Annotated in this window: 115 protein-coding genes and 6 pseudogenes (2 of these 121 cut by a window edge); 13 read left to right on the plus strand and 108 right to left on the minus strand. The window is 42.7% G+C overall.

Going from position 1 to position 115,343, the window contains the following annotated elements; translation table 11 throughout:
• Together LK416_08415 and LK416_08420 are read right to left on the minus strand one after the other, a co-directional pair.
• Window positions 1-507, minus strand: the start of a protein-coding gene (locus LK416_08415; GenBank protein UEA73710.1) for a DUF4118 domain-containing protein. Its footprint begins 555 nt before the window's first position; the window shows 507 of its 1,062 coding nt (coding positions 1-507); its start codon is at window positions 505-507; the stop codon falls past the left edge of the window.
• Between the two features lie 489 nt (window positions 508-996).
• A complete protein-coding gene (locus tag LK416_08420) occupies window positions 997-2,340 on the minus strand; it encodes a hypothetical protein (protein UEA73711.1) in 1,344 nt (447 codons plus the stop codon).
• Between the two features lie 150 nt (window positions 2,341-2,490).
• Between LK416_08420 and LK416_08425 the strand changes: the two genes are divergently transcribed.
• On the plus strand, window positions 2,491-3,219 hold the full coding sequence (locus LK416_08425; protein UEA73712.1) for a LytTR family DNA-binding domain-containing protein: 729 nt from the start codon (window positions 2,491-2,493) through the stop codon (window positions 3,217-3,219).
• Window positions 3,220-3,695: 476 nt separating this feature from the next.
• Here LK416_08425 and LK416_08430 read toward each other — a convergent pair whose 3' ends face one another.
• The gene (locus LK416_08430) at window positions 3,696-4,424 is read right to left on the minus strand and encodes a GHKL domain-containing protein (GenBank protein ID UEA73713.1); all 729 of its coding nucleotides are present in this window, start codon (window positions 4,422-4,424) and stop codon (window positions 3,696-3,698) included.
• Window positions 4,425-4,704: 280 nt separating this feature from the next.
• Here LK416_08430 and LK416_08435 point away from each other — a divergent pair, with 280 nt between their 5' ends.
• Both LK416_08435 and LK416_08440 read left to right on the plus strand, forming a co-directional pair.
• A complete protein-coding gene (locus LK416_08435; GenBank protein ID UEA73714.1) occupies window positions 4,705-5,145 on the plus strand; it encodes a MarR family transcriptional regulator in 441 nt (146 codons plus the stop codon).
• A gap of 121 nt (window positions 5,146-5,266) precedes the next feature.
• Complete coding sequence (locus LK416_08440) at window positions 5,267-6,763, plus strand: MATE family efflux transporter (protein UEA73715.1); 1,497 nt, start codon at window positions 5,267-5,269, stop codon at window positions 6,761-6,763.
• 78 nt (window positions 6,764-6,841) lie between these two features.
• Here the strand turns inward: LK416_08440 and LK416_08445 are convergent, their stop codons facing one another.
• The 26 genes from LK416_08445 to LK416_08570 form a co-directional block, all read right to left on the minus strand.
• On the minus strand, window positions 6,842-8,206 hold the full coding sequence (locus LK416_08445; protein UEA73716.1) for an MATE family efflux transporter: 1,365 nt from the start codon (window positions 8,204-8,206) through the stop codon (window positions 6,842-6,844).
• A 148-nt stretch (window positions 8,207-8,354) separates the two neighbouring features.
• The gene (locus LK416_08450; protein ID UEA73717.1) at window positions 8,355-9,380 is read right to left on the minus strand and encodes an aldo/keto reductase; all 1,026 of its coding nucleotides are present in this window, start codon (window positions 9,378-9,380) and stop codon (window positions 8,355-8,357) included.
• 112 nt (window positions 9,381-9,492) lie between these two features.
• Window positions 9,493-10,509 carry a UDP-glucose 4-epimerase GalE gene (gene galE / locus LK416_08455; protein ID UEA73718.1) on the minus strand — a complete coding sequence of 339 codons (1,017 nt, stop codon included), beginning with the start codon at window positions 10,507-10,509 and terminating at the stop codon, window positions 9,493-9,495.
• Window positions 10,510-10,678: 169 nt separating this feature from the next.
• Window positions 10,679-11,512, minus strand: coding sequence for a TIGR03915 family putative DNA repair protein (locus tag LK416_08460; protein ID UEA73719.1), 834 nt, complete (start codon window positions 11,510-11,512; stop codon window positions 10,679-10,681).
• Window positions 11,513-11,619: 107 nt separating this feature from the next.
• Window positions 11,620-13,083: a putative DNA modification/repair radical SAM protein gene (locus LK416_08465; GenBank protein UEA73720.1), complete on the minus strand. Its 1,464-nt coding sequence runs from the start codon at window positions 13,081-13,083 to the stop codon at window positions 11,620-11,622.
• Between the two features lie 708 nt (window positions 13,084-13,791).
• The gene (locus LK416_08470; protein ID UEA73721.1) at window positions 13,792-14,343 is read right to left on the minus strand and encodes a hypothetical protein; all 552 of its coding nucleotides are present in this window, start codon (window positions 14,341-14,343) and stop codon (window positions 13,792-13,794) included.
• A 74-nt stretch (window positions 14,344-14,417) separates the two neighbouring features.
• Complete coding sequence (locus LK416_08475; GenBank protein UEA73722.1) at window positions 14,418-14,999, minus strand: xanthine phosphoribosyltransferase; 582 nt, start codon at window positions 14,997-14,999, stop codon at window positions 14,418-14,420.
• A 116-nt stretch (window positions 15,000-15,115) separates the two neighbouring features.
• Entirely contained in the window at window positions 15,116-15,658 is a 543-nt protein-coding gene (locus LK416_08480; GenBank protein ID UEA73723.1) for a DUF308 domain-containing protein, read from the minus strand.
• A 5-nt stretch (window positions 15,659-15,663) separates the two neighbouring features.
• The gene (gene ftsH, locus LK416_08485; protein UEA73724.1) at window positions 15,664-17,481 is read right to left on the minus strand and encodes an ATP-dependent zinc metalloprotease FtsH; all 1,818 of its coding nucleotides are present in this window, start codon (window positions 17,479-17,481) and stop codon (window positions 15,664-15,666) included.
• A 268-nt stretch (window positions 17,482-17,749) separates the two neighbouring features.
• A complete protein-coding gene (locus LK416_08490) occupies window positions 17,750-18,634 on the minus strand; it encodes a DUF3298 and DUF4163 domain-containing protein (protein UEA73725.1) in 885 nt (294 codons plus the stop codon).
• The gene (locus LK416_08495) at window positions 18,624-19,196 is read right to left on the minus strand and encodes a sigma-70 family RNA polymerase sigma factor (protein ID UEA73726.1); all 573 of its coding nucleotides are present in this window, start codon (window positions 19,194-19,196) and stop codon (window positions 18,624-18,626) included. Before LK416_08495 ends, LK416_08490 begins: the two co-directional genes overlap by 11 nt.
• Window positions 19,197-19,220: 24 nt before the next feature.
• Entirely contained in the window at window positions 19,221-20,138 is a 918-nt protein-coding gene (locus tag LK416_08500; protein UEA73727.1) for a GDSL-type esterase/lipase family protein, read from the minus strand.
• A gap of 267 nt (window positions 20,139-20,405) precedes the next feature.
• On the minus strand, window positions 20,406-21,806 hold the full coding sequence (locus LK416_08505) for a sodium:alanine symporter family protein (GenBank protein ID UEA73728.1): 1,401 nt from the start codon (window positions 21,804-21,806) through the stop codon (window positions 20,406-20,408).
• 101 nt (window positions 21,807-21,907) lie between these two features.
• Window positions 21,908-23,557: a Na+/H+ antiporter NhaC family protein gene (locus LK416_08510; protein ID UEA75894.1), complete on the minus strand. Its 1,650-nt coding sequence runs from the start codon at window positions 23,555-23,557 to the stop codon at window positions 21,908-21,910.
• Between the two features lie 225 nt (window positions 23,558-23,782).
• Complete coding sequence (locus LK416_08515) at window positions 23,783-25,000, minus strand: iron-containing alcohol dehydrogenase (protein ID UEA73729.1); 1,218 nt, start codon at window positions 24,998-25,000, stop codon at window positions 23,783-23,785.
• Window positions 25,001-25,225: 225 nt separating this feature from the next.
• On the minus strand, window positions 25,226-25,666 hold the full coding sequence (locus LK416_08520) for an SseB family protein (protein ID UEA73730.1): 441 nt from the start codon (window positions 25,664-25,666) through the stop codon (window positions 25,226-25,228).
• A 52-nt stretch (window positions 25,667-25,718) separates the two neighbouring features.
• The gene (locus tag LK416_08525) at window positions 25,719-27,074 is read right to left on the minus strand and encodes a sodium-dependent transporter (GenBank protein UEA73731.1); all 1,356 of its coding nucleotides are present in this window, start codon (window positions 27,072-27,074) and stop codon (window positions 25,719-25,721) included.
• A 47-nt stretch (window positions 27,075-27,121) separates the two neighbouring features.
• The gene (locus LK416_08530; protein UEA73732.1) at window positions 27,122-28,651 is read right to left on the minus strand and encodes a C69 family dipeptidase; all 1,530 of its coding nucleotides are present in this window, start codon (window positions 28,649-28,651) and stop codon (window positions 27,122-27,124) included.
• A gap of 40 nt (window positions 28,652-28,691) precedes the next feature.
• Window positions 28,692-29,489: a Cof-type HAD-IIB family hydrolase gene (locus tag LK416_08535; protein ID UEA73733.1), complete on the minus strand. Its 798-nt coding sequence runs from the start codon at window positions 29,487-29,489 to the stop codon at window positions 28,692-28,694.
• Window positions 29,490-29,542: 53 nt separating this feature from the next.
• Window positions 29,543-31,027 (minus strand): AAA family ATPase, encoded by a 1,485-nt coding sequence (locus tag LK416_08540; protein UEA73734.1) that lies wholly within the window; start codon window positions 31,025-31,027, stop codon window positions 29,543-29,545.
• A gap of 104 nt (window positions 31,028-31,131) precedes the next feature.
• Window positions 31,132-31,887: an exodeoxyribonuclease III gene (gene xth, locus LK416_08545; protein ID UEA73735.1), complete on the minus strand. Its 756-nt coding sequence runs from the start codon at window positions 31,885-31,887 to the stop codon at window positions 31,132-31,134.
• A 231-nt stretch (window positions 31,888-32,118) separates the two neighbouring features.
• On the minus strand, window positions 32,119-33,639 hold the full coding sequence (locus LK416_08550; GenBank protein UEA73736.1) for a glycoside hydrolase family 32 protein: 1,521 nt from the start codon (window positions 33,637-33,639) through the stop codon (window positions 32,119-32,121).
• Between the two features lie 11 nt (window positions 33,640-33,650).
• Window positions 33,651-34,211, minus strand: coding sequence for a GNAT family N-acetyltransferase (locus LK416_08555; GenBank protein ID UEA73737.1), 561 nt, complete (start codon window positions 34,209-34,211; stop codon window positions 33,651-33,653).
• Window positions 34,212-34,364: 153 nt separating this feature from the next.
• Entirely contained in the window at window positions 34,365-34,589 is a 225-nt protein-coding gene (locus LK416_08560; protein UEA73738.1) for an aspartate dehydrogenase, read from the minus strand.
• 26 nt (window positions 34,590-34,615) lie between these two features.
• Window positions 34,616-35,206 (minus strand): M48 family metallopeptidase, encoded by a 591-nt coding sequence (locus LK416_08565; protein ID UEA73739.1) that lies wholly within the window; start codon window positions 35,204-35,206, stop codon window positions 34,616-34,618.
• 141 nt (window positions 35,207-35,347) lie between these two features.
• Window positions 35,348-36,904, minus strand: coding sequence for an ATP-binding cassette domain-containing protein (locus LK416_08570; protein UEA73740.1), 1,557 nt, complete (start codon window positions 36,902-36,904; stop codon window positions 35,348-35,350).
• A 363-nt stretch (window positions 36,905-37,267) separates the two neighbouring features.
• Between LK416_08570 and LK416_08575 the strand changes: the two genes are divergently transcribed.
• Window positions 37,268-38,212 carry a GTPase (G3E family) gene (locus LK416_08575; GenBank protein ID UEA73741.1) on the plus strand — a complete coding sequence of 315 codons (945 nt, stop codon included), beginning with the start codon at window positions 37,268-37,270 and terminating at the stop codon, window positions 38,210-38,212.
• Window positions 38,213-38,323: 111 nt separating this feature from the next.
• The gene (locus tag LK416_08580) at window positions 38,324-39,811 is read left to right on the plus strand and encodes a DUF1846 domain-containing protein (GenBank protein ID UEA73742.1); all 1,488 of its coding nucleotides are present in this window, start codon (window positions 38,324-38,326) and stop codon (window positions 39,809-39,811) included.
• Window positions 39,812-39,881: 70 nt separating this feature from the next.
• Here LK416_08580 and LK416_08585 read toward each other — a convergent pair whose 3' ends face one another.
• The 10 genes from LK416_08585 to LK416_08630 form a co-directional block, all read right to left on the minus strand.
• Window positions 39,882-40,094, minus strand: coding sequence for a type II toxin-antitoxin system RelE/ParE family toxin (locus LK416_08585; protein ID UEA73743.1), 213 nt, complete (start codon window positions 40,092-40,094; stop codon window positions 39,882-39,884).
• 103 nt (window positions 40,095-40,197) lie between these two features.
• Window positions 40,198-40,374, minus strand: coding sequence for a hypothetical protein (locus LK416_08590; protein UEA73744.1), 177 nt, complete (start codon window positions 40,372-40,374; stop codon window positions 40,198-40,200).
• Between the two features lie 212 nt (window positions 40,375-40,586).
• A complete protein-coding gene (locus LK416_08595; protein UEA73745.1) occupies window positions 40,587-41,156 on the minus strand; it encodes a hypothetical protein in 570 nt (189 codons plus the stop codon).
• 24 nt (window positions 41,157-41,180) lie between these two features.
• Window positions 41,181-42,221, minus strand: a complete 1,041-nt coding sequence (locus LK416_08600) for a galactose ABC transporter substrate-binding protein (protein ID UEA73746.1) — start codon at window positions 42,219-42,221, stop codon at window positions 41,181-41,183.
• Window positions 42,214-43,188, minus strand: a complete 975-nt coding sequence (locus LK416_08605) for a substrate-binding domain-containing protein (protein ID UEA73747.1) — start codon at window positions 43,186-43,188, stop codon at window positions 42,214-42,216. The genes LK416_08600 and LK416_08605 overlap by 8 nt, the downstream gene beginning before the upstream one ends.
• Entirely contained in the window at window positions 43,175-45,070 is a 1,896-nt protein-coding gene (locus LK416_08610; GenBank protein UEA73748.1) for a sensor histidine kinase, read from the minus strand. Before LK416_08610 ends, LK416_08605 begins: the two co-directional genes overlap by 14 nt.
• A 19-nt stretch (window positions 45,071-45,089) precedes the next feature.
• Window positions 45,090-46,694, minus strand: coding sequence for a response regulator (locus LK416_08615; GenBank protein UEA73749.1), 1,605 nt, complete (start codon window positions 46,692-46,694; stop codon window positions 45,090-45,092).
• 243 nt (window positions 46,695-46,937) lie between these two features.
• Window positions 46,938-48,590, minus strand: coding sequence for a galactoside ABC transporter permease (locus LK416_08620; GenBank protein UEA73750.1), 1,653 nt, complete (start codon window positions 48,588-48,590; stop codon window positions 46,938-46,940).
• 18 nt (window positions 48,591-48,608) lie between these two features.
• Entirely contained in the window at window positions 48,609-50,117 is a 1,509-nt protein-coding gene (locus LK416_08625) for a sugar ABC transporter ATP-binding protein (GenBank protein ID UEA73751.1), read from the minus strand.
• Window positions 50,118-50,211: 94 nt separating this feature from the next.
• Window positions 50,212-51,477 (minus strand): substrate-binding domain-containing protein, encoded by a 1,266-nt coding sequence (locus tag LK416_08630; GenBank protein ID UEA73752.1) that lies wholly within the window; start codon window positions 51,475-51,477, stop codon window positions 50,212-50,214.
• Window positions 51,478-51,843: 366 nt separating this feature from the next.
• Here LK416_08630 and LK416_08635 point away from each other — a divergent pair, with 366 nt between their 5' ends.
• The 3 genes from LK416_08635 (at window position 51,844) to LK416_08645 (ending at window position 55,314) form a co-directional block, all read left to right on the plus strand.
• On the plus strand, window positions 51,844-52,749 hold the full coding sequence (locus LK416_08635; protein ID UEA73753.1) for a diguanylate cyclase: 906 nt from the start codon (window positions 51,844-51,846) through the stop codon (window positions 52,747-52,749).
• A gap of 540 nt (window positions 52,750-53,289) precedes the next feature.
• Window positions 53,290-54,024 carry a LytTR family DNA-binding domain-containing protein gene (locus LK416_08640; protein UEA73754.1) on the plus strand — a complete coding sequence of 245 codons (735 nt, stop codon included), beginning with the start codon at window positions 53,290-53,292 and terminating at the stop codon, window positions 54,022-54,024.
• A 15-nt stretch (window positions 54,025-54,039) separates the two neighbouring features.
• Window positions 54,040-55,314, plus strand: a complete 1,275-nt coding sequence (locus tag LK416_08645; protein UEA73755.1) for a GHKL domain-containing protein — start codon at window positions 54,040-54,042, stop codon at window positions 55,312-55,314.
• A gap of 130 nt (window positions 55,315-55,444) precedes the next feature.
• On the opposite strand, the gene LK416_08650 is transcribed toward LK416_08645, so the two are convergent.
• From LK416_08650 to LK416_08750, 21 genes and pseudogenes are all read right to left on the minus strand, one after another.
• A complete protein-coding gene (locus LK416_08650) occupies window positions 55,445-55,930 on the minus strand; it encodes a YaiI/YqxD family protein (protein ID UEA73756.1) in 486 nt (161 codons plus the stop codon).
• Window positions 55,931-56,040: 110 nt separating this feature from the next.
• Entirely contained in the window at window positions 56,041-57,375 is a 1,335-nt protein-coding gene (locus LK416_08655; protein ID UEA73757.1) for an ATP-binding protein, read from the minus strand.
• Window positions 57,376-57,512: 137 nt separating this feature from the next.
• Window positions 57,513-57,911: a hypothetical protein gene (locus tag LK416_08660; GenBank protein ID UEA73758.1), complete on the minus strand. Its 399-nt coding sequence runs from the start codon at window positions 57,909-57,911 to the stop codon at window positions 57,513-57,515.
• A 197-nt stretch (window positions 57,912-58,108) separates the two neighbouring features.
• Entirely contained in the window at window positions 58,109-59,074 is a 966-nt protein-coding gene (locus tag LK416_08665; GenBank protein UEA73759.1) for a carbohydrate kinase, read from the minus strand.
• A 21-nt stretch (window positions 59,075-59,095) separates the two neighbouring features.
• Entirely contained in the window at window positions 59,096-60,574 is a 1,479-nt protein-coding gene (locus tag LK416_08670; protein ID UEA73760.1) for a family 43 glycosylhydrolase, read from the minus strand.
• A gap of 21 nt (window positions 60,575-60,595) precedes the next feature.
• Window positions 60,596-61,615 carry a ribose ABC transporter permease gene (gene rbsC, locus LK416_08675; GenBank protein UEA73761.1) on the minus strand — a complete coding sequence of 340 codons (1,020 nt, stop codon included), beginning with the start codon at window positions 61,613-61,615 and terminating at the stop codon, window positions 60,596-60,598.
• Window position 61,616: 1 nt separating this feature from the next.
• A complete protein-coding gene (locus LK416_08680) occupies window positions 61,617-63,116 on the minus strand; it encodes a sugar ABC transporter ATP-binding protein (GenBank protein ID UEA73762.1) in 1,500 nt (499 codons plus the stop codon).
• Between the two features lie 145 nt (window positions 63,117-63,261).
• A complete protein-coding gene (locus LK416_08685; GenBank protein ID UEA73763.1) occupies window positions 63,262-64,272 on the minus strand; it encodes a sugar ABC transporter substrate-binding protein in 1,011 nt (336 codons plus the stop codon).
• Between the two features lie 472 nt (window positions 64,273-64,744).
• Window positions 64,745-66,847: a LacI family DNA-binding transcriptional regulator gene (locus LK416_08690; GenBank protein UEA73764.1), complete on the minus strand. Its 2,103-nt coding sequence runs from the start codon at window positions 66,845-66,847 to the stop codon at window positions 64,745-64,747.
• Window positions 66,848-67,110: 263 nt separating this feature from the next.
• Window positions 67,111-67,227 (minus strand): annotated as a pseudogene (locus LK416_08695) (linear amide C-N hydrolase).
• Window positions 67,228-67,259: 32 nt separating this feature from the next.
• Window positions 67,260-67,688, minus strand: coding sequence for a GNAT family N-acetyltransferase (locus LK416_08700; GenBank protein ID UEA73765.1), 429 nt, complete (start codon window positions 67,686-67,688; stop codon window positions 67,260-67,262).
• A 198-nt stretch (window positions 67,689-67,886) separates the two neighbouring features.
• Window positions 67,887-68,543: a hypothetical protein gene (locus LK416_08705; protein UEA73766.1), complete on the minus strand. Its 657-nt coding sequence runs from the start codon at window positions 68,541-68,543 to the stop codon at window positions 67,887-67,889.
• A 550-nt stretch (window positions 68,544-69,093) separates the two neighbouring features.
• A complete protein-coding gene (locus LK416_08710) occupies window positions 69,094-69,468 on the minus strand; it encodes a desulfoferrodoxin Dfx (protein UEA73767.1) in 375 nt (124 codons plus the stop codon).
• 27 nt (window positions 69,469-69,495) lie between these two features.
• Entirely contained in the window at window positions 69,496-70,440 is a 945-nt protein-coding gene (locus LK416_08715) for an L-lactate dehydrogenase (protein UEA73768.1), read from the minus strand.
• 27 nt (window positions 70,441-70,467) lie between these two features.
• Window positions 70,468-71,010 (minus strand): rubrerythrin family protein, encoded by a 543-nt coding sequence (locus LK416_08720; GenBank protein UEA75895.1) that lies wholly within the window; start codon window positions 71,008-71,010, stop codon window positions 70,468-70,470.
• Between the two features lie 204 nt (window positions 71,011-71,214).
• A pseudogene (locus LK416_08725) lies at window positions 71,215-71,634 on the minus strand (flavin reductase family protein).
• 7 nt (window positions 71,635-71,641) lie between these two features.
• Complete coding sequence (locus LK416_08730) at window positions 71,642-72,049, minus strand: transcriptional repressor (protein ID UEA73769.1); 408 nt, start codon at window positions 72,047-72,049, stop codon at window positions 71,642-71,644.
• A gap of 127 nt (window positions 72,050-72,176) precedes the next feature.
• Window positions 72,177-72,926: a peroxide stress protein YaaA gene (yaaA, locus tag LK416_08735; protein UEA73770.1), complete on the minus strand. Its 750-nt coding sequence runs from the start codon at window positions 72,924-72,926 to the stop codon at window positions 72,177-72,179.
• Window positions 72,926-73,381: a thioredoxin-dependent thiol peroxidase gene (gene bcp, locus LK416_08740; GenBank protein ID UEA73771.1), complete on the minus strand. Its 456-nt coding sequence runs from the start codon at window positions 73,379-73,381 to the stop codon at window positions 72,926-72,928. Before bcp ends, yaaA begins: the two co-directional genes overlap by 1 nt.
• 3 nt (window positions 73,382-73,384) lie before the next feature.
• The gene (locus LK416_08745; GenBank protein ID UEA73772.1) at window positions 73,385-73,594 is read right to left on the minus strand and encodes a DUF6219 family protein; all 210 of its coding nucleotides are present in this window, start codon (window positions 73,592-73,594) and stop codon (window positions 73,385-73,387) included.
• Between the two features lie 188 nt (window positions 73,595-73,782).
• Window positions 73,783-74,556, minus strand: a complete 774-nt coding sequence (locus tag LK416_08750) for a DUF134 domain-containing protein (GenBank protein UEA73773.1) — start codon at window positions 74,554-74,556, stop codon at window positions 73,783-73,785.
• Between the two features lie 118 nt (window positions 74,557-74,674).
• Here LK416_08750 and LK416_08755 point away from each other — a divergent pair, with 118 nt between their 5' ends.
• Window positions 74,675-75,334, plus strand: a complete 660-nt coding sequence (locus LK416_08755; protein ID UEA73774.1) for a Crp/Fnr family transcriptional regulator — start codon at window positions 74,675-74,677, stop codon at window positions 75,332-75,334.
• A 121-nt stretch (window positions 75,335-75,455) separates the two neighbouring features.
• Here LK416_08755 and LK416_08760 read toward each other — a convergent pair whose 3' ends face one another.
• The 13 genes and pseudogenes from LK416_08760 to LK416_08820 form a co-directional block, all read right to left on the minus strand.
• Window positions 75,456-77,147, minus strand: coding sequence for an FAD-dependent oxidoreductase (locus tag LK416_08760; protein UEA73775.1), 1,692 nt, complete (start codon window positions 77,145-77,147; stop codon window positions 75,456-75,458).
• Window position 77,148: 1 nt separating this feature from the next.
• Window positions 77,149-77,469: a rhodanese-like domain-containing protein gene (locus tag LK416_08765; GenBank protein ID UEA73776.1), complete on the minus strand. Its 321-nt coding sequence runs from the start codon at window positions 77,467-77,469 to the stop codon at window positions 77,149-77,151.
• 12 nt (window positions 77,470-77,481) lie between these two features.
• Window positions 77,482-77,787 (minus strand): thioredoxin, encoded by a 306-nt coding sequence (gene trxA, locus LK416_08770; protein UEA73777.1) that lies wholly within the window; start codon window positions 77,785-77,787, stop codon window positions 77,482-77,484.
• A 92-nt stretch (window positions 77,788-77,879) separates the two neighbouring features.
• A pseudogene (locus LK416_08775) lies at window positions 77,880-78,098 on the minus strand (SDR family oxidoreductase).
• Window positions 78,099-78,270: 172 nt separating this feature from the next.
• Window positions 78,271-79,935 carry a recombinase family protein gene (locus LK416_08780; protein UEA73778.1) on the minus strand — a complete coding sequence of 555 codons (1,665 nt, stop codon included), beginning with the start codon at window positions 79,933-79,935 and terminating at the stop codon, window positions 78,271-78,273.
• A 6-nt stretch (window positions 79,936-79,941) separates the two neighbouring features.
• On the minus strand, window positions 79,942-80,139 hold the full coding sequence (locus LK416_08785; GenBank protein ID UEA73779.1) for a hypothetical protein: 198 nt from the start codon (window positions 80,137-80,139) through the stop codon (window positions 79,942-79,944).
• Window positions 80,140-80,381: 242 nt separating this feature from the next.
• Entirely contained in the window at window positions 80,382-81,674 is a 1,293-nt protein-coding gene (locus LK416_08790) for a virulence-associated E family protein (GenBank protein ID UEA75896.1), read from the minus strand.
• A 13-nt stretch (window positions 81,675-81,687) separates the two neighbouring features.
• Complete coding sequence (locus tag LK416_08795; protein UEA73780.1) at window positions 81,688-82,329, minus strand: CHC2 zinc finger domain-containing protein; 642 nt, start codon at window positions 82,327-82,329, stop codon at window positions 81,688-81,690.
• 64 nt (window positions 82,330-82,393) lie between these two features.
• Window positions 82,394-83,983 carry a MobA/MobL family protein gene (locus LK416_08800; GenBank protein UEA73781.1) on the minus strand — a complete coding sequence of 530 codons (1,590 nt, stop codon included), beginning with the start codon at window positions 83,981-83,983 and terminating at the stop codon, window positions 82,394-82,396.
• Window positions 83,984-84,135: 152 nt separating this feature from the next.
• Window positions 84,136-84,495 (minus strand): SdpI family protein, encoded by a 360-nt coding sequence (locus LK416_08805; GenBank protein ID UEA73782.1) that lies wholly within the window; start codon window positions 84,493-84,495, stop codon window positions 84,136-84,138.
• Window positions 84,496-84,782: 287 nt separating this feature from the next.
• Window positions 84,783-85,085, minus strand: a complete 303-nt coding sequence (locus tag LK416_08810) for a DUF3847 domain-containing protein (protein UEA73783.1) — start codon at window positions 85,083-85,085, stop codon at window positions 84,783-84,785.
• Window positions 85,082-85,414, minus strand: a complete 333-nt coding sequence (locus tag LK416_08815; protein ID UEA73784.1) for a DeoR family transcriptional regulator — start codon at window positions 85,412-85,414, stop codon at window positions 85,082-85,084. The genes LK416_08810 and LK416_08815 overlap by 4 nt, the downstream gene beginning before the upstream one ends.
• A complete protein-coding gene (locus tag LK416_08820) occupies window positions 85,415-85,600 on the minus strand; it encodes a hypothetical protein (GenBank protein UEA73785.1) in 186 nt (61 codons plus the stop codon).
• 535 nt (window positions 85,601-86,135) lie between these two features.
• Between LK416_08820 and LK416_08825 the strand changes: the two genes are divergently transcribed.
• Window positions 86,136-86,957 carry a helix-turn-helix domain-containing protein gene (locus LK416_08825; protein ID UEA73786.1) on the plus strand — a complete coding sequence of 274 codons (822 nt, stop codon included), beginning with the start codon at window positions 86,136-86,138 and terminating at the stop codon, window positions 86,955-86,957.
• Between the two features lie 44 nt (window positions 86,958-87,001).
• Here LK416_08825 and LK416_08830 read toward each other — a convergent pair whose 3' ends face one another.
• The 27 genes and pseudogenes from LK416_08830 to LK416_08960 form a co-directional block, all read right to left on the minus strand.
• The gene (locus tag LK416_08830; GenBank protein UEA73787.1) at window positions 87,002-87,427 is read right to left on the minus strand and encodes a hypothetical protein; all 426 of its coding nucleotides are present in this window, start codon (window positions 87,425-87,427) and stop codon (window positions 87,002-87,004) included.
• A 43-nt stretch (window positions 87,428-87,470) separates the two neighbouring features.
• Window positions 87,471-87,998: a hypothetical protein gene (locus tag LK416_08835; GenBank protein UEA73788.1), complete on the minus strand. Its 528-nt coding sequence runs from the start codon at window positions 87,996-87,998 to the stop codon at window positions 87,471-87,473.
• A gap of 221 nt (window positions 87,999-88,219) precedes the next feature.
• Window positions 88,220-88,429 (minus strand): helix-turn-helix transcriptional regulator, encoded by a 210-nt coding sequence (locus LK416_08840; GenBank protein ID UEA73789.1) that lies wholly within the window; start codon window positions 88,427-88,429, stop codon window positions 88,220-88,222.
• Window positions 88,430-88,691: 262 nt separating this feature from the next.
• Window positions 88,692-90,298 (minus strand): annotated as a pseudogene (locus LK416_08845) (recombinase family protein).
• Window positions 90,299-90,432: 134 nt separating this feature from the next.
• Window positions 90,433-90,624, minus strand: a complete 192-nt coding sequence (locus LK416_08850) for a transposon-encoded TnpW family protein (protein ID UEA73790.1) — start codon at window positions 90,622-90,624, stop codon at window positions 90,433-90,435.
• Between the two features lie 12 nt (window positions 90,625-90,636).
• Window positions 90,637-91,476: an ATP-binding protein gene (locus LK416_08855; GenBank protein ID UEA73791.1), complete on the minus strand. Its 840-nt coding sequence runs from the start codon at window positions 91,474-91,476 to the stop codon at window positions 90,637-90,639.
• Window positions 91,473-92,213 (minus strand): phage replisome organizer N-terminal domain-containing protein, encoded by a 741-nt coding sequence (locus LK416_08860; protein ID UEA73792.1) that lies wholly within the window; start codon window positions 92,211-92,213, stop codon window positions 91,473-91,475. The genes LK416_08855 and LK416_08860 overlap by 4 nt, the downstream gene beginning before the upstream one ends.
• Window positions 92,203-92,397, minus strand: a complete 195-nt coding sequence (locus LK416_08865; GenBank protein ID UEA75897.1) for a hypothetical protein — start codon at window positions 92,395-92,397, stop codon at window positions 92,203-92,205. The genes LK416_08860 and LK416_08865 overlap by 11 nt, the downstream gene beginning before the upstream one ends.
• 174 nt (window positions 92,398-92,571) lie before the next feature.
• Window positions 92,572-94,191, minus strand: a complete 1,620-nt coding sequence (locus tag LK416_08870; protein UEA73793.1) for a relaxase/mobilization nuclease domain-containing protein — start codon at window positions 94,189-94,191, stop codon at window positions 92,572-92,574.
• On the minus strand, window positions 94,163-94,561 hold the full coding sequence (mobC, locus tag LK416_08875) for a plasmid mobilization relaxosome protein MobC (GenBank protein UEA73794.1): 399 nt from the start codon (window positions 94,559-94,561) through the stop codon (window positions 94,163-94,165). The genes LK416_08870 and mobC overlap by 29 nt, the downstream gene beginning before the upstream one ends.
• A 439-nt stretch (window positions 94,562-95,000) precedes the next feature.
• Window positions 95,001-95,426 carry a hypothetical protein gene (locus LK416_08880; GenBank protein UEA73795.1) on the minus strand — a complete coding sequence of 142 codons (426 nt, stop codon included), beginning with the start codon at window positions 95,424-95,426 and terminating at the stop codon, window positions 95,001-95,003.
• A gap of 42 nt (window positions 95,427-95,468) precedes the next feature.
• Window positions 95,469-95,666 carry a helix-turn-helix domain-containing protein gene (locus LK416_08885; protein ID UEA73796.1) on the minus strand — a complete coding sequence of 66 codons (198 nt, stop codon included), beginning with the start codon at window positions 95,664-95,666 and terminating at the stop codon, window positions 95,469-95,471.
• Complete coding sequence (locus tag LK416_08890; protein ID UEA73797.1) at window positions 95,644-96,144, minus strand: sigma-70 family RNA polymerase sigma factor; 501 nt, start codon at window positions 96,142-96,144, stop codon at window positions 95,644-95,646. Before LK416_08890 ends, LK416_08885 begins: the two co-directional genes overlap by 23 nt.
• A gap of 116 nt (window positions 96,145-96,260) precedes the next feature.
• Complete coding sequence (locus LK416_08895; GenBank protein UEA73798.1) at window positions 96,261-96,965, minus strand: zf-HC2 domain-containing protein; 705 nt, start codon at window positions 96,963-96,965, stop codon at window positions 96,261-96,263.
• Entirely contained in the window at window positions 96,958-97,470 is a 513-nt protein-coding gene (locus LK416_08900; GenBank protein UEA73799.1) for an RNA polymerase sigma factor, read from the minus strand. Before LK416_08900 ends, LK416_08895 begins: the two co-directional genes overlap by 8 nt.
• Window positions 97,471-97,715: 245 nt before the next feature.
• Window positions 97,716-97,976, minus strand: coding sequence for a Maff2 family protein (locus tag LK416_08905; protein UEA73800.1), 261 nt, complete (start codon window positions 97,974-97,976; stop codon window positions 97,716-97,718).
• A gap of 129 nt (window positions 97,977-98,105) precedes the next feature.
• A pseudogene (locus tag LK416_08910) lies at window positions 98,106-99,008 on the minus strand (TraM recognition domain-containing protein).
• 147 nt (window positions 99,009-99,155) lie between these two features.
• Window positions 99,156-99,602 carry a hypothetical protein gene (locus LK416_08915; GenBank protein UEA73801.1) on the minus strand — a complete coding sequence of 149 codons (447 nt, stop codon included), beginning with the start codon at window positions 99,600-99,602 and terminating at the stop codon, window positions 99,156-99,158.
• A 112-nt stretch (window positions 99,603-99,714) separates the two neighbouring features.
• Window positions 99,715-99,879, minus strand: coding sequence for a transposon-encoded TnpW family protein (locus tag LK416_08920; protein UEA73802.1), 165 nt, complete (start codon window positions 99,877-99,879; stop codon window positions 99,715-99,717).
• A 266-nt stretch (window positions 99,880-100,145) separates the two neighbouring features.
• Window positions 100,146-101,369, minus strand: coding sequence for a virulence-associated E family protein (locus tag LK416_08925; GenBank protein ID UEA75898.1), 1,224 nt, complete (start codon window positions 101,367-101,369; stop codon window positions 100,146-100,148).
• A gap of 16 nt (window positions 101,370-101,385) precedes the next feature.
• Window positions 101,386-102,021, minus strand: a complete 636-nt coding sequence (locus tag LK416_08930; GenBank protein ID UEA73803.1) for a CHC2 zinc finger domain-containing protein — start codon at window positions 102,019-102,021, stop codon at window positions 101,386-101,388.
• A gap of 270 nt (window positions 102,022-102,291) precedes the next feature.
• Window positions 102,292-102,960, minus strand: coding sequence for a YobA family protein (locus tag LK416_08935; GenBank protein UEA73804.1), 669 nt, complete (start codon window positions 102,958-102,960; stop codon window positions 102,292-102,294).
• 617 nt (window positions 102,961-103,577) lie between these two features.
• Entirely contained in the window at window positions 103,578-104,162 is a 585-nt protein-coding gene (locus tag LK416_08940) for a hypothetical protein (GenBank protein UEA73805.1), read from the minus strand.
• 66 nt (window positions 104,163-104,228) lie between these two features.
• Window positions 104,229-104,549 (minus strand): type II toxin-antitoxin system RelE/ParE family toxin, encoded by a 321-nt coding sequence (locus LK416_08945; GenBank protein ID UEA73806.1) that lies wholly within the window; start codon window positions 104,547-104,549, stop codon window positions 104,229-104,231.
• Window positions 104,549-104,851: a type II toxin-antitoxin system RelB/DinJ family antitoxin gene (locus tag LK416_08950; protein ID UEA73807.1), complete on the minus strand. Its 303-nt coding sequence runs from the start codon at window positions 104,849-104,851 to the stop codon at window positions 104,549-104,551. The genes LK416_08945 and LK416_08950 overlap by 1 nt, the downstream gene beginning before the upstream one ends.
• Before the next feature lie 54 nt (window positions 104,852-104,905).
• A pseudogene (locus LK416_08955) lies at window positions 104,906-105,283 on the minus strand (site-specific integrase).
• 118 nt (window positions 105,284-105,401) lie between these two features.
• Window positions 105,402-106,136 (minus strand): MerR family transcriptional regulator, encoded by a 735-nt coding sequence (locus LK416_08960; GenBank protein ID UEA73808.1) that lies wholly within the window; start codon window positions 106,134-106,136, stop codon window positions 105,402-105,404.
• A 387-nt stretch (window positions 106,137-106,523) separates the two neighbouring features.
• Between LK416_08960 and LK416_08965 the strand changes: the two genes are divergently transcribed.
• Entirely contained in the window at window positions 106,524-106,760 is a 237-nt protein-coding gene (locus LK416_08965) for a DUF6061 family protein (protein UEA73809.1), read from the plus strand.
• A 151-nt stretch (window positions 106,761-106,911) separates the two neighbouring features.
• On the opposite strand, the gene LK416_08970 is transcribed toward LK416_08965, so the two are convergent.
• The 8 genes from LK416_08970 to LK416_09005 all read right to left on the minus strand — a co-directional run bounded on the left by LK416_08970 (window position 106,912) and on the right by LK416_09005 (window position 113,792).
• Window positions 106,912-107,520, minus strand: a complete 609-nt coding sequence (locus tag LK416_08970) for an ATP-binding cassette domain-containing protein (protein ID UEA73810.1) — start codon at window positions 107,518-107,520, stop codon at window positions 106,912-106,914.
• On the minus strand, window positions 107,517-109,457 hold the full coding sequence (locus tag LK416_08975) for a DUF1430 domain-containing protein (GenBank protein UEA73811.1): 1,941 nt from the start codon (window positions 109,455-109,457) through the stop codon (window positions 107,517-107,519). Before LK416_08975 ends, LK416_08970 begins: the two co-directional genes overlap by 4 nt.
• Entirely contained in the window at window positions 109,458-109,907 is a 450-nt protein-coding gene (locus LK416_08980; protein ID UEA73812.1) for a hypothetical protein, read from the minus strand.
• A gap of 67 nt (window positions 109,908-109,974) precedes the next feature.
• Window positions 109,975-110,319, minus strand: a complete 345-nt coding sequence (locus LK416_08985; protein UEA73813.1) for a hypothetical protein — start codon at window positions 110,317-110,319, stop codon at window positions 109,975-109,977.
• Window positions 110,320-110,382: 63 nt separating this feature from the next.
• Entirely contained in the window at window positions 110,383-111,117 is a 735-nt protein-coding gene (locus tag LK416_08990) for a DUF6040 family protein (protein UEA73814.1), read from the minus strand.
• Complete coding sequence (locus LK416_08995; protein UEA73815.1) at window positions 111,056-112,777, minus strand: MobA/MobL family protein; 1,722 nt, start codon at window positions 112,775-112,777, stop codon at window positions 111,056-111,058. The genes LK416_08990 and LK416_08995 overlap by 62 nt, the downstream gene beginning before the upstream one ends.
• A gap of 329 nt (window positions 112,778-113,106) precedes the next feature.
• Window positions 113,107-113,421, minus strand: a complete 315-nt coding sequence (locus tag LK416_09000; protein UEA73816.1) for a DUF3847 domain-containing protein — start codon at window positions 113,419-113,421, stop codon at window positions 113,107-113,109.
• Window positions 113,422-113,561: 140 nt separating this feature from the next.
• A complete protein-coding gene (locus LK416_09005; GenBank protein UEA73817.1) occupies window positions 113,562-113,792 on the minus strand; it encodes a helix-turn-helix domain-containing protein in 231 nt (76 codons plus the stop codon).
• A 171-nt stretch (window positions 113,793-113,963) separates the two neighbouring features.
• Between LK416_09005 and LK416_09010 the strand changes: the two genes are divergently transcribed.
• Window positions 113,964-114,593: a helix-turn-helix domain-containing protein gene (locus LK416_09010; protein UEA73818.1), complete on the plus strand. Its 630-nt coding sequence runs from the start codon at window positions 113,964-113,966 to the stop codon at window positions 114,591-114,593.
• 86 nt (window positions 114,594-114,679) lie between these two features.
• A protein-coding gene (locus LK416_09015; GenBank protein UEA73819.1) for a site-specific integrase crosses the window boundary here: on the plus strand, window positions 114,680-115,343 show its 5' portion. Its footprint extends 632 nt past the window's final position; 664 of the gene's 1,296 nt are visible here — the first part of the coding sequence; the start codon lies at window positions 114,680-114,682; the stop codon falls past the right edge of the window.

The following is a 115,343-nucleotide window of genomic DNA, read 5'->3' on the forward strand; positions in this document are numbered from 1 at the left end:
GATTCCGCGAAGCATACTTTTCTTCTGCTCCTCCGTAAATTCATTCTTGTCATCTAACATTGCAGAGCTTGCACCATAAATCGTTGTAAGCGGTGTCCGAAAATCATGGGATACGGATCGGAGCAGGTTTGCCCGCATCTTCTCCTGCTCACTCTCTGCCTTTAACTGTTCCTGACTCTTCAGCTTATTTGTAAATCCGCAGGTAATAACTGCAATAGCTATCATGATAACGGCAGAGATCATATTTTCCGGAATCGTAAAATTAATCTTAAAATAAGGAAATGTAAATGCATAATTTACCGCCAGAATGCTGATGACAGATGCGACCGCACCATATAAGAAACCATCTGTGATAACGGATACCAGAAATACATCCAACAGAAAAATAGAGGGTATCAAAGTCTGATTTCCCCACTCCTTCTGCATAAACAGGGACAACAAAAATCCACATACCAATATCGCTGCCGTAATTAAAAAATTCTTTGTAAAATTCAGGAATCTGTTCATCATTTTCTCCGCTGTATCTTTTTGTAATCTGTTATAACAATCGTATCCATTTCAATCAATTTTGACAAGCATTATTATATATGCATATTCTAAACTGTCACAATATATATTGTAGCACGTTTTACGGTTAAGGCATGGTAAAAGGCTAAAAAAAGAAGACCTGATACCTGCGTTTCTCGGTACAACTATCAGATCTTCCCTTATCCGTTCCAATGTATGCTTTTCATATTTTGCAACCATAATCTACTGCACTCATTCTGAGCTTCCACAATCTTGCAGCAAGGAGAGCTGATTGGGCTGAAAAATATATGTCCTCTCTGACATAAATGCATATATTATGAACTTTCCCTCTCAATAATATATCGGTTTTCGATATACCTATGAGGTTATTATATCAAAACATTTATCAGATACAATAAACCTGTCGTAATCTGCAATGTTTCCGTCGTAATCGACATATTTCTACAAATTCCGGATACGGGTCTCTGCTCATGCGGTCAGATACAGATGAGATTCTTTCCTGTTATTCCACTGGAATCCCTCATGCCGCTCCATAATAAACTGGATGATCTGCTTATTATTCCGTATCTCCTTTCTGTTATCTGAATTCATCTCAATACCCTTCATGCGAAGTCCGATACCCTTAAGCACAACCTGAATATTTCCATCTGAGGATTCCGATGGTGCGATCTGAATCCGAAGTGTCCGGGGCAATGACTCTGATATGGAATCCCGCTTATTCTCTCCCTGATCTTCATTCAACAAAATAACATTATGTACCATCCGCTCGATCAGATATCCCATGTCGAGTTCTACATTTGTATCAATCTGAATTTCTTCTGCTGCAACTTCCGGATGAATACCTGCACCCTCACAGACAGATGTAACATTATTTAATGCCAGATTCAGGATTGAATGATCTGTGTATTTTATATACTCCTTCTGTTTTCCCGGTTTCAGATCCTCCTGTAACTGTCTGATCTGCTCCTGTTCCTTCCGGACATCTCCTGCCAGATCAAGTATATGCACATAATTATACAGATCATGCTTGATATCCCGCAGCCTGTTGTAATCAGCCAGAAGCTTCTCATAATCCTCTTTCTGCTGCTTCATCTTTGCTTCCAGAAAACGTATCATTTTTCTTTGATAGCTATTATATACGATCGTATACAGATGATACGTAACTATAAAAGCAGATGCCCAGATTCCCAGTGCTATAAACTGTGACATCAGATTAACCTCTTTTACCATAGTCACAAAATACACGACCAACATCATATATCCGGTTCCAACAGCCAGAATCCACACCATGCTTCTGGCAAATGATTGTCTCCGGAACTTCCCGTATGGCATAAATGTCCGCATAAACCAGACTTCAATGATCGTTCCTATGCCCTCACGCAAGGCTTCTACCCCAAGCCAGACAAGCAATGCCTTTGCACTGTATAATACCGGTGTATCATTATATGCATATCCAAACAGCTCCTCGATCACTGCTGACATCGTCACCGTAACAAGATCAAATGTCATAATACCCACCATAAATGATACCAAATTTATAACCATGCGCTCTTTACGGTATAATACGACACCTACAAGCATCATCGCAAATCCAAAAGTATAGACGATGGTGCGAAACCATACCGGTGCATCAAGCTGTATACTTGTATTTATTAAAACGCGGAGGAAAAACATATTTAAAATATTCAATCCCAGATAGATCCGGTCTCTTCTTCCACGATCCATTCCCATATAAGCACCCAGATAAATATTAAATTGTAATGCCGTGATCAGGGCTGCTCCGAGCACCTGCAGGAATGTCCATATGTTCATTTATTATCTCACCTTCTATGTTCCGGCCACTGTATCCCGCATCCATTTTCTGACTTTTTTCTTGTCTTATATTAACAAATTTACTATAATATTACCAGTTAATTAGAAATAATTCTTCTTGGGAATTACTATTTGCAGGGGGCAACAAATATGGACTTAAAACTTTTATTATGCGATGATTCGGATTTACAATTAAAAGAAACAACAACCTTCGTACATTCCTGTCTGAATACTTACACAGCATTTACATCCGTGATCAATCCTTACAAACCGGAAGAACTAAAGAAGTTGCTTGAAAATGATATGCTCGACTATGATATTGCCATTTTAGATATTGAGATGGGCGAATTAAATGGTATCGACCTCGCTTCTGCGATCAACCAACGATGCCCGCAATGTGCAGTTATTTTTCTTACCAGCCATACCGATTATATCTCTGACTCTTATGAAGTCCGTCATATATATTATGTTACGAAGGATTCCATACAAAGATATCTGCCAAAAGCCCTCGATAAAGCAGTCCGGCTTACTGTCGAACGCAAGACTCGATTTCTGGATATTACTTCCAATCGCAAACGCTATACACTCCCCTGCGATTCGATCACATATATCGAACGAATCGGGCGGGAGATCATTATCTATACAAATGAACAAAAATCGTACAAAGTATACGAATCCATTCAGGCTGTAAGTAAGCGTCTTCCTGCCTGTTTCTCACAATGCCACAGTTCTTTTGTGGTGAATCTTGAATATGTTAAAAATGCCGCCTCACAGGAGATTGAACTGACTGACGGTGTTAAACTGCCTGTCGGCAGGCGTTACGCCAAGCCGATCAAAGCCGCCTACCTGAAATACATTTCCGAGCACGCTATGTTGTAAACTAACGACAAGACAACTATATGACATGCGCTTGTATCCATTCATGCCGCAGAACACTCCCGTTCTATTCTCACTATCTAGTTGCTTTCATATGTTTCAGAAAATAAAATTCTGCAAATAACAATATTTCTGATAAAAAAGGGAATACTTGATTTTAACCGGAGCATATGATATATTGTGTTTAGGCAAAAACGATATTAACAGTCCGTAAGGGCAACAAAAAAGCCATGAGATGCCACTCATGGCTTTTTCTATTCCGTTTCGGCAAAGGTGGCTTAAACCTTAGGCTGGTTGCCGATTATTTGTCTCCGTCCAACCATTTGCATATGTAGTAGGCAACTACACTTGCCATAACAGAGATAATAAACGATACTAACACTTCCGTAAGTCAACCCCCCTTTCTGTGCCTATATAGGGGTGGCAACGGATTTAGTATATCACAGATGAAACTCTTTTACGAACAAAAAAGATGCCATTTACAACATAACCGCGACTTCGAAGGTATCGCCCTTGTCGGTAAACTCGACCGTGCCATCGTATTTGGCGACGATCTGACGGATAATCCGGACACCCCTGCCATGGTTTTCTGCATCGAGTTTTGTTGTATGGAATTGATTTTCTGTAACAGAAATCTCCGTTCTTTTGGAATTTTCAATGGTAACAAAGAAGTTGCTTCCACGATTCAATATCGATATATGTATGTATCTTTTATTTTTCCCATTTATATCCTGTGCCGGTACAGACTCGGCTGCTTCTATCGCATTGTCTAACAGATTGGCAAACAGACGGATCTTGTCGACATCTTCCATCTGAATCTCCGGTAAACCGGTCGGGATATTATAGGTAAATGCGATCTGTTTTTCTGTTGCAAGATCCCGCTTATCTGAGATCGTGCAGTCAAGGATCGTGTCATTTGTCACAATCATCTGTCTGATCTGTTCGATCTCCTTCTTCTTTTTTTCTATATATCCTTTGGTGTCTTTCTGTTCTCTGATCAGTTCATTGATCTCATTTGAAATCTCATATATCTTTTTATTGGTATCCTCGATCGTCTTCATATGCGTATACGAAGACTGAATACTTCTTGTAAACTGTTGTCTTTTCTTTTTCAGCTTTTTTGCTGAAATGATATTGTAGATCAGCGATCCTATAAGCGCAATTACTACTGCTATAATTATCCATGTTTTCTCGTTTATCTGCGGCATATTATCCTCTGATTATCCTATTTCTATATGTAACTCTGCAATACAGGTGATCCGGTATGCAATAAAATTTTATACTTAGCTATCCTATCTGTGCGTACAAATTTTAGTATATCTATTATTTTTTCTCTGTCAATAATATTTTTGCCTTTAGATTTTGTCCCAGATAACACCCTGACTGCGTTTTCCTCTTTCTATAAAAATTATATATATGGGTTGACTCTTTCATTTTTGAAGTTATAATAGTTCTAAAAAAAACTTAATTAAGAAATGAGGAATATATATGATCCTACAACCGCCATCCAATATTTTTGATATGACAAAAAGCCTGATGAAGCTTCAGGAAAAATATCTTGAAAGCATCCGGACAGACTATAAGCTTTCACGGATTGAAGTTATCATCATTACTTTTTTACACAATAATCCGGCACATGATACTGCCAGAGATATCGTAGCGTTTCGTATGCTGCAGCGTGGAAATGTATCCACAGCCATTGATTCTCTCGCCGACAAAGGCTATCTGACCAGACATCCGGATACAAATGATAAACGGATCATTCATCTGAAGCTCTCTGATAGATCAATTCCCGTTGTACATGCGATCGAGAAAAAGCAGGATGAACTGATCTCCTGCATCTTTGAAGGTTTTTCAGATGATGAAAAGAAGAATTTTGCATCCTATAACAAGCGTTTGTATGACAATGTGTTATCGCATTTAAAATAACATGATCACACCCTGTCACCTGAATACTTCGCAGTTCGGACAATACTATATTCAGGCAAGCTTATATCACAATTAACTTTTATACAATATAAAACATCAATCAAAGGAACGAGGAATATACATGAAGAAACAAAGACAAGCCTACAGCATGACTGATTCTCCAAACAACACATCAAAAGCTTCACCACCAACCGGCGGAGAATCCATATCGAAAAACGGAAGAAGCAACCAACCGAACCGGATTGCCCACAACGCAGGCTCATCCGACCGGGAATTTCTGGCAAAAGAACCGATCGGTAAATTATTGGCAAAGCTCGCACTTCCTACAGTCGCCGCACAGATGATCAATATGCTGTATAACATCGTTGATCGTATTTACATTGGTCATATTCCACAAAACGGTTCACTGGCACTTACCGGTGTCGGTGTCTGTATGCCCCTTATCATGATCATCTCCGCTTTCGCGGCTCTGGTCGGAAATGGCGGTGCTCCACGGGCTACCATCTATATGGGCAAAAATAAAAAAGACGATGCCGAGAAAATCCTCGGTAACTGTTTTACCATGCAGATCATCTTATCCGTTATACTGACTGCTGTTCTTCTGATTTGGAATCGCGATCTGCTTCTGGCATTCGGTGCAAGTAAGAATACCATTAACTATGCAACCTCATATATGAATATCTACGCAATCGGCACAATCTTTGTACAGCTCACTCTGGGTATGAATGCATTTATCACTGCACAGGGCTTCGCCAAAGAAGGTATGTTGTCCGTACTGATCGGTGCGATCGCGAATATCATCTTAGACCCGATCTTTATCTTTGCGCTTCATATGGGGGTAAAAGGTGCGGCTCTTGCAACGATCATTTCTCAGGGCTGTTCCTGCATCTGGGTCTTAAGCTTCCTCTTCGGCAAACGGACAACACTCCGTATCCGTGTGAAAAACCTCGGTTTGCAGGCCTCCTATATCCTGCCATGTCTGGCACTCGGTTCTGCTGTCTTTATCATGCAGGGAAGTGAAAGTATCATATCTGTGTGCTTCAACTCCTCCCTTCTGAAATATGGCGGAGATATGGCAGTCGGTGCTATGACGATCCTTACCAGCGTCATGCAGTTCGCCATGCTCCCACTTCAGGGACTTGGGCAGGGTGCTCAGCCGATCATCAGTTATAACTATGGTGCAAAAAATGCATCCCGAGTAAAGGATGCATTCAAACTTCTGCTAAAGGTCAGCCTGACATATTCTGTTTTATTATGGCTTTGCATTATGTGTTTCCCTCAGGTTTTTGCATCCATCTTTACCCCGGATACAGCCCTGATCGCATTTACCAAGGATGCACTTAGATACTACCTTGCGGTTATGTTCTTATTTGGAATCCAGATCTCCTGTCAGATGACATTCAATGCTCTCGGCAACGCTCCGGCATCCATCATCGTTGCGATCATGCGTAAATTCGTCCTGTTGATCCCATTGATCTTCATTATGCCGCATATCTACACCGCAGATAAGACAATGGCTGTCTACATGGCAGAACCGATCGCAGACCTGATCGCCGTAACCTTCACCGCCATCCTGTTCTTCTTCCAGTTCAGAAAGGCACTACGAGAGATCGAGTAAATAATTCTATCAGATAAAATGACCGGATAATCATATCCTGTTCTTACAGGCATTTGACTATCCGGTCGTTTATATTTTTCATCGAGCTTTTTCGTGCTTTAATTCAGGCAACACCGTGGCACACATTGTAAAGAAGCTGGCACATCCGCCGATCAGATTCGAGATTGGCTCTGCCCAGAATACACCATCCACTCCAAGATTTCCGATTTTCGGAAGCAGAATGGTAAGCGGCACTACGATAAACGCCTTCCGAAGCAGAGAAAAGAAGGTAGCCTTTTTCGCCTTTCCAAGCGCAAGGAACACACTCTGTCCGGTAAACTGCAATGCCATAAAACAAAATCCAAAGAAATATATATGTAATGCCGGAACCCCTTTTGCGATCAGTTCCGGTGAATGATTAAATATACGGATAAACGGCTCCGGGAACAATCTGAGAATGCCCCATGCCGCAAAAGTATAGGTTACGCATAATATAGTCAGGAAACGGATGGCTTTCCGTACCTTCTCATATGCCCCTTCTCCATAATTAAAGCTCATGACCGGAGATGCACCATTTGTAATACCCATAACCGGAAGTGTACAGATATCGCGCACGGAATTCAACACGGTCATAACGCCCACATAGATATCCCCACCATAGACCTGAAGTGTCGCATTACATACAACCTGTACCAGACTGTTTGTAAATGCCATGATAAAGCTGGATACTCCCAGACCGATGATCCGCAAAACCCGTTTCCACTGCAGCCACATACAGCTCCATTTCAAATGAAGCACTGCCCGTTTTCCGGTCAGGAATACAAGTACCCATACTGTCGAGCAAAACTGAGAAATGATCGTCGCAATAGCCGCTCCTCTTACTCCCAGATTTAAAACAAAGATAAATATAGGATCCAGTATTATATTTAAAACTGCTCCGATCAGAACCGATATCATCCCTGTATTTCCAAAGCCCTGACTGTTGATAAACGGATTCATTCCTACCGATACCATGACAAATACCGTTCCCAGCAGATAGATCTGAATATAGGAGCCTGCATATGGGAATGTATCATCACTTGCACCAAACAGATAAAGAATCGGCTTATAAAAGATCAGCCCGATAATCGTCAATACAATTCCTGTTCCGATCAATAACGTAAAAGCATTTCCCATCAGATGCTCTGCTTCTTCATCATTACCCTTACCGCGTTCCATGGAACAAAGCGGTGCACCTCCATTTCCATACAGATAGGTAAAGGCGGTGATCAGTGAAATGATCGGAAAGCACAGACCTACCCCTGTCAGTGCAGTTGTACCGACTTCCGGGATCCGTCCGATGTAGATCCTGTCAACCACGTTATATAAAAGATTAAGTAGCTGTGCCAGAATCATTGGTACAGCTACTTCTATAATATTTCTATATACATTTCCACTTGAGAAATCTGTCTGATGTGCCTGCAATACCGTCTTCCTCTTTCAAAATAACATACAATATGATCCGTTCTGTTCCGTCAATACTTTCAAAAGCATTCTCTGTCAGAAAATACTTTTCAGAACTGTCTTTTATATTATATTCTTTTTTGAAGTGAAGTCAAATAACACTTATCCTCTATGCGTGATAAAGGTTGACCGCCTTTTCGATCAGTGCCAGTTCCTCTGCTTCCATCTCGGTTGTTCTCTGCTTCTCAGCAGCCTTCAGATTACTGAGTATCTGTTCCGGCTTCGATGCACCGATCAAAACGGTTGTAACCTCCGGTTTGTTCAGCAGCCATGCAATCGCAAGCTCTGACAAGCTCATATTATAGCCTGCTGCAATATCATTTAACTCTGTCAGAAGCGGACGCATCGATACGACCTGATCCTCATGAAGGAACCGTCCGTCTCTTGCCACCCGACTGTCCTTTGGAATATTCTGCAGATATTTATCGGTTAACATACCCTGTGCCAGTGGAGAAAAGCAGATCAGTCCTCTTCCGGATGCATATGTCTGCTTCAGTAGTCCGTTCTTCTCAACTGTCCGATCCAGAATATTGTAACGATTCTGATTGATGATAAACGGACAATGCAGTTCGTCCAGAATCCGCTCTGCTTTCGCCATCGTCGGACCGTCATAATTCGACAGACCTACGTATAAAGCCTTACCGCTTCTTACGATCTGTGCAAGTGCTTCCATCGTTTCTTCTAATGGTGTGTTCGGATCCATGCGATGATGATAGAAGATATCTACATATGGAAGTCCCATTCTCTTTAAGCTCTGATCCAGACTCGCGATCAGGTATTTGCGGCTGCCCCAGTTGCCATAAGGACCTTCCCACATATCAAATCCTGCTTTTGTACTGATCACCATCTCGTCTCTGTAAGCACTCATTTCTTCCCGGAGGATTCTGCCGAAGTTTTCCTCTGCGCTTCCATATACCGGACCGTAATTATTTGCCAGATCAAAATGTGTGATTCCGTGATCAAATGCGGTAAAGCACATCTGTTTCATATTCTCATAATTATCTACACTACCGAAATTATGCCAGAGACCAAGTGCGATCGGAGGAAGCATCAGACCGCTTTTACCGCAATGGCGGTAAAAATCCGTTCCTTCTGTCTCTGTATATCTGGTCTTTGAAGCTGTATATTCAGCCATATAAACTAACCCCTTTCTATCTTAAACAAACAGGCAATTGTATCTTCTCTATGCCCTGTATTCCGGCACGTTTACAATTGCCTGTCTGTTACTTATTTACTGAATATTTTCATTATGCACCATAGCCATCCGGATTCATGCTCTGCCATCTCCATGAATCTGCGCACATCTCGTCAATTCCGTATTCTGCTTCCCAGCCAAGTTCTTTCTTAGCAAGAGTTGCATCAGAATAACAGGTTGCGATATCACCTGCACGACGAGGCTTGATCTCATAAGGAATCTTCTTGCCGCATGCCTTCTCAAATGCCTTAACAACATCTAAAACGCTGTATCCTTTTCCTGTACCCAGATTGTAAATCTTTACACCCGGATTCTCTTTGATCTTATTGATCGCTTTTACATGACCCTTGGCAAGATCTACAACATGAATATAATCTCTGACACCTGTTCCGTCCGGTGTATCATAGTCATCACCGAATACACCAAGACAAGGAAGCTTTCCTACCGCTACCTGTGCTACATAAGGAAGCAGGTTGTTTGGAATACCCTTTGGATCTTCTCCGATCAGTCCGCTCTTATGTGCTCCGATTGGATTGAAGTAACGAAGCAGGATTACATTCCATTCCGGATCTGCTGTGTGGATATCTGTCAGGATCTGCTCAAGCATATGCTTGGTCCAGCCGTAAGGATTTGTGCAGACACCCTTTGGACATTCCTCTGTGATCGGAATAAATGCAGGATTGCCATATACGGTTGCAGATGATGAAAAGATAATGTTCTTGCATCCATTCTCGCGCATTGCCTTGCAAAGTGTTAATGTACCCGCAATGTTATTCTCATAATATTCGAGTGGCTTACGAACAGACTCACCAACTGCCTTTAAGCCTGCAAAATGAATTACTGTATCCGGCTTTTCTTTTGCAAAGATTTCATTCATTGCATCCAGATCACGGATATCCTTCTCATAAAATGTTACGTCTTTTCCTGTTATCTCTTTTATTCTTCCAATTACTTTCGGACTCGCATTATACAGATTGTCAACAACTACTACATCATATCCTGCTTCTAATAATTCAACGCAGGTATGACTTCCAATATAACCAGCACCACCTGTTACTAAGATCTTCATATCATAATCCTCCTGTAAAATAAATTCTTAACCTTCGGTTATCACAACATTTATCGGTACCGGATTCTCTGTTACGATAACCACTATCATCATTATACACGAGAATAAAAACTAATCAATAGTTTTTGCTAAATTTTTACTAAAAGTTAGTAAATTTTATTCTTTTTGTTTACTGCATGAATTCTACCGCATGCTTCCGCTTCCATATCGGCATCAGATTCCGCTGGCAGGTCGGATTCTTCCGCTGTTCAATCCCGATCGTATGAAAGAAGGTCTTCCAGAGTTCGGTATATTCATCCTTCAATAATTCCGTCTGTCGGAGCGTCTTCATTTCCTCATCGGACAACTCCCGCAAATACATCTTCTGAGCCTTTTCCTTCATATATCGGTTCTGTTCTGAAATCTCTCTTTCTCTATCTGCCTGCTGCCCTGAGTAATGTTTTCCCGGATGGATCACCGCATACTTCCGGTTATCATCAAGGATCATAAAATATTCATCCGGCATCCGGTCTGCAAAATGCTCTGCCACCTGATAGATCACATCATGCTTCGGTTCCAGATGACAGACATACACCTTATTATCGATCGAATTGAATCTGGCAAATTCCCGAAAATGATGAATTTCATTTCCAACTGCCCGCCGAATCTCCAGCATCCGGCTAACCGGAGGCTCTGCAAGCATCCCGATCACCCTTGGTCCTGCCTGAAATCCGATCCGCAAAAACCGGTAGATATCGTCCAGTACATCATCTTCCATCAGACAGGCATAATACACATCGATATATGCCTGCATCCCGATCTTATTTCGAACGGAACGCAGAACCTTTTCCGTCTTTTCTGCATCGGCATCCACATGGACATACTCGTCAAATAAAGTTGCCTGCACGATCGGCTCCGTCCGTAACTGCACCTTATCATGTCCGACCCGGAGTGCATAAACCCATGCATCATAGATGCAGGTCATCATATCTTCTAATTGATGTTTACAGGTAAATATCCTCATATTTACATTCTCCCATCTATATCCTCATCTATCTATAAAATCTATCCTGACAATATTTCTTCATACAATCGTCTATTCTTAAATAGGATTTTACATTTATCCACAAATCAATTCGGAACTCCAAATACTCCCTGAGCATCAAAAAAGGATAACTGCCTATATTCTTCTTCCTTATGCTCTACCTGCCAGTTTTCTTTTGCATACTCGCCTATCAGTTGTCTGGTAATATACTGCTCTTCGATCGGTATCTTATACATCATCCGTCCTCCACAGGTAATAAAATAATGCGCCCGTTTCAACACCACGCCCATCTTCTTCAGATGGTCAAATTCCAGATGTCCGTACCGTCTCGCCTTTACGATCCTGCCTGCTGATTTCGGTCCTATCCCCGGCACCCGGAGCAGCGTATCATAAGAAGCTGTCTGCACTTCGATCGGGAACTGTTCCAGATGCCGGATCGCCCAGTCGCATTTCGGATCCATCCGGACATTAAAATTCGGTCGCTCCTCCGACAACAATTCATCTGCCTGAAATCCGTAAAACCGCAGCAGCCAGTCTGCCTGATACAGTCGGTGTTCTCTCAGAAGCGGAACCGGAGTCGCAAGAGACGGAAGTGCCGAGTCCTCATTTACCGGAATATAGGCGGAATAAAAGACACGTTTCAGATCATAGTTCTGGTATAACTTCTGTGTTGTCTGAACCAGCGTATAGTCGCTCTCATCGGATGCCCCAATGATCATCTGTGTACTCTGACCTGCCGGTGCAAATGCCCGTGGCTTCCATGTATCCTGAGTTGCCGGAGCAAAGGAAGCAGCTTTCTTCCAAAGAGAGCCGCCTCCATTACTCTGTGCTCCGGTCAGCCGTAACTGTTCTTTCCCGAATATACTTCCCGGCAGGTAACGATTCCCCAGACTGCGTTCCATTCTTGCATCTTTCCCTATCAGGGTTCTTGTCTCTGCGATCGTATCACGCACCTTCCCCATCGGAGTCATGATCGTCTGGAAACTCTTATTCGGAGCAAGCTTCTTTAGGCTCTCCGCAGTCGGCAGCTCCAGATTCACACTGATGCGGTCGGCCAGAAATCCGGCAGCCGCAAGTAGTTCATCCGGTGCACCCGGAATCGTCTTTACATGAATATATCCGTTGAACCTGTATTTTGTACGAAGGAGCTGTAAGGTTATACAGATCTGCTCCATCGTGTATGCCGGATCATGGATCACACCGGAGCTTAAGAACAGCCCTTCTATATAATTCCTTTTATAAAATTCGATCGTCAGTTCACAGATCTCCTCCGGCGTAAAAGTGGCACGCTTGACATCATTCGATACTCGGTTCACGCAATACTTGCAGTCATAAATACAATGATTCGTCATCAGAATCTTGAGCAGAGAGATACAGCGTCCGTCTGATGCAAAGCTGTGACAGATTCCGCAGGATCGTGCATTTCCGAGCATTCCTTCCTTTCCTTTTCGATCCACACCGCTGGATGTACATGCCACATCATACTTCGCCGCATCCGCCAGTATATGTAATTTTTCCTGTATAGTTTTATTTGCTTGTATTTCGAACATATGTTTATTATAAGAACTTACGTTCGATTTTTCAAGTGGAAATTTTTGTTTTTTGTGTTTGCGGACGAAAAAGGCTTCCGCTCTACCTTCGACGTAATGGTACATAAGGCTGCAAAATACGCAGCCTAAGTACCAACGCGAATAAACTGAGACCTTAACGAGGGGACCGAGTTTAGTTCGAAGTTACACAGAGGGGGCAGGCTTGCTTCACAATAATAATACTCTCGTCCATTTTGCTCAAAAACAATACTTTGCAAACAGGTTTGATATATCTGCAATATTAACAGGAAGCCTTTTTCTGTCTTTGTAATAAACTACATGCATATTTCCACATTTAAAAATCAAACTGGTAATCGTTTCATATTGCGAAAATGTTACAGAATTATTACAATTCCATTGTACTCGATCGATACATTTATAAATTACAACAGGAGGATCTTATTATGTGTATGAATTGTAACTGTTCAGATCTTTGGAATATGATCTGCAAATATCTGGGTTTAGGCTGTTAAATTAAAAAAAGGCTTCCCACTAATGTATGGGCTTATATCTTTATGGAACAGACCTTTTTTCACGTCGGTCCTTAGTGAACTGCGATAAGCAGTGAACTTAGTACCGTTACGTGAAAAATAGAACGCAAGTGTTCTGTGAAATAAAGGATATAGCCCATGCATCAGTGGGAAGCCTTTTTATTATTAAATATTTTAATTATTTCTTCTTATTCTTCAAGTCTGTCACCAGAATCATTGCTGCGCCGACTACCATAACGATCGCACCGATCAGCAGGAAGATGGTTCCATAGCCAAGGCTATAGACTATATCGCCATTGGTATTATTCTTAATCTGAACCATTGTATTGACCAGATCGATCATGATCACAGCCAGAGTCAGGATCGCTGTAAGTAACGTCCATTTTCTTGCATTTTTAAATACCATTATAATACTTGTGATCAATGCAAAAAATATAACAAGGATTCCATCTCCACTCAGGAAATTGACGGATTCTGTTGTTCCATCCACAGTCGCCTGAACGAACGGCTGGAAGTTTGCCCATATCAGAAGCACCGCCATAAGTCCGATCAGAACTCTTCCGATCGCAACAGGTTTCGGTGTCTCCATCTTCTCATTTGCTACATTTGAAAACCGTTTGGAGATTCCTCCATAGGTCTTACTGTAATCCATAATGGATAAATCTTTCTCTCTGTGCTCTCCACTGCCGGAGGTTGTCTGCACAGAATCTTTCTCATTCTGTTCTGCCATAAAAAACTCCTTTAATTACTCCTCTGGGACAAGGCTACGATCGTGAAACGATTTACAACCTTTGTCATTGCTTCCTACTGCTCCCGGAAAATGATATTTCCTGTCGCTGCATCCATCTCGTCTACAATTGCAAGGGATTCCAGATGATATCCCAGATTCCGGATGATCTGTCCGCCGGTCTGGAAGCCTTTTTCGATTACGATACCGATTCCCGCAACATTTGCACCGGCTGATGTCACGATAGAGATCAGTCCCTGAAGGGCACAGCCATTTGCAAGGAAGTCATCAATGATCAGAACATTGTCGTCCGGATTCAAGAACTTCTTTGACACGATAACCTGATTCTTACATTTGTGGGTAAAGGATTCTACCTCTGCCACATACACTTCACCTTCTATATTGATGCTTTTTGATTTCTTCGCAAAGATAACAGGCACATCAAACTGTCGCGCTGCCACACATGCGATCCCGATTCCGGATGCCTCGATCGTGAGAATCTTATTGATCGGCGTTCCTTCAAAACGCTTCTTAAATTCTTCACCGATCTGGTCAAATAACCGGATGTCCATCTGGTGATTCAAAAAGCTGTCAACCTTTAATACATTTCCTTCTTTGACAATTCCGTCTTTTACAATTCTTTCTTCTAAGAAATTCAACTGTAGTTCCTCCTTGAGATTGCTTTCGTCCTTAACAAACAATTAGTACAATCATACATCATTTCTCGACGAGATTCTACTGGAAATGTATTTTTTATGATTCGGATTATTTACGCCTACCAGTCTGATCCCATTTTGCTGAGTGCTGATGCAATACTATCAATTCCAAGCACGATCAGATACAGTCCGATCAGATAACCGAATGCGACAACTGCCATAATCGGTTCTATCAGAAGCATAATTCCGATCACGATACCGATGATATTCAACAACAGGGATACAAGTCCGAAGCTGTTACCTGCAAAATACCGTACAGTGCTGATATGGGACAGTCTGGATATACTGTGCATAATGATCCAGAGTGCAAAGAGCCAGATCACTAACCGTTGTGCGGCTCCCGGACAGAGAATCAGCATCATACCAAGCAGGGTACTTAAGATGCCGGAGGTCAGGGATACTGTCGGTACAACTCCCATATGCCGCTCCATCTTTACATAGAATATAATATCAGCTATACCGCTGACTGCTGCCACGATTCCGTAACAGATGACAATACTGTTCAACATACTTTCAGGACGGATCATCGTAAAGATGCCAAGTATAGTGAGTATGATTCCAAGTATCAGCTCCATCCAGCCAAATTCTGTTCGTTTCCTCATAATTCTCACCTCTTATCCTGTAAAATGCTCATAAATTCGTCTCCTGTGATCGTCTCTTTCTCATATAAAAAGGCTGCCAGCTCATCCAGCTTTTCCCGGTTCTCCTCTAAGATCTTACGCGCTTTTTCATGCTGAACCTTCACCAGTTCTACAACCTTGCGGTCAATCTCCCGCTGGGTTTCCGGTGAACAGGTAAGGGATGTATCCCCACCAAGATACTGATTATTTCTCGTCTCCATCGCAACCATATCAAAGTCATCATTCATGCCATACTGGGTAATCATCGCCCGTGCGATCTTCGTTGCCTGCTCGATATCATTCGATGCTCCGGTCGTAACTTCACCGAATATCACTTCCTCTGCTGCACGTCCACCGGTAAAGGTTGCAATCTTATTTTCCAGTTCTTCTTTTGTCAGCAGATATTTGTCTCCCTGTTCCACCTGCATGGTGTAGCCGAGCGCACCTGAGGTTCTCGGAATGATCGTGATCTTCTGTACCGGTGCCGAGTGCGACTGCATGGCCGCTACGAGTGCATGGCCGATCTCATGATAGGCAACCACATGCTTTTCTTTATCTGATAAAACAGCATTCTTCTTCTGATATCCTGCGATAACTACTTCTACGCTTTCTTCAAGATCTGCTTCTGTAACGATCGTTCTGCCTGCCCGTACTGTCCGAAGAGCTGCTTCATTTACGATATTTGCCAGCTCTGCACCGGAAGCTCCTGCTGCCATTCTTGCGATCGTATGGAAATTCACATCATCCGAAACCTTGATCTTTCTGGCATGTACCTGAAGGATTGCTTCCCTTCCTTTCAGATCCGGAAGTTCAACCGGAACTCTACGGTCGAATCGACCCGGACGGGTAAGTGCAGGATCAAGCGATTCCGGTCGGTTTGTTGCCGCCAGGATGATAACGCCGTTGTTTCCTTCAAAGCCATCCATCTCAGTCAGGAGCTGGTTCAAGGTCTGTTCTCTTTCATCATTTCCTCCGATCTGTCCGTCACGCTTCTTACCGATCGCATCGATCTCATCGATAAATACGATACATGGTGCTTTTTCCTTTGCCTGCTTGAACAGATCTCTGACCTTGGAGGCACCCATACCTACAAACATTTCTACGAATTCCGAACCGGACATCGAGAAGAACGGTACATTGGACTCTCCCGCAACTGCTTTTGCAAGCATTGTTTTACCGGTTCCCGGAGGACCTACTAACAGGACACCTTTTGGCATCAAAGCACCGACATCCGTATATTTCGCAGGGTTGTGCAAATAATCAACGATTTCTGCCAGATTTTCTTTTGCTTCATCCTCTCCTGCGACATCCGAGAAACGGATACCGTTTGTTGACTGCACATATACCTTGGCATTGCTCTTGCCCATTCCAAAGGACATCGCATTCTTACCGCCCGCCTGTTCGATCAGCTTCTTACTGAAATACTGACCCAGTCCGATGAATATAATGATCGGAAGAAGGAATGTCAACAGGAAATGCCAGACCGGTGATACCGTCTCATCGACATTCTTTGAAAATACCGCTCCGGCATCGTATAACCGTTCCGTCAGTCCCGGATCATCCATAGCTCCGGTCTTATAGTATGTGTTCTTATCCTTGTCTGTGAAGATGATCTCAGAATCATCCACCTCTACTTCACCAATATTTTTCTCATTGATCATCTTCATAAATGTTCCGTAATCTACTTCCTTGACCTGTATCTTCATCAGAAGCGGATAAATAAACATATTAAAAACCAGAAGAACGACCAGCACGATCCCATAATAGAAGATCAACGGCTTCTTGGGTGATTTTACTTCTTTCATATGTCTCCTCTCTTTCCGGCAGGTACCTGTAATTTCTACATATATGTACTGCCTTTTCCTGTATTATTTCCAAGTTTCGCAAATTATCGCAGCAATTGCCGCTGACCTGTGTTGACACAGCTTTTGGTATTGCTTATGCAGGAAAAGCTATTAGCACTCGCTATATAAGAGTGCTAAGTTTCTTTTAGAACAATATAGCCAGAAAAAAAGGAAATGTCAATCTCTTTTATAAAGATTTCACACTTCCTTTACAGCTTTTTATTTTATATTATTTTGATACATCAATTATAAATTCCGGCGTTCCCATTGCTCCTGCACCCAGCTCATATTTATTAAAAAATACCACAACCTGATCCTTGTCATTGATATAAAACTGTGTATCTTCATTGATCAAATCTTCCAGATCTAAATCTTCCCAGAGATAGAATTTCTTTTCGTCGTCCCAGGTATTGATCTGCTTCTGAACCTCATCGGCTATGATCTTCTTATAATTGCTGCCAAACCATTCTTTTAATGTAATATCCTTTCCTGTATCCAGATCAATGTTATAATAGAACATCTGGTAATAACCGGTTGCCCGGGTCTCATTTTCACTGATCACAAAAGATACATAATGTTCATCCAGACATTTGACCTCATAGTCAATAACGATATCATATGGGATAAAGTTCTTCGGATCTCCCCCGGTTAATATATAAGCGTTATACTCTTCTTCCGCACGCTTCTTACTTGCTTCCACTTCCTGGTTGATCATCTTTGCTATCTCACGATTCACACGCTTTTCCAGTTCGGAATTTCCGGTATTATTCAACTGCGGAACTTTCACATTTACATATTTGGCTTCATCCGCATATTCATATTCCCGGAAGGTAAATACCTGACACACAGGACCGATAAACGGCGTATCTGCTGCTGCCTTTGCAAACGTCGGAGATACATTCAGCAGAACCACAAATATCAAAAACATTGCAGCTACGGCCTCTCCTGCATAACGCAGTATATGTTTCTTCCGTCTCGTATATATATTAACAGGCTTCTGATCCGACATCCCTGTGCTCTCTGTCGTCAGCCCTTCTTCTATCGCATCCTGAACTATGGAATTCAATTGTTCCGGGATTTTTATATTTTCATATTCCTCTTTATTAAACTTCATCATAAACCTCCAAATCCAGCTTTAAGAGTTTCAAAGCCTTATACAACCTTGATTTTACTGTGTTGATATTATCTCCTGTAACCTCTGCGATCTTGTCAAATTGCATATCTTCAAAAAAACGCAAAAGAACGACTGTTTTCAATTTTGCCGGAAGCCGATCCATAGAATGATACAGATCGACATATTCCTCCTGCTTTCCCGTCCTGTCTGTACTGTCTTCAAGTGAATCATCCTCCTGCAGATAGACAACCTTTTTTTGCCTTCGCAAAGCCATCAGACATTCATTGATCAGTATACGATACGCCCATGTTTCAAAGTATTCCGGACTTTTTACCTGGCTCCGGTTCTGCAGTATCTTAACGACCGCATCATGAACCGCATCTAAAGCATCCTGTTCATTCTTCATATAGCCAAATGCCATCCGATAAAACTTCTCCTGATTATCCTCAATAAATCGTATCACTATAGTTGACCGGATTCCCGTATCTTGTGATTCCTGCTTTTTATAACCGGCACGTTCATTCTGATATTTCGTTTTTCTTAAAATACTACGCTCATTCACGTTCTGTTCCCTCTGTTAATATTTTTATTTATCCAGTGTATGTTCCTCCAGATATGTGAGCCATTTTTCACAATATTTCTTATTCAGATGAATTCCATCTGTGGCCGCATCATCCGGCAGAACTCCATCTGTTGATACCGCTTCCTGCACATTCACAAATGTAGCACCTTCATCCGCTGCAAGCTGCTCTAATCGTTTATTATATTCCGCGATCTTATCATTTCTGACATATCCGCCGGAATCCGATACCGCTTTACTTACCGGAAGTACCGACTGAATAAATATCTTTGCAGATGGATTTTGTGCCTTAATATCATCAATGATCTGCTTGTAATCTGAGATAAATATATCATTACTGATCCAGCCTGTCTCATTGATTCCAAACATTAAATATACACGATTATATCTTGTTCTGGCAAGTGCCTCCATCACTGACCGGTCTTCATCGTCCTGATGGATTACTTTTGCGGTATATGCGCTTGCAACAGTTAATCCCTTGTGTACATATGCGGTTGTCTGTATACCGGTTTGTAACACGAAGCCTTCCGTTCTGGAATCTCCGACAAATACCGCATCCGAAAATTCATTTGATTTGTCATTGCTCTTTAAATCCATGTTTTTTACTGATTCTGTTGTAGTATCATCGCCCCGGCCTGTCAGCAATGTCTCTTTCACATTACCGGATCCGGAACTCTCTGTCGTACTTGTCTCTGTCGTACTTACCTCTGTTGTCACAGGCTCCTGCGTTGATCCTTCTACAATCGGTCTGTCTTTCGCCATATGTATGAACCGAATACTGATGCAGAACGCAAACAGAAGCATTGCTGCTGCCGTTCCACGCATAAATATCTGCTGTCTTCTTCTCCTTCTCTTTCTCTTTTGCTGCATTAAGAACATCTTTCTTCTTTTTTGTAATCTGACTCTATTCCTATTCTGACGCATTATCCGTTCCTCCTTATCTATCTCAAAAGTATTTCTTACTTTGTTTTCTATTATTTAGATGTTTAAGGATGAGAAAAAGTTGACACAAATTTATATTTTTTGAAAAAATTTTGATTTGACGAAATTTTAATCTGAAGTTCCTTGCTTTATACAATAAGACTTTCCATAAAGCAAAAAAACATCCGATCGGTTAACGACATATTCATATCTGTTATCCGATTAGATGTTTTTTGTTTATCTATTATTTTTATTTATCTGTTATTTTTATTATGCTTCTTCCCTTGCTTCCGGATCAAAATGCTCCCTGACAAGCTTCACAACTACACCGGAAAGCAAGAATACTGCGATCAGGTTTGGTATCGCCATCAGACCATTGAAGGTCTCTGCAATACTCCAGAGCAATCCAAGATCTAAGGTTGCACCAACGATAGCAACCAGTGAATAAACAAACATAAACGGCTTATTTACCTTTGTTCCGAACAGGAACTCGATACACCTCGCACCATATAATCCCCAACCAATAATAGTTGAAAATGCGAAACAGCACATCGCCACAGCTGTAAAAAGTGATACCCAATTGCCATATGTAGCAGTAAACCCACTGATCGTAAGCTCAGCGCCCGCTGCCTGTCCATATGTGATCGGCACTTCGCTGCAAAGTATAACCAATGCAGTCAGGGTACAGATAACTATAGTATCTACGAATACTTCAAAGATTCCAAAGAATCCCTGTTTTACCGGCTTTCTTGTATCTGCACATGCATGTGCGATTGAACCTGTACCAAGCCCGGCCTCATTTGAAAAGATACCTCTTGATACACCCTTCTTCATGCTCATGAAAAAGCTTCCAACAACACCACCGGTTACTGACGCCGGTGAAAATGCGCCTTCCACAATCTCTTTAAATACTGCCGGCACATGATTGATATTTAAAATTACGACTCCAAGCGCAAGCACCACATAGAACAGCGCCATAAATGGTACCAGCTTCTCTGTTACCTGTCCGATTCTCTTAATCCCGCCAAGCAGGATCAATGCAAGCAGGACTGCGAGCACAATACCGATGACCAGATTTATGGTTGACGCGGAATTCTTTGAAATAATTCCATAATTAAATAATGCAGAATCGATCGCTGTCGTGATCGTGTTTACCTGTGTGGCATTTCCTGTACCGAATACTGTGATCACACCAAATGCTGCAAACAAATATGCAAGCCAGTGCCAGTGCTTCTTCAGACCATTCTTGATGTAATACATCGGTCCGCCGACAAATTCGCCCTTATCATTCTTCTCCCGGAAATGAACGGCGAGTGTTACTTCTGAAAACTTTGTACACATACCAAGAAGTGCGGATATCCACATCCAGAAGACGGCGCCCGGTCCACCGATAGCGATCGCTCCTGCAACACCTGCTATATTTCCTGTACCGACCGTAGCCGCAAGCGCGGTACACACCGCCTGAAACGGTGTCATGGCTCCATCGGCAGCCTGTTTCTTTCGAAACATTCGCCCGATCGTAACTTTCATCGCATATGGGAATTTCCTGATCTGCAGAAACCGGGTTCGGAAGCTTAACACCAGACCGACACCAATAATACAGATCATGGCAGGGACACCCCATATAAAGTTATTGACTACGTTGTTGATTGATTCAATTGTTTCTAACATATTTTACTACTAATTTCCTTTACTATAATCTGGCAAGTTTTTCGAATTCAGGTCGTACGCTCTTAAATATGTCCATACGTTTCGGTGAAAATATTCGAAACCTAAACCTCTTCACGTCCGGTTTTTGCACGAATAAGCATTAGAACTACAAATAACAGCACGATACAAACCGGAAGCGCAAGCCATGAAAGTGCGGCAAGCTTCGCAGCCTGAAGAATTCCGATCAGCAGATATCCAACCATACATACTGCAGCTACAACAATTGCATATGGAAGCTGTGTAGATACATGGTTTACATGCTCACAATGTCCTCCGGCAGATGCCATGATCGTTGTATCTGAGATTGGGGAGCAGTGGTCACCACATACCGCACCTGCAAGACAGGATGCGATAGAGATTACCATCATCTGTCCGGATGGGAATACGCCGATCACGATCGGGATCAGAATACTGAAGGTTCCCCATGACGTTCCGGTGGCAAATGCAAGTAAGGCTGCAACAATGAATATGATCATCGGCAGGAAGCCCTGCATGGAACCGGCAGAACTGGATACCAGATCAGCTACATATACCTTTGCGCCAAGGAGATTCGTCATACCGGAAAGTGTCCACGCCATTGTAAGGATCAGGATCGGTGCGATCATTGATTTGAAACCTTCCGGTATACATTCCGTAAATTCCCGGAAGGATAAGGTATCACGCAGCATGAAATAAATAAACGTAAATACCAGTGTAACAGCACCACCAAGCACCAGGCCAACCGATGCGGATGAATTTGCGAATGCATCTACAAATGATGTTCCGCTGAAGAAACCACCTGTATATACCATTGCAATGATACAGCTTATGATCAGCACAACAACCGGCAGAATCAGATCCAGCACATGTGCATTTTCTTTTAAAATTTCTTCTTCATTATCTTCATATGGTCTTCCCGGAGTTGTGAACAGATCCCCTGCGATCGCATTCATTTCATGTCTCTTCATCGGACCGAAATCAACACGAAGAATGGTTACTCCAAGTACCATGACTAACGTAAGAAGTGCATACAGATTATATGGAATTGTCTGGATAAATACTGCAAATCCGTTAATTCCCGCATCCTCCGGTACGGATGATGTAACAGCTGCAGCCCATGAACTGATCGGTGCTATGATACACACCGGTGCTGCTGTAGCATCAATAATATAAGATAATTTGGCTCTTGATACTTTATGACGATCTGTTACAGGACGAAGGACACTTCCTACAGTCAGACAATTAAAATAATCGTCTACAAAGATCAGTATTCCAAGAACCATAACGGATAATTGTGCACCAATCCTTGTCTTAATGTGTTTTGATGCCCATTTTCCAAATGCCGCAGAGCCTCCTGCTTTATTTAACAGGGATACCAGAATACCAAGCATAACAAGAAATACCAGAATACCCGCATTTCCTGAATCTGAAAGCTTCGCGATCATACCGCCATTTTCATTAAACAGCATGGTATTGATACCTAACTCCAGATTGAAATTCGAATATAATAATCCACCTGTAATAATTCCTGCAAGAAGCGAAGTATAAACCTCCTTTGTGATCAGTGCCAGACCGATCGCAATAACCGGTGGAAGCAGAGATAATATCGTTGCATAGGTCTTACATTGATAATTCTCCGGATCTGCGATCTCCCCCGGTGTTTTACCGGTTACCACCATGAGTACGATTATGATCGCAATGAATATAAGCATCGCAATCTGTTTTCTTTTGATCTTCAATTTCTCTCCTCCAAAATTTTCTTTTGTTTTTATGCCCTATGATAAGCATTCTGCTACATCCGTTTCCATAAAGGCACACTACTTTTCCAGTATAAAGTGCTATCCCTAAGAAATCAAGTTTTACCTGACATTTTAAAAGGGTATTTTCGGAATTTGTTCCAAAAATACCCTGGTTTCTTATTTTATATCAGTATTGTACCTCTTATAAATCAATAACTTTTAGAAATCAACTTCTGAGTCATAATAACAGCACTTTAAGAGTTTCTCCATCTCTTCCTGACTCGGCTGTCTAGGATTCGATCCTGTACATGCATCCAATATTGCATTTGCTGCGATCTCCGGCAACCGCTCTAAGAATACATTCTCAGGTACAAAGCCCTGCTCTACCGGATAACTGTCAGCACCATAATGTTTGATACAGTGTGGGATATTCAGATCATCGTTCATCTTACGCAGATAGTTGATCAGCAGTGTTACCTTCTCATCTAATGTATCACCGCCAAGTCCCATAAAGTCTGCAATCACTCCATATCTTTCTTTTGCAGTTTCATCCTTTGCATTAAATGCGATGACCTTCGGCAGATACATTGCATTTGCCGCACCATGAATGATGTGTGCACCATAATCCGCAAATGCTGCACCTGTTTTATGTGCCATAGAATGAACAATACCCAGAAGCGCATTTGAGAATGCCATACCTGCAAGGCACTGAGCATTGTGCATTGCGTCACGTTTTTCCATATCTCCGTTATAAGAACCAACCAGATCATTCTGGATCATCTTAATAGCATGTAATGCAAGCGGATCTGTGAAATCACAGTTTGCGGTTGATACATATGCCTCGATCGCATGTGTCATTGCATCCATACCGGTATGAGCAACTAACTTCTGCGGCATCGTCTCTGCCAGCTCAGGATCAACGATCGCTACATCCGGTGTGATCTCAAAATCAGCGATCGGATATTTGATGCCCTTCTGATAATCCGTGATAATTGAAAAGGCCGTTACTTCAGTTGCAGTTCCTGAAGTAGATGAAATTGCACAGAAATGAGCTTTTTTACGAAGGGAAGGAATACCAAATACCTTACACATATCTTCAAATGTAATGTCCGGATATTCATATTTGATCCACATTGCCTTTGCCGCATCGATCGGAGAACCTCCGCCGATTGCTACAATCCAGTCCGGTTCAAACTCCAGCATGGCAGCAGCACCCTTCATAACTGTTTCAACAGACGGATCCGGTTCAATGCCTTCAAATAACTGAACTTCCATTCCTGCCTCTTTCAGATTCTTTTCTACTTTATCCAGAAATCCAAAGCGTTTCATAGAGCCACCGCCAACACAGATCATCGCCCTTTTTCCTTTAAAAGTTTTTAATGCATCTAATGCATCCTTTCCATGATAAATATCTCTAGGTAACGTAAATCTTGCCATCTTTCCATCCTCCTATTACTCTATCTTATTGGTACGACTAAGGAGCCGCAAACGGCTCTTGCCTATAAAAAAACAAAAAGTAGTGTACTACTACACTACTTTCTGATTATATCACAATTCTTTTCATTTCTCATTATATATTTGTGAAATTTAAACAACTGTTTTTGTGAAAAATTAAATTTTCTAAACTTTTTATACAAAAAATGGCATTTTTCTAATGTTGAGCTACTTTCCTGCAAGAATCAGCTGAAGCAGGCTCTTATCCAACATTAATGCACGGTTCCAGGGATTCAGAATAATGCCCTCTATATCGTCCGTCATTAAAGCTGCTTCAAAGAGATGGCTGATATCTGCCATAAAGGTCGACATTACGGTTTCACCGCCCTTTATCTCCTCATCAAAGCTGGTAAATGCCATCCACCAGTACCGCTCATCCTCGGTCTGGATCGCCTGGATCTGCAAACTGCTCTCTGCACCCACCGGTGGTATAACAGCAACAATGAACTGTCCATTTGCTCTCGCACGCCGTCTTATCACTGTAAGCGTATGCGCAAGTATTTCTTCTGTCGGTTCCTGCTGTAAAGCAAGGATTGCTTCTTCGATTGTCTCATTTCCCTGTAGACCTTCATCTACAGGCATCTGATCTTCATATTTTTTTGTATCCATATACCGTCTTATCTCCCAAATATCTTCTCATATTTTATCTTGAAAATCTTCTTTATAACAGTCCCTGAATCAGAATGATCAGGATCAGAACAGGAAGTACAAACTGGAAATATGGTTTTAATTTTCTGGACATTTTCAGTCCGGAACCGGTATTTACTTCCTCGATATAATTATCAAAGCCCCAGCCCCATTTCGTAACACAGAACAACAGATAGATCAGCGAACCGAGTGGGAGCAAAAGATTACTTACCAGGAAGTCCTCACTGTCTAATACATCTCTGCCACCGATCAGGTGCAGATCACTCCACACGTTGTATCCCAGAACACAAGGAAGACTTGCGATCAGAATAATAATGCAATTGATGATGGCTGTTTTATTCCTGCTCCATCCGAACATATCCATTGCAAAAGACATAATATTTTCAAATACCGCAATTACAGTCGAAAAACTTGCAAATGTCATAAACAGAAAGAACAGAGAACCCCAGATCCTTCCGCCTGCCATATTTACAAATACATTCGGCAGCGTTACAAATATCAGCTTTGGTCCTGAAGTAACCTCTACGCCATAACTGAAACATGCCGGAAAAATGATCAGTCCTGACATAACAGCAACAAATGTGTCCAGGGCACAAATCCGCACGCCCTCGCCTGCCAGTGCATGATTCTTGCTCATATAACTTCCGAAGATCTCCATCGCAGCTACACCAAGACTCAGAGTGAAGAATGCCTGATTCATAGCCGCCGATATTACATTTCCTATCCCGACTTTCTCAACCGTTGACAGATTTGGGATCAGGTAGAACCGTAAACCTTCACCGGCTCCTGATAAAGTAATACTGTGAACTGCCAGTACCACGATCAGCACCAACAATGCTGTCATCATGATCTTACTGATTCTTTCCAGACCATTCTGAAGCCCACGGCTGCACACGATAAATCCGACAATAACCGTCAAGATCATCCAGAAGCCCATCTGCTTTGGATCAGCAAGCAGATCAGAGAATACAGATCCGGTCGCATCCACATCCATACCTGCCTTGAATTCGCCTGTTACGAATTTATAAAAATACGATACCATCCAGCCGGATACGGTTGTATAGTACATCATCAGCACATAACATCCAAGGATGGCAAACCAGCCATGGATATGCCATTTGCTCTTTGGTTTCTCAAGCTCCTTATATGCAAGAACTGCACTCTTCCTGCTTCCTCGTCCGACTGCAAGCTCCATGGTCAGAACCGGAAGTCCCATTGCCACAAGGAACAGCAGATAGAACAGTACAAAGATACCACCGCCATTTTCTCCTACTACATATGGGAATCTCCATACATTTCCAATTCCGATTGCACATCCCGCACTTACTAATAAAAAGCCTAAACGGGATTTAAATGATTCTCGTTTCATATTTTCTACTTTTTCTCCTGTATTTCTTGCTTCTCTATGCCGATGCCTTAAGCATCCGATCTCGCATAAGAATTCTTCATCTGATTACTCAGTTCATATAAGACTTTGGAAAGCGTATTACCGGTCTCTTTCCGGAGGATATCTGCCATTTCCTGATTGGCCTGCTCTCGAAGCGCACTTCGTTTACCGGCATCCGGTTCTTTTTCTATCTGCTCATCGTATCGGTTGATCACCTCATGCCCTTTCGCAAGCATGGTTTCCTGATACCGTTCGATATGAAACAACGACTTGCTGTAAGATGCATCTGCCATCGCTGCGATCATCCGGCTGCTCCAGTAGAAATTATCGGTAGATACATCAGCGGTCGTGTTCGCCAGATATTCCGGTGTTGTGTCCACATTTGCATAAAATGGCACCATGACATTAAATGCATTTGAGGCAAATGCCACCCACTCGATCACACGGTTGTCCTCTGCTCCATATGGTCGCATCTGGATCGCAGACATGAAATCAGTCCGGTTAACGCCGATGGAACGATATGCACCTGCCATCTTCTTATCTCCATATGGAAGATATGGGTCGTATGGTGTTCCCTGATAATGCGAGGACAACACATATTTGACATCCTCCATCGTCACCTTATGCTCCGGAATCAAACTCCACGGAATGTCGTCCGATACCGGTGTGTAATCTGCATTTTCACCATCCCAGCGGTAGGTCTTCGGATTCAGGTACCGCTCCATAAACCATGCTCTTGGCGTATTGTAGACATGATCCGAATCATCATGGCTGCCAAATATCTCTCTTGGATTAATGAATCTGCCAAACGGCAGATCCGCATCTTCGGCCTTACGTTCTGTGCTTCTTCTAATAGTCAGATCCAGATGATTCTTCTCGATAAATTCCGCCAGATCTTTTGAGCACATATGTGCGTTCTGATCCGTTAATGCATCCTTCATATCAAATACATCCGTGCCGAACTGATTCGGCATCACAACATAGACATCATCCGGCACTTTCTTCGCGATCCAGTGATGTCCTCCGATCGTCTCCATCCACCAGATCTCATCCTGATCCTGGAATGCGATTCCATTCATCTCGTAGGTTCCGTACGTTTCAAGCAGATTTCCAAGACGTTCTACACCTGCTCTCGCACTTCTTATATATGGGAGTACCAGACAGACAATATCTTCTTCTCCGATTCCGCCCGGTATTTCTTCGTTTCCGTTCTCTGCCGGCTGATACTCGACCAGAGGATCTGCACCGAGCACTCTCGGATTCGATGTAATGGTTTCGGTCGCTGTCATTGCAACATGGGCTGCATTTACACCGCTTGCCGCCCAGATGCCCTCACCATCGACTGCATTTGGCATCGAGGTATAGCGCATCGCTTCTTCCGGAAGCGGGATTTCCAGATGCGCCAGAACCGAACGGTAGGTTTTCGGCTGTTCTTCCGGTTCTACGACTACAAATTTCTTCGGCATATAATGACCGGATCCTGAATCATCGTTTCTGGCAATGATCGTTGATCCATCATAGGATGCCTTCTTTCCAACTAATATCGTTGTACATGCCATCAGGCTTCACTCCTTTTTCAATCACAACTACTGTCTGAGTTTATTTTAACAACTGCTCCTTTAACACCTTGATCACACCCTGATTGCGCATCGTATCTGCTACATGGGCTGCTGCCTGCTTTACCTCATCTCTGGCACTTCCGATCGCATAGCTTTCCTTTGCACAGGCAAGCATACCAAGGTCATTGATATTATCACCAAATACCATAACTTCATCCGGTTTGATCTCATATTTATCAAGCAGAAACTGTAATGCACTTCCCTTGTTGATCGATGGTTCCGAACAGTCTACCCAGTAAACTCCGGCAGGTGCCAGCAGAATGGTATCCTTCCATTTGTCATAAAACCAGTCTTTTACGATCCGCTCTGCATCCTCCGGGTGAAATATCGAGATCTTCACGATATCATCATCAATATCGGTAAGATCCGGCACTGCCTTGATCTCATAGCGGTATGCTTCCCGCATCCAGTTATACAGTCGTCCATCCTCGCTTCCAACATATGCATAATCCCTTCCACAGAGCATCAGCTCTACATCCGGTAGCTTCTCTGCATCCTCCACGACCGCACGGATCAGGTCTTTCTCCATCGGACGTTTGAGCCATGTTTCGCCCTTACCTCCTCTGACAAATCCGCCATTATCCGGGATATACAAGATCCGGTCTGCAACCGGCGCAAATAACTTCTTAAGGCTCGCATACTGTCTGCCGCTTGCTGCCACAAAGGTAATACCCTTTTCTTTCAGTTTCTTTATCACATCATAGATCTCAGGATTGATCTCAAATGTTCCGTCAGGAACAAGAGTTCCATCCACGTCACTTGCAACTAATTTTATCATTTCTACTTATGCTCCATTTTCATTTAACTAAAAACAGCCGTCCGGTAACATTCCTACAGGAATAAATGTCTTACGCCTTCCGCATCAAATGTCACCTGTGGTACATGATCTACCTCGATCCGGTAAAGTGCATTTGCTGCCAGATGCTCGGCTGCCTGCTCCAGATCACGGATACCGGAGGTATTCTTGAATTCTTCAATGACCGCATCCAGACCATCCTCTGTGATGATACATTCATTCTCTTTCAGACCGATCCGCTTCAATACCTTTGGCAATGCAAATTTACTGAAGATGATCTTCTTTTCTTCAAAGGTATAATCCGGTATGTCGATAACCGCAAAACGTGACATCAATGGCGCACTGATATCTTCTTTATTATTTGCCGTTGCGATCGGATATACGCCAACGGTCGGGATCATACACTCCATATAGTTATCTGTAAATCCAAGGTTATCAAGCAAAGTCAGAAGTACATCCGCAGGATTTCCATTTCCCTTTCCGGATGCAGCCTTATCAAGCTCATTGATAATAAATACCAGATTGGATTCTCCTGCGATCGAGAATGCTTCCATGATGATACCCGGCTTTGCATTTGCATAGATTCTGGAACTTCCTGTAAGCTGCTCCGGATCATTGATCGAACTCATATCAAGGGTTGTCCATGGCAGTTTCAGAATACGGGCAACCGCATACGCGATCTGTGATTTTCCGGTACCGGCAGGTCCGACCAACAGAAGTCCATAAGCAGGAAGGGTATGAGTTCGGTTGATCTGGATAACCGTCTCCATGATCCTCTGCTTTACACGTTCCATTCCATATAATTCTTCATCCAGGATCCGTCTTGCTTCAACCGGATCGATTGCTTCAAAATAATTGCTCTTCCACTGAATATTCATCATGATCGAGAGTGCTCTCTGTGCATGACGGCGCTCCTCCGGTGACACCTCGTTTGATCTGGCAACAGCAAGATTTCTTCTCGCCCAGAGACGGATATTATCCGGCATCGTTCTGCCCGCACATGTCATAAAATCAGAAATGCTCTGAAGACTGGTCAGCTTCATATCGTCGCCTTCCTCGTCTGCATCATCATCCTCCTCGACTTCCTCTGACGCTGTACTTGCAAGCAGTCGTTCGATCATAAACTGTAAAAATCCATCTGCCGCAGATAACTTGGTTCCGCCACCAAATGCTGTCTCTCGGATTCTGTATACTGCATATCCGTCTTCCAGATTTTTACCGGACAGACGTACACTGATATGATTTTCTCCCAGCCATTTGATCAGACTGACAAATCTGGAATCAATCTTTAAAATATCTGCTGAAAATGTCTCCCCATTTTCCTTGAATTCAAAAGCAGTACGCTTTGCCGGATTTGTAAAAACTCCCAGCGCATGATGGATCCACTGTCTCTCACTGTTATCTAACACCAGAATCGGTTCCTCCGGTGTCTTTTCCTTTGCATTTGACTGAAATGCCGTATAGGTACAAACCGTATCCTCATTCTTTACCGGTTTATCACTGAAATCAAAAACTGGCATATATAATTTCTCCTTTTATCATTTTTTCTATTCTTCTACACCCGCAAGTGCTGTAATCTTTGCTTTCGCCTGTTAGTATGCATTTATTCTTATAAATGGCACCATTACAGGTCAATATCAAGTTCTACCGGACAATGATCGGAACCCAACACCTCTGTATGGATCTTTGCATCCACAAGTCTGGATTCCAGAACCTTTGAGGTCAAAAAATAGTCGATCCGCCATCCGGCATTCTTCTCTCTTGCCTTAAAACGGTAAGACCACCAGGAATAAATGCCTTCTGCGTCCGGATTAAAAAAACGAAACGTATCAACAAATCCACTGTCAAGCAGGGTACTGAATTTTTCTCTTTCCTCATCTGTAAATCCGGCGTTCTTACGATTGGTCTTTGGATTTTTCAGATCGATCTCTGTATGTGCCACATTCATATCCCCACATACTACCACCGGCTTTGTCTGTTCCAACTGCTTCAGATACTCTCTGAAATCATCCTCCCATTTCATACGATAGTCCAGTCTGGCAAGCTCATTCTGTGAATTTGGCGTATATACAGTGACCATATAAAAATTATCATATTCGAGTGTGATGACTCGTCCCTCATGGTCGTGTTCTTCTATACCGATTCCATATGCCACTGACAACGGCTCTTTCTTTGCGAAAATAGCAGTTCCGGAATATCCCTTTTTCTCTGCATAATTCCAATATTGATAATAACCCGGAAGCTCCAGTTGAAGCTGTCCTTCCTGCATTTTTGATTCCTGAATACAAAAAATATCTGCATCTGCCTCTTTAAAGAAATCCATAAAATTCTTTCCAACACATGCGCGAATTCCGTTCACATTCCACGATATCATCTTCATTGTAGTGCTTCCTCCCGTCTGATCTATATACATAAAAAGACCATCCGCTACCTCCTGAAAGCTCCGCTCTGCCTACGCAATAGAAAAAAGAGTCATGGGTAATACGGCAAATGCCGCACTTATTTCTAAACGAATGGTCATGTTTATTATACTACATCTGGTTTATCCGTCAAATAAATTCATTGCATTGTCGGTATTTCAGATTACTATTTCTATAACCGGTATCAGAATTTATCTGTTCATCGGAATCTCAATATCGAACTTTTCTATATCGATTATCGCATTTCCATCACAGAAAAACGAAATGCCATCTGCTGTCTGCGGCGTATAAATTACTGTACTCATTGACAACTCTCCGTCATTCACAAACAGTTCTACCGAATTGCGGTCAAGAATAAACCGTAATGTTATCCGTTCTGCTTCCGATTCTACCTCTGCCCGCCTGATGCAGGCTACATCCCGGTTCATTCCGGAAAATGTCCGGTCAACTTCGATCTCCCGTTTTCTTCTGTTATATGTAATTCTGGTATAATGCTCTGCATCTTTTGCTACATCAATGTAAAACTCCTGAAATTTACCGGATTTTATTATTACTGTCATATCCAGCGTTCTTCCCTCTATCCCATCAAAGTTCTGCCCGCCTTCTACCTTTTCATTCGAATATGAAACCGGCCGAACCCGATATTGCTCCAGTTCTTTCACAGGCTTCTGGATGATCCTGCCATCTGACAGATATAATTCTCTTGGAATTGTCATCATGCCCTGCCACTCCTGTCCATCCGGGATAAATGAATTATGCCATGACTGCATCCATGCGATCAGGATTCTCCTTCCATCCGGAAGTTCTGTCGTCTGTGATGCATAAAAATCCAGACCTTTATCAAGTGTATGTGGCTGCTCCATTTGAAACTGCTTTTTTGCATGATCATATGTTCCAACAACATAGATCGCATTATTACCATTATGCAGTTCATTTCCCTGCGCCTGTACATCAGGTGGTGAAAACAACAGCACATCTTTTCCGTCCAACCTGAAATAATCCGGACATTCCCATACGCTTCCTAACCGTTCCATGTGCTCTGCAAATACACCTTCATATTTCCAACAACCTGCTGCTTTCTCAAAGGCTCCTGTCTCCTGTTCGGTAAGCTCTGTTTTTTCCAGATATTGATGTATTTCAGAATTTGAAAATAACGCGATCATTCCTTTATTCTGAGCATCCCGGCTACAGGTCAGCATATAGTAAATACCATCTTCTTCCCATACCTTCGGATCTCTGAAATCAATATGGCTGAATCCCTCCGGCATCACCGCTCCTGTGAGAACAGGATTGTTCTTCAGCTTCTTATAACCTACACCATCTCCAACTGCCATACACTGATTCTGAAGATTACAGCCACCATTCTTATCTTTACTGACTCCTGTATAAAACAACACATGTCCAAGATTTGTCATAACTGCCGAACCGGAAAAGCATCCTTCCTCATCATATTCCATATCCGGTGCGAGTACAGTCTGATACTGCTTCCAACTTATCATATCTTCACTTACCTGATGTCCCCAATGCATCGGTCCCCATACATTGCTATATGGATGATATTGATAAAACAAATGGATTTGTCCCTTATATACTGAAAATCCATTGGGATCATTCATCCAGCCGATCGGTGGTGTCACATGAAATAACGGTCTTTTATCAGCATCAACTTCATATTCTTTTTCATATTTTCTGGCTGCTTCTAATGTATGCATATTCTTTCTCCTTATCCAAGCTCCAAGGCTGTCTTTGCAATTGCCTCCGGGATACCCTTTTCCAGTTCACACGTCATCTCATGCCACTGTTCGCCGCCCCACGAAGAAACCGACATGCCGTTATCCTCATATCCCATCTTCCGGTACATGGCAACCTTGGATTCCAGACAGGTAAGGATCAGTCGCTTTCGTCCATTCTGTCTTTCCCTGTTCTTATAACATTCCATCATCTCGGAAGCCAGCCCAATCCTGCGATATTCCGGCAAAACATCAACACCAAGGATCATTACATTTTCTCCGGCAGGATCATACAGATCTGCATTCTGAAAAAATTCATCACGCAAAACCGTTTCATTTGTAGACAGACCATTAATAAATCCGGCAATCTTACCTGTTGCTTTATCTACCGCAACCAGAAACATTTCCGGCACTTTCTCCACACGCAAATGCATCATTTCCGGAGTACAGGCCTCATTCGGAGGAAAACAGATCCGTTCGATCTCTGCTGTTTGCTCTGCTTCATTCTTTTTAATATTTCGGAACTCAAATCTTGCTAAATTTTCCTGTGTCACTGTTAAACTCCTTCTTGCTATTTGTTATGAACTCTGTATTATAGATAATATAGGAACTATTTTTTCAGGAGGAACTATTATGGGTATTAAAGACATCGATATAAACAAAGACGGGGTTACACTCGGCGATCATATTGAAAATATGAAAGAAAATCAATATATCTTTGGAATCTCCGTATCCTGCGGGATTCCATATTTTTCCCGGAAAGCCTTCATATCTTCTTTTCCACGGATCAACATGACATCTTCAAATGTCCCATTATGAATATCCTGAAAGCCTGCGACCTGTTCACCGGTGCAAATGCTGCATTTGATGACCGGTCGTTTTTTCTGACTGTCATACGCTATCTGATCTTTCTTTTTTCGAAATAATCCCATATTAAACTTCCTTTACATTTCAGGCTTTAATTCGCCAGTTGATATTCTTTTAACTGCTTCCGTCTCACTCTATAGTCCGGACAATACCGCTCCACCTCTGACCAGAATTCTTTGGAATGATTCATATGCCGTCTGTGTGCCAGCTCATGCACTACTACATAGTCAAGTAATTCATCCGGCAGATAATATAATTGATAATTAAAATTCACATTCCCGGCACTGCTGCAGCTTCCCCATCTGGTCTTCTGGTTGCGGATCGTGATGCGCCCAACTGTCACCTGCATAACCGCACAATAGTACTTTACCCGGTCTGCAATCTTGTCTTTGATCTTCTGAATCTCTGCATCTGATAACGCATCCACAGATGGAACCTGAATTTTCGTGCGTGCATCCGCACGCTTTTTTACCTGATTCACTTTCTTTAAGATCCATTCCTGCTGCTTCTCTATAAATGCTTTTAATTCCCGGTCAGATAATCTCGCCGGAATCCTTGCAAGTACCGTTCCATCCGGTCGCACCTCCAGGCCGAGACTTTTTCTCCCGGACCTTATAACCTGTACCCGGATGTTTTCATTTGTCCCTTTGTCATTCAGTATTATCTCTGTCAGCATATTCATAGCCGTCTATATTCCCATCCGATTATAGACAGTCTTCACCTCATATTTATAACTTCATTTCTCATACTAAACTATATGTGCTATCAATTACAGACAGCCTTATATTTTCTACATAAAAACTGCCTGCAATACTTTTCTTTATTACAGTGTCAGCACACTGTACTCTTCCAGATTCCACACCTTTGTCACAATATCCGAATAGAACTCCGGCTCATGGCAGACTAACAGAACCGAACCATGATAGTCTTTCAGTGCCCGCTTCAATTCGTCCTTTGCATCCACATCCAGATGGTTTGTCGGCTCATCGAGGATCAACAGATTCGTTTCCTGATTGATCAGCTTACACAGGCGTACCTTTGCCTGCTCGCCACCGCTTAATACCTTAACCTTGCTCTCGATGTGCTTGGTTGTCAATCCGCATTTGGCAAGTGCCGACCGCACCTCATACTGTGAAAATCCCGGAAATTCCTGCCAGATTTCTTCCAGACAGGTATTCTCTGTTCCGGCCATTTCCTGTTCAAAATAGCCTTTATACAGATAATCACCCAGATGCACCGTACCGGATATCGGCTTGATGATTCCAAGCAGACTCTTAAGCAGCGTACTCTTTCCTATACCATTTGTACCAACGATCGCGATCTTTTCTCCACGCTCCATCCGAAGGTTGATTGGTTTGGAAAGCGGCGCCTGTTTATCATATCCGATCACCAGATCCTCAGTCTCAAATAACATCTTACCCGGTGTTCTCGCTTCCTTGAAGTAAAATTCCGGCTTTGGACGTTCTCTCGCAAGTTCTATCACATCCATCTTGTCCAGCTTCTTCTGTCTGGACATCGCCATATTTCTTGTGGCAACACGCGCTTTATTTCTGGCAACGAAATCCTTCAGCTCGCTGATCTCCTGCTGTTGTTTCCGGTAAGCAGCCTCCTGCTGTGCCTTTCTCGCCTCGTATACTTCTAAGAATTTGTCATAGTTGCCGACATAGCGGTTCAATTCCTGGTTCTCCATATGATAGATGATATTTACGACATCATTTAAAAATGGAATATCATGGCTGATCAGGATAAATGCGTTCTCATACTCCTGCAAATACCGCTTCAGCCATTCGATATGTTCTGCATCCAGATAGTTTGTCGGCTCATCAAGCAACAGAATCTCCGGCTTCTCAAGTAACAGCTTTGCAAGCAAAACCTTGGTACGCTGACCACCGCTCAGATCTGTTACGTCATGATCCAGTCCAAGTTCCAGAAGTCCCAGTGCTCTCGCTACCTGTTCCGTCTTGGCATCGATCATATAGAAATCATGATTTGTCAGAAGGTCCTGCAATGTGCCGACCTCCTCCATCATTTCCATGATCTCATCATCCGTTGCATCCGCCATACTGTCATAGATTTGGTTGATTTTCTCCTCCATCTCAAACAGATAGGAAAATGCCGACTTCAGCACAGATTCGATCGTCATTCCCTTTTCCAGCACCGCATGCTGATCCAGATAGCCAACACGCACATGCTTGTTCCATTCCACCTTGCCCTCATCCGGTGCAAGTGTGCCTGTTACAATATTCATAAAGGTACTTTTACCTTCACCATTTGCTCCAACCAGTCCGATATGTTCACCGGCAAGCAACCGGAAAGATACATTATTGAAAATGGCTCTGTCTCCAAAACCATGTGTCAAATTTTCTACATTTAAAATCATTCGTCTTACCCTTTTCCGTTTATTTCGTGATAAGGTTACTATACCTTATGGATAGGATTCAGACAAGATAACTTTTTCCCATTCCTTCGATTTTCTTTTTCCCCCGCCTATGCTAGAATGTGATTGCAGATGGTATTCGTGTGCGCACTTATCTACTTCTATATTTGTGTATCCTTAACATTCCCAATCAGGGGACGCTTCCGCTCGTTTCGGTCTGCAGCGGTACTAAGATGCCACTTATGTGCCATCAAGTACCGGCGACCTCAAATGCCCCTGTATTGGCAAGTTAAGATACACAAATAACATATAGGTTACGAATGCACACACGAATATCATCTGCAAATACAGCAAGAGGTGATTTTTATGATTCAGATAGATTTGATCACCGGATTCTTAGGTTCCGGTAAAACTACTTTTATAAGGAAATATGCTAAATACCTGATCGATCAGGGCTTAAACATCGGTATTCTTGAAAACGATTTTGGTGCAGTCAATGTCGATGCCATGCTGTTACAGGATATCCTTGGTGATAACTGTACACTAGAAATGGTTGCCGGCGGTTGTGATGCCGACTGTCACCGCAGACGATTCAAAACCAAGCTGATCGCAATGGGAATGTGTGGTTATGACCGCGTTCTGGTAGAGCCATCCGGCATCTTCGATATGGATGAATTCTTCGATGTCCTGCACGAAGATCCGCTTGACCGCTGGTACACGATTGGAAATGTTATTACGATCATTGATGCCACACTGGAGCAAAATCTCTCCGAGGCTTCCCGTTATCTTCTGTCTTCTCAGGTGGCACAGGCCGGCACTGTCTTATACAGTCATTCACAGGAAGCCACACCGAAACAGTTAGCCTCTACCAAAGATTATGTAAAACAGTCATTTGACATTTTACACTCTAAGTCCACACCAAAGCAGGTCGTTCTGGAAAAAGACTGGAAAGATCTGACCGATGAGGACTATAAAGCAATCCTCTCATCCGGCTATCAAGATGCCAATTATACGAAACTCTGGTTTGACGACAAACAGACCTACGACAGTCTGTACTTCATGAATATGGATTTTACAGAGGATTTCTTAAAAGAAAGTTGCCAGAAAATCCTGCACGATCCAGCCTGTGGTAAGGTCTTCCGGATTAAAGGGTTCCAGAAGCTCGCTGATGGAAGCTGGATATCCATCAACGTCACCCACCAGAAGACCGAGATCAAACCGATCCCAAATGGACAAGCCATCCTGATCGTCATCGGCGAAGGATTAAATCAGGAAGCTATAGAAGGATATTGGGGAAAATCGAAACCTTGAGTAAATTTTCTCTATATTTTCTCCCCTCTCTGTGGTATTCTCTTATAGGGCACTTCATTTTCTTAAGTGTCCACCGTATATTGATTAATTTACGAAGGAGAATTTCAAAAAATGAAACGCATTGGCTTCGACAATGACAAGTACCTGTCCATGCAGTCTGCGCATATCAGGGAACGTATCGAACAATTTGGAGATAAACTGTATCTGGAATTTGGCGGCAAATTATTTGACGACTATCATGCCTCCCGCGTACTTCCGGGATTTGCACCGGACAGCAAATTACAGATGCTCTTACAGCTTGCAGATCAGGCAGAAATGATCATCTCGATCAACGCCGCTGATATCGAGCGCAATAAGATCCGTCACGATCTGGGAATCACATACGATCAGGATGTTATCCGTCTGATCGATGTATATAAAAAGAAAGGGCTATATGTCAGCAGCGTGGTCATCACACGATATGCCGGACAACCATCTGCCGATATTTTCCAGAAGAAACTGGAAGCGATCGGCATCAAGGTCTACCATCACTATTCCATCGAGGGTTATCCGAATAACATTGACTATATCGTAAGTGATGAGGGCTATGGAAAAAATGAGTATGTAGAGACAACCCGTCCGCTTGTCATTGTTACCGCACCGGGTCCGGGAAGCGGCAAGATGGCGACCTGTCTGTCACAGCTCTACCATGAGAACAAGCGTGGCATCAAGGCCGGCTATGCCAAATTTGAGACTTTCCCGATTTGGAATATCCCACTTAAGCATCCGGTCAATCTGGCTTATGAAGCTGCTACCGCAGACTTAAACGATGTCAATATGATCGATCCATTCCACCTGGAAGCTTATGGGGAAACAACCGTCAACTACAATCGTGATATCGAGATCTATCCGGTTCTGGCTTCCATGTTCGAAGGGATCTATGGTTACTGTCCATACAAATCCCCGACCGATATGGGGGTAAATATGGCGGGAAACTGCATCATTGACGATGAAGCCTGCAGAGAAGCGTCCAAGCAGGAAATTATCAGACGATATTATCAGTCTCTGAACCGTTTCGTTAAAGACGAAGCGACCAAAGACGAAGTATACAAACAGGAACTTATCATGAAGCAGGCGAAGATCACAGTCAATGATCGTGCTGTTGTTCCGGTTGCAAATAACCTTGCACAGGAAAATGGTTCCGCCGCCGCAGCCTTAGAACTGCCGGACGGAACGATCGTTACCGGTTCCACTTCCGATCTGCTCGGTCCTGCATCTGCTGTATTGTTAAATGCAATTAAGGTACTTGGAAACATTGATAAGAACACGCATCTGATCTCACGTACCTTTATTGAACCAATCCAGCACTTAAAGACCGGATACCTCGGCAGCAAGAATCCTCGTCTTCATACCGACGAAGTTCTGATCGCATTATCCATGTGCGCTGTCTCCGATCCAAATGCAAAGCATGCATTAGAACAGCTTCCAAAGCTGTCCGGCTGTCAGCTCCATGTATCATCGATCCTGTCCGCAGTCGACATGACAACCTTTAAGAAGCTCGGCATCGAACTTACAAATGAAGCCGTATACGAAGGTGCTGCTACGCAGGAGAATGCATAAAGGATCATAAAAAGCCAGATAAACACAATAACTAATGTTTATCTGGCTTTTTTATCTTATAACGCTCTTTTTATAACCGCATATTTAACAATATCGTTTTCGCATCTACCAACATATGTAACACACGCAAAACATAAACCGTTTCTCGCTTCAGATCTATAAAAAAGAAAATCTTATAATTTTTATAGTAACACTTTCGAATTCCTTTTTCTGCCAACTCTTCGTCTTCATCCACCTCATGCTGCATTGGCATAAATTCAAGATCTTCAATTGCTTTTCTCAATCCCTGTGCTAATTTGACTGCTGTCTATGGTGCTTTCTTCTCATACGCTATATAATCTGTATTTTGAATAATATCCTGCTCCGCCAATGGCAAAATCATTACCTTATACATCCGAAATGTGATACCTGCTTTCTAATTCTGAAAAAAATTCTTTGTAATCTCGTCCTTTTCCATCCTGCATGTCCTGATAACTATCCAACACCATATCACGGACATCCTCCTGATTTTTTTTCATATTCCTTATATATTCCGACTGATTTACTGTTGCATAAGCTCCCATAATAATCACTCCTTCAAAATATTCCGTACTATATTTACAAATCAATTTTGTATCTAATATAAACATATTCTTATAAATCATGCACGAAAAAGAAATACTTTATTCTGATAAATTAATGCTCATCTTTTTCCTAAATTGAGCATACCGCAAAAAACTTGTTTGTTCAAGCTAAACAAACAAGTTTTTATAATGCAGCAAACTATTCTTCACCCCTACTTCTTCAGAAAATGCTCCCGGTTCGGGAATTCCTGTCGAAAGGCTTCCAGTGCTGCCTGTTGGAATACCGCAAACTCCTTATCCATATGAAGCATGTGCGGTGTGGCAAATGCGATCGTGCTGATCTGGTCTGCGATCTTCTTCGCTACACTTTCATCGGATAACTGTCCCATACCAAATACAACAGAAGTAAATCCACGACCGTTCTTGCTGACCCCGATCAGCTTCAGGAAAGCATTTTTTATCTCATAGAATACCATCTCCTGCTTCTCGATATCCAGATTGTCATAGCTTCCGAGGAATAAACCGGTCAGAACTTCCGCAGCCTGCTTTCTTTTCTGTGCACCAAGGCTCATGCCACCACCTTCTGCGATATATTTCATCTGCATCAGATAGCCCACAAATGCATCATTCTTTGGTTTTCGTTTACCATACCGGGCAATCCAGAGTTTCTCTCGGAATTCATCCAATTCGTCCTTCGGATCTCCTGTATGTTCCTTTAGAAATGCCTGTCGTTTCTCAGCATCAATTTCATTATAAAAAGATTCAATCCATATATCCTGCATTTGTGCTAACCTCCTGCTACATAGCTATTTTTGCAAAAACTCATCCACATTATTGACATCGACCTTACGGTACTGTGCCATATAATACCGTTCATCCTCAAGTCCTAATACGCTCACATCATTTCCACGGAACAAGGCTACTGCAATCAGTGCAATCTTTCTCGCCTGTGCTTCTCTGTCATTATAGACAGTTCCTTGCATCGTGCCCAGCCGAACAGCTTCCACCGCATCATCTAATCCATCGATACCGAAGATGACCGGATAATTACTCTGCATATATCCGGCATTCTTATAAGCCTCGACTGCACCGAGTGCCATCTCATCATTATTGGAAATAACCATCTCTATCTGATCCCCATATTGACTGATCAACCGGCTCATTCGGTTCTCTGCCTGCGCGCGGTTCCAGTCTGCAAACTGATAGGTCAGTTTCTCAAGCTTCACACCATTTTCAAGAATGGTCTTTACCGAACAGTCTGTCCGGCTGATCGCATCCTGATGTCCGGCTTCACCTTCTAAGAGTACATACTGGATCTTACCATCCTGATTGCGATCCACCTCCGGATGATTCTTTATATATTCCGCAGCAATCTCACCCTGCATCTCGCCGGACTGTGCAGCATCACATCCAATATAATACAGCTTATCCCATTGCAGCAGGTCCTCTCTTACCGGCTCTCTGTTAAAGAAAATCACCGGAATATTATTCTGTCTTGCGAGTCTTATAATATTTGACGGAGCCGTTCGATCGACCAGATTTACACAAAGTACATCGCATCCGGCATCGATCATTTCCTCCACCACTTCATCCTGTTCCTGCTGACTGTTATCTCCGCTCCTGACTGATACGATAACCTTCATATCACTTGCTTCTAATGCTTTCAGATCCTCCTTCAATATATCTGTCATTGCGTTGATAAACGGATCATCCGGCGTATACGTAACAACGCCGACCCGCAGAGTTCTGTCTTTCTGATTTTTCCTGCTGTCGCAGGATACCAGAGACATCATAACTGCCAATATGCATATACAGGCTATTATTTTTCTTGTTTTCTTTCTATTCATACGAATATAAAAACCTTTCTGTCTCTTCCGAAAACAGGTCATCCTTATAGATTACCCGTATCGCTTCTTCATGACTTTTTAATGTATATAATGGTCGTCCAAGTTTCTTTGCGATCTCATTTACACTCTCATAACCGATGCTGTACCCATCCGGTACAACAAGGCATTTAATCTTGTTGTAATCAAGCAGGGCAACGGATTTCATGCTTGTACCTACCCCATATATCCCTGCCCCTTTATAATACCCATTTTCAGCATTTTCACCGAGTGTATCAAGAGCTTCTGTATCCATAGCTGCTATATAATCAACCGCTTCCAGGGAATCAACCGCCTTACAGGTATCTTTGCCGCTATCCTGATTATACGTCCAGACAAGCTCACAGCTATATCCTGCAAGTGCATCGGTAAGTCCCTTTACACGGCTGACACTTGCCTCAGTCTCTGCCCGTCCGACAATCACTCCGACCTTCTTGCCTGCCTGCTTATCTGTATCATTTTTTATGATCTGCCTGCCGAGAGTGTAGCCGATCTGATAGTTATCCGGCTTTATCGTTACAAATCCGGTCGATTCTGTGTCATCTGCCATATATGCATCCTCCGTTATCAGAACAAAGGTCTCTTTCTCCGCCTGCAAAGATGCAAGCATATCTTTTGTATCTGTTCCGGGAGCAGGACAGATGATAAATGCATCCACATCATTTTCAAGCTGTTCATCGATCAGCTCTTTTTCATCATCTGCACTTACGATCTCATCTGTATTACAGATGATCAAATGAATGTTATTTACCTGCGCAGACTGCTTCAGTCCATTAACCAGGCCTTCCCATCTGGTATTACCGGAATCCGGAAGAATAACCGCCACACGTTTCTGCGGATTATCTTCCCGAAAGATCCGGTTGATAAATATACCGGCAATGGCAACCAGGATCAGCTCTGCTATGAGGAAAGTAATTCTATTTCTCTTCATCTGTCGCTCTCCCCTTTCCATAATTTTGTGTTTCAAGCTGTTCCCGATTCTCCTCTGTATATGGAATAGCCGGTATGTGGATCACAATCCTTGTACCCTCGTCCGGCTCACTGTAAACCTCCAGACCATATTCATTTCCAAACATCAACTGAATTCTGGAATGAACATTGATCAGGCCGACACCGGAACCATGTTTTGGTACTTTGTTATTATCTTTTAATATATTCTCTACGATGTCCTCATTCATTCCCATACCATTATCTTCTATGGAAATATAAATATCATCGCCTTTTTTCTCACCACGGATCGTGATCTTGCCTCCGTCATCCTCATCCATATTTCCTACACCATAATAAATGGCATTTTCAAGAATCGGCTGAACGATCAGCTTTACTGTGCAATACTCATTAATCTCTTCATCAATATCAAATTCGATCTGAAAACGCTCCTTGTATCGAACTTTTTGAATATTCATATAACTTCTGCTATGCTGGATCTCATCCGATATTCTGATCACCGTTCTGCCCTTTGACAGACTGATACGGAGCAGTTTTGCAAGCTCTGAGATCATAAACACTGCATCCAGGTTCTTCTTTGCTTCTACCATCCATGTGATGGATTCCAGGGTATTGTAAAGGAAATGCGGATTGATCTGGCTCTGCAGCGCATCCATCTCACTCTTTCTTCGTTCCGTCTGTTCCCGTATGATCTCCTGCATCAAAGCTTCGATCTGTTCGTAGGATTTCTGAACAGAATATCCCAGATGACAGATCTCGGATGATCCACCGATGTAGATATCTGTCGGGCCACCTGCCTCATATGCTTTTACGGATTCATTTAACTTCAGAATCGGCCTGGATATCTTCTTCGAAATAATACGGTTCACCCCTAAAAGCATCATCATAAGAATGATAACCGTCGTAATGATATAATACCGGAACCGGTTGATGCTCGCGATCTGTACACTTTCCGGAACTACACCGACCACCTTCCATCCGGTATAGGCAACGCTGTTTACGATCACATTGCTTGTCCTGCCATTGACCGTAAGTTCATATGTTCCATCCTCATAGGTTGCTGCCTCTCTGTATTCTTCTTTGAAATATCCTCTGTCCATATCGGTTCCGCGCGGATGGTAGATCATCTGACCATCACGGCTGCACAGGTAATAATAGATGCCATTTGACGCATCGTTGATCCGTGCCAATGTATCCTCTATCACCGAATATTTCATATCGACCAAAAGGACACCACTTCCCGGCTGCTCACCATCGTTGATATCAACCGAACGGCTGAGAGATACAACCCAGTAATATCGATATGTGCCATCGACAAACAGATTCTGGATATGCGGTATAGAGAAATGAATATTCTCGATATCTGCCTCTGCATCCTGATACCAGTCCTGCTCTGACGGTTCCACAGCATCCTTCTGTACCGTGACCGGTTCTGCAGTAAGAAGATTCCCTTTATCATCATATAGCGCCATACTCTGGATCTTATCGGCATTGATCTCATATAACAGACTGAACTGCCGGTTAAAATCCCGGCTGGAAATATCATATTCCTGAATAATATTATAATTCACCGCATTCGTGATCTGACGCACATTTAACAGATCTGCATCCAGCTTTTCAACAGTATTTTCCACCATATTTTCCGTATTCGTGACCGCAGTCTGCTTAATCGCCATCTTAAAACGATTATACAACAGCAGACCCATGATAACTGTTGTGATGATCGTCAGGGCAGTAAGCACTGTCATAATGATCGACTGAATATCAAAACCTATAAATCTGCCGTGATAAAACCACCCCCGAAGACGTCCGATAATAGAACTTTCATTTTTCTTCTTTTTATTCTTTCTTATATTCTTCAACACGCTTCCCCTTATTTATCCTTTATTTTTTCAGATGCTCCGTTCTGTATTTGGATGGCGAAACCCCAAAACGCTTCTTAAATACATAACTGAAATAATTTGCATCAAGATAACCGACCCGCTCTGCAATCTGATAACTTTTCTCATTCGTTTCGAGAATCAGTTCTGCCGCATGATCCATCCGGTAATCGGTCAGATATGTTACAAATGCTTTTCCTGTCTCTTTTTTAAATACACTGGAAAAATAAGAATTCGATACTCCAAGTGCCGAGCACACTGTATCCAAGGAGAGATTCGGCTCCATATACCTGTCATGCACCAGATTCTGCGCATCTGTAACCATACGTCTCGATGTACTGTTTCTGGCATTTTTCAGCTCCTCACTGATGGCTTTTGCCGAATCGATCATCCACGCGGTTAATGTGCTTTCATCCATCTCCGGTACACGTTCGTATGGATTTCCGACATTACCGCAAAACTCATTAAAATCTATAAAATTATTAGCACAGAATCGATAAAATGCTCCCACCATCTCCATGATCGCAAGGTTATACTGGTTCACGGTCTGCGCATTATTATGAAGCTTCTCCACTTCCTTCCGCACCGACTGTTCAAGTGTCTCCGGTACTCCCAGATGAATAGCCTTGAACAGATCATGCATCTTTGTATCCTCCGGCTGGATCAGGATCTCCTGCTCCTTCGGTGCGATCTCACCAATATTGATCGCACGGCTCGTTCCATATAACACACGATAAGAAACTGCTTCTCTTGCTCCATCATAAGAAGAATTAACGCTGATCAGATTATCACAGACTCTTCCGATTCCTGCAGTCACAACAGCTCCCATAACACGATATGCCCATTTACAGAATCGGTCACAGGCATCTGTAAATGCAACTACCATTTCTTCCGTTTCCAGTTCTATGATCATAAGTGCATTTCCCAGATATGTGAACATATGATTCTTCCATTCCGGTGCTAAACGATCCTTGATCTCATGCTCGACTGACATGGCAAGCAACAATGGATTCATACCATCCGGAACATGATGCTCCGAGGTATGAAAGATCGCGCAGCAATAATACGGTCCTTTCATATCAATCTGATACGCATTCAAAAACTTCTCGCAATATTCTTCATTTACACGACCCTCGATCAACGAAACAAACAGATTCGTCTGAAGCACCGGAAGGGAATCCTTCAGATAATTCTCAAGCTTTGTTACATTCAGACGCTCTTCTCTCTCCTTATCCAGAGTCTTTTTCAGTCGTTTCATACATTCCGTAAGCTCCAGAGCATTGATTGGCTTCAGCATGTATTCCTCTACTTCCAGATGAACAGCTTCCTTCGCATATTCAAACTCATCAAATCCTGTAAAAATGACGATATGGATATTCTGATATTCTTTATTCAATCTCCTGGCAAGCTCCAGTCCATCCATATATGGCATCTTGATATCGGTTATCACGACATCCGGCTGCTGCTTCTCCACGAGCTCCAGTGCTTTCACACCGTTTGTCGCACTTCCAACAACTTCAAATCCTAATATATCCCAATGAATTCTCTGTTCGATCGCATCGATTACTTCCACCTCGTCATCGACGAGTACCACTTTATAATTATCCATATCTCATTCCTCTTCTATTCTTTCTATCTGTTCCTTATTATAACAAATCTACGTTCAGAATGAACCCCAAAATCCCGTTTTACTATATATATCCAAATAAAATAACAGCGTACTCCTGATATTTTAAAAGCCGCTCCGTTCAGTCTGGAGCTTGCATCTGTCAGCCTGACAGAAAGCACATCAAAGACGAACGGAGCGGCTTTTGATTTATATCATTTTTTTGTGAGCGAGTATTACATTTCCTTACTTCTTCTGTACATACTTGAGACAGTCAAGAGTTACAGCCGCAAGGATGATGATACCTTCGAAAATGAACTGAAGGTTTGTATCAATACCAAGGATTGTCAGTGAGTATGTTAGTGATGTGAAGATAAGTACACCAGTTACAACACCGGAGATCTTACCGATACCACCTGTAAATGATACACCACCAACTACACAGGCTGCAATGGCATCCATATCCCAGCCCTGTCCATAAGCGGCACTACCGGAACCTACCATTCTGTTACATTCAAGCCATGAACCAAATCCGTAAAGGATACCTGCAAGGATGAATGCGCCAAGTGTTACTTTGAATACTGAGATACCTGAAACTGCTGCTGCTTCCGGGTTTCCGCCTACAGCGTACAGATTCTTACCAAATGTTGTCTTATTCCAGATGAACCATACAACAATGATTGCTACGATTGCCCAAAGAATAATCGATGGGAAGCTGCCAAATGTAGGGATGAACATGTTAGGGATTGAAGAATCGATCGCACCGAATGATACACCCTTTGTTGCGTATGTTACTAAACCAAAGATAATCAGCATGTTCGCCATGGTTGAGATGAATGGATGCATCTTGTACTTTGCCATGAAGAAACCTGCGATACTTGCAAATACTGTTGTAAGAATTATACAGGCTACCAGTGCAAGAATTGCTCTAGGAGCGGCCGAAATATTTGAGAAATCAAAGATATGTCCGAATACGCCACCTGTGTTAGGGCCGTTATGCATGATGATAGTTGCTGTAACCATACCCATACCTACCATACGTCCGATGGAAAGGTCAGTACCTGTAAGTAAGATCAGACCGGCAACACCGAGTGCAAGGAACATTCGAGGAGATGCCTGCTGTAAGATATTCAGGATATTGGTAACGGTTAATAACTGTGTATTCTTAACGATTGGTGTGATAATACAAAGTGCAATGAAGATCAGGATGATTACGATATACAGACCGTTCTTATAAAGGAACTGGGATGTATTAAATGTGTATTTGTAATTCTCGATCTTCTGAGCCTGCTTCTGACCAAATGTGTATTTGGACATCCGTAAGAGGTCGATCAGATGGAACTTATGTGCAAATGCATCATGCTTTTTGTCTTTGATCTCCTGTAATCTGGATTCATGAGACATCTGTGCATCAAATAATCTGTTCTTATATACATATTTCTCATCTTTGATCTCGTCTGCAGCGGACAGCTTGGCAAGTGTCTGTTCGTGTTCTGTCTTGATCGTTGCACGAACCTTCTCATAAGCTTCGTTTTCTGCTGCTTTTTCTGCCTCGCAGCTTGCAACTACTTTATCATAATATTTGCTGTTATAATTCTCTGAAAGGTACTTTTCTGCTTCTGCGATCAACTTGGATACCTTATCCTTGTTTGCTGCTTCCACGCTCTTTGCCTTTTCAAGTCCAGTCTTTGCTGCTGCAACTGCTTTTGCTCTCTCATCCTTTGATAAGTTCTTGTCTTCCTTCGCAATTGCGATCTGGTTCTTATAGCTCTGAACCTTGTCAGATCCGTCTACACGGAGTGCATCGATCTGTGACTGTATTTTTCCTACATATTCATCAATCGGCTTCAAAAGCGCTGCTTCTGCATCGGCCGAAAGGATCTTACTTTTATCTGCCATAACCAAAACTCCTCTCTATTACAAATATTTCGCACTAAGTCTTAATAATTCTTCCTGGTTGGTCTCTTTTGTATTTACGATTCCTGCAAGATGACCGTTCGACATAACACCGATACGGTTTGTGATACCAAGGATCTCAGGCATCTCTGAGGATACAACGATGATCGTTTTACCTTGCTTTGCCATATTGATGATCAGTTCATAGATCTCGTACTTGGCACCTACATCGATACCTCTTGTAGGATCATCCATCATAAATACATTAGGAGAACGCTCCAGCCATTTACCGAAGATAACCTTCTGCTGGTTACCACCGGAGAGGTTTGCGATCATATCATCCGGTCCCATACATTTTGTATGCATGACCTTGATCTCCTCTGCGGTTGCACGAACCATATCGTCATGGCTAAGTGCGATTCCGCTCTTATAGTGATTCATATTTGCAATTGTTGTATTAAATGTGATATCTGCTTTCAGGAAAAGTCCGTTTGCTTTTCTTTCCTCTGTGATCAGGGCAAAACCATGATCCATGGCATCCTTTGGTGATGAGAAGTTCATCATCTTGCCGTTATAAAGTACATTTCCTGCTGCTCTTGTACGCATACCAAATATGGTTTCAAGGAGCTCTGTACGACCTGCACCTACCAGACCATACAGTCCGAAAATCTCACCCTTCTTAACATCAAATGTGATGTTCTGGAGCTTTGGTGCATACTTTGTTGACAGGTTCTGTACGGAGAGAACTGTCTCACCGGGCTCATTGTCTACAGGTGGAAATCTATTGTCAAGAGAACGACCAACCATTGCGGAGATCAGTTCGTTCATGTTTGTGTCCTTACTGTCTTTTGTCATTACCAGACTACCATCTCGAAGAACGGATATCTGGTCACAGATCTCGAAGATCTCATCCATTTTATGTGATATATAAATCAGGGAAATTCCCTGCTCTTTTAACTGTCTCATCATCTTGAACAGCTTTGCAACCTCAGGTGCTGTCAGTGAGGATGTAGGCTCATCAAGTACAATTACTTTTGAGTTGTAAGAAATAGCCTTTGCGATCTCACACATCTGACGCTGTGATACTGACATTTTCTTCATCGGCTGTGTCAGATTTACGGTAATACCGAGCTTTCTGAACAGATCTGAAGCTTCTTTTTTCATTCTTCCCTCATCGATCACACCGAGGGAATTCTTTGGGTAACGTCCCAGGAACAGGTTATCCACAACGCTTCTTTCAAGACACTGGTTAAGCTCCTGATGAACCATTGCAACTCCGTTTTCAAGGGCATCCTTTGGACCTGAGAAGTTTACTTCTTTACCATCTAATATTATAGTTCCTTCGTCCTTCTGATAGGTTCCGAAGAGACATTTCATCATTGTCGATTTTCCGGCACCGTTCTCACCCATAAGACCCATGATCGAGCCCGGTTTCACATTCAGGTTGATGTGATCCAGAACCTTGTTTCTACCGAATGACTTGCTCATGCCCTGAATCGATAAGATGTATTTATTCTTATCTTCTGCCATATCTCTACTTCCCTTTCTTAGTAAAAGAAGGGTATCAAATCTTGTATCTGACACCCCTCTGAGTTAAATCATTATTGCCTGCCGATCCGTTATCTTATTTGTTAAGAAGTGTTGTGTATGATGCTGCATTATCTGTCTTAACCATGTTGATCGCAAATGCGTCATATTCGCCCGGGTTACCAAGACGGTTTGTAATGTTAGACTCTGTCTGACCATCACCACCGATGTAATCTACTTTCAGGTTGAGCAGATCATCGTAGTTCTCAAGAAGTGGCTGGTATGTTGAGCTTAAGAAGTTATCTGAAGCGTTGTAGATATCAAGCCATACTTTCTTTGTTGGGCTCTTGCTTGAATCAAGCTGTTTTGAAACCTTGTCATAAACCTTTGTTGAATCTGTGAAATCCTGATAGTTTTCAGCAGTTACTGCTACGTTTAATGCGTAGTATGATCTTTCTTCTTCGCTGTATCTGTAATCTTCACCTTCTGTTAAGCAGTTACCAGCTTCATCTGCTGTGCCAATACCTGTATCAACGTCTACACCATCAAGTGCGTTACGAAGAACTCTGAGTGTTAAGTAAGCCTGAACATCTGCATGCTGTGAAATTGTTCCGCCGTAACCTTCTGCAATAGCTGCTACTGCATCGCTGTTAGCATCGTATCCAAATGTAGGAACCTTGTTATCCTTTGCCCATGCATTGAACATTGACATTCCCATACCATCGTTATTTGAAACAACTACATCAATCTGATCACCGAATGAAGCTGTCCATGTTCCGATAGCGTTTCCTGCTGTTGCTGCATCCCATGTAGCACCTGCTGAGTTCTTCATTTCCTGTGAAGCAAGCTCACGGATTGTATATGTCTTACCATCTACATCAAGCTTTGCATCCTGAACAACTTTTGCTGATCCGTCTACGTTTGTACCTGCAGGTGTTGAATCAACTGCACCATTTGCATCAACTCCTGTGCCAAGTGCTGAACGAACACCACGAGTACGAGCGATTGAGTCATTGTGTCCGATATCACCGATTGCTAAAACGTATCCGATAACGCCATCACCGTTACGGTCGATTGTTGCTGCATTTGCTTTGATATAATCAAGTACCATCTGACCCTGAAGTTCAGCACCCTGGTTAGCATCGAAGCCTACATAATAAGTATCTTTGTTGAAGCTTAATGCTTCCTTATCAAGTTCTCCTGTTGAGCTGTTGGATGGCTGACGGTTGAACCAGCAAAGTGGCTTATCCTTATTTGCAACTCCGCTTGAGCTGCTTCCGCCTGATCCGCCTGATCCACATCCTACCATTGATAATGCAAGTGTTGCTGCTGCAACGACAGCTATAATTTTTTTCTTTCTCATATTTCATTCCTCCTGTTTGTACATTTTGTTTATTTTTCGCTCTGTCTCATTGACTAAATTCATTATAATGTGACAAGCAGGAAGAAAGAATAGAATATTTTTGGATTTATTAGCAATTTTTTTGGATTTATTAATATTTTTATGTTTATTTTGACGATACATTAAATATTTTTATTGCGGTCATACACATAATCCAATTTTTTACAACTTATATATAATAAATGGTAGTAACCGAATGCTTAACCGCTATTTTTCATTCAAATAATACGCAAATCCACCAAAAATGTTTTTCTCTATTAACATCACCAGTAAAATGAAGTAAAATACAAATAACCGATAACCTTTGAAACAAGGAGAATAACTTGTATGGAAAATGGAAATTTTGATGATTTTAAAATAAACGAAATTGATATCAACTTTGTGGAACGAATGTTGAAATCACTACCTTCTAACATCTATTTTAAAGATATGGAAGGTAAATATGTTTTCTGTACACACTATTGGAATCACATCAACACTCCGAAAAATGATCCCACCTGGACCATCCGCGGCAAATATGATATCGATATCCGAAAAGACAAAGAAAATGCTATTAAAGCAATGGAAGAAGACAAACGCATCTTTGCCACCAAGAAAGGCACTTCTTATGAGATAAAATTCGATGAAAATGGGCAAACGGAATATATGCAGCTAATCAAGAATCCGGTATTTGATGATAACGGAAACATGATTGGTATTGTTGGCCTGATCAACGATATTACAAGGACAAAGCTTCTGGAAGATAAGCTTGAACGTATGGCAACCCTAGATTCTCTGACCGGTGTAAGGAATCGTTCCTATATGGATATCTGGATTGAAAAAAACAAAAATCTGGACATTTATCCACTGACTGTCATTGTCTGTGACTGTAATGGTCTCAAAAGGATCAACGATCATTATGGTCATCTGGTTGGTGATCGTTACATTATCAAAACAGCAGAGGCCTTAATGACATGCAAACCGGAAAATGCAAGCGTCATCCGTGCCGGCGGCGATGAATTTATGGTATTTATGCCAAATACAAGTGAAGCAGAAGCTGCACAATATATGGAAAAGGTACAGGACTATATATCAAACATTCATATTTTCGATGAAACCTTAAGCATTGCCATGGGGTCCTCTACAACTACAGATATAAGCAAGCGTCTAGAGGATCTCATCAGTCTTGCAGATAAGGCCATGTATATACAAAAAGAAATTGACCATAAACGCCTTGGTATACCAAGCCGATAATCATTTAAAACAAAGGGTATCGCAAGCGATACCCTTTCAAACTGTAGGCAAATGATTTTGCCGCTATATTTATTTGATTTTTATTTTTATGGTTGCCTTTTTTCCGCATTGAACCACCGCCCTTCCTCTTATTTTTATTCCGAACACATACTTATGTATAAATATCATACCATATATTCATTTTCCATTCAACTTTTCGCAAAATTTATTTCCAAATGACGCAATTGTCTGATTATTATGATGACAAAGTCACCTATTATTTATATTAACTGAAACACCAAAGATTTACGCTTGCACTTTCTCATATTCAAAACCTCCTCGTTTTTATCTCATTTACAGGCATTTTTACGATCGGTTCATCATATCAGCATTGTGTCTGCCCTTTTCGTGCACGAATTGTCACTATATGTGCATGAAATGTCCGTCGATTTGATCAGAACTATGCTATAATGAACTCAGGTCAATGAGTACGCCTGTACAAATGACGATCAACGACCGGCTTATCATATATTGGTTAAGCCATGATAAGGAGTAGATTTTTTGATACATATAGCGATTTGTGACGACAGCAAACAGGAACGGCAGATACTGGCAGCGCTTTTCAAACGATATCAGGAGCTTCATGCCACACCGCTTCAGATTCATATATTTCAAAATGGCTTCTCATTACTGGATGCCATCGATCAAGGAAAACGATTTGATATTACGATCCTGGACATTTTAATGCCAGGAGAAAACGGAATTGAGATTGCGAGAAATATCAGAGCTTCCGGAACAGATACCGAGATCATATTCCTGACAAGTTCTCCGGAATATGCGGTAGACAGCTACGAAGTAAAAGCCCAGAACTATCTGTTAAAACCGGTAACCGAAGAAAAATTTTTTGCCTCCATAGATTCCATTCTTGCCGAACTGGATGAGAAAGATACCGCAAGCTTCATCATTTATACAACAGAGAAGCAGTACAGCCGGATCCGGGTATCCTCTCTGGTCTATGGTGAGGTCACACACAGAACCATCACCTTACATCTGGCAGATCAGACCATGATCTCTGCCGTAATGACCTTTACGGAATTTCAGGATATTCTGAAAACCTATCCGGACTTTATATATCCACACCGTTCTTATGCGGTAAATATGAATTACATTCAATATGTTACGAAAAGCGATATCATCCTGACAGACGGTCAGAAGATTCCGCTTTCCAGAAATAACTACACGAAGATTTCGGAACAGTTTTTAAATTTTGCCTATACAAACTCTTTTGGGAAATAATAAGGAGACAATGATATGAGTTTTCTCTGCGACAGTATTTATTTTATTACCGTATTCCTCTTTGGTACAGTAGCAAGCGTATGTTTTACCGGTGTTCCTTTTAATCGGAAAAACATACTCACTCTGTCTGTTTTCTGTGCCCTCGACGGAATACTTCAGATCATTTCTTTCGCCGTCTTCGGACAGGAGATTTCCCGAGGGCTGTATCCGGTCGTTGTACATCTTCCGTTGGTGCTTTTTCTCTGGCTGATATACAAATGCTCATGGATCACTTCGATCGTCAGTGTCTTAACTGCCTATATGTGCTGTCAGATCCCTCTCTGGTGCGGACTGGCGGTTCGCTTATTTTCTGACAATAAGATCATCTATACGATCGTTTATGTAGGATGTGCCTTTGTAACCTTTTATTTCCTATACCACTATGAATCAAATCTGGCGCAGCATTTTATGCCAAAAGCAAATAAATCCGTCTATATTCTTGGCATCCTTCCTCTCTGCTACTATCTTTTCGATTATGCCTCTACGATTTATACCAATATGCTTTATACCAGCAACGAATTTGTAGTTCAGTTTATGCCGTCCATTTGCTGCATTTTTTATTTTGTTTTTATCTTTTATTATTATCATAAACTGGAAGAACAGGAACAGGCAGAACGCCTGGCAGAATCTCTTCATATGCAGCTTACACATGCTGCCATTGATCTGAATCATATGCGCACCATGCAGACACAGGCAGCCTCCTACCGTCATGATATGCGCCATCATTTTACTTATTTGCAGGCACTTGCAGGAACCGGGAATCTGGATAAGATTCAAGAATATATACAAACCGCCCAATCCGACTTAGATGCGATCACTCCAAAACACTTCTGTTCAAACGAGCTGATCAATCTGCTTCTGTCCGCCTATGATACCAAAGCGGAATCAGAGGGCATCTCCCTGCTGGTTCAGGCTTCTATCCCTGCGGAACTCCCTCTGTCCGACACAAAGCTATGTGCGATTCTGTCAAATGCTCTGGAAAATGCGCTCCATGCATCGATCGAAACAGAGGAAAAATTCATACAGGTTCAGCTCGCCGAACGGAATCAGACGCTTCTGATCCAGATCAGCAATCCGTTTATCGGAACGGTTGCTTTTCAAAATGGGCTGCCTGTCTCCACACAGGCAGGACATGGATTCGGAACTAAGAATATTGCTGCGATCGCAGACTCCTATCATGGTCAGTTCCAGTTCTTTGCAAAAGACGAGATCTTCACCGTCAGAGTATTACTGCCGCTGGTAGAAACCTGATACTTCTTACTCTGTCCGTCCGAAAAGCTCATATATGATCACATCATGCTATGATCAGCAGCCAGCCATCATTCTCAGCTTCATTTTTCCATTTTACAAACAAATATACAATATAGAAATAGCCATGCAACTATTTTCTTTGTTCATCATTTTCCTTCGAACTGCCTTCATTTGCCTTTGCCATCCGTATGAGTTTTTCAAAGGATTGAGCAAAACGTAAATCATCATCTTCTGTACGTTTTCTCGGTCCTTTCATATGATGCTTATGACAACTTCGCCTTGTTTTCTTGTTAAGATGCCGTTCCATCAGCATCTGGTCAATATTTTCATTTGTATACCACTTACCGGATTGATGAATGGCATATGCCCCTTTACCAAGTGCCATAGCGGCAACGCCATAGTCCTGTGACACTACGATATCCCCTTTATGGCATATGCTGATCAGCTTATAATCTACTGCATCCGCACCGGCACCAACCACTATAACTTCACTGTAATCAGAATACAGCACATGGTTCGTGTCACACAAAAGTGTAGTTGGTATATTATATTTTTCTGCGATCGTCTCAACAATGTCCACTACCGGACACGCATCTGCATCAACAAATATCTGCATTATTATTTCTCCATCTAAATCATTCTTATCAGCCTTCACCCACTTAAGAAAAGCCTTATTCGCAAAATCAAATAAGCCTAATGAAATTCCATAAAGATTACACTATATTTTTAATCCAATTTTTTTACAAATGCCTTAATCATAAATGCACAGAAATACGGAAACGTATATATATTGTTTACATATCCAACATTAAAATCACCAAGCTTAATTCCGTTTTTTATATCACTGTAATTTTCATTTTTTATCAGCGAAGACAAAGATTTTGATCTGGCGTTGTTTGATTTAACTTCTACCGGCAGCAACTCACTTTTTGATCTGACAAAAAAATCTTCCTCTAAAGTTGAGTTTTCTTTTTTATAGTAAAATAACCCCAATTTCTGTTTAATAAAGGCTTCAGCTACAAAATTCTCATATAACGCGCCCTTATAAACACCAAGGTTCTTATTTACACGTAAATCCTCCTGCGCTTCTTCATCAAGTGCAGAAATCAGTAATCCCGTATCCGAATAATACAACTTAAATTTTCCTTCATCTACATTTCCTTTAAGTGGCAGCTCAGGATACCCAAGGCACTGACACTCTATAATAACTCCTGCATCAATTAACCATTCAATGCAACCGGTATATTCCCTTGATCTGGCATTTTTATCTATTTTATTAAACTGAAACTTCTTATTTTCTTTCGCTAACTGAGAGGGCACACTTCTATATACACTTATGATTTTTGCCTGATCCAGCCCTTCTGCATATTTACGAACATCCTCCTCATAATCAAGCCTGATCTGTTCTTGCACAGCAGTCGATCCGGAAAATGTACCTGTTTCTATATACCCTCTGATTACATCCGGCATTCCACCTAATACACAGTAATCCAGAAACAAAGCCTTATACACATTTAACTCCGTTTCGTTAAATGGTTTGAGCTCAATCATATGCCTTAAAATGTCATCTATGTGTTCCTGCGTATATCCTTTTGCCCACAAAAATTCTTCAAAGTCCATAGAATACATTTCATAATCCGTTTTGTTTCCAACGCTATTACTATGAATCTTCTTATAATTAATCCCAAGCATAGAACCACTGCAAATAATATCGAACCTTCTGTCTATATTAAATGATTTCAAACATGTGGCTACATCCGGATATTCCTGTATTTCATCAAAAATTATAACTGTCTCCCCTGGAACAAATTTCAAATTTGGATCAACCAAAGAAATATTCTTTATTACCGTGTCTACATCATAGCCATCACTTACAATTGCACGAAATCTTTTATCCAACACAAAATTTATATATACAACATTTGCATAGACATTACCTGCAAAATGTAATATAGACTCTGTTTTTCCAATCTGTCTTGCACCTTTTATGATTAATGGTTTATGCGATATATCTTCTTTCCAATTCAATAAAAAGTCATCTATTTTTCTCTTAAAATACATACTTCCACCTCCTCACAGAATACTATATCACATAATTATAGCTTTTACTAACTTCTTTTTCACATTTTATGAGCGTATATAATTATTAAAATCACATTTTATTATTGTATTCTGCCTGTATCACAAATGGGACCCATTTACTGCTGCGTTCCTGCTTGCTTATTTATTTTTCTCCCTATCCTTTTTTCTTTGATTTTCTGCAATATTTCTAAATATCTTTCTTGAGATAAGATAGGTTTATCATCCATTAATTTTATTATTTCCTTAAGAACACACGCAAAATCATTAATCTCTGTTGTTTTCCCTTCAAATACCCGTACAAAAACGCCTTCATTCTTTGAAAAGCACACCACTTCTCCATCACCATTAATTTCCCCAATTATAACCAATCCTTCTGATACATATTCAGAATGGAATTCATTCGGTCCCCAAAATGTTGCTGTATTACCTGCTATACGACATTTTCCTGAAAATCTAAGCCACTCCTTATATGATCCTGGTATTTTCGCTCTGTTTCTCTCCTCCCAATTTATCATCTCTTCTTCCTAATAATATGTGGTATATATGATTATTTTTTTGTTCACCAGCCACATATTATAGGAAATGGAATTATGAGTTAATGCACTTTTGAATGATTATACTGTCCAAATGTTAGATTGTACAAAAAAGAAGGCCGGAAACTCTCCGGCCTTCAGGGTTAAGGGAAAATTTTATGTGAAAAATTGTAGTACACTTACTTTACTGCGAGTCTCTCAAATGTCTCGCTCTCTTCAGGAATCGATCTGAGTCCTCCGCGCTTCTCGACACACAGGCTCGCCACCGCATTTCCATATCTTGCAAATTCTTCAAGCTCGTCTATACTGAATTCCTCTAGGCTCTTGTCCGCCCTTATAAGCTGCGATACAAATGCCCCCCAGAACGAATCTCCAGCTCCGGTTGTGTCGACCACATGGCTGACAAATCCAGGAACTTTTCTGCTGCCATCCCTACTGCATATCAACACACCCTCACTTCCCAGGGTGACCGCAACAAGTCTGACGCCTGTTCCAAGGAGATACTCCGCAGCCTCCTTCGGATCTTCAAATGGTGTGAGGAGTGCCGTCTCCTCATCCGAAAGCTTCATTATATCTACAAACGGGAGAATACTCTTCATTCTCTCCATCGCATTTTCTCTGTTGTCCCACAGCGGCTCTCTGTAATTTGGATCATAGGATATCACCGCTCCGTATTTTCTCGCCTCTTTCACCGCCTGGAATGTGGTGGTTCTGGCCGGTTCATCCGTGAGAGACAGCGAACCTATATGGAACACCTTTGTGTCTCTTAGCAGCTCGGCATCCACTTCCTTGTAACAGAGCATTGTGTCCGCTCCCGGCTTTCTGGCAAATGAGAATTCACGCTCTCCGTTCTCATCCAGAGTGACAAATGCCAAAGTGGTAAATACCGTGTCATCGACAACTATACCTCTGGTATCTATCCCTGCCTGCTTTGCCGTCTCAATAAGGAAATTGCCATGCATGTCATCCCCGACCTTTCCTATAAACGCGGTCTTAAGTCCGGCCTTGCTGACTGCCGTGAGCATATTTACCGGAGCGCCTCCGGGATTCTGCTCGAAGAGCTTCATCCCGGAATCAGTGCTTCCGGCAGGGGTAAAGTCTATCAGGAATTCACCAAGAGCCACAACATCATATTTCTTTTCCATGTTGGATCCTCCTTGTGAATTTTACTTTCCTGTGATCTCTATGTCATAGAATTCTACTCTTGCATCCTGTGCCAGAAGTCCTGTCTCAAACTCAGGCTTTGCATATATCCTGTATGTAAATGCCACCTGTTCTCCGACAAATACCTCCACCATATCATGGTCAACGATGATCTTCACATCTATCTCGCTGCCCTCTGTTATGTCAAATGTCTTCTCGCACACTCTGACTCCATCAGGGCCCGGCTCCGTTGCAGGAGGCACAGCCTGACAGGACTGAACCCAGAACGGGTCAACTCCCATAGGAAGATTTACCAATGACACTCTCTGCATGGCCACATCGAACTCAAGGAGAAGGCATCCGCTTGCTTCCTTGTCTGACTTGAGCAGTATACCGAAATGGTCATACACCTCTCTAGGCATGATCTTGCACTTCAGCATGTAGCTCTCCTCATTGTGTCCAAGGAATCCGTATGTACATGTGCTTACTGAATCCATCTCAACCAGTCTGTCTCCGTGAAGCTCTGCATTTCCAAGTACAGGGATGTAATCCCATGCCACAGGCTTCTCAAATACATGCTCATATTCCTTTGGAAGCTTTACGTCAAGTCCTCCATCCGCTGTGGCAACTACCTCGTGCGGCACGCAGAAGGTTCCGCCCCAGTACCATTCACCTCTGTCGCTTCTGTCTGCTCTGTCGTGAGCCCAACCGAAGTAGAAGCGTCTGCCGTCATCATCCTGCATGGACTTGGCTGCGTAGAATCTTCTTCCGCCTATGCCATCCTTCTTTGGCTTTCTCCATGGGCCAAATGGTGACTTTGCAACTCTGTATATTGTATTTACATATTCTGAGAATCTTGAGTATGAGAGATACCAATTGTCTCCCATCTTGTACATCTCAGGGCACTCAGGACAGTTGGTGTGTCCCGGTGAATATATCGGTCCGTAATATTCCCAGTTGACCAGATCCTTTGATCTGTAGAGAACTATACATCCTCTTCTGGTTATCGGCATATCCAACCTTCTCGCTGATATGAGGATCCAGTAACATTTGTCCTCCTCATTGTAGAATACATATGGATCTCTCCAGTCAAGCTTCTCGTAAAGCTCTATCATAGGTGTGATGACCGGATTGGCTGCATCCTTCACCCACGTGATTCCATCGTCGCTTGTAGCGTGGCATATGGTCTGCTGATACTCTGCGGTGAGGCAGTAGCCTGTATAGAATGCATGGTATTTGCCCTCGCCGTATATGACTGATCCAGTCCATACTCCCGATGCATCCGGCTCGTCGCCCTCGCCCGGATAGAGCGCTGTAGGAAGCTCCTCCCAGTGCACCAGATCATCTGATACACTGTGGCTCCATGTTGTTCTGAGTCTTGCCGGGTACACTGTTGTTCCCGGAGGGGAAGTCAGTGAGAATATATGATATTTGCCCTCGTGGTAGAAAGGTATTGCATCTCCCGTGGAATCCGCGAAGGACATCTTTCTAAAAATCTCCATATTATCAATCCTCTCTTTCTACTAGTTTGCTGCAAGTTTCTTCTTTTTGAGGAGCTCAAGCTTGCCCTTCTGTCCATCAAGGAGTACCGCACATGCGATGATGAGACCCTTGATGATGAGCTGCCAGTATGATGACACTCCGATAAGGTTAAGACCATTTGAGATGATTCCGATGACCATGGCACCAAATACTGTTCCACTGATCCGTCCTTTACCACCTGTCATAGAGGTTCCGCCAAGTACACAGGCTGCGATGGCATCAAGCTCGTATCCGCTTCCAACTGAAGGCTGGCCTGAGTACATTCTTGAACAGAGTACAAGTCCTGCGAATGCTGAGAGAAGTCCTGATATTGTAAACACTATGATCTCTATCTTCTTGATAGGTACACCTGAAAGTCTTGCGGCCTCGCGGTTACCACCTATCGCGTATACGTATGTTCCGAACTTTGTCTTACTGAGGATGAAGCTGAACAGTATGATGAGCACTACCATGTACACTACCGGAAGTGGAATCACATTGAACAGATATCCTGTACCGATCTCGATAAAGAGCTTGTTTGTGATACGTGTTGACTGTCCACCTGTGTAGACATAAGCTATACCACTTGCTATATTCATCATGGCCATTGTGATGATGAATGCAGGCACCTTGAAATTGGCTACTATGAAACCACTTACAAAGCCAGCCGCTGTGCCGACCAGAAGGCCTGCTGCTATTGCTACGCCGAGAGGAAGTCCCTGATTAACTATAAAACCTACGGTTAGAGTTCCCGACATAGCTACTATCGATCCAACTGACAGGTCAATGTGACCAAGTATGATTATGAGTGTCATTCCAAGTGCTATGTATGTGTTGATCGATATCTGTCTAAGCACTGATATGATGTTGTTGGTCGTTAAAAACTTGTCTGTGGCAAGTGCTACGGCCACACACATGATTATCAGAACCACTATGATTCCTATGTTGCCCTTGACTATGGATGTCAGGGGATTGTTTTTTAATATAGAAGTTGCTTTTGAATTCTTCTTTGTCTCGCCCATATTATTCGATACCTCCTGCAGCGTATTTCATTATCTCTTCCTGTGAGAGCTCGTCCTTTGACAGCTTCTTCACGAGTTTTCCGGCTCTGACCACACATACGTTGTCGCACATGTTGATGATCTCAGGAAGCTCACTGGATACCATGATTATCGCTATGCCTTCCTTTGCCAGTTCATTGATTACTGTGTATATTTCAAATTTTGCATTTACATCAACGCCTCTGGTCGGCTCATCCAGAATGAGCACATCCGGCTTGGTTGCAAGCCATTTGCCCAGAACTACCTTCTGCTGATTTCCACCTGACAGGCTGCCCGCCTCGATCTCAGGTGACGCCGCCTTGATCCGCAACCGCTTTGAATAATGGTCTATGACCTCACCGCGCTTTTTCTCGCTTATGGCGATTCCATTCATATAGAATCTGAGGGATGAGAGTGTTAGGTTGAACGCCACGCTGTTGCCGAGCACCAGTCCCTGCTTCTTTCTGTCCTCAGGAACCAGGGCTACGCCTGACTTGATCGCCTGCATCGGATTCTTGAAGTGTACCAGCTTTCCGCCGAGTATCACCTCGCCTGATGTAGGCTGTGTGGCACCAAATACCGCCTCCATGATCTCGCTTCGTCCGGCACCGACCAGACCTGAGAATCCCAGGATCTCACCCTTGTGTACCGAAAAACTTATATCTTCAAAGACACCTGTCTGTGAAAGGTTCTTTACCTCCAGAGCAACCTCTGCCTTGTCCATGTCACAGTAATCCCTGGCATAGAAGCTCTCCAGATCTCTTCCTACCATCATCGCAACCAGCTCATTCGGGTTGGTCTCAGATGTCTTTTTTGTTCCTACGTATGCACCATCCCTGATGACGGTAACTCTGTCAGATATCCTGAAGAGCTCCTCCATTCTGTGGGAGATGTAGATTATACTTACCTGTTTCTTTCTGAGATTCTCAATGATCTCAAATAACTGCTCCACCTCTTCATTTGAGAGTGATGAGGTAGGCTCATCCATAACTATGATCTTACCGTTGAATGAGACCGCCTTGACGATCTCCACCATCTGCTGCTGTGCGATGGTCAGATTCTCTACTATCGTGTCTGCTTTTATATTCACACCGAGGGACGATATCATCTCCTCTGCTCTTCTGTTCATCTCTGCAAAGTCCAGCGTTCCAAGCTTTGTCCTTATCTCTCTGCCGAGAAACAAATTCTGTGCCACCGAAAGATATGGAACAAGTACGATTTCCTGATGTATTATTCCTATACCATTTTCTCTGGCAGCCGGAACTCCGTTGATCTTGACCTCCTTGCCATTTACCTTGATGATTCCGCTGTCGGGCTGGTAAATTCCGCCGAGGACCTTGATCAGTGTGGACTTTCCTGCACCATTCTCACCGAGCAGTGCATGTACCTCTCCCAGCTCAAGGGAAAAGTCGATGCCACTTAAAGCATATATTCCGGAGAAGCTTTTCTTTATCCCTATCATTTCCAGAACTGTCTGTCCCATATTAAACCTCCAAGTTTCTAAAATAAATCTTTTGTTATCCTGCTTTTTCGGGATCTCGGCCGGAGATCTAAGATCCCCGGTCTCTCCCGTGTTATATACACCTACGTTGTGTCATGTATGTCCAGCCGGGGGCAGCCCCGTGCTGTTACTGCCAATCGTTAACTGTCTTCTCAGCCTCATCCTTAAGTACGAGGTGTGAGTCAAGATATACCTTCTTCTCGTCGATCGTTGTATCTCCGCCCACATACTTCTGTGCTGCGTTGAATGCGTACTCAGCAATCTGTACAGGAACCTGACATGCAACTGCTGTGAACTCGCCGTCGAGGAGTGCCTGCTTGCCATCTGGTGAAGCATCGATACTGTATACACCAATCTGACCTGTCTTGTTGGCTGCCTTAACTGCTGCTGCTGCGCCAAGTGCTGAAGGATCATTGATACAGAAGAATGCCTGAAGATCTGTGTTTGCTGTGATGATATCCTCTGCAAGGCTCATTGATGCATCAAGTGCTGCCTCGCCATCCTGCTGTGCTACGATGTTGAACTTATCCTTGTTATCACCGAGTCCGTCAAGGAAACCATTTACACGGTCTACACAACTCTCATTTGATGGGAAGTCAAGGATCGCAATGTCTGCTCCGTCCGGATAATCCTTAGCCATCTGCTCACCGACAAGCTGTCCTGCCATGTAAGCATTTGTTCCAACGAACTGTGTTACGAAGTTCTCTATGTCATCCTCGATAACTGCTGTATCTACATTGAAGATTGGGATTCCTGCATCCTTGATCTCTGCAAGACCTGATGTGATACCTGCTGAATCAACCGGGATGATGAACACTGCGTCGTATCCACTATTTGCCACGTCTGATAACTGGCTGAGCTGTGTGTTCAGATCGTAGTCAGGATCAAGACATGTATATGATATTCCGTTCGCATCGCAGAGCTCCTTGAGCTTGGCATCAATTGAACTCTGGAATGTATTGTTGAGTGTGTTTGTACAAAATGCAAATGACAGGTCAGATGACTTTGTGCTCTCCTGCTTTGTACCTGAATCAGATGAACCGTTGCCCGAAGTGTTTCCTGATCCACAACCTGCCAGTAAACTGAGTGACATGCACAGGCATGCTCCAACTGCTAATAATTTTTTAAATTTTCTCATAATTTTTACCTCCACTATCATGTATTTTCTTTGCTAACTCGTTGTCGAAAAACTGTTCTTAACCGATTTATTTACGTAAATTTTAAACTGTTTTTCGTCCCTTGCATGTTTTGATGATATAACTTTTGTCGGTTATTGTCAATATCAAGTGTTTTATTTATTGTTTATTCGTCATTTTGCACAAATAAAACTCTATTGTATTATATGGTTCGCGGGTCTTTTGTCGTTTTTTACGTAAATATTTTACCAGATGTCATGCTTATGGGATTTGTAGTGTATGATTGACACCCGTTACTTGTCACCTTGTCTCTTGTGTATAAACGCAAAAAATCCGCCAGAAAGATACAATTTTCTCTCTAACGGATTCTTTTTTAGATAAAAAGATACAGTTTCTAACTCTGTCCGACACAGACTAACTAAAGATGTCATATCACCTCAATCTGTCCGGCACGAACTAACTAAAGATGTCATGTCACCTCAATCTGTCCGGCATGGACTCATGGAAGATTTCCTTCCATGCAAGCCTGAGCTGTTTTGGCTCAACCTGATACGGCTGAACTCCCACATACTTTGGAAGCTGTTCTTCACTTACCAGGGACTTGGCAACAACTGCCGCGGCCGCTCTTCCCTGCTCGTATGGTCTCTGCGTGCTGAGTCCCTTGACGATTCCTTCCTCCATGCACCTGGCAATTCCATGATCAAGGTCCGTGGTGAACACCGCCACATCCTCCCTGCCAAGCTCCTTGAGTGCCTTTATAACCAGAAGTGCCGGGCGATCCCAGCTCACATACATTGCCTCAATTTCAGGATTGGCAGTTATCACGTCCTGGGCTACCTGATATGCATTGGATATCTCTCCAAAACTCCTGATCGTAACTATGTCAATATCAGGATAACTGTCCTTGATTATCCTCTCAGCGGCGTTATCCCTGACTCTTGTTCCATAGAATGCCGCACCATGAATAATGAAACCTGCCTTTTTTTTCTTGTTCTCCTTGCAGTATTCCCCCAGCATTCTTCCCGTGTTCGTTCCATTCTCCGACTCATTTACTGATACACAGGACACATAGCTGTTCTTGGACATGCCATCCGGAACATTGCTTATGAACACCAGCTTTGACACTTTGGAAAGTTCCTGAAACTTCTCTCTGGTACGGCTGTCATCCGCCGGAATAGCTATAACTGCGTCCGGCTTCTGAAGTCTTATTCCATCAAGCTGCGCATTCTGCAGTTCCGAGTCAAAGTGCGCATCCATAACCGACACCACATCTATCCCGAACTGCTCAAGCTCCTCACAGATACCCTTCTCATGAAGCTCAGCCCATGACGTACCTGTGTAATGGAATGATATGGCAACTCTGAAATGTCCTGCCTTCAGCCTCTGTTTTTCCTCCTTCGTCAGCACCACGGAATCAGGGGCAGCTGCCTTATCTCCAAATGGTCCATTATCCAGCATCTTGGTGGATTTCCTGACAACCAGTTCCACATCGGCATAGCAGTCATGGGATATGACCGCACCTGTGTTGATCTTCTCAAAAAGCATTCCAACTGCCTTGGTGCTTAACCCCTTCACATCTCTTCTGATTATGGTAAGCGGAGGATATGTAAGTTCTGACCAGCTCTCATCACCAAACCCAACCACAGATATCTCTCCCGGACAGTCGATTCCCATATCTCTCAGTGTCTTCATGAGGTAGAGCGTTATTCTGTTGCCCCCCGCAAGAACTGCGGTCGGCCTGTATCTGCGGAGCGCCTTCTGGATGACGAGCATACAGTCATCCTCGCCATTTTCCAGTGTCACATCCACTATATTCGCATCGTTTGTATTTATATTGTATTTCTGCAGAGCACTCAGGAAACCTTTTGTTCTCTCATCCCTGGTGGTACTGTCCGTACTCTCTCTGAAAAACAAAACATTCTTGTGTCCACTCGCGAGCAGATAATCTGCGCCCTTAAATATAGCCTCCCTGTCTCGGAACTCAACTGAGTCTATCCCTGATCCAAGTATATTTCTCTCCACGCAGACAAATGGAACGCCTGACTGTATAAGCTTTGTGTAGTTGGTTGCCACATCACTCACCGGCGCATGTATGATACCGGCAACCTTCTTGTTGACCAGAAGTCCGGCAAGCACCTGTGTCTCCTCCTTAAAATCATTGTCTGTTATCGCCACAAGGAACTGATATCCCTGTACACTGACAAGTTGCTCCACATAAGCTACCATATCTCTGTATATCGTACTTTCAATGTTCGGAATGACTGCAACGATCGTAGACTCTCGGCCAACCAGCAGTTTTCTCTCCTTATCTGCTATCTTATTCTGATATCCCGTCTCTACAATAATCTTCTCTATCTTATCCACAAGCTCAGGTCTTACATACCTTGTCCTGTTGATAACATGGGAAACTGTAGCTATGGACACCCCTGCCTTATCCGCAATCTCTTTTATTGTAACCTTTGACTTGCCCATATCTCGTTCTTTCTCCTTTATCACAGATATAACTCTGGCTTCCGTACATTGCCACTGGCAACGTCCTTTTCCGATATTATAATCTACTTTTCTATGTTTGTGCAACCACTGTCATCATCCAGACTGCCGGCTCTGTTGGAGGGCTACTGGCTCTGCGATGGCTACTGGCACCATGCAGTTGCCGGCTCCACCATTACATAAAACAGCACAAATTTTTCGCAAAATGCAGAAATGCAGATAAAAACGCCAAGTTATTTCCTGGTATTTCCCGGGTCCCGGGGGGGCAGATACTTAGTTCTGCCAGTTGATGTTCTCCCCCTGCAGCAATGGATATCTGGCAAGTTCTGTGCCGTCCTGCCCATATATCTGAATTCAAACGGATAATTTCTCGGAGTCACGGTGATCTCATCGCCGTACGAGAATTCATAATCCAGCGTTCTTCCAAAATAGAAATTCTTTGTCTTATATGTCGCCGCTGTACACATATTTTGTCTTCTTTCCAATCTCCTCAGATAATTTATATCATCAGTTCAAAGCCATAACAGCTCTTTTCAAATCCATAGTGTTCGTAGAAGCCATGTGCCCCTGTCCGCGGAAGACCGGAATCAAGGGTGACAGCCTTGCACCCCCTCTGCTTTGCAAGCTTCTTTGCATGATCCAGGAGTGCCACACCATAGCCATTTCCGCGGTCCTCCTCTCTTGTTATAAGGCTTGACACATAGCATGTGAGTCCCGACATCCAGAATGTATTGAAATAGTCTCCATGGCACATGCCCCTGCAAACGCCTTCATCCCATAATAAAAATGCAAAGCTGCGTTCGTCATTTATGACGTCCATATATACTTTGCGTATTTCTTCCCTGTCATATGTATTATATGTCCATAATTTCTCTATAAAATCAAATACAATATCAAAATCCTCTGCTGCCGCTTTTCTGATCTCCATAATTATATTCTCCTTTCACGCTGAGTTTCAGACCACTTAAACTGACTTTGCACCATCAACTAAATTACAACCAATGCTTACATTATAAAATATCAAAGTGATTATTAACAGACCGCCACCCATAAATTTATTATAAAATATCCCAGAAAATACTTGGGCAATACTTACATGACTTTTTGTCACATTTTCCTAATTTATTTAGTATAATGTAAATGTTTCGGGCTGACTTTGGTCACATTTATGACGCACAGCATATATCAAATAATATCGGGTGCTTTGCATTTGCCGGCACCTAAAATATGGAGAGAATCTTGACAGTGTTTCCACATCGTCCATATTTATCTCACCATTATTTACAAAGTCAGCCGACATAACCTCCTTGCCCTTACCATCGTAAAGTACAAGTGTCTTGGTCATTTCCTTCTGCTCCTCAAGTACCTGTTCGGAAGCCATCTTCAGTAATGCTGCCACCTGATCTATGCTTTTCACTTCACAGAATGCAGTATGCGTGATGGAACCATCTGCCCTCGTTACCTTTTTCATATCCACCGGAATATGACTTTTCTTACAGGCTTTCTCTAAAAGCTCCGCTGTTCTCTCATCATTCACATCAATATGCGTGACATCTTTGCCCTCTCTATTGAATCCCTTTAATGAGCCATGCGTTTCCTTATAATTCGACATTACCTTATCGACAACCTTGCCGAGCAATGTCTCCTTCTGTTCCTCGCTCATACCAGGATTCTGCTGTTCAGACCGCTTGCACGCATCTACAATGGCAGTAATCAGATCTACGCTGACAGTCACAATCGCCTTTCCTGTCTGGAACGACTCCTGCGTCAATTCATCGACCATTGTTCTGTCCTCCTGTTATATATTTTCCTGCTGCTTCTGTCTGTGGGTGCTCTCACCCATAAGATACACATTTTACTGCACATCTCGTGTTCCTCCTTGATTTCCTCTATCTGAACTTCTGGACAAAATGTCCTAAAGTTACATTCATATCCATTGCCCAACGGGCACAAAAAAAGAGCATCTATGTTTCAATCACATAAATGCTCTAACGCTGTTGTTTATAATAATATGTAATATCGGTTGAAACTGCATTACTACTAGCTAGTATACCATAAACATACTGTTTTAGTAAGAAATGTCCTATTTCATCCATGTATGCATATTGTCAAGTGTATGTGTCATATTTTATATTCAAAATAAAAAAAGCTGCTACTCTCTAAAAAATAACAGCCTTTCTTACTATATCAGCCTTTTGGAATTTGACCATCGACATACAGAATGTGATTAACTAACCGCTATGTGAGATATTTTAAAGTTCCCATAATCTGTTCATCTTGATCTTCTACCTCATCATTGTGTTGTTCTGTAACCTTAATATGTATAAATGCTTTTAGCATTTCCATAATCCATGCAGGTTACAATATGCATATACTTCTTCTACCTGTTCACCATCGCAAAGACAAAAATCTGCTGCCGGCTCCTGCCCTGGATTTAACTGTTTTCTATATATTCCCTGGTTTGTATTTAATGTAATCCACTCAATGAAATGCTCTTCAAGCATTGGATGTTTTGTCTCTCCGACCACGACATGAACATGACTGCCTTCTATCGTATATACAGGTACATGCTTCTCGACAGCAGCATCTGTCACTCCGGCTTTTAATTCCTGCATAGGTTCTCCGCAACAAATTACAGGTACACCCTTATCCTTTACCTTTTCAACAATGTTTCCACAATGCTTACAAATATAATACCTTACTTCCATGACTTTTTCTCCTTCCATGTGTAAAATTTATAATTCAATTGTCTCCATAATCTTTTTCAATGAATCTGCAGATTCCTTAAGCTTTAACGCTTCCTCGCCACTTAAATTAATAGGTATATCAGACTCAATACCATCTGCACCTACAATAGCTGGCATACTTAACGATACTCCGTCAATGTCATATACTCCATGAATCATGTGTGATACAGGAAGTATTGATTTTTCATCTCTCATAATCACTTCGCAGATTCTTTTTACAGACATTGCAATTCCATAATATGTAGCGTGCTTTTTGTTTATAATCTCATAAGCACTGTTCTTGACTTCTGTAGCTATTTCTGCCGTGTTTTCCTTGTGCTTGTAATGTCCACGCATTTCACACATTTCACTTAATGGAACACCAGATACATTGGCTGATGACCATGCTACAACTTCGCTGTCTCCATGCTCACCTATTATAAATGCATGAACACTCCTGCTGTCCACAGATAAATGCTCACCAAGCTTATATCTTAATCTGGCACTATCTAACACAGTACCCGATCCAATAACCCTGTTTTCTGGAAGTCCTGATAACTTTATGGCTACCTGAGTCAGGATATCTACCGGATTCGCAACTACAAGCATGATACCTGCAAAATTTCTCTTTGCTATTTCAGGAATGATTGACTTAAATATTGCTACATTTTTATTTACGAGATCAAGCCTTGTCTCTCCCGGTTTCTGTCCCGCTCCGGCAGATATGACAACAATTGCAGCATCAGCCACATCATCATAATCTCCGGCATATATTTTCATCGGACTCGCAAATGGAATACCATGACTGATATCCATCGCTTCTCCTTCTGCCTTGTTCTTATCTGCATCGATAAGGACAATCTCTGTAAACAAGCCACTCTGCATCAGAGCAAATACCGATGCAGAACCAACAAAGCCACAGCCTATCATTACTGCTTTTTTTGAATTAATCACTTTCTTCTTCGTAATAATCTCATCTCCTTAATAATTCTCTTCATGTACTTCAAAATAGCTCTGTGGATGATTACATACCGGACATACTTCAGGTGCCTTAGTTCCTACCACAATATGTCCGCAGTTACGGCATTCCCATACCTTAACTTCGCTCTTTTCAAATACTTGTGCAGTTTCAATATTCTTAAGAAGTGCACGATATCTTTCCTCATGGTGCTTCTCAATCTCACCTACTGCCCTGAATTTTGCTGCAAGCTCAGGGAATCCTTCTTCCTCAGCTGTTTTAGCAAAGCCATTATACATATCTGTCCACTCATAATTTTCGCCTTCTGCCGCTGCCGCCAGGTTTTCCTTTGTATCACCAATTCCTGCTAATTCCTTGAACCACATCTTTGCATGTTCTTTCTCATTATCTGCAGTCTTTAAAAACAATGCTGACATCTGCTCGTAACCTTCCTTTTTCGCTACAGATGCAAAATAGGTATACTTATTTCTTGCCTGTGATTCCCCTGCAAATGCCTCCTGTAAATTCTTCTCTGTCTGTGTTCCTGCATATTTGTTTTCTGCCATCTCTTTTACCTCCGTTTTCTTTACTACTTTTTCAAAATCTGATGCCGGGTGCTTGCACAAAGGACATATAAAGTCATCCGGTAATTCCTCGCCTACATATTCATATCCGCAAATTCTGCAACGCCATATTGTCTGACCATCCTCTGTTTTTCCAACCTCCTGTGGCTTAGGCTTAATATTATTCTGATAATAATCATATGTTACTGAAGGAACATTGCTTAAAACTTCCATATCGGTTATCTCACCAATAAACATCGTATGTGAACCCAAGTCCTCTGTTTTAGTAACTGTCACAGAAATGTATGCATTTGTACCTTCTGTAATATAATAAATACCATTCGTGCCTCTGGCACACTGCTCAAATGTTTCAAACTTATTGGTATCTCTTCCTGATTGGAAGCCAAAATGTTTGAACAATTCAAATTGTGCCTTCTGACTTAAGACTGATACAGTAAATTTTCCGGTTCTTTGAATCATATCATGCGTATAATTTGACTTATTTACACAGATACTTAGCTGGTTTGGTTCCGAAGCTGCCTGAATGGCTGTATTAATGATGCATCCGTTATCTTTTTCTGCTTCTTTAGCGGTCAATATAAACAGTCCATAACTCAACTTATACATTGCTTTCCTATCCATGCTGTTCCTCCTTTACCTTCTCCCTGCATTTCGGGCAAATGCCTTTAAATGAAATATCGTAATCCACAAATTCAATTCCATGAGTGTTATGAATTCTTTCCAGCAAATCCGGTATTTGATCCATATCCACATCAAAAATTTCACCGCACTTTATACATCTTACATGGTAATGATTTTTCAATGTAAAATCAAATCGGTTCGGTCCATTCAGAACTTCAACCTTTCTTAATGCACCTTCCTCTACCAATATATCAAGATTTCTATATACAGTTCCTTTTCCAATTGATGGATATGCTTCTTTTATAAATTCATACACTTCATTTGCCGTAACGTGTCTTCTCATTTCGTATACGGTATTTCTTACGAGATCTTTTTGAATGGTATTTCTCCTTCTTGTCATTCATTCTCCTTATTGGGAATAATTCTTAATAAGGATTATATGCCACTATCATCCTGTTGTCAATAAAAATAGTAATAATTCTCATTATTATAAAAGCTGCCAAACTGAACATCTTTTACCTGAATAACTATTTTATTTTGCGTTCAAATACATATTCTGAATCTGAAGATAAATCAGACCTAAACGAGTATCCGAGTCTGTCAAATTTCTGAATCTCCACCAGATTTTCAATATTATTTTCCGCTATGAATCTGACCATTTCACCACGAGCCATCTTGGCATAGGTACCTTTTGTTACCAATTTATCTCCGGATAACTCACAAAATACAATCGTAATATATCTGTCCTGTGGTGTCAGATACTTTTCTATACATTTTGAGTATTCTTTTGATGCAAGATTAATGATAATCCTACTGTCATCGATTACTGAGCGGTATAACAATTCCCCCCAGTACTCATACAGATTTTTTGCATCTCCAATTCCAACCTTTGCCTGCATTTCAAGACGATAAGGAGTCACACCATCCATTGGTTTTAAAATGCCATAAAACGCAGACAAGATTCTTAAATGATTTTGCAAATACTCAAACTGCTGGATTTCAAACACAGATGGTGCCATATATTGAAATGCAATCCCTTCATATGCTAAAACAGCCGGAGTAAGCCCGTTATAAAGATTCATATTTTCCAATCTGTTAAAGTTCTGCTCTGCAATCTTGTCATTACATTTCCAGATAGCTTTCAGTTCTTCTTTTGATTTGCTTTTCATCCAGTTTAATACTTCTGCTGTCTTATCAATATAGACAGGCAGTCCAACCGGTGCTAAGTTATCGGTATCTACTATCATCTTTTTTGCAGGTGATAAAATAATCTTCATTATGCCAATTCCTTAAGCATATTTTCAGGATCATCTGCCGCCTTGACTTTATCATTTGCCTTTATAATGATTCCCTGCTCATCAATAAGATAAGTAGTTCTTACTACACCCATAGATACTTTTCCATAATTTTTCTTTTCTTTCCAGACATCATATGCTTCAATAACTTTACGATCCGGGTCTGCTAATAGCGTAAATGCCAGTCCGTATTTTTCTTCAAATCTCTTGTGAGACGCTACAGAGTCCTTGCTCACTCCGAGAATAACAGCTCCCTTCTCATTAAACTGTGGATAACGCTCAGAAAAGCCACATGCCTGCTTCGTACATCCTGGTGTATTATCCTTTGGATAAAAATATAGGATCACTTTTTTTCCTGCATAATCGCTTAATTTATGCATTTCTCCATTCTGATCCGGCAATTCAAAGTCCGGTGCTTTTTTTCCTACTTCTAACATATTTTATTCCTCCACTTCTTTCATTCCCATCTGTTTTCTTGTCCTCTTATTGCCAGAAATCATTTTATGACCAGAATAGACTGCCATAATCAAGCATATCAGAGAGCCAAATGCAAAGTATTTGTGTGCTGCTTTTAACCCTTTATATCCTGTATAAAAAGTTCCAACCATTGTAACTATTGCTCCGATTGACCAATATTTATGTGCTTTCATTTTATACCTCCAAATTGATTAAGCTGTTTCCAAAATAAATATCTCTGGATCATTAACAATATTGTACATTCCATCCATTACTTTCGACAAGTAGTGAAAGAAAAATAATCATTCCAAATACAAAAGGATGTATCACGATAATTCTGGCATTACCTTGACGCATCCTTTCGTGTTGTATTTTTTTCTTCTTAATGACAGCTATGGCTTCCGCATCCATGCTCACCACACGTATGTCCTTCCTCATGGTTGTGCTCATGGTGAGAACACTTCACATCCGAATTATAATCAAGCGTATCATTGATAAAAGCTTCTACTGCTTTATCCGCATCTCCTGAAACTCCGCCAAAAAGCTTAATACCCGCTGCCGCTAACGCAGTCTGAGCACCCCCTCCGATTCCGCCGCAGATCAAAACATCGGCATTTAATGCATTAAGAACTCCTGCCAATGCACCATGTCCGCTTCCATTCGTATCTACTACTTCTGAATGTAGCACTTTTCCTTCCTCTACATCGTAAATCTTAAATGTCTCTGTGTGTCCAAAGTGTTGGAAAATCTGTCCATTTTCATATGTTACTGCTATTCTCATGATACCTTCTCCTTTTTCTACTGCATATTTTTGATAAATCTCATGATTGTAACATCCTCCAAAGCTACAGTCGCTGCTCTGACCGTCACAGATTATGAAATCCCCACCCTCAATTTTAAGCGGATGTCCATCAATGAGAGCATCTGCTATTTTCTTTCTGGCAATCTCGTAAATCCGTTGGACCGTCGTTCTTGCGATCTGCATAGATTCCGCACACTGCTCCTGACTGTAACCTTTCTTGTCCAAAAGACGGATTGTCTCGTACTCATCTACCGTCAGAACAATGGGCATTTTTTTCTCAGTATCATCTGCCGGAAGGAATTCTAAAACATTTGGGAAATGGCAGACTTTTCTGCATTTTACTGGTCTCGGCATGAAATTGCTCCTTTCTCGCCTTTCTTATATAATAGTCCTATAAAGGGCATATGTCAATTATTCGATTGACGCATCTTAAAAAAGCAAGTATACTATGTTCATAAAGGAGATAACTATTATGAGCTTCGAAAATTATTTTCCACTATGGAATGACTTAAATACAGCACAGAAAAAACTAATTTCAGACAATTTGATCACACAGCATGTGAAAAAAGGAACAATCATTCACAACGGGAACATGGATTGTACCGGATTATTACTGGTTAAATCCGGGCAGCTTCGAACTTATATATTATCAGATGAAGGACGAGAGATTACACTCTACCGTCTGTTCGATATGGATATATGTCTTTTATCTGCCTCATGTATCATACGATCCATTCAATTTGAAGTAACCATTGAGGCAGAAAAAGATACTGATCTTTGGATCATCCCTGCTGAAATCTATAAGGGCATCATGAATGAATCTGCTCCTGTCGCAAACTATACCAATGAGTTAATGGCTACTCGTTTTTCTGATGTCATGTGGCTGATTGAACAAATCATGTGGAAGAGTTTGGATAAGCGTGTTGCTTCATTTCTTTTAGAAGAGACCTCTATCGAAGAAACAAATGAATTGAAAATCACTCACGAAACTATCGCCAACCATCTTGGTTCCCACAGGGAAGTTATCACTCGAATGCTTCGATACTTTCAAGGCGAGGGTCTCGTCAAACTCTCCCGGGGCAAAATCACAATCCTTGATCCAAAAAGACTGGAAACACTCCAAAGGTCATAAAACTGTTTTTCTGTAACATATAAAGAAGAATCCTCCATTTATCAGAATTATGAAAGTCATTCTAATAAATGGGGGATCTTTTTATGCTATAAGAAAATTATAAAAATATCGTGATTATTTTTTAATAATCCATACCACATGCATATGCCCTTTCAATCAGCGCACGGTCATTGACCACTGCATCATAGAATCGGAATCCGCCAGAGAAATTATACGTTTCATAACCGTTTCCTTCCAGAATACGGCTCGCAATATAACTGCGCAGACCACTCTGGCATATCAGATACACAGGCTTTCCTTTCTCAATTTCACTAATTCGTTCTCTCAGTTCATCTACAGGTATGTTTTTGAATCCATCTATATGCCCCCTGCTGAATTCACCTACAGTTCTCACATCTAGCAACTCCACATCTTTATCTTTAGAAATCTTGTCCATATCTTCCAAATGCCATTGCTTTAATGTCCCTTTTGCAATATTGTCTATCATAAATCCAGCCATGTTTACCGGATCCTTAGCAGAAGAATAAGGTGGTGCATATGCCAGATCCAGATCTTTCAACTGGGTTGCATTCAGCCCCGCATGAATTGCTGTTGCCAGCACATCAATACGTTTATCAACTCCTTCATATCCAATAATCTGAGCGCCAAGCAAACGATAGCTTTCTTTTTCAAAAACCACCTTCATGGTCATCACTTTTCCACCAGGATAGTAACCGGCATGACTCATAGGAGAAAGAATTACTGTATCTACCTCTAATCCTGACTTTTTGGCATTGGTTTCATTGATACCTGTAGTGGCTGCTATCATATCAAACACTTTTATAACGGAGCTTCCCTGACTGCCCAGGTAACGACTATCACCGCCACAAATATTATCAGCGATGATTCTGCCCTGTTTATTGGCCGGTCCTGCCAAAGAAATCAGCGCATCATTACCCGTAACATAATGTTTTACCTGAACTGCATCACCTGCAGCATAAATATCCGGTACAGAGGTTTCCATTCTGTCATTCACTACAATACTTTCCTTGATGCCAAGTTCCAGACCGGCTTCTTTTGCTAATACTGTGTCTGGTGTGACTCCGATTGCCAGAACTACCATATCAGCCTGAAGGGATGGATTATCTTTCAACAGAACCTCCACTCCGTTGTCATTTCCTTTAAATCCTTCTACTGTATAGCCCAGTATCAGTTTTATCCCATGCTTTCTCATTTCATTATGGATCATGGATGCCATATCCGGGTCAAAAGGGTTCATCAGCTGCTTAGGCCCCTGGACAATCGTAACATCCATGCCAAGCTCCCTCAAATTTTCTGCCAGTTCCAGACCAATAAAACCGCCACCTGCCAATACAGCCGATTTTGGATGATTCTTATTTATATATTCCTTTATCCGAAAAGTGTCTTCTACAGTACGAAGTGTAAAAAGTTTATCAATACCTACTCCGGGAAGTCTCGGCTGTGTAGGCTTTGCACCTGGAGATAGGATTAGCTTATCATAGTTTTCTTCAAATATTTCACCGTTTTCTAAATTCTTCACTGAAACAGTTTTACATTCGGGATGTATTGAGATAACTTCATGATGAATTTTCATGTTAATACGGAAGCGTTTAAAAAAACTCTCTGGTGTCTGTAGTGTAAGTGCTTCCGGATCTGTAATCACGTCTCCAATATAATATGGAAGCCCACAATTCGCATAGGATATGTATCCGGATCTTTCATACACAGTAATTTCTGCATGTTCATCCAGTCTGCGTATTCTTGCTGCGGCTGTAGCTCCTCCTGCTACACCTCCTACGATTATTACCTTCATCTTATTTTTCCACCTTTCCTGAGTAAGCTGCAATGCCACCGATATTATTTACTTTAGAATATCCCATTCGTTGCAACATCCCAGTTGCCTGACGGCTCCGGGAACCGGAATAACAGTATACAAACAGAGGGATATCCTTATTCTTCGCTACAGAAACAATATTGTCTAGTTGCTGCAACGGCACATTTTTACTTTCTGGTATATGTCCTTCCTGATATTCCTGCGGAGTACGGACATCCAGCAGAACTGCACCAGCAGTCCTTTTATATCCTTCTATGCCTTGATTAATATTCGACTGTTTAAAGAAATTAAAAAATCCCATTAGCACACCTCTCTAAAGCATTTCTAAAATCGCATTCTTAGATCTCGCCCCTGAAACCTGCTGTACAATCTTCCCATTCTTCATAACCACTAAAGTCGGAATGCTCATAATACTGAACTTATTTGCCAGTTCAGGCTCTTCATCTACATTAATCTTTCCAACTTTAATATCCCTACGCTCACCTGCAATCTCCTCTACAATAGGTACTACCATACGGCAAGGCGCACACCAAGATGCCCAAAAATCTAAAAGAACGGTTTTATCGGAATTCAGTACTTCGTTCTCAAAATTATTTTTATTGATATTAATAGCAGACATTTTACAGTCCTCCTTATCTTTTTCTTTTTGTAGCTTTATTATAGTCTTAATTTCATTTGTTTTCCGTGATTACATCACCATACAACATTAAATTAACTTCTTGCCATACCATCTACACTTAATATAACACCTGTAATGTAACTCGCCTCATCTGAAGCAAGAAACACAAACGCATTGGCAATATCTTCTGGCTGTCCAAGACGACGCAATGGAATTCTTTCAATCATAGGTTCGATAACTTCCTTTGGCACAGCTTTCATCATATCAGTTTCTGTAATCCCAGGTGCAACAGCATTAACACGAATACCTTTGCTGGGATAAGGTCCTTAAGTTTTGGTACAAGAAGCGCACCAATCAGCATAACACCGGCACCCGCCATAAACTGTTTCATACCAAAATAGGTGTAAAACTCTGCTCGATGGCGGGCGGCGGCGTGTCAAGAAATTTATGGAATTTTTTTAGAACCGCCCCGGCGGGAACAGGTCAGGCCGTGACCTGTTCCACCTCCGGGATGGGTTTGAGATTAAAATGAATTTCAATAGAAATGTGTCGTGTCTTATCGCTGTCGATGTGTTCATGGACAACGATTTCTTTAATCAGACGGTTGAGGGTGGCAGCGTCCAGCTCCGTGATGTCGGCGTATTCCTGAATGGCGTCCACCCATTGCTTGGCGTCCACGGCAAGGCGGATTTCATCAGCCAGCTTCCTGCGCCCCTGTTCAACCCGTTCCTTTAGTTCAGCCTGTTCCTTCTGCGTCTTATCCAGCATGAGATTGAAGTTTGCTTCGCTGATACGTCCGGCAACCATGTCCTCATAGAGCCGCAGCACCATTTTTTCCAGTACCTCAATCCGTTCCTCGTGCTTCGTCAGGGAACGCTCCAACGCTTCCCGCTGGCCTTTCTGCTCGGCTTCACAGGTGTTGGTAAGCCGTCCGGCAACAGCTTCCCCGTCCATCAGGGCGGCCTTCGCACATTCCCGGATTTTGTTCAGCACAAGGCGGTAAAGGGTTTCGTACTCCACACGGTGCTGGGTACAGTGCTGTTTCCCATAGGCATTATAGGTCTTACAGGAATAAATCTGCTTCGGGTGCTTGTCGTTGGTGTAGCGGATAGTCAGTGATTTCCCACACTCGCCACATTTGAGAAGCCCCGCAAACAGGCTGATTTCCCCGGTCTGGCGGGAACGCTGCCGGGATTTCAGCTTGTCCTGCACGATGTCAAAGCTCTTGCGGTCAACAATCGGCTCATGCCGTTCCTCCACCACAATCCAGTCCTGCGGCTTTTTTTCCCCGATGGTGCCGATTTTGAAGCGGTAGTCCTTCTTCTGGGAAGCGATAGCCCCGGTATAGACGGGATTCATCAGGATGTCCTTGATTACCGAAAAATCCCACATATACCGCCCGTTTACCGGGTCTTTCTTTTCCCATTTAGTGCGGACATTGCGGAAGCCCCGTTCCCGGTTCCACCATGTAGGGCAAGGCACCTTCTGTTCTTCCAGCCTGCGCCGGATAAAGTTCGGGCCGTGTCCTTCCAGCGCCCAGCGGAAGATTTGCCGGACAATGGGGGCGGTTTCCTCGTCCACCAGCAGATGGTTTTTGTCCTCCGGGTCTTTCTGATACCCGAAAGGGGCGATACAGCCGGTAAACTGGCCTTGCTGGGCTTTCAGAAGGTAAGAGGAATGTACCTTCTTGGAAATATCCTTGCTGTACATCTCGTTGAGGATGTTCTTGAACGGCGCAATGTCGTTATTCTCCCGCATGGTGTCGATACCGTCATTCATGGCGATATAGCGGACGCCGTGGCGGGGAAAGAAGTCCTCAATGAGTGTGCCGGTCTGCAAATAATTTCTGCCCAACCTCGATAAATCTTTCGTTATGACAAGGTTTATCTGCCTGCGCTCGATGGCTTTGAGCATCCGTTTCAGGTCGGGGCGCTCCATGTTCAGCCCCGTGTAGCCATCGTCCTGATAGACTGCCACAACCTCCCATCCCTGCTTTTCGCAGTATTTTTCCAGCATATCCCGCTGGTTGGCAATACTGGCGCTCTCCCCGTCAAGGTCATCGTCTTTGGAAAGCCTGCAATAGATGGCTGCCCGGAAGCTGCCTGCCAGTATTGCGTCCATGTCTGTATATTCATATCCGTTCATCATAACCGTTTACCCGCACAATCCAGACGGAACACGGTTCTTCTGAACCTCATCCTTATTATACTCTAAATCTTGTGTTTTCGCAAGATTTTCTTTGCTGGTATTCTGCCCATATTTTTGGGCAATCAGGCTCACAAAGACGTCTGTGGCGTCCAGTTCGCCGTCAAAAACTGTGGTAACATGAATCTCTGTTTTCGTTTTTGCCATAGGCAGTTATCCTCCATAATAGAATAAGCCAGACAAGGAGAAGGTCGGCAACGAAGTCCGGCAACGGGCTTCAAAAAACCTGAAAACTATCTCTGTCTGGCAGTTTGGCTCTTATTTTTATTTTCTTTTATTTTTCTGTTGTTTTGGTTGCTGATAAGGGGAAAAGCCCGCAGTTACGGGGGGTTTCCCGGCAACCGGCTCGGCAACGGGAGTGCAACAGGGTCGGCAACCGGCTGCATTTTTCAGAAGGGAAGCTCCATCTGTTCCGTGACTTCCTCAAATCCTTCCGGGATTTTTTCAGCTCCGTTGCTGATGTCCGTTGCTTTCGTTTCACGCTCCCAGCCCTTTTGCCTGCCGTATTCCGGGAACACACGGGGGTTGGAAAAGTAATTCCAGCCCGTCACGCAATGGTTCATGATGTCGTTGACTTCCCGGATTTCCCATTGCTTCGGCTCGTCAAAGGGGTGGTTCAGGGCTTCCTTGAAAAGCTGCTTGGAACACACCATGCCGCCGGTATAGCGGTCAAGGTATGCCTGTATCATCCCGGCCTTGGTGTCCTCCGGCATGAAATCCCGCTGGTGTTCTTTGAGATAGCGCACCATTTCCGGGCTGAAAGACAGCTTAAAATCCCCGCTGCGGTAAACCGTCATGGCTTCTGCCCAGACCTGTGCAAGATAGGCTCTGGAAGCGGCTTCGTCCTCCAAAATGTGAACCTCGGCCTGTTCCGGGTACACCATGACCGGCAGGAAGCGCCGGTTGCCGGAACGGTCAAGGGGCAGGAAGTCAAGGGCATTGGAAGTGCCGCCGAACACACATTGCCGCAGCCTGTCCTCCGGGTGGGTTTCGTATGGGATTTTATAGACCTCCTTCTGTCGGCTTAAAAATGACTTGATTTCCTCAATGCTCTTGGCATTGGCGGTGGCAATCATCTCCGACATCTCGATAATCCAGTGGCCTTGCAGCTTGCGGTACACGTTATCATCATCCAGCTTCCGCAAATCATCGGAAAACCACTCGTCTTTTACTGCCAGCAGCCGGAAAAAGGTGGATTTCCCGGCTCCCTGACCGCCCACCAGACAGAGCATGACTTCAAATTTACAGCCGGGGCAAAATGCCCGGTGGATGGCTCCCAGCAGGAACAGCCGCAGGGCTTCATAGGTGTACTGGTCGGTGTCGGCTCCCAGAAAGTGGCGCAGGCAATAGCGGATACGCTCCTGCCCATCCCATGAAAGGCCGTTCAGGTAGTCCCGGACGGGGTGGTAGCCGTTTTCATTGGCAACAATCCCGATGGCGGCGGTAATCTTTTTCTCACTGGTAAGCCCATAGGTTTCTTCCAGATACAGGAGCAGATAGTTCATATCCGTGTCCGTGATGGCGGTGCCGATGCGGTGGTAGCCGATGGGCTTTACAATGTCCACTCGCTCGGTCAGCAGATTTTTTGCGATTGCCCCGGAAAGCAGCGGGTCATTCTGAAAGACGGTCAGGCAGTTGCGGATACTGTTGCGGACGCTGCCTTTCTCGGTGCTTTCCAGCATGGCCTTTACTTCCTCAATGCTCCGGGGCGGGGCTGCTTCTTGTATGGTCTGTTCTGCGGCCTGCCGTATCTTGGGCGGCAAGCTCTGCCATTCGTCTTTCAAGATTGCTCACTTCCTTTCCATAGTCAACGATAAGGACTGCCCGTTCCTCCATATCCGGGGAGAGCAGCACATCCAGCAGATATTCCACATGGGATTGCTTCTGCAAGGCTTCCACAAAAAGCGGGTGCCATGCTTCTTCCGGCATCTTAGGGGCATAGTCCCGTTTCCAGCGGCGCAGAAGATGGTAATAATCGGACAGCACCCGGAAGCAGTAACGCTCCATGCGGCAAAACCGCTGTTCCGGGGTTTCCTGCCGGGGTTTGGGTTTTCTCCTGCCGGGTGGTTCCCTGTCCTCATAGGGGATGGAGAACTCCTGCGCCAGCATGAGGGCGGCTTCCTTCGGACTGACAGCTTCCAGACGGGAAACAAAGTCAATCACATCCCCGTCTGCCTGACAGCCGAAACAGTGAAAGCGCCGGTCAACCTTCATGCTGGGGTTTTTATCAGCATGGAAGGGGCAGACACACATCCCGTTTCGTCCCACCCGGATTCCAAAATGCTCCGCAGCCTGCCGGGTGGTAACAGACTGCTTGACAGCTTTAAATACATTCAAATAAATCCTCCTGAAAATAAGAAAAGCGCCTGTCATTCTCGAAAAAGAAAATAGCAAGCGCCTATTAAAGTTCCATATCCTGTTTTTTCTCTGTGCGGGGCTGCTTCCGTTTCTCGGCCTGTTCTTCCCGGATACGCTGCGTCCGGCCTTTGACTGCCTGCTGGATGGACGGTTTCTTTCCCGGCTCGGCGGTCTGGCGGTACTGTTCAGACGGAAGAACCTGATTGAGCCAGTGACGCACATCCCGGAGAATCTTCACATCCTCCTGTAATGCGGACAACCGTTCCTTATATCCGGCAACTTCTCCGGCAAGCTGTGTCTGTTCCTCATTCAGCTTTTTAATGCTGTACTTCTTCTCCTTCAAATGCACCTTGAAATAACGGATAGCGGCATTATAGGCGTCCAGCTCGTCCCGATGGGCGGCGGCAAACTGTTCCCGTGGCTTCTTAAACCGGATGGCAGCATACTCCACATGAACCGGCTTATGGGCTTCAAAGTTGGCGATATGGGAAAGCAGGGTGTTGATTTCTTTCATACGCTGTTCTTTCGGCTTCATCTCTGCCCGGATGGAAACGGCCTGCCCGCTGACGGTATCCAGATAAGCGTCCAAACTCTGCACAGTGGACAGCTCCTTTTCCCGCAGATAGCGGATAGCTTCCATAACCTTGTTGAAATCGGCAACGCTGCCTGTAAGCTGGCCTTTGCTTGTCCAGCCTGTACGTTCCTCCCGGCGCAAATCCAGATATTTCCCCAGCAGCTCCGGCAGGGTGGGTTCCTTCGATTCCTGCAAGGCTTCCAGCAGGGCGGCTTTTTTCTCCTTCAGGTCTGCAATCCAGCCTTTCAGGTGGCGTACCATCTGCCGGATAGATTGCATAAGGGAATTGGCGGCTTTGATGTCCCGGTTCAAGTTGCCGATGTTGGTCTGTATCCCTCGTTTCTCCATCTGGCTGACTGCTGGCCCCATATGGACGGTGGGGATTTTATCAAGCCCCTGCCGTTCATAGGAACGAAGGTCAAGGCGCTCCGGGCGTCCGTTGGCTTCCAGATAGCGGTTAGCGGTAGCCGCCCAGCCCTGCCGCCAGATCTCTCCGTACTTCTGGTCGTTCCAGTCCACGGTATCCTCCTTGTGGCTTTTCCAGCTCCCGGACGGGAGCCGGATACGCTCGCCGTTCTCGTCAAGGTCATAAACCTTCCGGCTCTTGGGAAGCCATTTCCCGTTTTCGTCCATTGCCCGCATGGTCAGCAGGATGTGGGCGTGGGGATTCCCATTCCCTTTGTCGTGGATGGCAAAATCGGCAATCATGCCTTTAGAAACAAAAAACTCCCGGCAGTAGTCCCGGATAAGGTCGGCGTGCTGTTCCGGGGGGATTTCCCTCGGTATGGCAAGCACGATTCTCCGGGCAAGCTGGGAGTTCCATTGCTTCTCGATAGCTTCGGCGGCGTTCCACAAAGTATTGCGGTCTGCATACGCTGGTGGGGCGTGGGGCGGCAGCATGATTTCTGTATGGACAATCTCGCTTTTATGGGAATAGTATTTCTGCTTCTGGTCGTACTCGGAAAACAGCCGTTCCCCACTCTGGTAGGCGGCAGACGCAACGGCTGACTGGTGGTTGCTGCGCTGGATTATTTTTATATCATGGTGTGGACAGGGCATAGCGTTCCTCCTTCCTGTGGTTGATTTTGGGCAAAAGAAAAGCAGGAAACCGTTTCTGATTTCCTGCTTAGTGGTGTCGCTGGTAGGCGATTAGTATTCAGTTTTGAAGGTTCGGGTCAGGTTGGCTCGATGATGGAAAGCTGTCTAATAGCTTAAAAGTTTTTGTTCGCAAATTTACTTGTAATTCCAGTTTCTGTTTTATAAAATCCAAAAATCAGAAAAATAATTCCAACAACTACTCCTGCAAATACGGTAGTCTGTGTAGAAATATTAAGAAGAAGTAAGGATATACACAAAACGATTTCTACCAAACCTAATGTTTTGCCAATACCAATAAAAATATTAGGTGCTATGCTTTGTGCATAATCCCAATGCTCTTGTGACTTCCGAGATGTAGGCGTATTGTATCCGTTACCGGATGTCATATCTTTTACCGGGTGCTTCTTTAAGATATATCCTACAAAAACCATAACAAAGGGTATGATGAAATTCAAAGCAATCAATCCATACATAAAACCATCTCCTTAGATAGTGTTCGTCATTAGCTTTATTATACTACGGGCAGTCCTGTTTTGGAATAGATAAATTGTAAACTTGCTGGACGGGAACAGCTTGCAGCGCAAGGTGTTCCCGGGCGGCAAGTCCACAAAGGGGTAGCTGGCGCAGCCAGCGCAGGGGAAGTGTAGCGTCCCCTGTGATGATTGGAAGCAGCCGCAACGGTGCTGAAAATCATCCGCTTTCCGCAGGAAGCCCCCGGCAGGGCGCAACGCACCGGCTTGACCGGTGTATAGTTGCGCCCTTACTCCGTAAGGGATTCCCCGGCTACCCGCCCTTTCACGCTTTCTGCAACTATTTCCTTCATGCCACTTTGAGAAAATGCCTGTTTCAGAATGTCCATCACATCCTCGTCTGTCAGCACTTCCGGCCTTAAAAGGAAACTTTCCAGCATAGCTCCTCTGGTACAGAGCCGGTGCGTCCGTTCCTTCCGGGTAAGCTGCTTCACCTGGTGTTCCAGTATTTTTTCTTCATGCTGCGCCCGCCGCAGTCTGGCTTCGCCTTTGGCAATCTCCTGATTCAGCTTTTCCAGCTTCTCATTTATCATGGCAGCCCTCCTTTGGGAAGCAGCGTGTAAATGCGGTTTGGTTCTCCCACACCCCGGCGCACCCGCAGGATAAGCCCGATGTCCTCCAATTCTTTCAGGGAACGCTTCACAGTGACGGGGCTGCGGGAGAGGGCTGCCGCTAATTCCATGATAGGAAAACGGACAAACAAAATGCCGTTGCTATCCTCTATCCCTGCCGTAAGGGTGGTGTTCAGCAGACGGGCATACATGACTTTTGCTGTGCTGCTGATCGGCAGCCGAAGCATTGCGGCGGGTAGCGGCATACAAGGCGGCAGAACCGTGTCTGCGCTCATAAATTCAAATTCCATTTAACTGATTTTCTCCTTTCGCTTGGCTCGTTTTGACAGGTAATGGGGGCAGTCTATCACGACAGCCCGGAAACTCTGCTTGCACTTATGCTGGCACTTCCGGCACAGGTCGTTGTAGGCCACACGCCCCCGGTCATTGAGGAAGAAGGAAAGCTCCAACTTCCGTTTCTTGCTCATTCTCGGCATAGTGCCTCCTATCATAGAAAATCCGCCCATTTCAGCCGTAACAACGGGAACAGGCGGATAAAGGTTTTTGGTGTCATGTTTCGGGGCGATTTTCAAGGAAAATACGGCCATAGAGCCGCTTTGAAATGCCCCATAGTATTACGGACGGGGCAGACTACACCCCGCCGATTTGTCGTGTTTGGGTAGCGTTTTGGTATCAGTTCTGCCGGGTTGTCCTGCTGTCGTTCCTGCCCCTGAATCTCACAGCGGCGTTTCGTTCCCGTTGGTACGCTCGCTGCGGTCAAGGTTCCTCCATTTCCTTGCCGCAGGTCGTTGCGCTACATCGCCGGGGAGCATATCCCATCAGGCCGGTCATTCGATTGGAAATAATCCATCGATGAACTGACTTAATCATAGCTCATTTTTGAACCCTTTCCCGTATGTCCATAAAATAGGAAAACCGCCCCAAAATCGAAAAATTCCACGATTTCGGAACGGTATATGGTATAATAAGGAATAACAGCGGCAGCCAGCCGCAGGAAGGAGCGATGTGTTTATGAAAACCCGCATTTCCGTACAGGAACGCCTGAAAGATTTACGGGTGGAACGGGGCTTGAATCTGGAAGAACTGGCACAGGAAACCGGCATTTCAAAATCAGCCCTCGGCAGTTATGAAAACGACAACGACGAATACAAGGAAATTAACCACGGCAGCCTGTTGAAGCTGGCAGACTTCTATCAGGTGTCGGTTGACTATCTGCTCGGCCTTACCAATAATCGGAGATATGAAAACACCCCGATAGAAGAATTACATTTGAGTGATGAAGTCGTGGAACTGCTGAAAAGTGAACGCTTCAATAACCGGCTGCTGTGTGAGATTATCTCCCATGAAAAATTTAAGGAATTGCTGGCAGACGCAGAAATCTATGTGGACGGGATAGCAACCATGCACTTCCATGACACAAACAGCTCACTGGCTGCTTTACGGGCTATGGTACTGGAAGAACACCCCGAAGCTGCGGCAGACCGGGCAATCAAAGTGTTGGAAGCCTGTCAGATAGAGGAAGAAGATTTTTTCTGCCATGTGACGCACAAAACATGGGACGTCATTCTCCATGATATACGCAAGGCGCACGAAAATGACAGCGAAAGTGCGCCGGATACCACGCCTGCCGATGAACTTATACGGGAAGTACAAAAGGCCATGCAATCTCCGGGGGACAGGGTTCAGCAATTCACGGAGATATTCTGCAAGGCGTTCCGGCTCAAATACAAGCGGCTCTCACAAGAGGAACGAAGCCTTTTGAAAAAGCTGTTCAAGAAATCCCCGCTGATAAAACAGTCTGGTATGAACTTCCGGCGCAGGCCGTGGAAATAAAAACAGCCGTTGTAGGATTTTGTTCCTACAGCGGCTGTTTTTATTTATGAATCTTCTCCAACAAAAGACAGGATATTTTCATCAGTTTGTAATGTAATTGTTGCGCTTTCTGAATCATCAGAATAAACTCTTGTTCCATATACGCCTGTAACAGGCTCCTCTAAATTTTCAAAAGTTAATCCGAGTTTCGAAGAAGAATTGTCAATCTTTTCAAGCGAATATGTACCTGTCCATTCTTGTTTATGAGTGTTATCTGTTAAGATAAAACTTTTTTCTTCAAAACTCAATGTCAAATCCAATACTGGTATGTCATCATGCACTGAACCTGAGAATAACATATTACCATCTAAATCAGTAATAAATTCTAAAGACCAGTTATATGATGATACCGACCGAGTTTGGGAAGAATCACACGAACATAAGCCTACACACATAAAAAAACATACGCATATTGCCAATAACCGTTTCATTTTACCTATTACCAACCTTAATTCACAACTGTTTTGCATTTAATTAGGGAAGTGTCACAGGGTAAGAAATAGCGAAAGCTCCACCGCCTGCCAAGGCATTATTAGCGGTAGCAACACCAGAAACAGAAACCGTTCCCTTATCTCCGCTATTACCTGTTCTTCCAGTATCCACATCAGTTTCGATTGTTTCTTCACCGTCGGCTAATTCTGCAAATGCCGTATTGGTGGATTTTTTGTTCATAAGCACATTAACTGTACCAGTCATACCAGTGAACTCCGGTTTTGGAGATTCATACCACGGTACATACAACTTCACATGAACTTGAATCCCATCATCCTCATCATAAGTTGCATAAGAGTTAATACGAACATTAGCGACTGCTCTTTTGGTGACACCATCGGAAATCATAACATCGGTTAAGTATCCGTCATATTCTCCAATGACTACCGGCTGTTGAGTATCCGTTATTTCCGTTGTTGTTCCCGCTGCAAAAGCAGGAACCGCACTCACAGAAAAAAGCATACAAAACGCTACCAACGAGGTAAACAATCTTTTACTAAATTTTTTCATAAACAATGCTCCTTTCTAAAATGACCAGAACCTACATTTTTTGTATTCAGTTATTGGCAATATGCTACTAACCTGCAAGCACACTCTCAAATCATAAAATGTTTCAAATGTACTTGTTTTATTTTATGATAGCACTTATTTACATTGGGTACAATAGAAAATATACACCATTAAAATTTAATTTTTTGTGCAAATCGAATCAAATATAAAATTATATCGCTTTAGATATTGTCCTGTTCTAATTTAATCACATTCATAATACCACAATTCAAGGCTTCACAAATGCGAACCAGCGTTTCCATGCTGATATTCTTTCCCTTGCCCATGTTGGCAATCATATTTGTGGTAAGACCGGCGGCAAGCCGCAAATCCTCTTTCCTCATGCCACGCTCTTTCAGTGTGTTCCATAGTGGCTGATAACTAATGTGCATAGGCTTCCCGCCTTTCTTTCCATCGTCAAGTGTTTTATACCCATTATAGCAGAAATCTTGCGTTTCCACAATATTTCTTGACTACACCGCCGGTTCCGTCTGGATTGTGCTTTTCCTTTCTCCGCTTTTATTACATCTAATTAGCCATGAGCTGCTTCATGCCCTGTGACTTTGCTTATGTGTGATAAAGAAGTAATAGAAGTGTAAAAAATTTTGCCTTTCCTATCCGGTACTTGTCTTTGGTATCGGATAGGGCAGGCGGTCATTCGGGCAAGTCCACCTTGCCGACGAAAGAATAGTAAATCTCAATATCCTGTCTGCGTGTGCCATTTTCATCGTAGCTGCACTCATGCACAACGATTTTCTCTACAAACTCACGTAAGAGGGTGTGGGTCAGTTCTTCAAAGTTCATGTGCTTGCGGACAATGTTCATAAACTTTTCTGCGTTTACGGTAGCTTCCTGTGCTTTGGAAAGCTCCGCCTGTATTCTGGCAACACGCTCTTTCAATTCCTGCTGTTCGGCTTCATAGTCTGCCGAAAGCTCCGTGAAACGCTCGTCAGAAATGCGACCGCTTACGCTGTCCTCATACAGCCGCTTGAAAATAGCGGAAAGTTCACCGATACGCTTTTCGGCAGCTTCCAGTTCCTTTTTCTTGGCGGCGTTCCGGCGTTTGCCGCCGTCCTCGTTCTGCTCGATCAGCAGCTTCATAAACCGGGCTTCATACTTTGCCGCATAGCTCGTCACTTTCCGTAGATTGGAGAGAACGCCCGCAGTCAAAAGGTCGGTGCGGATAAAATGTGCGGTGCAGTCATGGGTGCGCTTTTTGTAGTTCCCGCAGATATAGCAGTCCTGTTTCCGCTTATCGGTCTGGTAACGCTGCTGATACATGACGCTGCCGCAGTCCGCGCAAAAGAGCATACCAGAGAACAAGCCCACTTCATCATAGCGGTTCGGACGCTTGCGCTGTTTGCGTAATTCCTGCACACGCTCCCATGTCTGGGTGTCGATGATAGGCTCATGGTGGTTCTCGAAAATTGCCTGTTTCTCAATGGGATTTTCTATGCTGTGCTTGGTCTTGTAGGACGGTTTCTCCGTCTTGAAGTTCACCAAACAGCCCATGTACTCCCGGTTTTCAAGGATATGCACCACGGTATTTGTCGCCCATTTGCACTCATAGCCGGGGTGATAGCGGCGTGTGCTGCCCGTCCTGCGGTATTCCAGCGTTCCCGGCGTTGGGATTTCCTGCTCGGTCAGCATACGGGCTATCTTGGTCGGACCGTTCCCGGCAAGGCACAGACGGTATATCTGCTTGACCACGGGTGCGGCTTCCTCGTCAATGATGAAGTTTTCGTCCTCGTCCATGAGGAGCCGTACACGGGTTTGCTCGTAACAGGCTTGCCGCTCATGCCTTTTGACCGTTTTACAGCTTTGATTTTCTTACTCGTATCTCTCACCAGCCATTCGTTGAAAATGTTCCGCAGAGGGGCAAAATCATTGTCGCCCTGTGCGCTGTCTACTCCATCGTTGATGGCGATAAAGCGGACTCCTTTTTGTGGGAAAATCATCTCGGTATACATTCCCACCTGCAGGTAGTTTCGCCCTAACCGTGACATATCCTTTACGATAACGGTAGCCACTTTCCCGGCTTCAATGTCCGCAAGCATGGATTGAAAGCCCGGTCTTTGGAAGTTCGCACCAGAATAGCCATCGTCCGTGTACCAGCGCAGATTGGAAAAGCCGTTCTGCTTTGCGTAGGTTTCAAGGATACGCTTCTGGTTGGAAATGGAATTACTTTCGCCTTGCAGCTCGTCCTCATGGGATAGTCTTGGATAAAGGGCAGTGATTTTCTGGGTGGTCTGTCTTAACATAAAATCCTCCGTTTCCGACAGCCAGCCCCACTATTCCGTATTTCGATTATACCACATGGGGCGGCTGTCTGTATAGCGGCTTCTGCTTCTTTACCGCCCGGTAAAATGACGATTTTTCTGTGCGGCTTGTAGCGTTAGGGCGAAAGCTGGGCTTTGTGTCCTGCGGCGGCTTCCGCCTCCAGCACTTTCATCATCTTATCGGCTGCTGTGTCGGTGGTATCTTTTTTGAAAAAGCCGGAAACGACAAGGACGGTGTTGCCCATGCGGATCTCTGTCACGCAGTCCGGGCGGCGTTCCGGGGTGGTGTTCTGCTTGTTCTCTGCCATAGGCAACTCCTTTCATTTCATCAATTCTTTTAGTCTGTTCAGCTTGGCTTGCGCCGTTTCACGGCGGAAGTTCTCTCCCGTAAAGAGGATAGGGGCGCACATTTCCAAAAGGCGGTCATAAATCCGGGCATGGGCGGTGTCCAGCGGATTTTGCAGGCTGTCCAATGTCAGATTGGTGGTAACGATTAAGGGCTTGCGGCTGCGGTAGCGGCTGTCAATCACATTGTAGACCTGTTCTAAACCGTACTCTGTGCCGCGCTCCATTCCAAAATCATCAATGATAAGCAGAGGAAAACGGCAAAGACGCTCGATATACTCGTTGCGCCCCTCAAAGCTGGCGGTCAGGTCATTCAAAATCGCAGAGAAGTTCGTCATGCGGACAGCGACTTCCTGCTCCATGAGGGCATTAGCGATACACCCGGCAAAATAGCTTTTTCCTGTGCCGACCTTGCCCCATAGCAGATAGCCGATATTTTCCTCGCGCATGATTTCCCAATGCTCCACATAGAAGTGTGCAATCTCCATTTGCGGGCATTTCCCGTTGTCGTTGGCGAAAGTCCATTCCTGCATGGTAGGATTGGTAAATCCCCGGCGTTTCAAGTCCTCCACGGTGTCAAGGTGCTTTCTGCGCTGTTCGGCGGCTTCACGCTCCAAACGCTGGGCTTTCTGGCAGTCACATTCTGCCGGGTGGCGGTCACGCCCAAACAGGGCGGCTTGCTTTTCCGGGAAGTAGGCTTCTTTCGGAGTGTGACACTTGCCGCAGTAAAGCAGTCCGTCCTCGCCCGTGTAGTCCTCCGGCTGTGGGGTAACAGCCGCCATATTCAAAACTCGTTCTGTAAACAGATTACTCATAAGCTCTCGCCCTCCTTGCAGGCGTATTCGGGTATGCCCTGTTTCGGGGCAGCCTTTGCGGTATCGTCTGCCGCCCATCTGCGGATAGTGGCGGCGTGGTTTTTATATTTCTTGCCCGTGGACGCGATATAGCCGGAAAGCCGCTCAATGTAGTACGCCCATTTTTCGGGCAGCTCCGCTTGCAGTTCGGAAAGCTCCGTATCAGTCAGAAATACATTCTCATATCTGCCATAGCTGCGGGCGATGGCTTGTCCCTTTAACTCTCCCTCTTTTTCTAACTCTATATCTATCTCTTTCTTTATCTCTATCTCTGGTGGACGAATGTCGGACAAATGTCCGCCATTTGTCCGCGGCGGCAAAAGTGCCTTATTTTCAAGCCTTGCGGCGCGTTTCCGTTCCGCTTCGGTAGAGGATTGACCGATCATCAGCTCGATGTCGGTCATATAAAGCAGCCCGCAGTCAAGCTGCTCCACAAGCCCTAACTGCTGGAAGATGGCTAATGCCCGTTCCACCGTCCCGATTTGGTGACGGGTCAGCGTGGCTATCATCTGGGCGGTATAGGGGATATGCTCGTCAAGCTGCAATCTGCCGCCATTTTTCAGCGATTTTAAGTACAGCTTCAAGAGGATATTGGAATACAAAATCCCGTCTTTCATGTCCTCCAACAGCACAATGGAATCGCTGTCGAAGAAGTTTTCTTTCAGTTTGAGGTAGTAATATTTGCGGTTATCTGCCATTGGCGGTGTCCTCCCTGTGTTTCCATCTCTTAGAGAAATACCGGGGGCAGAGGACGATAATCGCCCGGAAGCTCTGCTTGCAGCCGTGTGTGCAGCCCCGGCAAAGGTCATTGTAGGTAATACGGTTTCGGTGGTTGAGGAAAAAGCTCCATTCCAACCGCCGCTTTTTGCTCATGCGTGGCATTTCTCGCTCCTTTCTGCCGTTTCCGCTGGTATAAGCGGATAGGTCGGTAAAAATGTAGTTTCTCGGTGTCATTTTCGGGGATTTCCTGCGCTGTGCACCCCGTTTCAAAGGTGGGCAGTATTGCGGATAGGGTGCAGGGCATATCCCCGTTTTGGTATCGTTTCGGGGCGGTTTTTAACGCTCATGTTCGTGCTTTTTCTCTCTGTCTTTCTCGCCTTGCAGGATTTGAGAAAGATTGCTTTTCACGGTATGCAGCTCCTTGACACGGGCTCTTTTCTCCCGGTATTCGTTGTAATGGGCGTTCTTTTCGGCGGTAAGCCGTTCGATTTCCGCTTGCAGGGCTTTATGGCTTGGCAGCTTGGAAACGCCATGCGCCCGAAAATAACGGGTGGCTGCGTCCGCTATGATAAAATCGCTTTCGTGCCGTTCCCGGTAGGCGCTGCGGGCTTTTTCCGTTTTCTGCGCTTTCAGACCGTCACGGGCAGGCTTGGTCTTGGCATAGGCAAGCACCTGTGTCTGAAGCTCCTTTTTCTCCCGGATAGCAGCGTCCAGGGCTTTCAGCTTGGCGGTGCTGTCCTGTAAATCCGCATTGGCGGATACAAGGGCTGCGTCCAGCTCCTCCGGCGAATAGCCGTACTGCCCGTAGGCGGCAACGGTAGCCGCCATTTGTTTCAGATTGTGGACTGCCGCCCAGCAATCATAGCCCGCGCCCTTTCCCTCCGCTCGCTTCGCTGCCCGGTCAACCATGCGCTGAATACCGTCCTTTTCCGGGGTGGTTTGGACAGCTTTTTTGCCCTGCAAACGCTCCCTTATGTTGCGGGGGTATTCGGGTACGGTTGCGGTCTGCTCGGCGGCTCTGTGGGCGTTCTGTTCCAAAAGGGCAAGAACGGCAGCGCGGTCAAAATCATCTCCCAGCTTGCGGGCGGTAATGGGCTTTGTCCTGTCCGGCGTGAGGTAGGATAGCCGCCCTCGGCTCTCCTTGACAGTCACGCCCTGTTGCAAGAGAACGGCGGCGAACTCGCCATAGCTTGCGGCAGAGGACAGCGCGGTGCGTATGGTCTGCCGCAATTTTTCCTTGTCTGTTTCAAACTTCGTGGGCTTGGCTGGCTGCTCCTCGGCTGGCAAGGCAGCAGCTTCCTTGTCCAGCTTTGCCTGCCCTTTCCGCTGCGCCCAATACTCACGCTCGGTAATGCGGTTTTTGCTGCCATGCAAAAGGTCGATTTGATAGAGATTTTCCCGGTGGCACAGCTCCATGACTTCGGCTTTGAAGTATTCCATCGCCGCGTCTGTGCAGCGGTGTTTGCACCCGGTGCGGGTGTCTGCCGGTCTGTCCATGTAAGGCAGGAACGGAACTTCCTCTATCCGCAGAGAATTGATAACGATATGCACATGGATATTGCCGCTGTGGTTGTGTCCGTCCGGGTGGGTGCAGACAATGGCTTGGTGTCCGGGAAACTGCTTCCGGCAAAATTCCTCGCCCAACGCCTGCGCCCGGTCTACGGTCAAACCGTTGTCCACCGCGTCCCGTGGGTCAAAGCTGATAATGTAGTGGTGGCTTTTTACATCTTCCCGCTTCTGGTTCTTCCCATAGCGGAGATTGGAGCGCATACAGGCAACGGCAAAATCCTCGTCGCCGCAGTTCAGCGTGGCTATTCGATAGTCCTCCCTGAGCATGAGCCGCCCGTTTTCATCAAGGGTGGGCTTCATGGTAAACTCGTCATGTTCAAAGGTGAGGTACTGCTCGGCTGCGCCATAATCCGCATTTTTAGAGCTGATATGTTTGAATGTTGCCAACAGCGTCACCTACCTTTCGCAGGACTTCAAACTTCAAGGCAGCAAGGTCAGAAATGGCGGCGCGGACTTCAACGGACAGGGCGTTGTATGGTGTGCCGTACTCGTTGAGGGCGCGGGCAATCTGATTGAGGTTGCCACCGATTTTTCCGTATTCGGCGGTCAGCCTGCCAACGGCGGACAACAGTTCATCATTGACCGGGGAAACGGTAACGATGGGGCGAATGGTCGCCCGTGTAATGGCTTGCCGGATAAATTCGGCTTGGCTCATGTCATAGTGTTTCAGCCGCTCGGTAAAGTCGGCGTATTCTTCCTCGGTCATGCGGGTTTTGACCACATGGCAGCGGTGGGGTGTGTTGTATTTTTTCTTCAAGCGTTGACCTCCTTTCTCGCCCGACAGGGCGCATGAGCAGGGTTTGGGGAAGGCACTCCCCAACAAGATTTACCAAAGGGGCAAAACCGCAGATATGCGGATTTTGGCACCGTGGTAGAATCTTGCTCTAAAAAACTACCGCTTTCCTCGGCGGCTCTGGTTTGCGGATATACTGGCTTGCTCCACCAATATAGCGATTGCGGCGGCGTGTTCTGCCCGCTGTTCACCACTACAACGGTGAAAAGGGGGCGTTTTGGCAAACGCAGCGAAAATTTTTTTATTTTCCCTGTCTGCTCCCTACAACAATCCGGCGGTGTGGTTTGCCAAAGATTTTTGAAAATGGGCGCAAAAAAAGCAGTAAACCTTTTCAAGATTTACTGCTTATCTGCCGCTGTGATGGGCGGCGGTATTAAATTGTCAGCCGTTTTTCAAATGGAATTTATCTGCAATCGCTTTCTTTCCGCTTTCCAATTCCTTTTCTGTAATCTTCCATAATCCTAACGCAATGATCTGCTATCTTTTGCATTCCGAGTTCTTCAAAAAAGGCAATTTGTATTTTCATCAGTTCTTCACAAACAGTCAACTTCTGCTCATCCATATTGCTAATAGCAAGCCATGGGAACGCTTTATATTTCTTAGTGTCCCCAATGAGAAAATTGTACCCTATCAACTCATTTTCACGGAAAACGAAATAGAATTGTGGGCCTGAACCTGGAACTGACTTTTCCATAATTTGCTGCATTGTTCTCACGCCGCCGTATGCCGGAAAAAAACCTATTCGCTCAAGAGCATTTAATATGTCAATCCTTTTATCTGTGGGTATGTCTCTATAATTGATAATCTGTTCCATTTGCTCTACCCTCATTGAAGTTTAATTTGTCAGGCTCTAATTATACAACTTTTCTGTTTAGCGGTCAAAGTGGAACTTCAACAGGCTTTCTATCAGTTGCCTGACGATATGCTCCTGCATATCCGTGTTAATCTGTCCGTCCATTTTCGCACAAGAGCGGACATATCCCGCATAATGGGATAGGACGGCGGCAACAGCTTCCGGGTCGCCCTCGCTTGCCTTAACGATTGTCTCATAGGGAAGTAGCTGGCTCATAGGACAAACCCTCCAACTCTGCCCGTAGCCGCCGTAAAATCATCTGAATACGCCGCCCGGTTGTGTTGCCAGCCCGTCCATATCTCCGTCCAATCTCCCTATGCGTCAATCGTTGGAAGTAGTACAAGAAAATGATTTCCTGTTCCATCTGTGATAGTGCGGACAGGGCTGCGGCAAGCTCTGGACTTTCCAAAAGCACCATCTGACCACAGACGAAAAGCGGATAGCTGGTCATGCCGGATTGCTCCGCAAAGTATTTATCTGTGGTACTGAATGGATAGTGTTTTTCTTCTATCAGATATTCAAGCGAGATTTCCCGCTTGCGGCGGCTCCGTATGCTCCGGGCTGCGTCTATGGCAGCGTGGCGAATAACAGTCTTGCAAAAGGCATCGTGTGTATGCCGGATATGTTCTTGATACTTTTCGTGTTCGGTCATGGAAAATCCCCCTTTCTGAATAATGGCAGAGGGCGGCAGCATCTTGTGCTGTCGCCCTCTTGATTACCGAACAGCAAAGACGGGCGGGGCTGTCAACGGCGGCGCATTTGCGCCGTTCATCTTGACCGTTGACAGGCTCGGCTGGGTTTGCTATCTGCTCACGGCAATTCACTCTCATTGATAGGAATTGCCTCAAGTTCCGTATTCAAATTGTTCCAATAAGAGCCGATATCCGCACTTGTGAAATACTTAAAACCGCCTGCTGCTGACTTCAATTCGCCGTTTTTAACCCCATAGCAGGCGTAAATCAAATCGTAGCTTGTTCCATCTGAGAGGTTAAATCTAAAGCTGGTCACATCTGCTCCGGCAGTTTCCTCAGTCGTTTTGTCTTTTAGGGATAAGCCCTTGAACTTATCATACAGGGTCTTTATATCATTTTCAGCAACAACTACTTTCTTTTCTGCTGATGCAGGCACTCCGTCATAGTGGTACATTTCAACGTTTTCGACATCTTCAACCTCAAATGGGAAGTCGATTTTGACAGGCTCATAAGCAATGTTTATAGGTAACAGAAAGAGAGCTGTAAAAATTGCAATGATACAAAGAGCGATGGAAACGAGAACAGCAATCGTTATCTTTTTTCTGCCTCTCTGCTTTTCTTTTGCCTCATGGCGCATAATAACGCTTTCGCTTTCTTCGTGAAGAACATCTTCGCTCGTGTGAGAAAGCAATTTCTGATAAATTGCGTTACAGTCAGCACAGGCGTTCAAATGCTCTTTTACCATCTCTGCGCTTGCTTCGCTGCAAGCATCGTCAACATACAGCGGAAGAATATCTCGAACAATATCGCATTGTTTACTCATGCTTTTCATCCATCCTTTCTTGAATTTTTAGCTTTGCACGATGATAAGTAACTCTCGCCCATGATTCTGTTTTTCCAAAAATTGCAGCGATTTGTGAAAAAGATAGTTCCCCGAATACGCGAAGCTGAAAGACTTCTTTGTATGGTTCTTCCAAACGGTGAAGAACGAGGTGTATGCGGAACGCCATGTCAGAATCTGCAACTGAGTTCTCAACATTTTCATTTGATGGCAAGTCATTGATTTCACTCACATCAGCTACTCGCTGACGGCTTCGCATTTCATCATGGTAAAGATTTTTTGCTATGGAGCAGAGCCATGTCAATTCATCTGACTTACCTTTGAATTGTGATGTTGTAGAAACAGCCTTATAGAATGTGTTCTGCGTGATTTCCTCTGCTATCTCACGATTTTTGGCAAGAGAAATAGTATACGAGTATACCTGTAAATAGTAGGCTTTATAGAGTTTTTCATAGTCCATACTTGTCATCACCTCCTTCAGCTTCATAGGTTAGACGGAGAAATCGGAATTTCGTTACAAAGAAGTTTGAAATTTTTATACCTTTACGCTACTCTTGCTTTGTGCGGACTATTGGTAGACGCGCATTAACGGCAAGTAAAGAGATTGCTGTGTCAGCTTGATATGTTCAAATGCTAATTAAGTATAGCATACAGCTATGAATTTTTCTATTGCGTTCCCCTGACTTCGGAATAGTGGCAGGGCTGGCTATCCTTGTTTTGCTTTGTGCTTCTCTACCGTACATGAGCATTTGCACCCGGGTTATCATTACCATAACCTTCAAGCAGATTTACAACGCCAAGAACTGCAAGACCACCGCCTACTGCAATGATAACGACCTTGAGTGCTGATACACCGCTTGTAAGGAACGATGTATAGTCAAGCAGGATAAGCAGGTTTGCAAGCAGCTTGTGTGAAGCAAAAAATGACGCAACACTTGAAAGTAAGTTAGAGCCTGACATGGCAGTCATGGCATAATTCATAAGTAAATTCATAATAAATAATCTCCTTTTAATCTCTTATTTTTCGACCCTCCGTGATATAATAAGAGCGGTCTATTGTGGTGATAGATCAGGAGCAGCGGCAAATACACACATGAAGGATTCTCCCCTCATTTATTCTTTTTACTGTAAAGCCGCTGCTTCGTTTTGCTCTGCTTTCTTCATCATCCCGGCTTCCTCTATGGCAAAGTTCACCAGATCATCCGGATACTTCACTCCGGTAAGGTCAAGTTCTATGAACTTATCCTTCTTGGAAAACTTCGGTCTGCCATATTCGGAAACATATTTCTCAATATCAAATTGATTTTTCTTGTCAAAATCCGAAAGCTCTTTGTACATCTCGTGTGCGGTTATATCAACCTTATCTGAAAAGAACGGTCTTACTCCACGCACCTGCAATATACATTTGCCGCCATCCATAAGAGCCAGGCGGTCTTGGCTCATAAGCTCTCGTCCAAGTTTCTGATAGTTCAGACCATAGGACTGAGATGTTCCTCTGGTATCAGATGTGTTGTATGTGTCAATAGTTTCCTTACCCAGCACTTCCGACAGATCTTTTAATGTTGACTTTTCCTTGCCACCTAAAAACAGAAATGTATCGCAGTTACCCTCGATCGTCTCTGCGTTATCCTTATAAATTGACTTTAACTGTGCCTTAGACTGTAGGATAATGGAAGCCGATATCTCTCTGCTTCGTATGGTTGCAATCAGCTTGTCAAACTTCGGAATCTGTCCGATGTTTGTGAACTCGTCTAAGATACACCTAACATGTACCGGGAGCTTTCCATGGTATTCATCGTCTGCAATCGTACAGAGCAGATTGAAAAGCTGTGTGTACATGATTGATACCAAAAAATTAAGGGAATCATCTGTATCCGAAATAATGACAAACAATGCTGTCTTTCTTCTACCGATGTCCCCTAAGTCGAGTTCATCATATGCTGTTATCTCCCTGACTTCCTTGATGTCAAATGGTGCAAGTCTCGCACCACAGGAAACCAGAATACTCTTGGCTGTCTTACCTGAAACAAAATGTCAAAGACTTTTTAGTACCCATACATTTCATTGCATGAAAAAAGCCACTGTAGATTTCTCCACAATGGCTATAAAGTCATTTTTATTCACTTTTGATTTTCGGCAACCTCATGCCCAAACTGGAATAGGTTTGACACTTTATTCGGGACTGAACTCCTTATCGGTAATGACATAATGAAATTCATCTGCACCAAAGGTATCTTTGTCCAGATCTGTAATAGTAAATGTAGTTCCATCAAATTTCATATAGCCGCTGGTGCCGTCAACAACAACGCCATCTTTTACAATGTCCAGATAAACAATTCTATCGATGCTATTCAACTCATAGGCCTGCCAACCGTCCACACCCTGAAAATAGGCTGTAACATTGGCAAACGGTTCATCGTTTTCCTTCTTGCAGACAAGATAACTGGCACTGTCCTCCGATACCCAGGTGGCAGTCATTCCCCAAGGACCTTCCGTTGATACATATCTCCCAAATTTATGGTCGTTGGTACGGTTAATTATGAGTCCTACAAAAGAACCAACAACGAGTACAAGAATAAGCACAACGACACCAACAATGATTTTTACATTCTTCCTCATGATAAATTCCCCCTTCCATAAATTCATCTGTTAAGAATATTCTTATTTTTCGCTCTTATTGAACATACTAATTATACCACAATATATGCAAGTTTTCCATATGCTTTTCTACCTATGCCGTATGCTGATTTGCCCTAACATCATTCTCAATCAGCCTCTTTATCTTGTCCTTCATGCTTTCTTCGGCATCCTCATTGAAATGCACTCTCACAACATACATTGTGCCACCTATCTGCTTTCTGAGTGCTACCGGTGTGTGTGATTTTCTATTCTCCATTTGTGTTCTCCTTTATGTCTGCCTGGTAAGGAAGAGCCTCTTTCAGCTGACAACCGGAAGCTGACAACCGACCTCTAAAAACTCTCAATTCCTTTTATTTATAGTTACTTTTCCTAAATTTACTTTTTCTCAAATATTCCGTTGCTTTCGTTGTCAGAACTATATATATCCCTTAAAAACATAGTAAATATAAGGTTTTATAGAACATAGAACCGACAACGGGGTTGGCAACGGGATAGACAACCAGCCGACAACCTATCAGGCATTTATCTCTCCATCCACTCCGGTGGCAATGATAACTGCTCCATCTGCTCCTTGGTTATCGGTTGAAAATCCTGACCTCTGTTGTCAGGCTTCTCCCATCCTTTCTGCCTGCGGTATGGTTCAGGAAAATGTCTTGGATTACTAAAGGCAATCCAATCACTGCAGTTATTCATAATGTCATTAATCTCACGAATTTCCCATTGTGCCGGATTTCCGTCATTTCCCAATGCCTCAGAATATAACTGCCTTGAACATACCATGCTTCCCTCGTAATGCTCCAAATAGTCAAGAATCAGCTCTTTCTTGGTATCTTCCTGCATAAACTGCTTCTGATACTCACAAAGCTCTTTTTCCATCTCTTTCGGAAGCCTCAGCTGGCATTTGCCACTCCTGTAGATTTCCATAGCCTCTGCCCACATCTGGTCGATATATTCCCTTGATGTCTTTTCATCATCGAGTATATGAGTTTCCGCCTCTTCCATATTGCAAAGAATAGGCAGAAATCTTCGGTTTCCCGACCTGTCCATAGGCAGGAAATCCAGCGAATTTGATGAACCGGCAAACACGCACTGCCTCTTGTGGTCTTTGGGATGCCTGTCGTATGGGGTCTTGTAAGTGTCTTTCTGTCTGCTCATAAAGGACTTGGTATCTTCCACATTCTTGGCATTGAGAATTGCCACCATTTCAGGGAACTCTATAATCAGATGCCCCTGTATTTTTCGGTATACATTATCATCATCCATTTTCTTCAAGTCATCCGTAAACCAGTCATCTTCCATGGCAAGGAAACGCAGAAAAGTGGATTTACCGGCTCCCTGACCACCTACCAGGCAGAGCATTACTTCAAACTTGATGCCCGGGCATGAAATTCTTGCTATCGTCCCTATCATAAAAAGCTTCATTACCTCATAGGTGTACTCACTGACCTCTGCCCCTAAGAAATGATGCAGTGCATAGCGTATCCTCTCCCTGCCATCCCATGTTATGGAATTGATGCGGTCAAGAACCGGATGGTATCTGTTTTCATTTGCCACGACCTTTATCACATCCTCAATCCGCTTTTCGTTGGATAATCCATAATGCTTTTCAAGGTAGACAACAAGGAATTTCAAATCAACATCCGTCAGGCTGTCGCTTTCACGATACCATCCCAAATCCCTTGTAATGTCGATTTTATCCGTAAACATGTTCAGACGGAATGCACCCTGCAGATTAGGGTCATTCATCAAAATCAGACGATAGTTACCGACTGTTTTCCTGACTTCTCCCTTTTCTGTGCTCTCCAGCATCGCCCTGACTTCTCCGATACTCTTCAATTCTTCCTGCAATCGACTTCACCCCCTTTCCAATGTCAGAAACAACAGAAGCTCTGTCAGGGATATCCTTTTCAAGGAGAGTATCAAGCTGATATTCCACTTTACTGATATTCTGCAGAGCTTCTACAAAGCAGGGATGCCATTCCTCATCCATGCTCTTCAGTGCATATTCTGTTTTCCATTTCCTTAACAGATGATAATAGTCTGACAGAACACAAAAACACTGCTTCTGCTCTTCATCCAGTATCTGCTCCGGTGTTTTCTTTGGTGCCATCTTTTTCGGTGGTGCCCGGTTGGTTGCGTCATAATTCAGTCCAAAGTCAGATGCAATCTTCATTGCAGCTTCCTTTGGTGCAAGCCCGAAATATTTTGCCACAAAATCTATCGCATCTCCGGTATCTCCACAGCCGAAACAATAGTATCTCTTATCAATCTTCATGCTGGGAGTCTTGTCTTTATGAAACGGACAACAAGCCAGCCCACTCCGGTTGATTTTGATGCCATACTGCATAGCCACCTGCCTTGCAGTGACATTTTCTTTCACTACTGCAAATACATTCATGCTTATCCCAATTCCTCTCCCCTTGCTTTTTTGTGCTTTCTGTCATGTGTGGGTGGTCTTACCCACGGAATACCATTTTTGCTATACATCAGGTGTCCTCCTTCATTTTTATTTGAACTTCTGGACAACTTGTCCAAAAGCTGCTTTCCTGTTCTTTATCCATAAATGCACAAAAAAGAGCATTCATGCTTTTTACACATAAATGCTCTGACGCTGTTTTATTATAAAATTGTCTTATCTGTTGTTCCCTACAAACTGGAATTTGACTAATTATTGTGTTTTAATGATTCTATAAACTACCCCCAATTGAGCAGGGTATGTTTCTTGAATCATTCCATTAAACCATATTGTAACGATATCTCCCACCTGAACATCTTCCGCTAAATTTTCTGCCGATACATAATACTCTCCATCATTCATCTGACAAAAGCCTTCAGCTGTACTCACATGCGTTACAAGAAGTTCTCCATCATCGGTAATTTCTTTTACTTTTGCATTAAAATTGATAACCTCTATTGGAATAGACGTATCATCTTTTTCAATATCTCTAAATATGATTCGTTCGTCATCAATGACTACTATGAGCTGACCTTCAGAACTCCTTTGATAATGATATCCGCTTCCGAAATTTGATTGATTATTTTCAGATGGTAACTCTGTCCCTGCCACTGTTGACACAATTTCTCCATCCATTGTTCCACAACCAGGCATTGACGCTACATATCCTGTGTCTTTATATATAACACCATCAACCATAACACATGGAGGATATGAGCCAGTATCTGCTATTTGCTCATTTTGTACTACATCATCATTTTCTTTATTTTCTGTTTCTACGGACACATTTCCAGACACAGGTTCTTTATTTTCTTGATTCGTTCCACATCCAGCCATTCCCAGCACCATACATAATACAAGCAGATAGATTACTTTTTTCATAATACATGCCTCCTTAACTTATATTTTTTAACTCTATAAACTGGAATTTGCGCGTTTCTACAAGCGGTGCACAGGCAGGACGAAATCAGCCATGGGAGCTTGCTCACAATCGGCTGATTTTCGGACTGGATGTATAGCGCGCCAGCGCGACATGAGCATGAAGCGCAGCGTAATGCGAATGGCACCGCATTACGATAACATTTTCTCCTGCATTGGGTGTTTTTTTTCATTCCAAATATTCACCCAATCCTTCCCTACACATTCATCCGCAATTGGGGAATTTTTTCATATTTCAACAATTTCCCCATCGTCCTCTGAACTTCTTCCCATTTTGATTGGGTGATTTTTTCATATTGGAATTTTTCACCCAATATGCATCTATATATCCCTTCAACATTGGGTAATTTATGTCTATTTCAAAAATTTAATCAATATTCGTTGCCACACTTTTTCTGGCGTCTTCACGAAACGAATTTCACTATAACCAACAAACTGGAATTGTATATTAATTTTTCTTATTTAGTCTAATATGGAAATCGTTGGCTTTAGAACATTCTTCATATGTAAGATTAGTTTCATTCATTAAAAAACCAACGGCTTCCTCCTTTGTATTGTAATTAGATTTTTCTTTCATATATCTTAACAAATTGGTCATATATATTTTTCCGTACTTCTTCTGACAAACCGGCGTATTTTGTATCCAACACCTTTTTTACGGCTTCGTACTTCCTATTTTTATCTTCTATATCCGGACCACGGTCATAATTAAACCTCACATCATAAAAAATGTGTTTCATATCGTTACTTAAAGCTTGTAACACTCGAAATCCTTTCATAGAAAACTTTCCTTCTTTTATACCATTCTCCACACAGGGCTGTATCGCCCAATCCATCATAAACCAATTCTCCATTGGCATATTTACACCATATCCGGAATCTGACAAAAAGTCATTTATCTCATTCCAATTTATCTGTAACGGCAAATCGTTTTCTTTCGCAAATAAATAGTCATCACGCTGTAATTCCTGTTTTTTTCGCTTTCTTGTATTTCTTTCATAAACAATCCAGTATATTACCATTGCTGCTATAATACACACGCTAAATATCTTTGTAATCATGGTATTTCCTTTATAAATAATCAAGTATACTACGGTTACTACCGCAATACTTATGCTGAGTACCTTTATAATCAAACCATTCATTGTGTATCTCCCTATCACTAAAAATTGGAAATTAACAAGTCGACAAATTCAAATAAACGCGTGCTTTTATAGCTCGCCTCTCAAACGTGCTTCTATATCAGATGCCGTGTATAACACATCCGTTACAATTACCCTTTCGTCACGGATTGTGTAAAATACTGAATAATTATCGACGAGCATTCTACGCAACTCCATTCTCTTTTCCGGCTCAGAATCCATAATCCTAAATCGTTCCGGGAAAGTGTCTAATGTAAGTATTTCATCAGCAATGCGATTATATTGTCCCATTGCATTATCCGGAGCAAGCAAATCTATAGCAATATAATTGTATATATCTTCCATATCCTGCAAAGCTTCTTTTGTAATCTCTACCTTATAGTGCTTCATTAATGCCTCTCTCTAAATGCCACAAACGCACTAGCTGCATCCTCAACATTTCCTTTCTCTATATCGGCATATCCTTTTTCTAACTTTTGATGAATCTGTGTAACAGACATCATATCTGCATTCACTGAATTAGCCGCTTTTGGTAATACAACAGAAAAAGGAATTCCTCCTACTAATGATATTTGTTTTAAATACATATCTATAGCAGTAGCCATTGGTATCCCTAATTGTGCCAATACACTTTCTGCATTTTCTTTTACATCTGGATTTACTCTTATATTTAATGTTGCTGTTTTTCCCATAGAATACACCTCCATCTTTCTTTTATTGTAACGTCTTTTGCGTTACAAATCAATCTATGAAATATATTTTCGATGCGATAGCTTCACATTGTTTTGATTAACCATTGCATATCTGAGCGTTGTATCTATTTGCTCATGTCCCAGAATTTTCTGTACCTGTTCAATCGGCATACCTTTCTCAATTGCTCTGGTGGCCATAGTCCTTCTGAACTTATGTGGGTGTACCTTTTCTACACCTAACTTCTTCCCCATTTCTCGTAATCGTAACTCCACACCGCTTTCAGTAAGTCTACTGTATGGTTTGTTTAACGACACAAATAACGCTATATTATTATCTGTCCTTGATTCAATATAATTCAACAAATGAATTTTGGTCTTAGCATCAAAATATGCTTTCCTCTCTTTGTCTCCTTTGCCATCTGCGATGCATTTAATACTTCCGCCATGTCATTGATGATGTCATAAATTTCTCTACCCATAAGAGCACACTCCTTTTTGAAGGAGTATATCGTAGAAAAATCAGCGCATCAACAGAGCGTATTACTGGAATTTACCTTCCGCTCATATAAAATATATCAATAGCTTTACTTGCAAACTCTGCTGTGCCAACTCCTCCAACATCATCAATATTTTCCGTAAGTTCTCCTCCACCGGCATACATTCTTCCAAGACCGCATAAAATCTTATCAGAACATGTATAAAAATGATCTGTAATGTAATCCTGAAGTTTCCTTACCTGCAACTGCACCTGTTCATCTTCTGGGTCCATTTCTTTCATTTGTCCGAATTCAACAAATAATTGCATAAACTCATTTGCAACAGTAGCTTCATCATCTTTCGTCCAGTTCTTTGTTTTCTCTTCAAACTCCTTATACTCAGAGGTTTGTCCCCATTGTTCTTTTGCTCGTTTAGAATACTCATCAATCTTTGTTGTATCAAATACTTTAAAATCCATATATTTCACTCCTATTCCTTTTATTCCTCGAGCGAAACTAATAAGATTTTCAAGATGCTCTTTTTTCATAGTAAGCAATTCAATCTGCTGCTCTAATGCTTTATTCCTGTCAAAGTTAGGGGCATCAATTATCTTTTTAATCTCCTTAAGCGGAAATTCCAATTCTTTAAACAGTAAAATTTGTTGCAGCCTTTCCAAGGATGTATCGTCATACAGCCTATAACCTGACTCTGTATATTCAATAGGTTTTAAGAGACCAATGGTATCATAATACTGCAGAGTGCGTATACTCATTCCTGTTAATTTACTTACCTCATTCACTGTCATCATTGTCATTTCCTCCTCTCGATAAACATATCGTAAACTATTACGTTGCGTAGGAGTCAATAGATTTTCAAAGAAATTTTCAAAATTAACAGCTTGATAAATTCCAGTTGATATTTCACATATTTTAGGAAATTTAATAACTGTTATATTTAATTATCAAATTCTTCGCAAACCCTTGAAAATACTAAGTTTGTAGCAAGTGAGCTTTCCCTTACTCTTTCCCTTGTGTTATATTCTCACATTGGTTTTCATGAACCTTAATATGGGAAAAAATAAGGGAAAGAAAATTTCATAACACAGTATAACAATAACGACATGGTGAACTGATTGAAATGTTTTCGATATTTAACTCTATAACTGATTATTAAAAGAAAATGGAGATAAGATACGATGAGAACAATTTATGCAGAATACAACATAAATCACGATAGTATTGATGTTTACACAAGTGCCGGATATATGCTTCGCATTGATTGCTGGAAAGCTGAAAAAAATCTAAAAACCACATACGGATCAGAATGTGCGCTTACTTCATTGGCTGTGGATGAGCCTTTGGAATATGCAAGATTATATCTTGAGGGTAATTTACAGATGTGGGTAGATGCAGAAGACTCACTAGAGTTATAATCCTTATCCATATAAATAATATGCAAATATATATCCCATCAATATAGCGAATATACTGAAATAAAAGTATCTTTATAATCAATTTTAACCAAAAGAATATGTTCTTAGAGGAGGTGTCTCCCGAAAGAACATATTCTTCTATTATGGGTAATTATAAATATAGAACATGCTTTTCTTGTGCTACAATTTCTTCACTATGAGTTACAACAATAACTGTTTTTCCCTGTTCACTTAACTCATGCAATATATTCATAACAATCTCACTATTTTTTTTGTCTAAGGAACCAGTTGGTTCGTCTGCTAATACAATCGAACATTTCTTTAGCATTAAACGAGCTAACGCAACTCTCTGCTGTTCGCCACCAGATAATTGATAGACTTTTTTGTTAATTACTTTCTGTAAACCAACTTTTTCAAGAGCTTCATTTATTGAAATATCCGTTCTACCTGATTTTTTTATTATTTCTAGATTTTCTTTTACTGTTTTGTTTTCCAAAAGGGCAAAATTTTGAAATAAAAATCCAACAACTTCTTTGAAATATTTCTGCTTTTTTCCTTTTTTTGCCACATCAAAACCATTCACAATAATAGAACCTTTGTCAGGAGTTTCAATACCTCCAATCATATTAAGTAAAGTACTTTTTCCGCATCCACTTTCGCCACTAATTACCAAAAAACGGCTATCTGGAATTTCCAAATGAAAATTTTTGAACAAAATTTTATCATTATATGCTTTGCATAGATTTTCAATTGTTATCATAAGCAACCTCCTTTTAATGATTTCGGTATGTTTGTTTTTTCAACAATTGTGATATTAAAGAAAATAATTGTAAATTCTATTAGTGCCATAAATGAACTAACAAGAATGCTAATTCCTACTTCAGTCTGTACCGATAATAAAGAATAGATAAGCATACCTACTAATATCACAAAATTTTCCACTACAATCATTTTAAGAAGTGTTTTGTGCCGTTCAAATAAACTATATCCAAAGATTTTCATCAAGGAAATTTTCATTGCATTTTCTCGGAACTCTAGTCTACTTACTGTAACAATAATCATAATATTTAAAAGCAATACAATCGTACAAAGAGAACTTAAAAATCCCACGAGTTTTATTAAAAATGTGTGATTATATAAATACTGTTCATGTACGTTTGTAATTACTAGCTGATAATTTCCAAGCATATCTTCATACTTTTTGCTGATATTTCTTAGCTGTTTTTCATCACATTGAAATAAAACTGCTCCTGCTTTATAGCTTTCAAGATACCCACCATTGACTGCTAAATCTTTGTTTGCCTGATAAATAATTATCGGATTTTTGCTTTTTTCGATACCATTTATTCTACTTGTATCTAAATAGGAAAAGTATTCTGTTTCGCTATACTCTATGTACTGAATATTTAATTGTTGTAAATTATCATGATTTAAAACATGGCTCAAGGAGTCATAGGCTAATTGCTTGTTTTTAGCAAAATATCTATTCTTTGGAATGAAAATAATCAAATCAGAAGATTCATTCTCTACTGCATTTATCTGCTTCGTAAAACCTTGTAACATATCTTTTGCATGATTATTTACATATATCACATCATTTTTATCATTTAAAATATTCAAGCATATTACAGGCTTTAATGTGTTATATTCATTCTTGTATAGTTTATTCCAAAAAGCTTCTTCTTTTTCAGCATTAAAATCAGTAGTCTTTACGGTAAAATAATTTGCATCATAATATTCTTCTAACAAATGTTCATTTGTAAATAGGTTATTATGAATACTACTAATATTAGTGGTAATTGTAAAAACAGCGGCTACCCCTGCTATAAATTTTAACGAATAAATTAAAAAATCCACTCCTCTTTTGTGTGTTGCATTTGCGAATGCCTTTCTAATATCAAAAAAGCAAAAAGAACAATATGGAATAGTGGAAAGAATAATTCCAATGGAATATAAAATTGTGACGAGTCTATTCTCATATGCTCCCGATATATAATTTGACAGCAATATTTTTGCAACAATAAATAATGCAATGTCAAAAGTTACATCGAATAAAGCAGCCTTAAATGCTATGAAACCAGCACTTTCTCCTAAGGAAACTCGTACAACAACCTCTTTTTTTCGCCTAACCACTTCAATTACATTTAGAACAATCATCAATGCAATAATCATACCCCATATAATAAAAATCATGTCCTTTTCCGTAGAATTCCAATATTCTGGATAAGTTAAGCTATATTTTTCTGATAATTTCTGATATGCAGAGATAATATTGTCCTCATTTCCTATGTATGAGATAAAGTTTTCATAACCCACAGAGGTACTTTGCAATTCTGAGAGATTATGAAATTTTACTTTCGTAATTCCGGAAACTAAAGCGGTATATTCTGATTCTTCTATGTTTGCAGTATTTTTTAATGTTTGTCTGATTACTTTATCATCGCCATAAATATGAAGTGTTGAAAGGTATTTATTATTGATTTCATTGTACTGAGAAAAAATATGTACATCATTCTCCGTTGCAGTTTCTGATACATCTTTCAGAAACTGCGACATATCTTCACTAGCAACTTCATAGCGTGATGACGTAAAATATGCTGTAGAAAAGTTCCAAAGCTGATCTTGAAATATTTCAGATTGCATAAGTATTCCAAAAATCAGGAAACAAAACAAACATAAGTTTTTAATTGCTTTCATTTATTTCAACCCCAGATTCCATACTTTATTTGCTTTTTCAAATATCGTAGTCAATATTGTGCTATTTTCATCAACAATCCATTGATCTTCTTGATCTTCAGCTTTTTTGCTACTTGACAACATAATTTGAGTATTCAAATCCTTATAGTCATTAAATAGCACGCCTTGACTTATTCCTTGGTGAAATGGTTTTATCCAAATAATTAGTGCATATCGAACATCTGACTCAGCTATCGCAAGATTTCCATTCCAAAGCAAATAATCAGGGACAGACACACTATACTGGAATCCATCTTTATCTGTGTAAATTTTTACTCCAGATTCTTCTATTTCAGGGAAGTCTTTCTGAAATTCGTTATATGGTTTATAACTCCCGAAGTACCAAAATAAATTATAGCAACAGAACAAAATAACCAAAACAATTCCTATATATTTTATTTTTTTCTTCATTTATATACACTCCACAAAAAAGAGTGGTTGGAATTCCAACCACTCAGCCATTATCCCGAACCTTTGTTTAGTAGCTATTACCGTAGGTAATACTATTTCCTTTATGAGCAACCTCAATTTTAGACCAATTACCTTTACCAACATTTGAACCCGAAAAAGAACCATTTCCATTCTTGACATATGCGTAATGATCTTTAGTTGAATGATATGCGTGTGCATAATCTTCATTAATAGCAAGAGTATTATAACCATAAGTCAAAACACCTTTTCCGTCATCAGATGTAGTGCTCAATTCCCACTTTTTATCAAATGTCTTATTCCCGTTTGTAACAGAAAATGCCATTACTGGAATTGATGAAGAAATTAACATTGCACTAATAGCTACCCCTACAATCACTTTCTTTGCTCTCATAAGTTTTACTTCCTTTGATCTGCTGTATTTCTATTTATATTTTATCAAATATTTTGTATCAAGTCAATCAGTATCTTGACTTATATAGCGTCGAATTGTAAGATATATTCCTTGTAAAATTAACCAAAAGAACAACAGATTTATTGATAATGCTTTTTTAATTACTTCTCCAAAATAAATGATGACAGCCGCACTTGTCAGTATCATCAGTAGGGTAATAACATCCCAACAGTTTTTCTTATATAATTCTATAACCTTTATTTCTATCAGTATTGCCAGTATCCCTGTCCCTGCCACACATATTCCAACAACCAATATCATCAATAACCAATATATGATTCCGGCTATAATCTCATTTGGAATTTTTGTGCTGATTTGTGCCACAGATTGCCCGGCATCAATCGTCCAACCGATAAAAGTTTGTATGAATGATGCTGCATCATGGAAGAATGATTTGCAATCGGAAAGGAACACATCTGACTGTACTGCCTGAAAAAGAGTGGTTGTCAGCGAATACCATGCAAGAAGGAACAAGGTTGTTTGGAACATTACCGTTTTTGCTTTATATTGTCCTGCAAGTTGCTCTTTTTGTGTTTCGTATCTTGCTTTTGCATTCTGATAGGCTGTCCGGTCACAGGCTTCGCATTTTTTATAGAGTACCGGCTTTTCTACCGGTATCCCTACGATTTTCTGATGTGTCCGGGCATAATCCCGTTGTTGTGTTAAGCATCGTATTTTATCTTGACATTCCTCTATCGTGACGTTTGCGCTTCGCAGCTTCTCTTTCTCGCTCCGCAATGCTCTGTCTGCCAGCTTCAAGTCGTTCTTTAATGCTTGAATATTCCCGGCTCTGTTCTCTTTGTTTAATTTCTCGTTCAAGGTCAGAGATTCGTTGAGCTGCGTCTTCAGTTCCACGATAAGCTGGTCTTTCTGTTCCAACTCTTCTTGTATCTCCTCGGTCAAGAGCAGAAGTTCTTCCAACTGTTCGGCGTTCTTTAATTCTCTGGATTCGTTCATCTATATCACGTCCTTTCTCTACCTGCTGTTCCAGTTCAGCAATTCGGTGTTCTGTTTCAGTAATAAACTGTTTTCGCTGTTCAGCTTCTGTGCCAATATCTGCCATTGCTGATTTTCGTTTTCCAAAAGTTCTATCTTCGTTTTCTGTTCTTCCATCTTGGAAAGTAGTTCCTCGGTATTTGGCAAAATGTTGAGCAGCTCGGATAACTCGCTGTTTAATTTTTGCAATTTCTGATTCTGTTCCTGCATAAGAGAGAGTTGGGTGTCCCGGTTCTGCATTTCCAGAAGCATTTCTGCCATTAAGGTCTGCTGTTCTTCGATTTGCCCAATCATGGACTCCATTAAGGGTATAATTTCCCGGCTTTCTTCTAATGTCATTTAATCGCTCCTTCCATAATGATAATGCACCTGATACTTTCCCAAAGGTGTCCAGTATCTTTTGCAATAACGTGTTTTGTTGTTTTATGATTTGATTTTCCGCTACTTTCCACGAACCTTTTATTTCCTGCCCGGCAAGAAACTTTTGTTCAATCTTTCTTGCGTCAGCACCTTCATGGATGGTAGGAATCTGGAGTTTTCCCTGCTTTTCGTAAGAACGGTGATCGACCTGATTATGCAAAGGCAGATGTTCATTACACACCTTTGCCCACTCGCTCCGCCACAGTTCACAGTTTTTTGGATTGTTCCATCCCGTAGCATCGGTCAGTACCCGTTTCCATTGCAGGCGGTTTCTTGCACCAATCTTCTGGATTCCGTTTTCATCTAATACAGGGATACGGATTCCATGACGGTCAGGGTTTTTCTTATCCTGCCACCAGTTCGGATGGGATTCATCAATCACGATATTTCCGCTTTTATCTCTGACAAAATCCCAATCTTTGACTTCTTTCTTCCCCCAAGAATGATCCGGGTTAAAAGGGCGCATTGTCAGAAGCAGATGGACATGAGGATTGCCATCCCCTTTGTCGTGGATACTCCAATCAGCACACATTCCCTTATCCACAAATGTTTTTTTGATATAGTCGGCTGTATATTGAATCTGTTCCTGTCTGCTCCATTCTTTGGGGAGGGCAAATTCAAATGACCTGCCAAGTTGGGCATCTGCACTTTTTTCAATCTTCAATACCTCATTCCATAACCGTTGTTTCTGAAATGTGATTTTAAATTTTTCTAAAGCAGCTTCTTTATCTTCTGACCTTTTGTATCGGACAGATTTTTGAAAGCGTTTTATATTTTCTTCTGGTACTATCTGCCATTCAGGAGGTGCGTTTTCGCACATCATCAGACTGGTGTAGACCACTTCTTTTTTAGAAGTGTAATAACTGATTCGCCCGGTTTCCTCGTTTTTCATCACATCCCCATTGAGATATGCGGAAGCGGAGATAACAGATTTCCCTTTACTTCGTCCGACTATTTTGATTGTGTAATGAAAAATCGCCATGTCTGGATTCCCCCTTTCTGCACATCCGGCATAGATTTCCGGCAACATTGCTTTCAGTTTTAGAAAAAGCAGTATTGCCGGAACGCCCTCTGCGTAAGAGTGCCCTGCGCATAGCAGCCTGCATGGAATGCGCCCCTCTGGCGAAGAGTGCCTCCTGCGGCATGAGCAGGTCTGGCTGAAAGCCCCGCCGACGGAACGAGCCCGGCAAGCGTGAGCGAAGACCGGTTGCCACTTGTGGCAAACTTATTGGGACGACCTCTGGTTGTCCATAAGTGCGCCCTTCATGAAAAAGCAATGAAGGGAATGAAAAACTCATCCCCCCCCCGCCATTACACTTCCTCCATATCGGTATGTGTTTCTTTCTGCATTGCCTTTGAAAAAAATTTCCCATTGGCTTCCTGCTTTTTCAGAAAACCAATCAGCTTTGGGATGTCCTCTTCCTCGATAGGCGCACCGAGAACGGATTCCACCGCACCGCCAACCTGACAGAGCCTATGGGTTCGTTTTTTACTTTCTTCGGCTTTCTTTCGTTTCAGAAGTTCTTTCTTCTGTGCTGCATATCGTTTTGCTTTTTCAAGGCTTTCCTGTTCCTTCTTTTCCATTTCAAGCATTCGTTCTTCATAACTTTTTGTTGATTTTGCCATGATTACATTCCCCTTTCTTTTACAAACATAAGTTCTCGGTTGCGTATCAGAAGAAGCACATGGTATAATCTTCTTGCGTGTAGGTATATCATGGCTTCGGTCTGATAGAACCTTTGGCGGTTTCTTTGGAAGCCGCCTTTTTAATTTGCCGCAGTTCTTGTTACGGCTTTTACATTTCCTCTATCCCTCAAATCACGACCTTCATTCGCTTCCATAAACATTTCCAGAATATCGGTTTTAATCAGGACTTTGCGACCAACCTTTAATACTGGAAGTTTCTTCCATTCTACAAGCTGTCTTAAGGTGTTTCTGCCGATTCCCGTATAGTCAGCAGCTTCTTCGATGGATAATGCAATTTTTCTTTGCGTCATATAATCACCTCCTTATAAATTGCATTATGCAATTCTTGTGATGTAAGTATATCCTTTTCATATCTTTTTGTCAAGCGTTACGAAATATTAAAAATAATTTTTAAGTTGCATATTGCAATTACAGAAAAACAATGCTATAATTCATACATACCGAAAAAGGAGGCAGTCAGCATGAAAGATAAAGAACTACGCAAGCTGATAGGCAGCAGAGTAAAACAGCGCCGTCTGGAATTGAATCTGACACAGCCTTATGTCGCAGAAAAGATGGGTGTTACCGCTTCTACAATCCTGCGTTATGAGAATGGTTCGATTGACAATACGAAAAAAATGGTGCTGGAAGGTCTTTCGGAAGCACTCCATGTATCTGTGGAATGGCTCAAAGGGGAAACAGATGAATATGAAACCGACATTACGGATAAGAGAGAGTTACAGATTCGTGATGCGATGGGAGATATTCTGGAACAGTTACCGCTTGCCCTTACCAAAGAAGAAGATGCTTTTTCAAAAGATTTATTACTGCTGATGTTAAAACAATATGGTCTGTTTTTGGATTCCTTCCAGTTCGCCTGCAAAAACTTCAAGGGGAATGCTGGTCAGACGGATATTGCCAAAACAATAGGGTTTGAATCGAATGATGAATATAATGAGATTATGTTCTTAAGGGAAATCACTCCTACCATCAATGCTTTTAATGAGATGGCAGACGTTGTAAGGCTCTATTCCAAGAAACCAAAAACAGCAGAACAAAGGCTTGCAAATCTTTTATCAGAAGTCTTATACGAAGATTCCGAATCGGTATAGTAAGACAACCGGAGTTATGATATACTTACACGCACGAAGCATTTCATCAGTTCCGATTGTCTAATATCGAAAGGAGACATACGATTATGGCAAAAGGATCTGTAAGAAAAAAAGGAAAGAAATGGTACTACCGCTTCTATGTAGAGGACGCAAGCGGCAATCTTGTTCAGAAAGAATGCGTTGGAACAGAAAGCAAAAGTGAAACTGAAAAGCTGCTCCGTCAGGCAATGGATGATTATGAGAAAAAGAAATTTGTTGCCAAAGCGGAAAATCTCACAGTCGGACAACTTCTGGATGTGTGGGCAGAGGAGGAATTAAAAACAGGTACGCTCAGCAATGGTACTGTGGAGAATTACCTCGGAACAATCCGAAATATTAAGAAACATCCGCTGGCAGAACGGAAATTAAAAAATGTAACCTCTGAGCATTTGCAATCTTTCTTTGATTTGCTTTCCTTCGGGGGAGTTCATCCCGATGGAAAAGAGAGAAAGGGTTACAGCAAAGATTACATCCATTCTTTTTCCGCAGTCATGCAGCAGTCTTTCCGCTTTGCAGTATTTCCAAAACAGTATATTACGTTCAATCCCATGCAGTATATTAAACTGCGGTATCAGACGGATGAAGTGGATTTGTTTTCCGATGAGGATATGGACGGAAATGTCCAACCAATTTCACGAGAAGATTATGAAAGATTGCTTGCTTATCTGCAAAAAAAGAACCCAGCCGCAATACTTCCAATCCAGATAGCCT

Source organism: Lachnospiraceae bacterium GAM79 (assembly GCA_020735665.1).
GTDB lineage: Bacteria > Bacillota > Clostridia > Lachnospirales > Lachnospiraceae > Coprococcus.

Coding starts and splice junctions, on each gene's coding strand:
- LK416_08420 (UEA73711.1), bottom strand. CDS start 2,340: ATGAACATATGGACATTCCTGCAGGTGCTCGGAGCAGCCCTGATCACG.
- LK416_08425 (UEA73712.1), top strand. CDS start 2,491: ATGGACTTAAAACTTTTATTATGCGATGATTCGGATTTACAATTAAAA.
- LK416_08430 (UEA73713.1), bottom strand. CDS start 4,424: ATGCCGCAGATAAACGAGAAAACATGGATAATTATAGCAGTAGTAATT.
- LK416_08435 (UEA73714.1), top strand. CDS start 4,705: ATGATCCTACAACCGCCATCCAATATTTTTGATATGACAAAAAGCCTG.
- LK416_08440 (UEA73715.1), top strand. CDS start 5,267: ATGAAGAAACAAAGACAAGCCTACAGCATGACTGATTCTCCAAACAAC.
- LK416_08450 (UEA73717.1), bottom strand. CDS start 9,380: ATGGCTGAATATACAGCTTCAAAGACCAGATATACAGAGACAGAAGGA.
- galE (UEA73718.1), bottom strand. CDS start 10,509: ATGAAGATCTTAGTAACAGGTGGTGCTGGTTATATTGGAAGTCATACC.
- LK416_08460 (UEA73719.1), bottom strand. CDS start 11,512: ATGAGGATATTTACCTGTAAACATCAATTAGAAGATATGATGACCTGC.
- LK416_08465 (UEA73720.1), bottom strand. CDS start 13,083: ATGTTCGAAATACAAGCAAATAAAACTATACAGGAAAAATTACATATA.
- LK416_08470 (UEA73721.1), bottom strand. CDS start 14,343: ATGGCAGAACAGAATGAGAAAGATTCTGTGCAGACAACCTCCGGCAGT.
- LK416_08480 (UEA73723.1), bottom strand. CDS start 15,658: ATGAGGAAACGAACAGAATTTGGCTGGATGGAGCTGATACTTGGAATC.
- ftsH (UEA73724.1), bottom strand. CDS start 17,481: ATGAAAGAAGTAAAATCACCCAAGAAGCCGTTGATCTTCTATTATGGG.
- LK416_08490 (UEA73725.1), bottom strand. CDS start 18,634: ATGAAGTTTAATAAAGAGGAATATGAAAATATAAAAATCCCGGAACAA.
- LK416_08500 (UEA73727.1), bottom strand. CDS start 20,138: ATGCGTCAGAATAGGAATAGAGTCAGATTACAAAAAAGAAGAAAGATG.
- LK416_08505 (UEA73728.1), bottom strand. CDS start 21,806: ATGTTAGAAACAATTGAATCAATCAACAACGTAGTCAATAACTTTATA.
- LK416_08515 (UEA73729.1), bottom strand. CDS start 25,000: ATGGCAAGATTTACGTTACCTAGAGATATTTATCATGGAAAGGATGCA.
- LK416_08520 (UEA73730.1), bottom strand. CDS start 25,666: ATGGATACAAAAAAATATGAAGATCAGATGCCTGTAGATGAAGGTCTA.
- LK416_08525 (UEA73731.1), bottom strand. CDS start 27,074: ATGAAACGAGAATCATTTAAATCCCGTTTAGGCTTTTTATTAGTAAGT.
- LK416_08530 (UEA73732.1), bottom strand. CDS start 28,651: ATGGCATGTACAACGATATTAGTTGGAAAGAAGGCATCCTATGATGGA.
- LK416_08535 (UEA73733.1), bottom strand. CDS start 29,489: ATGATAAAATTAGTTGCAAGTGACGTGGATGGAACTCTTGTTCCTGAC.
- LK416_08540 (UEA73734.1), bottom strand. CDS start 31,027: ATGCCAGTTTTTGATTTCAGTGATAAACCGGTAAAGAATGAGGATACG.
- xth (UEA73735.1), bottom strand. CDS start 31,887: ATGAAGATGATATCGTGGAATGTGAACGGAATTCGCGCATGTGTTGGA.
- LK416_08550 (UEA73736.1), bottom strand. CDS start 33,639: ATGCATACATTAGAAGCAGCCAGAAAATATGAAAAAGAATATGAAGTT.
- LK416_08560 (UEA73738.1), bottom strand. CDS start 34,589: ATGGGATTATTTCGAAAAAAGAAAGATCAGATAGCGTATGACAGTCAG.
- LK416_08565 (UEA73739.1), bottom strand. CDS start 35,206: ATGAATATGCTGACAGAGATAATACTGAATGACAAAGGGACAAATGAA.
- LK416_08570 (UEA73740.1), bottom strand. CDS start 36,904: ATGATTTTAAATGTAGAAAATTTGACACATGGTTTTGGAGACAGAGCC.
- LK416_08575 (UEA73741.1), top strand. CDS start 37,268: ATGATTCAGATAGATTTGATCACCGGATTCTTAGGTTCCGGTAAAACT.
- LK416_08580 (UEA73742.1), top strand. CDS start 38,324: ATGAAACGCATTGGCTTCGACAATGACAAGTACCTGTCCATGCAGTCT.
- LK416_08590 (UEA73744.1), bottom strand. CDS start 40,374: ATGGGAGCTTATGCAACAGTAAATCAGTCGGAATATATAAGGAATATG.
- LK416_08595 (UEA73745.1), bottom strand. CDS start 41,156: ATGCAGGATATATGGATTGAATCTTTTTATAATGAAATTGATGCTGAG.
- LK416_08600 (UEA73746.1), bottom strand. CDS start 42,221: ATGAATAGAAAGAAAACAAGAAAAATAATAGCCTGTATATGCATATTG.
- LK416_08605 (UEA73747.1), bottom strand. CDS start 43,188: ATGAAGAGAAATAGAATTACTTTCCTCATAGCAGAGCTGATCCTGGTT.
- LK416_08615 (UEA73749.1), bottom strand. CDS start 46,694: ATGGATAATTATAAAGTGGTACTCGTCGATGACGAGGTGGAAGTAATC.
- LK416_08620 (UEA73750.1), bottom strand. CDS start 48,590: ATGGCAGATAAAAGTAAGATCCTTTCGGCCGATGCAGAAGCAGCGCTT.
- LK416_08625 (UEA73751.1), bottom strand. CDS start 50,117: ATGGCAGAAGATAAGAATAAATACATCTTATCGATTCAGGGCATGAGC.
- LK416_08630 (UEA73752.1), bottom strand. CDS start 51,477: ATGAGAAAGAAAAAAATTATAGCTGTCGTTGCAGCAGCAACACTTGCA.
- LK416_08635 (UEA73753.1), top strand. CDS start 51,844: ATGGAAAATGGAAATTTTGATGATTTTAAAATAAACGAAATTGATATC.
- LK416_08645 (UEA73755.1), top strand. CDS start 54,040: ATGAGTTTTCTCTGCGACAGTATTTATTTTATTACCGTATTCCTCTTT.
- LK416_08650 (UEA73756.1), bottom strand. CDS start 55,930: ATGCAGATATTTGTTGATGCAGATGCGTGTCCGGTAGTGGACATTGTT.
- LK416_08655 (UEA73757.1), bottom strand. CDS start 57,375: ATGTATTTTAAGAGAAAAATAGATGACTTTTTATTGAATTGGAAAGAA.
- LK416_08660 (UEA73758.1), bottom strand. CDS start 57,911: ATGATAAATTGGGAGGAGAGAAACAGAGCGAAAATACCAGGATCATAT.
- LK416_08665 (UEA73759.1), bottom strand. CDS start 59,074: ATGGAAAAGAAATATGATGTTGTGGCTCTTGGTGAATTCCTGATAGAC.
- LK416_08670 (UEA73760.1), bottom strand. CDS start 60,574: ATGGAGATTTTTAGAAAGATGTCCTTCGCGGATTCCACGGGAGATGCA.
- rbsC (UEA73761.1), bottom strand. CDS start 61,615: ATGGGCGAGACAAAGAAGAATTCAAAAGCAACTTCTATATTAAAAAAC.
- LK416_08680 (UEA73762.1), bottom strand. CDS start 63,116: ATGGGACAGACAGTTCTGGAAATGATAGGGATAAAGAAAAGCTTCTCC.
- LK416_08685 (UEA73763.1), bottom strand. CDS start 64,272: ATGAGAAAATTTAAAAAATTATTAGCAGTTGGAGCATGCCTGTGCATG.
- LK416_08700 (UEA73765.1), bottom strand. CDS start 67,688: ATGGAGATCAGAAAAGCGGCAGCAGAGGATTTTGATATTGTATTTGAT.
- LK416_08705 (UEA73766.1), bottom strand. CDS start 68,543: ATGGTCGATGAATTGACGCAGGAGTCGTTCCAGACAGGAAAGGCGATT.
- LK416_08710 (UEA73767.1), bottom strand. CDS start 69,468: ATGGAAGTAAGGTATTATATTTGTAAGCATTGTGGAAACATTGTTGAA.
- LK416_08720 (UEA75895.1), bottom strand. CDS start 71,010: ATGGCAGAAAACAAATATGCAGGAACACAGACAGAGAAGAATTTACAG.
- LK416_08730 (UEA73769.1), bottom strand. CDS start 72,049: ATGACAAGAAGGAGAAATACCATTCAAAAAGATCTCGTAAGAAATACC.
- yaaA (UEA73770.1), bottom strand. CDS start 72,926: ATGAAGATTATTTTATCACCTGCAAAAAAGATGATAGTAGATACCGAT.
- bcp (UEA73771.1), bottom strand. CDS start 73,381: ATGTTAGAAGTAGGAAAAAAAGCACCGGACTTTGAATTGCCGGATCAG.
- LK416_08745 (UEA73772.1), bottom strand. CDS start 73,594: ATGAAAGCACATAAATATTGGTCAATCGGAGCAATAGTTACAATGGTT.
- LK416_08750 (UEA73773.1), bottom strand. CDS start 74,556: ATGCCGAGACCAGTAAAATGCAGAAAAGTCTGCCATTTCCCAAATGTT.
- LK416_08755 (UEA73774.1), top strand. CDS start 74,675: ATGAGCTTCGAAAATTATTTTCCACTATGGAATGACTTAAATACAGCA.
- LK416_08760 (UEA73775.1), bottom strand. CDS start 77,147: ATGAAGGTAATAATCGTAGGAGGTGTAGCAGGAGGAGCTACAGCCGCA.
- LK416_08765 (UEA73776.1), bottom strand. CDS start 77,469: ATGGGATTTTTTAATTTCTTTAAACAGTCGAATATTAATCAAGGCATA.
- trxA (UEA73777.1), bottom strand. CDS start 77,787: ATGTCTGCTATTAATATCAATAAAAATAATTTTGAGAACGAAGTACTG.
- LK416_08780 (UEA73778.1), bottom strand. CDS start 79,935: ATGATGAACGGATATGAATATACAGACATGGACGCAATACTGGCAGGC.
- LK416_08785 (UEA73779.1), bottom strand. CDS start 80,139: ATGGCAAAAACGAAAACAGAGATTCATGTTACCACAGTTTTTGACGGC.
- LK416_08790 (UEA75896.1), bottom strand. CDS start 81,674: ATGCTGGAAAGCACCGAGAAAGGCAGCGTCCGCAACAGTATCCGCAAC.
- LK416_08800 (UEA73781.1), bottom strand. CDS start 83,983: ATGCCCTGTCCACACCATGATATAAAAATAATCCAGCGCAGCAACCAC.
- LK416_08805 (UEA73782.1), bottom strand. CDS start 84,495: ATGTATGGATTGATTGCTTTGAATTTCATCATACCCTTTGTTATGGTT.
- LK416_08810 (UEA73783.1), bottom strand. CDS start 85,085: ATGATAAATGAGAAGCTGGAAAAGCTGAATCAGGAGATTGCCAAAGGC.
- LK416_08815 (UEA73784.1), bottom strand. CDS start 85,414: ATGGAATTTGAATTTATGAGCGCAGACACGGTTCTGCCGCCTTGTATG.
- LK416_08820 (UEA73785.1), bottom strand. CDS start 85,600: ATGCCGAGAATGAGCAAGAAACGGAAGTTGGAGCTTTCCTTCTTCCTC.
- LK416_08825 (UEA73786.1), top strand. CDS start 86,136: ATGAAAACCCGCATTTCCGTACAGGAACGCCTGAAAGATTTACGGGTG.
- LK416_08830 (UEA73787.1), bottom strand. CDS start 87,427: ATGAAACGGTTATTGGCAATATGCGTATGTTTTTTTATGTGTGTAGGC.
- LK416_08835 (UEA73788.1), bottom strand. CDS start 87,998: ATGAAAAAATTTAGTAAAAGATTGTTTACCTCGTTGGTAGCGTTTTGT.
- LK416_08840 (UEA73789.1), bottom strand. CDS start 88,429: ATGCACATTAGTTATCAGCCACTATGGAACACACTGAAAGAGCGTGGC.
- LK416_08850 (UEA73790.1), bottom strand. CDS start 90,624: ATGGCAGAGAACAAGCAGAACACCACCCCGGAACGCCGCCCGGACTGC.
- LK416_08855 (UEA73791.1), bottom strand. CDS start 91,476: ATGAGTAATCTGTTTACAGAACGAGTTTTGAATATGGCGGCTGTTACC.
- LK416_08860 (UEA73792.1), bottom strand. CDS start 92,213: ATGGCAGATAACCGCAAATATTACTACCTCAAACTGAAAGAAAACTTC.
- LK416_08865 (UEA75897.1), bottom strand. CDS start 92,397: ATGCCACGCATGAGCAAAAAGCGGCGGTTGGAATGGAGCTTTTTCCTC.
- LK416_08880 (UEA73795.1), bottom strand. CDS start 95,426: ATGAGGGTAGAGCAAATGGAACAGATTATCAATTATAGAGACATACCC.
- LK416_08885 (UEA73796.1), bottom strand. CDS start 95,666: ATGAGCCAGCTACTTCCCTATGAGACAATCGTTAAGGCAAGCGAGGGC.
- LK416_08890 (UEA73797.1), bottom strand. CDS start 96,144: ATGCTGCCGCCCTCTGCCATTATTCAGAAAGGGGGATTTTCCATGACC.
- LK416_08895 (UEA73798.1), bottom strand. CDS start 96,965: ATGAGTAAACAATGCGATATTGTTCGAGATATTCTTCCGCTGTATGTT.
- LK416_08900 (UEA73799.1), bottom strand. CDS start 97,470: ATGAAGCTGAAGGAGGTGATGACAAGTATGGACTATGAAAAACTCTAT.
- LK416_08905 (UEA73800.1), bottom strand. CDS start 97,976: ATGAATTTACTTATGAATTATGCCATGACTGCCATGTCAGGCTCTAAC.
- LK416_08915 (UEA73801.1), bottom strand. CDS start 99,602: ATGAGGAAGAATGTAAAAATCATTGTTGGTGTCGTTGTGCTTATTCTT.
- LK416_08920 (UEA73802.1), bottom strand. CDS start 99,879: ATGGAGAATAGAAAATCACACACACCGGTAGCACTCAGAAAGCAGATA.
- LK416_08925 (UEA75898.1), bottom strand. CDS start 101,369: ATGAATGACCCTAATCTGCAGGGTGCATTCCGTCTGAACATGTTTACG.
- LK416_08930 (UEA73803.1), bottom strand. CDS start 102,021: ATGAATGTATTTGCAGTAGTGAAAGAAAATGTCACTGCAAGGCAGGTG.
- LK416_08935 (UEA73804.1), bottom strand. CDS start 102,960: ATGAAAAAAGTAATCTATCTGCTTGTATTATGTATGGTGCTGGGAATG.
- LK416_08940 (UEA73805.1), bottom strand. CDS start 104,162: ATGAATGGTTTGATTATAAAGGTACTCAGCATAAGTATTGCGGTAGTA.
- LK416_08945 (UEA73806.1), bottom strand. CDS start 104,549: ATGAAGCACTATAAGGTAGAGATTACAAAAGAAGCTTTGCAGGATATG.
- LK416_08950 (UEA73807.1), bottom strand. CDS start 104,851: ATGGGAAAAACAGCAACATTAAATATAAGAGTAAATCCAGATGTAAAA.
- LK416_08960 (UEA73808.1), bottom strand. CDS start 106,136: ATGATGACAGTGAATGAGGTAAGTAAATTAACAGGAATGAGTATACGC.
- LK416_08965 (UEA73809.1), top strand. CDS start 106,524: ATGAGAACAATTTATGCAGAATACAACATAAATCACGATAGTATTGAT.
- LK416_08970 (UEA73810.1), bottom strand. CDS start 107,520: ATGATAACAATTGAAAATCTATGCAAAGCATATAATGATAAAATTTTG.
- LK416_08975 (UEA73811.1), bottom strand. CDS start 109,457: ATGAAAGCAATTAAAAACTTATGTTTGTTTTGTTTCCTGATTTTTGGA.
- LK416_08980 (UEA73812.1), bottom strand. CDS start 109,907: ATGAAGAAAAAAATAAAATATATAGGAATTGTTTTGGTTATTTTGTTC.
- LK416_08985 (UEA73813.1), bottom strand. CDS start 110,319: ATGAGAGCAAAGAAAGTGATTGTAGGGGTAGCTATTAGTGCAATGTTA.
- LK416_08995 (UEA73815.1), bottom strand. CDS start 112,777: ATGGCGATTTTTCATTACACAATCAAAATAGTCGGACGAAGTAAAGGG.
- LK416_09000 (UEA73816.1), bottom strand. CDS start 113,421: ATGGCAAAATCAACAAAAAGTTATGAAGAACGAATGCTTGAAATGGAA.
- LK416_09005 (UEA73817.1), bottom strand. CDS start 113,792: ATGACGCAAAGAAAAATTGCATTATCCATCGAAGAAGCTGCTGACTAT.
- LK416_09010 (UEA73818.1), top strand. CDS start 113,964: ATGAAAGATAAAGAACTACGCAAGCTGATAGGCAGCAGAGTAAAACAG.